General features: G+C 72.6%; 111 protein-coding genes, 2 tRNA genes, 1 other RNA gene, 5 pseudogenes and 2 riboswitches (1 of these 121 cut by a window edge). Of the genes and pseudogenes, 44 read left to right on the top strand and 75 right to left on the bottom strand.

All coding sequences use genetic code 11. The annotated features are described in order from the left end of the window. A protein-coding gene (locus CHB94_RS16290; RefSeq protein ID WP_089337603.1) for an endonuclease/exonuclease/phosphatase family protein crosses the window boundary here: on the bottom strand, positions 1-829 show its 5' portion. It extends 53 nt beyond the left edge of the window; 829 of the gene's 882 nt are visible here — the first part of the coding sequence; it begins with the start codon at positions 827-829; its stop codon lies off the left edge, out of view. Positions 830-1,223: 394 nt separating this feature from the next. On the opposite strand from CHB94_RS16290, the pseudogene CHB94_RS26775 reads away from it, so the two are divergent. The 3 genes and pseudogenes from CHB94_RS26775 to CHB94_RS26245 all read left to right on the top strand — a co-directional run. After that, positions 1,224-1,325 (top strand): annotated as a pseudogene (locus CHB94_RS26775) (three-helix bundle dimerization domain-containing protein); the annotation flags it as partial. A 545-nt stretch (positions 1,326-1,870) separates the two neighbouring features. Then, complete coding sequence (locus tag CHB94_RS16280) at positions 1,871-2,740, top strand: phosphatidylinositol-specific phospholipase C/glycerophosphodiester phosphodiesterase family protein (protein WP_089337601.1); 870 nt, start codon at positions 1,871-1,873, stop codon at positions 2,738-2,740. 265 nt (positions 2,741-3,005) lie between these two features. After that, positions 3,006-3,401 (top strand): annotated as a pseudogene (locus tag CHB94_RS26245) (recombinase family protein); the annotation flags it as partial. 420 nt (positions 3,402-3,821) lie between these two features. Here the strand turns inward: CHB94_RS26245 and CHB94_RS25280 are convergent. The 6 genes from CHB94_RS25280 to CHB94_RS26770 form a co-directional block, all read right to left on the bottom strand. Further along, positions 3,822-4,691, bottom strand: coding sequence for a hypothetical protein (locus tag CHB94_RS25280; protein ID WP_089337600.1), 870 nt, complete (start codon positions 4,689-4,691; stop codon positions 3,822-3,824). After that, positions 4,688-5,269 carry an RNA polymerase sigma factor gene (locus CHB94_RS16265; RefSeq protein ID WP_176445595.1) on the bottom strand — a complete coding sequence of 194 codons (582 nt, stop codon included), beginning with the start codon at positions 5,267-5,269 and terminating at the stop codon, positions 4,688-4,690. Before CHB94_RS16265 ends, CHB94_RS25280 begins: the two co-directional genes overlap by 4 nt. Positions 5,270-5,408: 139 nt before the next feature. Beyond that, positions 5,409-5,663, bottom strand: a complete 255-nt coding sequence (locus tag CHB94_RS16260) for a DUF6933 domain-containing protein (protein WP_089337598.1) — start codon at positions 5,661-5,663, stop codon at positions 5,409-5,411. 67 nt (positions 5,664-5,730) lie between these two features. After that, complete coding sequence (locus tag CHB94_RS16255; protein ID WP_089337597.1) at positions 5,731-6,042, bottom strand: type II toxin-antitoxin system PemK/MazF family toxin; 312 nt, start codon at positions 6,040-6,042, stop codon at positions 5,731-5,733. Then, complete coding sequence (locus tag CHB94_RS16250; RefSeq protein ID WP_089337596.1) at positions 6,032-6,265, bottom strand: hypothetical protein; 234 nt, start codon at positions 6,263-6,265, stop codon at positions 6,032-6,034. The genes CHB94_RS16255 and CHB94_RS16250 overlap by 11 nt, the downstream gene beginning before the upstream one ends. A gap of 225 nt (positions 6,266-6,490) precedes the next feature. Further along, entirely contained in the window at positions 6,491-6,862 is a 372-nt protein-coding gene (locus tag CHB94_RS26770; protein ID WP_368073868.1) for a tyrosine-type recombinase/integrase, read from the bottom strand. Positions 6,863-7,126: 264 nt separating this feature from the next. Continuing rightward, positions 7,127-7,238, top strand: a riboswitch (TPP riboswitch). On the opposite strand from CHB94_RS26770, the gene CHB94_RS16235 reads away from it, so the two are divergent. The 7 genes from CHB94_RS16235 (at position 7,228) to thiD (ending at position 12,717) form a co-directional block, all read left to right on the top strand. Further along, the gene (locus tag CHB94_RS16235) at positions 7,228-8,577 is read left to right on the top strand and encodes a purine-cytosine permease family protein (protein ID WP_254920700.1); all 1,350 of its coding nucleotides are present in this window, start codon (positions 7,228-7,230) and stop codon (positions 8,575-8,577) included. It overlaps the preceding riboswitch by 11 nt. A 5-nt stretch (positions 8,578-8,582) precedes the next feature. After that, complete coding sequence (gene thiE / locus CHB94_RS16230; protein ID WP_089337594.1) at positions 8,583-9,200, top strand: thiamine phosphate synthase; 618 nt, start codon at positions 8,583-8,585, stop codon at positions 9,198-9,200. Continuing rightward, on the top strand, positions 9,197-10,306 hold the full coding sequence (gene thiO, locus CHB94_RS16225; protein WP_089337593.1) for a glycine oxidase ThiO: 1,110 nt from the start codon (positions 9,197-9,199) through the stop codon (positions 10,304-10,306). Before thiE ends, thiO begins: the two co-directional genes overlap by 4 nt. A gap of 5 nt (positions 10,307-10,311) precedes the next feature. Next, positions 10,312-10,512 (top strand): sulfur carrier protein ThiS, encoded by a 201-nt coding sequence (gene thiS, locus CHB94_RS16220; protein ID WP_089337621.1) that lies wholly within the window; start codon positions 10,312-10,314, stop codon positions 10,510-10,512. Between the two features lie 5 nt (positions 10,513-10,517). After that, a complete protein-coding gene (locus CHB94_RS16215; protein WP_089337592.1) occupies positions 10,518-11,330 on the top strand; it encodes a thiazole synthase in 813 nt (270 codons plus the stop codon). Further along, on the top strand, positions 11,327-11,905 hold the full coding sequence (locus CHB94_RS16210) for a thiamine phosphate synthase (RefSeq protein WP_089337591.1): 579 nt from the start codon (positions 11,327-11,329) through the stop codon (positions 11,903-11,905). Before CHB94_RS16215 ends, CHB94_RS16210 begins: the two co-directional genes overlap by 4 nt. After that, entirely contained in the window at positions 11,902-12,717 is an 816-nt protein-coding gene (gene thiD / locus CHB94_RS16205; protein WP_089337590.1) for a bifunctional hydroxymethylpyrimidine kinase/phosphomethylpyrimidine kinase, read from the top strand. The genes CHB94_RS16210 and thiD overlap by 4 nt, the downstream gene beginning before the upstream one ends. A 268-nt stretch (positions 12,718-12,985) precedes the next feature. Here the strand turns inward: thiD and CHB94_RS16200 are convergent, their stop codons facing one another. From CHB94_RS16200 to CHB94_RS16180, 5 genes are read right to left on the bottom strand one after another with little or no spacing between them, the layout of a single operon-like run. After that, positions 12,986-13,768, bottom strand: a complete 783-nt coding sequence (locus tag CHB94_RS16200; protein WP_089337589.1) for a 2-keto-4-pentenoate hydratase — start codon at positions 13,766-13,768, stop codon at positions 12,986-12,988. Continuing rightward, on the bottom strand, positions 13,765-14,067 hold the full coding sequence (locus CHB94_RS16195) for a hypothetical protein (RefSeq protein ID WP_176445594.1): 303 nt from the start codon (positions 14,065-14,067) through the stop codon (positions 13,765-13,767). The genes CHB94_RS16200 and CHB94_RS16195 overlap by 4 nt, the downstream gene beginning before the upstream one ends. Next, positions 14,067-15,221: a luciferase domain-containing protein gene (locus CHB94_RS16190; protein ID WP_217899336.1), complete on the bottom strand. Its 1,155-nt coding sequence runs from the start codon at positions 15,219-15,221 to the stop codon at positions 14,067-14,069. The genes CHB94_RS16195 and CHB94_RS16190 overlap by 1 nt, the downstream gene beginning before the upstream one ends. Next, positions 15,218-15,751, bottom strand: coding sequence for a VOC family protein (locus CHB94_RS16185; RefSeq protein ID WP_089337587.1), 534 nt, complete (start codon positions 15,749-15,751; stop codon positions 15,218-15,220). The genes CHB94_RS16190 and CHB94_RS16185 overlap by 4 nt, the downstream gene beginning before the upstream one ends. A gap of 22 nt (positions 15,752-15,773) precedes the next feature. Continuing rightward, the gene (locus CHB94_RS16180) at positions 15,774-15,968 is read right to left on the bottom strand and encodes an NAD(P)-binding domain-containing protein (RefSeq protein WP_089337586.1); all 195 of its coding nucleotides are present in this window, start codon (positions 15,966-15,968) and stop codon (positions 15,774-15,776) included. A gap of 101 nt (positions 15,969-16,069) precedes the next feature. On the opposite strand from CHB94_RS16180, the gene CHB94_RS16175 reads away from it, so the two are divergent. The 6 genes from CHB94_RS16175 (at position 16,070) to CHB94_RS16150 (ending at position 22,004) form a co-directional block, all read left to right on the top strand. Then, entirely contained in the window at positions 16,070-16,540 is a 471-nt protein-coding gene (locus CHB94_RS16175) for a MarR family winged helix-turn-helix transcriptional regulator (protein WP_217899335.1), read from the top strand. 359 nt (positions 16,541-16,899) lie between these two features. Further along, positions 16,900-17,223 carry a hypothetical protein gene (locus CHB94_RS16170; protein WP_141137524.1) on the top strand — a complete coding sequence of 108 codons (324 nt, stop codon included), beginning with the start codon at positions 16,900-16,902 and terminating at the stop codon, positions 17,221-17,223. A gap of 44 nt (positions 17,224-17,267) precedes the next feature. Continuing rightward, positions 17,268-18,437: a radical SAM protein gene (locus CHB94_RS16165; protein ID WP_254920704.1), complete on the top strand. Its 1,170-nt coding sequence runs from the start codon at positions 17,268-17,270 to the stop codon at positions 18,435-18,437. Further along, positions 18,434-20,113 carry a cyclophane-containing peptide 2OG-Fe(II) oxygenase YhhC gene (gene yhhC / locus CHB94_RS16160; RefSeq protein ID WP_089337583.1) on the top strand — a complete coding sequence of 560 codons (1,680 nt, stop codon included), beginning with the start codon at positions 18,434-18,436 and terminating at the stop codon, positions 20,111-20,113. Before CHB94_RS16165 ends, yhhC begins: the two co-directional genes overlap by 4 nt. Further along, positions 20,110-21,204: a Sir2 family NAD-dependent protein deacetylase gene (locus tag CHB94_RS16155; protein WP_089337582.1), complete on the top strand. Its 1,095-nt coding sequence runs from the start codon at positions 20,110-20,112 to the stop codon at positions 21,202-21,204. The genes yhhC and CHB94_RS16155 overlap by 4 nt, the downstream gene beginning before the upstream one ends. A gap of 2 nt (positions 21,205-21,206) precedes the next feature. Next, entirely contained in the window at positions 21,207-22,004 is a 798-nt protein-coding gene (locus tag CHB94_RS16150; protein WP_176445593.1) for a class I SAM-dependent methyltransferase, read from the top strand. Positions 22,005-22,065: 61 nt separating this feature from the next. Here CHB94_RS16150 and CHB94_RS16145 read toward each other — a convergent pair whose 3' ends face one another. The 8 genes from CHB94_RS16145 to CHB94_RS16110 all read right to left on the bottom strand — a co-directional run bounded on the left by CHB94_RS16145 (position 22,066) and on the right by CHB94_RS16110 (position 31,958). Beyond that, positions 22,066-22,794: a glutamine amidotransferase gene (locus CHB94_RS16145; protein WP_089337580.1), complete on the bottom strand. Its 729-nt coding sequence runs from the start codon at positions 22,792-22,794 to the stop codon at positions 22,066-22,068. A 97-nt stretch (positions 22,795-22,891) separates the two neighbouring features. Further along, entirely contained in the window at positions 22,892-24,616 is a 1,725-nt protein-coding gene (locus tag CHB94_RS16140) for a bifunctional metallophosphatase/5'-nucleotidase (RefSeq protein WP_089337579.1), read from the bottom strand. A 230-nt stretch (positions 24,617-24,846) separates the two neighbouring features. Then, positions 24,847-25,392, bottom strand: coding sequence for a DUF1353 domain-containing protein (locus tag CHB94_RS16135; protein WP_089337578.1), 546 nt, complete (start codon positions 25,390-25,392; stop codon positions 24,847-24,849). 36 nt (positions 25,393-25,428) lie between these two features. Then, positions 25,429-27,726 (bottom strand): xanthine dehydrogenase subunit D, encoded by a 2,298-nt coding sequence (pucD, locus tag CHB94_RS16130; protein ID WP_089337577.1) that lies wholly within the window; start codon positions 27,724-27,726, stop codon positions 25,429-25,431. After that, complete coding sequence (locus CHB94_RS16125; protein ID WP_089337576.1) at positions 27,723-28,193, bottom strand: (2Fe-2S)-binding protein; 471 nt, start codon at positions 28,191-28,193, stop codon at positions 27,723-27,725. Before CHB94_RS16125 ends, pucD begins: the two co-directional genes overlap by 4 nt. A gap of 2 nt (positions 28,194-28,195) precedes the next feature. Next, the gene (locus CHB94_RS16120) at positions 28,196-29,068 is read right to left on the bottom strand and encodes an FAD binding domain-containing protein (protein ID WP_089337575.1); all 873 of its coding nucleotides are present in this window, start codon (positions 29,066-29,068) and stop codon (positions 28,196-28,198) included. Positions 29,069-29,281: 213 nt separating this feature from the next. Continuing rightward, the gene (locus CHB94_RS16115; protein WP_089337574.1) at positions 29,282-30,784 is read right to left on the bottom strand and encodes an MFS transporter; all 1,503 of its coding nucleotides are present in this window, start codon (positions 30,782-30,784) and stop codon (positions 29,282-29,284) included. A 328-nt stretch (positions 30,785-31,112) separates the two neighbouring features. Beyond that, entirely contained in the window at positions 31,113-31,958 is an 846-nt protein-coding gene (locus CHB94_RS16110; RefSeq protein ID WP_089337573.1) for an SDR family NAD(P)-dependent oxidoreductase, read from the bottom strand. A gap of 74 nt (positions 31,959-32,032) precedes the next feature. Between CHB94_RS16110 and CHB94_RS16105 the strand changes: the two genes are divergently transcribed. Next, a complete protein-coding gene (locus CHB94_RS16105) occupies positions 32,033-33,046 on the top strand; it encodes an iron-containing redox enzyme family protein (RefSeq protein WP_089337618.1) in 1,014 nt (337 codons plus the stop codon). Positions 33,047-33,090: 44 nt separating this feature from the next. On the opposite strand, the gene CHB94_RS16100 is transcribed toward CHB94_RS16105, so the two are convergent. From CHB94_RS16100 to CHB94_RS24575, 6 genes are all read right to left on the bottom strand, one after another. Then, entirely contained in the window at positions 33,091-33,975 is an 885-nt protein-coding gene (locus tag CHB94_RS16100) for a bile acid:sodium symporter family protein (RefSeq protein WP_089337572.1), read from the bottom strand. A 123-nt stretch (positions 33,976-34,098) separates the two neighbouring features. After that, complete coding sequence (locus CHB94_RS16095) at positions 34,099-34,428, bottom strand: CDGSH iron-sulfur domain-containing protein (RefSeq protein ID WP_217899334.1); 330 nt, start codon at positions 34,426-34,428, stop codon at positions 34,099-34,101. 55 nt (positions 34,429-34,483) lie between these two features. After that, positions 34,484-37,594 (bottom strand): bifunctional [glutamine synthetase] adenylyltransferase/[glutamine synthetase]-adenylyl-L-tyrosine phosphorylase, encoded by a 3,111-nt coding sequence (locus CHB94_RS16090; RefSeq protein ID WP_089337571.1) that lies wholly within the window; start codon positions 37,592-37,594, stop codon positions 34,484-34,486. Beyond that, positions 37,591-38,322: a type 1 glutamine amidotransferase gene (locus CHB94_RS16085; protein WP_089337570.1), complete on the bottom strand. Its 732-nt coding sequence runs from the start codon at positions 38,320-38,322 to the stop codon at positions 37,591-37,593. The genes CHB94_RS16090 and CHB94_RS16085 overlap by 4 nt, the downstream gene beginning before the upstream one ends. A gap of 85 nt (positions 38,323-38,407) precedes the next feature. Continuing rightward, the gene (locus CHB94_RS16080; protein ID WP_089337616.1) at positions 38,408-39,748 is read right to left on the bottom strand and encodes a glutamine synthetase family protein; all 1,341 of its coding nucleotides are present in this window, start codon (positions 39,746-39,748) and stop codon (positions 38,408-38,410) included. Positions 39,749-39,909: 161 nt separating this feature from the next. After that, positions 39,910-40,344 (bottom strand): MarR family winged helix-turn-helix transcriptional regulator, encoded by a 435-nt coding sequence (locus CHB94_RS24575; protein WP_141137523.1) that lies wholly within the window; start codon positions 40,342-40,344, stop codon positions 39,910-39,912. Positions 40,345-40,446: 102 nt separating this feature from the next. Here CHB94_RS24575 and CHB94_RS16075 point away from each other — a divergent pair, with 102 nt between their 5' ends. From CHB94_RS16075 to panB, 4 genes are all read left to right on the top strand, one after another. Continuing rightward, positions 40,447-41,448, top strand: a complete 1,002-nt coding sequence (locus CHB94_RS16075) for a universal stress protein (protein WP_176445592.1) — start codon at positions 40,447-40,449, stop codon at positions 41,446-41,448. Positions 41,449-41,629: 181 nt separating this feature from the next. Beyond that, on the top strand, positions 41,630-42,478 hold the full coding sequence (locus CHB94_RS16070) for a slipin family protein (protein ID WP_089337568.1): 849 nt from the start codon (positions 41,630-41,632) through the stop codon (positions 42,476-42,478). Between the two features lie 78 nt (positions 42,479-42,556). Continuing rightward, positions 42,557-44,398 carry an NAD+ synthase gene (locus CHB94_RS16065; RefSeq protein ID WP_176445591.1) on the top strand — a complete coding sequence of 614 codons (1,842 nt, stop codon included), beginning with the start codon at positions 42,557-42,559 and terminating at the stop codon, positions 44,396-44,398. Between the two features lie 31 nt (positions 44,399-44,429). Beyond that, complete coding sequence (gene panB / locus CHB94_RS16060) at positions 44,430-45,260, top strand: 3-methyl-2-oxobutanoate hydroxymethyltransferase (RefSeq protein ID WP_089337567.1); 831 nt, start codon at positions 44,430-44,432, stop codon at positions 45,258-45,260. A 13-nt stretch (positions 45,261-45,273) separates the two neighbouring features. Here panB and CHB94_RS16055 read toward each other — a convergent pair whose 3' ends face one another. From CHB94_RS16055 to CHB94_RS16035, 5 genes are all read right to left on the bottom strand, one after another. Continuing rightward, the gene (locus CHB94_RS16055; RefSeq protein WP_089337566.1) at positions 45,274-45,699 is read right to left on the bottom strand and encodes a DUF2784 domain-containing protein; all 426 of its coding nucleotides are present in this window, start codon (positions 45,697-45,699) and stop codon (positions 45,274-45,276) included. 31 nt (positions 45,700-45,730) lie between these two features. Continuing rightward, positions 45,731-46,483 carry a helical backbone metal receptor gene (locus tag CHB94_RS16050; protein ID WP_089337565.1) on the bottom strand — a complete coding sequence of 251 codons (753 nt, stop codon included), beginning with the start codon at positions 46,481-46,483 and terminating at the stop codon, positions 45,731-45,733. Between the two features lie 73 nt (positions 46,484-46,556). Beyond that, a complete protein-coding gene (npdG, locus tag CHB94_RS16045; RefSeq protein WP_089337614.1) occupies positions 46,557-47,252 on the bottom strand; it encodes an NADPH-dependent F420 reductase in 696 nt (231 codons plus the stop codon). Between the two features lie 102 nt (positions 47,253-47,354). Beyond that, positions 47,355-47,537 carry a hypothetical protein gene (locus tag CHB94_RS16040; RefSeq protein WP_089337564.1) on the bottom strand — a complete coding sequence of 61 codons (183 nt, stop codon included), beginning with the start codon at positions 47,535-47,537 and terminating at the stop codon, positions 47,355-47,357. Between the two features lie 75 nt (positions 47,538-47,612). Beyond that, complete coding sequence (locus CHB94_RS16035; RefSeq protein ID WP_089337563.1) at positions 47,613-48,086, bottom strand: cupin domain-containing protein; 474 nt, start codon at positions 48,084-48,086, stop codon at positions 47,613-47,615. A 128-nt stretch (positions 48,087-48,214) separates the two neighbouring features. On the opposite strand from CHB94_RS16035, the gene CHB94_RS16030 reads away from it, so the two are divergent. Both CHB94_RS16030 and CHB94_RS16025 read left to right on the top strand, forming a co-directional pair. Continuing rightward, the gene (locus tag CHB94_RS16030) at positions 48,215-49,366 is read left to right on the top strand and encodes a GGDEF domain-containing protein (RefSeq protein ID WP_089337562.1); all 1,152 of its coding nucleotides are present in this window, start codon (positions 48,215-48,217) and stop codon (positions 49,364-49,366) included. Between the two features lie 106 nt (positions 49,367-49,472). Continuing rightward, positions 49,473-50,783 carry a M24 family metallopeptidase gene (locus tag CHB94_RS16025; RefSeq protein WP_089337561.1) on the top strand — a complete coding sequence of 437 codons (1,311 nt, stop codon included), beginning with the start codon at positions 49,473-49,475 and terminating at the stop codon, positions 50,781-50,783. Positions 50,784-50,789: 6 nt separating this feature from the next. Here the strand turns inward: CHB94_RS16025 and CHB94_RS16020 are convergent, their stop codons facing one another. The 4 genes from CHB94_RS16020 to CHB94_RS16005 are packed head-to-tail and all read right to left on the bottom strand — an operon-like array spanning position 50,790 to position 53,647. Then, positions 50,790-51,779: an SDR family oxidoreductase gene (locus tag CHB94_RS16020; protein ID WP_089337560.1), complete on the bottom strand. Its 990-nt coding sequence runs from the start codon at positions 51,777-51,779 to the stop codon at positions 50,790-50,792. A 52-nt stretch (positions 51,780-51,831) separates the two neighbouring features. Next, the gene (locus CHB94_RS16015; RefSeq protein ID WP_089337559.1) at positions 51,832-52,260 is read right to left on the bottom strand and encodes a ChaB family protein; all 429 of its coding nucleotides are present in this window, start codon (positions 52,258-52,260) and stop codon (positions 51,832-51,834) included. Next, positions 52,203-53,243, bottom strand: a complete 1,041-nt coding sequence (locus tag CHB94_RS16010; protein ID WP_254920699.1) for an alpha/beta fold hydrolase — start codon at positions 53,241-53,243, stop codon at positions 52,203-52,205. Before CHB94_RS16010 ends, CHB94_RS16015 begins: the two co-directional genes overlap by 58 nt. After that, positions 53,240-53,647 carry an Lrp/AsnC family transcriptional regulator gene (locus CHB94_RS16005; protein ID WP_254920698.1) on the bottom strand — a complete coding sequence of 136 codons (408 nt, stop codon included), beginning with the start codon at positions 53,645-53,647 and terminating at the stop codon, positions 53,240-53,242. Before CHB94_RS16005 ends, CHB94_RS16010 begins: the two co-directional genes overlap by 4 nt. 185 nt (positions 53,648-53,832) lie before the next feature. On the opposite strand from CHB94_RS16005, the gene ddaH reads away from it, so the two are divergent. Then, positions 53,833-54,681 (top strand): dimethylargininase, encoded by an 849-nt coding sequence (gene ddaH / locus CHB94_RS16000; protein WP_217899333.1) that lies wholly within the window; start codon positions 53,833-53,835, stop codon positions 54,679-54,681. A 4-nt stretch (positions 54,682-54,685) separates the two neighbouring features. Here the strand turns inward: ddaH and CHB94_RS15995 are convergent, their stop codons facing one another. The 4 genes from CHB94_RS15995 to CHB94_RS15980 are packed head-to-tail and all read right to left on the bottom strand — an operon-like array spanning position 54,686 to position 56,750. Next, the gene (locus CHB94_RS15995) at positions 54,686-55,069 is read right to left on the bottom strand and encodes an acyl-CoA thioesterase (protein WP_254920697.1); all 384 of its coding nucleotides are present in this window, start codon (positions 55,067-55,069) and stop codon (positions 54,686-54,688) included. 2 nt (positions 55,070-55,071) lie between these two features. Beyond that, the gene (locus CHB94_RS15990; protein ID WP_089337557.1) at positions 55,072-55,323 is read right to left on the bottom strand and encodes a hypothetical protein; all 252 of its coding nucleotides are present in this window, start codon (positions 55,321-55,323) and stop codon (positions 55,072-55,074) included. Position 55,324: 1 nt separating this feature from the next. Then, positions 55,325-55,582 carry a DUF2795 domain-containing protein gene (locus tag CHB94_RS15985; protein WP_089337556.1) on the bottom strand — a complete coding sequence of 86 codons (258 nt, stop codon included), beginning with the start codon at positions 55,580-55,582 and terminating at the stop codon, positions 55,325-55,327. A gap of 31 nt (positions 55,583-55,613) precedes the next feature. Further along, entirely contained in the window at positions 55,614-56,750 is a 1,137-nt protein-coding gene (locus tag CHB94_RS15980) for a baeRF2 domain-containing protein (RefSeq protein WP_089337555.1), read from the bottom strand. Between the two features lie 156 nt (positions 56,751-56,906). Here CHB94_RS15980 and CHB94_RS15975 point away from each other — a divergent pair, with 156 nt between their 5' ends. Further along, positions 56,907-57,242 carry a DUF8129 domain-containing protein gene (locus tag CHB94_RS15975; protein ID WP_089337554.1) on the top strand — a complete coding sequence of 112 codons (336 nt, stop codon included), beginning with the start codon at positions 56,907-56,909 and terminating at the stop codon, positions 57,240-57,242. Positions 57,243-57,293: 51 nt separating this feature from the next. Here CHB94_RS15975 and CHB94_RS15970 read toward each other — a convergent pair whose 3' ends face one another. The 10 genes from CHB94_RS15970 to chrA all read right to left on the bottom strand — a co-directional run bounded on the left by CHB94_RS15970 (position 57,294) and on the right by chrA (position 66,519). Beyond that, positions 57,294-58,196: a type II secretion system F family protein gene (locus CHB94_RS15970; RefSeq protein ID WP_089337553.1), complete on the bottom strand. Its 903-nt coding sequence runs from the start codon at positions 58,194-58,196 to the stop codon at positions 57,294-57,296. After that, complete coding sequence (locus CHB94_RS15965) at positions 58,196-59,137, bottom strand: type II secretion system F family protein (protein ID WP_089337552.1); 942 nt, start codon at positions 59,135-59,137, stop codon at positions 58,196-58,198. Before CHB94_RS15965 ends, CHB94_RS15970 begins: the two co-directional genes overlap by 1 nt. 2 nt (positions 59,138-59,139) lie before the next feature. After that, positions 59,140-60,456, bottom strand: coding sequence for a TadA family conjugal transfer-associated ATPase (locus CHB94_RS15960; protein WP_254920696.1), 1,317 nt, complete (start codon positions 60,454-60,456; stop codon positions 59,140-59,142). A 110-nt stretch (positions 60,457-60,566) separates the two neighbouring features. Further along, entirely contained in the window at positions 60,567-61,757 is a 1,191-nt protein-coding gene (locus tag CHB94_RS15955; protein ID WP_089337550.1) for a CpaE/TadZ family protein, read from the bottom strand. Beyond that, positions 61,754-62,497, bottom strand: a complete 744-nt coding sequence (cpaB, locus tag CHB94_RS15950) for a Flp pilus assembly protein CpaB (RefSeq protein WP_089337549.1) — start codon at positions 62,495-62,497, stop codon at positions 61,754-61,756. The genes CHB94_RS15955 and cpaB overlap by 4 nt, the downstream gene beginning before the upstream one ends. A gap of 12 nt (positions 62,498-62,509) precedes the next feature. Then, entirely contained in the window at positions 62,510-63,472 is a 963-nt protein-coding gene (locus CHB94_RS15945; protein WP_089337548.1) for a pilus assembly protein TadG-related protein, read from the bottom strand. Further along, a complete protein-coding gene (locus CHB94_RS15940) occupies positions 63,460-63,855 on the bottom strand; it encodes a TadE/TadG family type IV pilus assembly protein (protein ID WP_089337612.1) in 396 nt (131 codons plus the stop codon). Before CHB94_RS15940 ends, CHB94_RS15945 begins: the two co-directional genes overlap by 13 nt. A 109-nt stretch (positions 63,856-63,964) precedes the next feature. After that, positions 63,965-64,162, bottom strand: coding sequence for a Flp family type IVb pilin (locus tag CHB94_RS15935; protein WP_141137521.1), 198 nt, complete (start codon positions 64,160-64,162; stop codon positions 63,965-63,967). A gap of 131 nt (positions 64,163-64,293) precedes the next feature. After that, a complete protein-coding gene (locus CHB94_RS15930; RefSeq protein WP_089337547.1) occupies positions 64,294-65,013 on the bottom strand; it encodes a prepilin peptidase in 720 nt (239 codons plus the stop codon). 111 nt (positions 65,014-65,124) lie between these two features. After that, positions 65,125-66,519 (bottom strand): chromate efflux transporter, encoded by a 1,395-nt coding sequence (gene chrA, locus CHB94_RS15925; RefSeq protein ID WP_254920695.1) that lies wholly within the window; start codon positions 66,517-66,519, stop codon positions 65,125-65,127. Positions 66,520-66,659: 140 nt separating this feature from the next. Here chrA and CHB94_RS15920 point away from each other — a divergent pair, with 140 nt between their 5' ends. Beyond that, positions 66,660-67,715: a Gfo/Idh/MocA family protein gene (locus CHB94_RS15920; protein WP_217899332.1), complete on the top strand. Its 1,056-nt coding sequence runs from the start codon at positions 66,660-66,662 to the stop codon at positions 67,713-67,715. Positions 67,716-67,733: 18 nt separating this feature from the next. Here the strand turns inward: CHB94_RS15920 and cobU are convergent, their stop codons facing one another. The 7 genes from cobU to CHB94_RS15885 all read right to left on the bottom strand — a co-directional run bounded on the left by cobU (position 67,734) and on the right by CHB94_RS15885 (position 73,813). Then, positions 67,734-68,279: a bifunctional adenosylcobinamide kinase/adenosylcobinamide-phosphate guanylyltransferase gene (gene cobU, locus CHB94_RS15915; RefSeq protein ID WP_254920694.1), complete on the bottom strand. Its 546-nt coding sequence runs from the start codon at positions 68,277-68,279 to the stop codon at positions 67,734-67,736. Between the two features lie 67 nt (positions 68,280-68,346). After that, entirely contained in the window at positions 68,347-68,934 is a 588-nt protein-coding gene (locus tag CHB94_RS15910; RefSeq protein ID WP_089337546.1) for a hypothetical protein, read from the bottom strand. 12 nt (positions 68,935-68,946) lie between these two features. Then, positions 68,947-69,291 carry a hypothetical protein gene (locus tag CHB94_RS15905; protein WP_089337545.1) on the bottom strand — a complete coding sequence of 115 codons (345 nt, stop codon included), beginning with the start codon at positions 69,289-69,291 and terminating at the stop codon, positions 68,947-68,949. 67 nt (positions 69,292-69,358) lie between these two features. Then, entirely contained in the window at positions 69,359-70,621 is a 1,263-nt protein-coding gene (locus tag CHB94_RS15900) for a ComEC/Rec2 family competence protein (protein WP_089337544.1), read from the bottom strand. Next, complete coding sequence (locus tag CHB94_RS15895) at positions 70,572-72,479, bottom strand: gluzincin family metallopeptidase (protein WP_089337543.1); 1,908 nt, start codon at positions 72,477-72,479, stop codon at positions 70,572-70,574. The genes CHB94_RS15900 and CHB94_RS15895 overlap by 50 nt, the downstream gene beginning before the upstream one ends. Before the next feature lie 150 nt (positions 72,480-72,629). After that, positions 72,630-73,031: RNase P RNA component class A (gene rnpB / locus CHB94_RS15890), an RNA gene on the bottom strand. A 62-nt stretch (positions 73,032-73,093) separates the two neighbouring features. Then, on the bottom strand, positions 73,094-73,813 hold the full coding sequence (locus tag CHB94_RS15885) for a PIG-L deacetylase family protein (protein ID WP_089337542.1): 720 nt from the start codon (positions 73,811-73,813) through the stop codon (positions 73,094-73,096). A gap of 27 nt (positions 73,814-73,840) precedes the next feature. Between CHB94_RS15885 and CHB94_RS15880 the strand changes: the two genes are divergently transcribed. Together CHB94_RS15880 and CHB94_RS15875 are read left to right on the top strand one after the other, a co-directional pair. After that, positions 73,841-74,317 carry a nucleoside deaminase gene (locus CHB94_RS15880; protein ID WP_089337541.1) on the top strand — a complete coding sequence of 159 codons (477 nt, stop codon included), beginning with the start codon at positions 73,841-73,843 and terminating at the stop codon, positions 74,315-74,317. Positions 74,318-74,345: 28 nt separating this feature from the next. Beyond that, entirely contained in the window at positions 74,346-75,101 is a 756-nt protein-coding gene (locus CHB94_RS15875; RefSeq protein ID WP_089337540.1) for a sulfite exporter TauE/SafE family protein, read from the top strand. Positions 75,102-75,210: 109 nt separating this feature from the next. Here CHB94_RS15875 and CHB94_RS15870 read toward each other — a convergent pair whose 3' ends face one another. The 3 genes from CHB94_RS15870 to CHB94_RS15860 all read right to left on the bottom strand — a co-directional run bounded on the left by CHB94_RS15870 (position 75,211) and on the right by CHB94_RS15860 (position 78,117). Beyond that, positions 75,211-76,302: a bifunctional RNase H/acid phosphatase gene (locus CHB94_RS15870; RefSeq protein ID WP_089337539.1), complete on the bottom strand. Its 1,092-nt coding sequence runs from the start codon at positions 76,300-76,302 to the stop codon at positions 75,211-75,213. A 79-nt stretch (positions 76,303-76,381) separates the two neighbouring features. Then, a complete protein-coding gene (locus CHB94_RS15865) occupies positions 76,382-77,122 on the bottom strand; it encodes a zinc ribbon domain-containing protein (RefSeq protein ID WP_089337538.1) in 741 nt (246 codons plus the stop codon). 173 nt (positions 77,123-77,295) lie between these two features. Continuing rightward, the gene (locus CHB94_RS15860) at positions 77,296-78,117 is read right to left on the bottom strand and encodes a Nif3-like dinuclear metal center hexameric protein (protein ID WP_089337537.1); all 822 of its coding nucleotides are present in this window, start codon (positions 78,115-78,117) and stop codon (positions 77,296-77,298) included. A gap of 72 nt (positions 78,118-78,189) precedes the next feature. On the opposite strand from CHB94_RS15860, the gene CHB94_RS15855 reads away from it, so the two are divergent. The 4 genes from CHB94_RS15855 to CHB94_RS15840 all read left to right on the top strand — a co-directional run bounded on the left by CHB94_RS15855 (position 78,190) and on the right by CHB94_RS15840 (position 83,890). Then, positions 78,190-80,154, top strand: coding sequence for an FUSC family protein (locus tag CHB94_RS15855; protein WP_089337536.1), 1,965 nt, complete (start codon positions 78,190-78,192; stop codon positions 80,152-80,154). 62 nt (positions 80,155-80,216) lie between these two features. Further along, on the top strand, positions 80,217-81,191 hold the full coding sequence (locus CHB94_RS15850) for an alpha/beta fold hydrolase (protein ID WP_089337535.1): 975 nt from the start codon (positions 80,217-80,219) through the stop codon (positions 81,189-81,191). A gap of 156 nt (positions 81,192-81,347) precedes the next feature. Further along, positions 81,348-82,820, top strand: coding sequence for a WS/DGAT/MGAT family O-acyltransferase (locus tag CHB94_RS15845; RefSeq protein ID WP_254920703.1), 1,473 nt, complete (start codon positions 81,348-81,350; stop codon positions 82,818-82,820). Beyond that, positions 82,817-83,890: an NAD-dependent epimerase/dehydratase family protein gene (locus CHB94_RS15840; RefSeq protein ID WP_254920693.1), complete on the top strand. Its 1,074-nt coding sequence runs from the start codon at positions 82,817-82,819 to the stop codon at positions 83,888-83,890. The genes CHB94_RS15845 and CHB94_RS15840 overlap by 4 nt, the downstream gene beginning before the upstream one ends. Before the next feature lie 6 nt (positions 83,891-83,896). Here CHB94_RS15840 and CHB94_RS15835 read toward each other — a convergent pair whose 3' ends face one another. Continuing rightward, a complete protein-coding gene (locus CHB94_RS15835; RefSeq protein WP_254920692.1) occupies positions 83,897-84,811 on the bottom strand; it encodes an alpha/beta fold hydrolase in 915 nt (304 codons plus the stop codon). Between the two features lie 232 nt (positions 84,812-85,043). Between CHB94_RS15835 and CHB94_RS15830 the strand changes: the two genes are divergently transcribed. Both CHB94_RS15830 and CHB94_RS15825 read left to right on the top strand, forming a co-directional pair. Continuing rightward, positions 85,044-85,856, top strand: a complete 813-nt coding sequence (locus CHB94_RS15830; RefSeq protein WP_089337533.1) for an esterase/lipase family protein — start codon at positions 85,044-85,046, stop codon at positions 85,854-85,856. 98 nt (positions 85,857-85,954) lie between these two features. Beyond that, complete coding sequence (locus CHB94_RS15825) at positions 85,955-86,143, top strand: hypothetical protein (protein ID WP_141137520.1); 189 nt, start codon at positions 85,955-85,957, stop codon at positions 86,141-86,143. A 50-nt stretch (positions 86,144-86,193) separates the two neighbouring features. Here the strand turns inward: CHB94_RS15825 and CHB94_RS15820 are convergent. The 3 genes from CHB94_RS15820 to CHB94_RS15810 all read right to left on the bottom strand — a co-directional run bounded on the left by CHB94_RS15820 (position 86,194) and on the right by CHB94_RS15810 (position 87,326). After that, positions 86,194-86,265 (bottom strand) — tRNA-Val (locus CHB94_RS15820). 84 nt (positions 86,266-86,349) lie between these two features. Further along, positions 86,350-86,817 carry a peroxiredoxin gene (locus CHB94_RS15815; protein ID WP_089337531.1) on the bottom strand — a complete coding sequence of 156 codons (468 nt, stop codon included), beginning with the start codon at positions 86,815-86,817 and terminating at the stop codon, positions 86,350-86,352. An 89-nt stretch (positions 86,818-86,906) separates the two neighbouring features. Continuing rightward, a complete protein-coding gene (locus CHB94_RS15810; protein ID WP_089337530.1) occupies positions 86,907-87,326 on the bottom strand; it encodes a DUF3052 domain-containing protein in 420 nt (139 codons plus the stop codon). Positions 87,327-87,773: 447 nt separating this feature from the next. On the opposite strand from CHB94_RS15810, the gene aceE reads away from it, so the two are divergent. Continuing rightward, complete coding sequence (aceE, locus tag CHB94_RS15805) at positions 87,774-90,578, top strand: pyruvate dehydrogenase (acetyl-transferring), homodimeric type (protein WP_089337529.1); 2,805 nt, start codon at positions 87,774-87,776, stop codon at positions 90,576-90,578. A 38-nt stretch (positions 90,579-90,616) separates the two neighbouring features. Here aceE and CHB94_RS15800 read toward each other — a convergent pair whose 3' ends face one another. The 3 genes from CHB94_RS15800 to CHB94_RS15790 all read right to left on the bottom strand — a co-directional run bounded on the left by CHB94_RS15800 (position 90,617) and on the right by CHB94_RS15790 (position 93,203). Continuing rightward, entirely contained in the window at positions 90,617-91,822 is a 1,206-nt protein-coding gene (locus CHB94_RS15800; protein WP_089337528.1) for a M20 metallopeptidase family protein, read from the bottom strand. Positions 91,823-91,959: 137 nt separating this feature from the next. After that, positions 91,960-92,511, bottom strand: coding sequence for a pirin family protein (locus CHB94_RS15795; RefSeq protein WP_089337527.1), 552 nt, complete (start codon positions 92,509-92,511; stop codon positions 91,960-91,962). Next, entirely contained in the window at positions 92,508-93,203 is a 696-nt protein-coding gene (locus CHB94_RS15790) for a phosphatase PAP2 family protein (RefSeq protein WP_254920691.1), read from the bottom strand. Before CHB94_RS15790 ends, CHB94_RS15795 begins: the two co-directional genes overlap by 4 nt. 56 nt (positions 93,204-93,259) lie before the next feature. On the opposite strand from CHB94_RS15790, the gene CHB94_RS15785 reads away from it, so the two are divergent. The 6 genes from CHB94_RS15785 (at position 93,260) to CHB94_RS15760 (ending at position 99,963) form a co-directional block, all read left to right on the top strand. Next, complete coding sequence (locus tag CHB94_RS15785; RefSeq protein ID WP_254920690.1) at positions 93,260-94,429, top strand: PucR family transcriptional regulator; 1,170 nt, start codon at positions 93,260-93,262, stop codon at positions 94,427-94,429. Between the two features lie 138 nt (positions 94,430-94,567). Further along, the gene (locus tag CHB94_RS15780; RefSeq protein ID WP_089337525.1) at positions 94,568-95,770 is read left to right on the top strand and encodes an acyltransferase domain-containing protein; all 1,203 of its coding nucleotides are present in this window, start codon (positions 94,568-94,570) and stop codon (positions 95,768-95,770) included. After that, positions 95,767-96,735 (top strand): beta-ketoacyl-ACP synthase III, encoded by a 969-nt coding sequence (locus CHB94_RS15775; RefSeq protein WP_089337524.1) that lies wholly within the window; start codon positions 95,767-95,769, stop codon positions 96,733-96,735. Before CHB94_RS15780 ends, CHB94_RS15775 begins: the two co-directional genes overlap by 4 nt. A gap of 133 nt (positions 96,736-96,868) precedes the next feature. Then, positions 96,869-97,114: an acyl carrier protein gene (locus CHB94_RS15770; protein ID WP_089337523.1), complete on the top strand. Its 246-nt coding sequence runs from the start codon at positions 96,869-96,871 to the stop codon at positions 97,112-97,114. A 146-nt stretch (positions 97,115-97,260) separates the two neighbouring features. Beyond that, complete coding sequence (locus tag CHB94_RS15765; protein WP_089337522.1) at positions 97,261-98,502, top strand: beta-ketoacyl-[acyl-carrier-protein] synthase family protein; 1,242 nt, start codon at positions 97,261-97,263, stop codon at positions 98,500-98,502. A 48-nt stretch (positions 98,503-98,550) separates the two neighbouring features. Further along, on the top strand, positions 98,551-99,963 hold the full coding sequence (locus tag CHB94_RS15760; RefSeq protein WP_089337521.1) for an acyl-CoA carboxylase subunit beta: 1,413 nt from the start codon (positions 98,551-98,553) through the stop codon (positions 99,961-99,963). A 353-nt stretch (positions 99,964-100,316) separates the two neighbouring features. Here CHB94_RS15760 and CHB94_RS15755 read toward each other — a convergent pair whose 3' ends face one another. Both CHB94_RS15755 and CHB94_RS26585 read right to left on the bottom strand, forming a co-directional pair. After that, on the bottom strand, positions 100,317-100,817 hold the full coding sequence (locus CHB94_RS15755; RefSeq protein ID WP_089337520.1) for a DUF3145 domain-containing protein: 501 nt from the start codon (positions 100,815-100,817) through the stop codon (positions 100,317-100,319). A gap of 385 nt (positions 100,818-101,202) precedes the next feature. After that, complete coding sequence (locus CHB94_RS26585) at positions 101,203-102,348, bottom strand: GGDEF domain-containing protein (protein ID WP_141137519.1); 1,146 nt, start codon at positions 102,346-102,348, stop codon at positions 101,203-101,205. A gap of 148 nt (positions 102,349-102,496) precedes the next feature. Between CHB94_RS26585 and CHB94_RS15745 the strand changes: the two genes are divergently transcribed. Further along, on the top strand, positions 102,497-103,390 hold the full coding sequence (locus CHB94_RS15745) for a maleylpyruvate isomerase N-terminal domain-containing protein (protein WP_254920688.1): 894 nt from the start codon (positions 102,497-102,499) through the stop codon (positions 103,388-103,390). Here CHB94_RS15745 and CHB94_RS15740 read toward each other — a convergent pair. Both CHB94_RS15740 and CHB94_RS15735 read right to left on the bottom strand, forming a co-directional pair. Then, the gene (locus CHB94_RS15740) at positions 103,387-104,070 is read right to left on the bottom strand and encodes a TVP38/TMEM64 family protein (RefSeq protein WP_089337518.1); all 684 of its coding nucleotides are present in this window, start codon (positions 104,068-104,070) and stop codon (positions 103,387-103,389) included. The genes CHB94_RS15745 and CHB94_RS15740 overlap by 4 nt on opposite strands. Positions 104,071-104,102: 32 nt before the next feature. Further along, positions 104,103-105,251, bottom strand: a complete 1,149-nt coding sequence (locus CHB94_RS15735) for a M23 family metallopeptidase (RefSeq protein WP_089337517.1) — start codon at positions 105,249-105,251, stop codon at positions 104,103-104,105. 105 nt (positions 105,252-105,356) lie between these two features. Next, a riboswitch (cyclic di-AMP (ydaO/yuaA leader) is annotated at positions 105,357-105,514 on the bottom strand. Between the two features lie 191 nt (positions 105,515-105,705). Between CHB94_RS15735 and CHB94_RS15730 the strand changes: the two genes are divergently transcribed. Continuing rightward, positions 105,706-105,779 (top strand) — tRNA-Ile (locus tag CHB94_RS15730). A gap of 80 nt (positions 105,780-105,859) precedes the next feature. Here CHB94_RS15730 and CHB94_RS15725 read toward each other — a convergent pair. The 4 genes and pseudogenes from CHB94_RS15725 to CHB94_RS15710 all read right to left on the bottom strand — a co-directional run bounded on the left by CHB94_RS15725 (position 105,860) and on the right by CHB94_RS15710 (position 111,533). Next, positions 105,860-106,957: a tyrosine-type recombinase/integrase gene (locus tag CHB94_RS15725; RefSeq protein WP_089337516.1), complete on the bottom strand. Its 1,098-nt coding sequence runs from the start codon at positions 106,955-106,957 to the stop codon at positions 105,860-105,862. Between the two features lie 84 nt (positions 106,958-107,041). Beyond that, positions 107,042-107,254 carry a helix-turn-helix transcriptional regulator gene (locus CHB94_RS15720; RefSeq protein WP_089337515.1) on the bottom strand — a complete coding sequence of 71 codons (213 nt, stop codon included), beginning with the start codon at positions 107,252-107,254 and terminating at the stop codon, positions 107,042-107,044. Positions 107,255-107,389: 135 nt separating this feature from the next. Further along, a pseudogene (gene mobF, locus CHB94_RS15715) lies at positions 107,390-110,529 on the bottom strand (MobF family relaxase). Positions 110,530-111,161: 632 nt separating this feature from the next. Continuing rightward, on the bottom strand, positions 111,162-111,533 hold the full coding sequence (locus CHB94_RS15710; protein WP_141137518.1) for a PRC-barrel domain-containing protein: 372 nt from the start codon (positions 111,531-111,533) through the stop codon (positions 111,162-111,164). 80 nt (positions 111,534-111,613) lie between these two features. On the opposite strand from CHB94_RS15710, the pseudogene CHB94_RS26960 reads away from it, so the two are divergent. After that, positions 111,614-111,934, top strand: a pseudogene (locus tag CHB94_RS26960) (hypothetical protein); the annotation flags it as partial. On the opposite strand, the pseudogene CHB94_RS26765 reads toward CHB94_RS26960, so the two are convergent. Next, positions 111,872-112,210 (bottom strand): annotated as a pseudogene (locus tag CHB94_RS26765) (amidohydrolase family protein); the annotation flags it as partial. The pseudogenes CHB94_RS26960 and CHB94_RS26765 sit on opposite strands and share 63 nt — an antisense overlap. Positions 112,211-112,486 lie beyond the last annotated feature (276 nt).

Here is a 112,486-nt window from a genome sequence, read left to right as displayed (position 1 = left end):
GGGCGAGAGCGGCGACCACCGGCAGGTGGTCGGAGCCATCGGTGCTCAAGACCGCGGCGGTCCGGGCCACGACGTCATCGGTGTGCATGACGTAGTCGATCCGCGCGTAGGGGTTCTCGGCGGACAGGGTGTAGCCGTCACCCACGCCGGCCTCGGCCCATGCGTCCACCAGGTCCTCGGTGATCGCCTCGATCTCGGGGGTGTCCGGGCGGGCGTTCAGGTCCCCGGTGAGGACGACGGACTCCTGCGGGACCCCGATCACCTCGCGGACGGCGGCGATCTGGGCGATGCGCTCCTGCTGACTGTTGTGCTGCAGGTGGGTGGTGAAGACCCTGACCGGCACGCCGCGCACGGTGACGAGTGCCTCCAACAGGCCGCGCTGCTCGAGGTTCCCCGTCCGGGGCAACAGGGTGTTGCGCCACTCGTGGATGGGAGCGTCGGAGAGAATCGCGGTGCCGTACTGGCGCCGCGGCTCGCCCCGGTTGAGCGGGTCGTTGTCCAGGTTGGCGCCGTACACGACGTGCATCCGGAGCATGCGGGCCAGCTCGGCGGCCTGGTCGACGAAGTCGCTGCGCTCGCTCCAGTGCCGGTCGACCTCCTGAAGACCGACGACCTCGGCGCCGAAGTCGCGGATCTCGCCCGCGATGCGTTTCAAGTCCAGACGACCGTCGACGCCCGCGCCGTGGTGGATGTTGTACGACATCACCCGGACCGGCCGGTCGGGTGCCGCCGGCTCGGCGTGGGCCGTTGCGGACGTCGTCGTGGCCAGGACAGCTGTGAGAGCGGCGATCGTCGCCAGGCGCAACGCCCGGCGCAGTGTGGAGGGCATGAAACGGTCTCCTGAAGGTGAGGGGACGTGGCGAACCTGCTGACCGAAGAACGCCCGGGTGGCGAGTACACCGAGGGCGGTCGGCGCACCCGTGAACGCGGAGTGATTACTCTGCGTTCACGGCGGGTGACGCCACGCCCCACTTGGCGGCCGCCCACGGTGCGGCAGCGGACCTCGTCCGACCGCGGGGATGGCGGCTGTCTGGTGGGCGGGCGCTGAACCGGTCGTGCGGGGTGAGCGACCCCAGAGCTCCCCTCGCGGTGGCGGCTCGAGACAGTGGTGGGACGGCCCGGTGGCACCACAGGCGGAGCTGCCGGACACGGTGTCGGGACGCCTGGAGGACCAGTTCCCGCACGAGTTCCCCGTGTCGATCCAGGCATAGGTCCGGGTTGCGCACGCACGGCTGGCCGGTGCACGGGTCGAGCACTTCGTTCCGGTCCTGCCCGAGCGTGCGGCCGCTGAGTCCCTACGACGGCTCAGGATGGCCGACTGGTGACCGACCGCCGCTCGTCCTCGTGCGAGGCACTCCGTGGGGGACGGCATGCGCCGGTCTCCTCGACCAGGCGGACCTGGCCGTAGCGGGTTCGGCCTACGGGATGAAGGGACACCGACCGGACACAGCCGCCACGGGCTGCCCTCGGGATGAACAGGCGGAGCGCGTGGTCAGATCGCTCGGGAACGGCTCCCTCGACCAGTCGGGATCCGACAGCTGCCGCAGAGAGTCAGCGGCGGCCCGCTCGACGAGCACCGACTCGAAGCATTCGACGCGGGCGCGGGCGAGCCGCGTGAGGACGCGGACCGAGGCCTCCACGACCACCGAGGACATGCCCGGAAGCGTTCACCAGACGTTGCGCTACCGGCGCCCACAGTTCAGGCGCGTATGTCATGACGCCATCCCAGCACCCCGCTGGCACAGACCGCAGGCGGGTGCGCCACCTGGGGAAGACCGGTGGCCGGCGTCTCCAGCGGACAGCGAGAGTTCAACCCGACGCCGACGGCGGTTCGCGAGCCCTTCGCCGGGCGGAGAAACCGTGCTCGGCCATGGGATTCACTCGCCGAACACTGACCCTGGTCGCCGCCGCCGCGGCCGCCCTCACGGCCCCGACCATCACCCCAGCCGCCGCCGCACCGCCGACCTCCGCCGTCGAGCCCCTCGAACGTGCCCACGCGCATAACGACTATGAGCACGACCGGCCACTAGCGGACGCGCTGGACCACGGATTCACCAGCGTGGAAGCCGACGTGTGGCTGGTGGACGGCGAGCTGCGGGTCGCGCACGACCTCGAGGACACCCGCGCCGGGGCGACCCTGCAGTCGCTGTATCTCGACCCGCTGGCCGACCGCTTCGCCGCGAACGGCGGCTCGATCTACCGGGGCTGGGACGGGTCGCTGCAGCTGCTCATTGACATCAAGAGTGACGGACCGTCCACGTACGCCGCGATCGACGAGGCTCTGCGCGCATATCCGCAGCTGATGACCCGCTGGACGGACGGGCGGATGAAGGAGCGGGCGGTCACCGCGGTGATCAGCGGCAACCGCCCCCTGGCAGACATGGCCGTCCAGCGGACGAGGTTCGCCGGCTACGACGGGCGGCTGACCGACCTGCACTCCGGTCTCCCGTCGGAGCTCATGCCGCTGGTCAGCGACAACTGGACGCGGCACTTCACCTGGACTGGGGTCGGCCCAATGCCCGAGGCGGAGCGGGAGAAGCTGCACTCCATCGTGGCGACCGCGCACGCCCACGGATACCGACTGCGGTTCTGGGCTACCCCGGACACGCCCGGCGCCGAGCGCGACGCGGTGTGGAGCGAGCTGATCGCGGCAGGCGTCGACCACGTCAACACCGACGATCTCGCCGGTCTCCAAGCGTTCCTGCTCGCCCACGACCCACGAGAGCGGAAGGCCGCCTGACCGGCCCCAGGATCGGGGTCTGCCGGGGCGATGGCCCCGGTAGGCCCGCCCGCGGCACGTCACGCGAGCACATCCACTCTTCGCCGTCCGCTCACGTTCGTGAAGACGACCAGGTCAATGCCCGTCACCGATCCCTCGCGGGTGTCGGTGTTGTCACCTGCTCGGGTGATCAGTGTCCTGGGAGACAGACCGGGCGTGTACGTGGCCCAGGACCTGACCGCCCAACGCGACGGACTGCTCGCGCTCGGGGTCGACCCGGGGACGCATCTACGTCGATCACGGCCTGACCGGCACCAACCGGGAGCGTCCCGGGCTGCGGGAGGCGCTGGCCGCCTGCCACGAGGGCGACACCCTGGTGGTGACCAAGCTCGACCGGCTGGCCCGCTCGCTGCCCGACGCCCGGGCGATCGCCGAGGAGCTCACCCTGCGCCAGGTCCGGCTGAGCCTCGGCGGCTCGGTGTACGACCCGAACGACCCGGTCGGCCGGCTGCTGTTCAACGTGCTGGCCATGGTCGCCGAGTTCGAGTCCGACCTGATCCGCCTGCGCACGCGCGAGGGCATGCGGCTCGCCAAGGCCAAGGGGAAGCTGCGCGGCAAACAGCCCAAGCTCAACCCACGACAGGAAGCCCACCTGGGGTCCCTGTACCGGGCAGGTGAGCACAGCACCGCCGAGCTGGCCGACCTGTTCGGCGTCGCCCGCTCCACCGTCTACCGCGCCTGCAACGAGACCAGGTCCAAGGCGTGGCCAGTCGGCGCACGGCAGCGGGGGGCGCGGACATGCGGGCCTGACTTCCGCTGTCGCGCGGTCGCCGGGTTGTCTGGCAAGCCAGACCCCTGCGGGACAGCCAGCCGTCTCGCGAGGGTGACCGTGTGGCCGCCAAGGGTTCCCCCTGCGAACGGGAGCGAGGTAACGGCGAAGCACATGGGGCCGTCTCCATATAAGAGCGTTGGGCGTCCCTGCACGCGCCAGGGTCGACCTGCGACGCGGTTCCTGTCCTCGCGGCCGCCCCGTCGTGGCCATCACCGGGATGGCCACGACGTCGCGGCTGTCGATCCGGGAGTGCGGATCGGGGGTGGAGCCTCAGGGGCGGCCGGTGGTGCCCTGCGCGGACCGGTCCGAGGAGCCTTCCCCGGCCGATCCGGCGGTCGAGGCCTCCGCCGCCGCGGGAGCAGGGGCGGGAGCCGGCGCGGGGGCCGGGGCCGGCTTCGGCGCGGGGGCCGGGGCCGGGGCCGGCTTCGGCGCGGGGGCCGGGGCGGGCTGCTCGACGCGCTGCTGCGGAGCCTGGGTCTCGGGGCTCACCGGCTGCTCCGGCTGGTAGGTCTCACGAGCGCCAGTGCTGACCTCGGCGCCGTCGACACCGCCGTCCTGCGCGTCGCCGCTGATCGAGGTGCCGAACTGCTCGCCGTCCGGGATCGCGTCCGGCCGGACCTGGTTCTCGGGCGCGCCCGTCTCGGCCGGCACGCGGGCCTCCTCGGGCAGGACCGGGAGGTCGGCGGAGTCCGGCAGATCGAAGGGGCTCACGGCCTCCACGGCGCCGGCGACGCCGTCCTGGACCGCGGTGGGCAGGACGCCGGCGGCGCCCGCGCCGGTCACGCTCACCAGGGTGAGCCCGACACCGGTCGCGGCCTGCGCGACGGCTCCGGCGGAGGCGAACTTGGCCGCTGCGGCGGCGAGGATGGTGAACATGGTGTGGCGTCTCCTTGTGGGTCGCCCCGGCGCCGCGGAATGCGCGGGCCCCGGGGCGGGGGGAAGCGCCTGCGTCGAGGGGCCGACGGAGGCGGTGAGGAGACCGGTCGCCAGCAACTCGGCGAGCTGCGGACTGGGCCGCCCGGGACGGGCGGCGAACTCCCGGACCGCGTCGGCGAACATGCCGAGAACCGCGTCCCCCAAAGGGACGGGGCGTCCCGCGAGGAGGTTCTCGAACGCGTCGTCGAGCTGGTTGGTGGTCATCTCATCCCCGACATCGCTGGCCCGGCGCCCAGGGTGTCGCCGGGGCGGCCAAACTCACTCCGAAGGGTGGCCAGCCCCCGCTGTTGCAACGCCTTGACCGCAGACACCGACCGGCCCATGACCGAGGCGACCTGTTCGACGGTCAGATCGGCGAGGATGCGCAGCAGGATCACGGCCCGCTGGTCGGCCGGCAGGATCGCGCACATCTCCTGCACGGTGGCCGACCCCAGCTGCGCGAGGGCGTCCTCCTCGGCGTCGCCACCCGGGCGGCTCTCGAGGACGTCCGCACCCACCTCGGCGTGCTGCGGCCGGCGGTCGCGCCTCCGCCAGTCGTCGACCAGACGGCGGTGGGCGATGGTGAACACCCAGGCGCGCAGGGCGCCCTCGTCGCCGGAGAACGAGGCCAGGCCGGTGAAGACGCTGATGAAGGTCTCACTGGCCAGGTCTTCGGGCTCCAGTGCCCCGTGCAGGCGCAGGTACCCGGTCACCGAGGGGGCCAGCTCCCGGTAGAGGTGCTCGAACGCCCACCCCGCGCCGGCCTGGGCTGCGGCCAGCACCTGGGGGAACGGCAGTCCCACCGACAACACGCACCTCTTCCGCGGATGGACGTCGAACACCCATCGGCACGCACGGAGACCCCCTTGAGCGCAAAAGCCGAGCCAGGGGCTACGCGGTACGAGGTGCAAGCCATACCTGGAGTGGAGACCGACGCGGCGGTCAGTCAGGAACTCGGTGCTCGTAAAGCAGCTCGGCGAGCGCGTCCGGCAGTCGGTCCAGCAGCGTCTTGGCCGGGGCCAGCGGCATGACGAGAGGCAGCAGCGTCGACTCGTTGACCAACAGCGCGGCCGGGCGGCGCCACCGCACCACCGTGGCGTACCAGGCCCCGAGCACTGTCGTCGACGTCTCGCCCGGCGTGACAGCCGGTCCCCGCACTCGGTCCCGGAACGCCCGGGTGCCGTGGACGACGATCACGAGAAGGCACTGCCGGTAGACGGCTCGTTCTCGGCGGTCCACTGGCGAGACAGGTGCAGGGTGGTCGTCACAGGCCGAGGACGAGGCGCAGAGCGGCGTCGACCTGGCGCAGCTCATCGAAGCTGAGGTGCCCGGCCGGCTCTCCCAAACGCTGTGGATCGACCGCGCTGGTCTGCTCAGCCAGCACCCTGGTGGGACGGCCGTCGATGCTCACCTCGGGACGGAAGGTGGCCGCGCGTGCCGAGGTGGACGTAGGCGCGACCAGACAGGTCGAGAGGGGCAGCAGGTCGGACTGGACGACGACGGCGTAGCGGACACCGGCCTGCTCATGACCCCGGGCGCCACGCGGAGAGCGCAGGGGGTAGACCTCACCACGCACGCAGCGTCTCCATGTCCCGAAGGACCTGAGCCGCCTCGGCCCGGTCGGCGTCGTCGTCGGCCAGCGCGGCCGCCTCTGCGCGGAGTCGGTCCTGCGCGGCCGTCTTGGCGGCTTCGATCAGAGCCCGGCGCACGGCGGTGGAGACCGGGGTGCCGTCTTGCGTCAGGACGGCCAACGCTCGTCGGGCGTCGTCATCGGGACGGAAGGTGATCGTCTCAGCCACCCCGAAAGTGTCTTACCACCTGTAAGACGCGCGGAAGGGACTGCTGCGTTGACTTTCCAGGGCGAGCGCGTGAGGGAGCCAGCCCTCGGCTATCGCGCGACCGGGTGGACGTGATGTCCCAGTACGTCGCTGACCGGCCCCGATGCACACCCTCCGCGAGCAACGGCTGCGGCCGTCGCCTCCCGCGATGCGGTGCGGGAGTTGGCGTCCTGGAAGCAGGCCGGGTCACCCGAACCGGGATCCGGCAAGTGGTCGGACGCGACGACGTTGCGCTCGGAACCCACGTGCTCCAACTGCAACACGCCGTCGAGGTCGAGCGCGACGGTCAGCTCCTCGCTGCCGGTGCCGGACAACGCGGAGACGTGGACCGCCTCGCCCCCGACGAGTCCGCACGCGTCGCCAGCACAGCACCAACGGCGGCCCGTGCGGACCCGTCGCTGTCTGACAGAGGTGCCCGTAGGTGTCGAGCGTCGTCGTGGCGCTGCCGTGCCGGAGGCGGTGCTGGACGACCTTCACGCCGAGGCCGCTGCCGATGCGCAGTGACGCCAGGTAGTGGCGCAGGTCGTGGAAGCGGACCGCCTCGGCCAACCCGGCCACCTTCGGCCGCGCCGAGCGGATCGCCCGCTCGATTGCCCATGTCGAGGTCTGCCGGCCGGTCCCGTCGGTGGGGACGTACTCGCCGCCCCACCGGGCCACGGCTGCCGAGAACTGCCGGCCTCCACGACGACCAGCGGATCCCCCGTTCCCAGCCACGCCATCGGCGGTCGCATCCGTCGAGGGACGCGGAGTCAGCCCTGTGGCCTGCGTGCCCAGGGTGCCGGGTGCCGGGTGCACAAGCTGACGTCTTTCTCATAGGCTGGGGTGGCCATGTGCGGGAGCTCGGACCTACCGGGCTGAGAGGGCGGCTGATGGGCCGCCGACCGCTCGAACCTGACCGGGTAATGCCGGCGTAGGGAGCGATCATGAGCATGCTCGGCGCCGACCGTGCGACGGCGTCCTCCACGGACGCACCGATCACCCTGTCCGAGCCGCCGCCACGGACGCTGGACCTGCGGGACACGACGGGCTTGTGGGGGAACCTGGGGGTCAGTCTCCTGCTGCCGGTGGCGGCCACCTACGTCGTCCTCGCCGACCGGCCACTGTCGGTGACGATCGGCGCCATCGTCGTGGGCGCCGTCGTCGGCTCGGTGCTGCTGGGACTGGGAGCCGCGGCCGGTGCCCGGGAGGGCGTGCCGGCGATGGTGCTGATGCGGGGGTTGCTGGGCCGGCGGACGTCGTACCTGCCCACCGCGCTGAATCTGCTGCAGTGCGTCGGCTGGGCTGCCTTCGAGGTGTTCATCATCGCCGAGGCCGCGTCCCGGGTCCTGGGGGCGCCGCGCTGGCCGTTCGTCGTTGCCGCGGGCGTGCTGGCCACCCTGATGGCGCTGCGCCCGTTGCGCGCGGTCCGCGTGCTCGCCCGCTACGCCGTCTGGGCGGCGCTGGCCGCGATCGTCTACCTCTTCGTCGAGGTGCTGTCCGAGCCGCTGCGGCCGGTCGCGGAGGGCGGGGCCGCGTCGTTCTGGACGGCGGCCGACATCGTGATCGCGTTGCCGGTCTCGTGGTTTCCACTGGCAGCCGACTACACCAGGCATGTCCGGGGTGGGCGGACGGCGTTCGCCGGCGCTGCCGTCGGCTACGGCGCGGCCACTGTCGCCCTGTTCACCCTTGGTGTGCTGGCGCTGGCCGCCTACGGCCGGGCGGGTCTGGACGTCATGGACGCGCTGCTGGCCGTTCCGTTCGGGCTGATCGCCGTGCTGGTGCTGCTGGTGGTGGAGGTGGACGAGGCGTTCGCCAACGTCTACTCCACCGCGGTGTCGGCGCAGAACGTGGTACCCCGGCTCGACCGCCGGGTCCTGGCCGTGGTGGTCGGGGTGGTCGCCACCGGAATCGCCCTCAGCGTCGACCTGATCGCCTACGAGCCGTTCCTCTTCCTGATCGGCGCGGTGTTCGTGCCGCTGGTCGGCGTCTTCGTCGTCGCCTACTGGCTGCTGCCGCGGGGAGCGTGGGACGTGTCCGAGACCGCGCCCGCGCGACCGCTGCTCCTGATGGCCTGGGCCGCCGGTTTCGTGGCCTACCAGCTCACCCTGCCGACCTTCTTCACCGGGCCGGGCGCCGGCTGGACGGCGTGGTGGGCCGCGCGCCAGGCCGAACTGGGCATCGACCCGGCCAGCGGGTGGTCGGCGTCGCTGGTCAGCCTCGGTGTCGCCGCCGGGCTCACCGCGCTGCTCTCGTCGCCCGGCGCCGTGCGGGCGCGTCGGGCTGCGGTGCGGTGAGCGGGATGATCGGGCGGCTGCACGTCCTCACCGACCCCCGGGGCGGCCGCGCCGCGCTGGCGACACTCGCCGCCGCCGTGGCCGCCGGCGCGCCCGTGGTGCAGGTCCGGCGCAAGCACTGCACCGACCGTGAGCTGTACGACTTCGCCGAGGTGGTGGCCGACTTCTGCGCGGCCGCCGGCGCTACCTGCATCGTCAACGACCGCCTCGACGTGGCGCTGGCCGTGGGTGCCGCCGGTACCCACCTGGGCGCCCACGACCTGCCGGTCGCCGCCGTCCGGAAGATGGCCGGCCCCGATCACCTCGTGGGTGGGACGGCGCGCAACCCTCGGCAGGCCCGCGAGCTGGTTGCCGCGGGGGCGGACTACCTGGGCGTCGGCCCCGCCTACGCGACGACGACCAAGCTCGGCCTGCCCGATCCCATCGGCCCGGCCGGGGTTGCCGCCGTGGCCGCCGCGGTAGACGTGCCGGTGATCGCCATCGGCGGGGTGACCGCCGAGCGGGTCCCCGAGCTGCTCGCCGTCGGCGCCTGGGGTGTCGCGGTCACGGCGGCGGTGTCCGAGGCGGCCGATCCGGCCGCCGCCACCGAGCGGCTGCTGCAGCAACTGGACCGCGCGAGATGACCGACGTCGTGGTCGCCGGTGGTGGGCTCATCGGGTTGTCGGTGGCGTGGCGATCGGCGCAGCGCGGCCTGTCGGTGACGGTCGTCGACGACGCTCCGGGCACCGGGGCCTCCTACGCCGCGGCCGGGATGCTGGCGCCGGTGACCGAGGCGGGCTACGGCGAGGAGCCGCTGCTGCGGCTCTGCCTGGCCTCGCTGCAGCGCTACCCCGGCTTCGTCGCCGAACTCGCCCAGGCCGGCGGTGTCGAGGTAGCCCTCCGGACCGTCGGGACCCTGGTGGTGGGCTTCGACGAGGACGACGTGCGTGCCCTGCACGCGCTGCACGCCTTCCAGCAGGAGCTCGGCCTGGAGGTCGAGCCGCTCACCGGGCGGGAAGCGCGCCGCCGGGAGCCGTCGCTGACCCCGCGGGTGCGGGGTGGGCTGCACGTGCCGGGCGACCACGCCGTCGATCCCCGGGTGCTGCACCGGGCGCTGCTGGCCGCCGCCGCGGCCGCCGGCGTCCGGATGATCCGCTCGCGGATCGACGCGGTGCGGGTCGAGGCCGGCCGGGCCACCGGGCTGCGGCTGGCCGGCGGCGCGGACCTGTCGGGTGACGCCGTCGTGCTGGCGCTCGGCGCATGGAGCGCGTCGCTGCCGGGGATGCCGCGACTGCCCGTCAGGCCGGTCAAGGGTCAGATCCTGCGCCTGCGCGGCGCGGCCGGGCTGCTGGCTGGCACCGTGCGCGCGCTGGTGCGGGGGCGGCAGGTCTACCTGGTGCCCTACGCGGGCGACGGCCTGGTCGTCGGCGCGACCGTCGAGGAGCGGGGCTTCGACGCGGCGGTCACCGCCGGCGGCGTGCACGACCTGCTGCACGACGCCATCGACGTGGTCCCCGGGATCACCGAACTGGAGCTGGTGGAGACGCTGGCCCGGTGGCGTCCCGGCAGCGACGACAACGCGCCGCTGCTCGGGCCGTCGGACCTGCCCGGCCTCGTCCTGGCCACCGGTCACTACCGCAACGGCGTGCTGCTGACCCCCGTGACCGGGGATCTGATCGCCGAGCTGCTCGCCTCGGGCAACGTGCCCGCGCTCGCCAAGCCCTTCACCGTCAACCGGTTCCGGAGGTGATCGACGTGCAGGTGACCCTCAACGGCGTCCCCGCCGACCTCGAGCAGACCGCCACAGTGGCGAGCCTCGTCGCGATGCACGGCGGTGAGCACCGCCGCGTCGCGGTGGCCGTCAACGGCCAGGTCGTCCCGCGCAGCAGGTGGGAGACGACCGGGCTCGCCACCGGCGACAGCATCGAGGTGCTCGTTCCGACCGCAGGAGGCTGACACGGATGACGACTCACGACGTGCTCCCGGCGCTGGAACGGGAGGAGGCCACCGACCCGCTCGTGATCGCTGGAGAGACGTTCACCTCCCGGCTGCTGCTCGGCACCGGCGGCGTCCCCAGCCTCGAAGCGCTCGAGCGGGCGGTCGTGGCCTCCGGCTCGCAGCTGGTCACGGTGGCGCTGCGTCGGGTGGAGGCCTCCACCAGCGGAGCGCTGCTCGAGGTGCTGGACCGCTGCGGCGTCCGGCTGCTGCCCAACACGGCCGGCTGCCGAACCGCCCGGGAAGCGCTCCTCACCGCCCAGCTGGCGCGCGAGGCCTTCGACACCTCCTGGGTGAAGCTGGAGGTCATCGGGGACGAGACCACCCTGCTGCCCGACGCGGTCGAGCTCCTCGACGCCGCCGAGCATCTGGTGGCCGACGGCTTCATCGTGCTCGCCTACACCAACGACGACCCGATCCTCGGTCGCCGGCTCGCCGACGCCGGATGCGCCGCCGTCATGCCGCTGGGCTCCCCCATCGGCAGCGGCCTGGGCATCCGCAACCCGCACAACATCGCCCTGCTCCGGGACGCGGTGGACGTGCCGGTGGTGCTCGACGCCGGCATCGGGACCGCCTCGGACGCGGCGCTGGCCATGGAGCTCGGCTGCGACGCCGTGCTGCTCGCCTCCGCGGTGACCCGGGCCCGCGACCCCGAGCGGATGGCGCTGGCGATGCGCCATGCGGTCGAGGCCGGCCGGCTCGCCCGGGGCGCGGGCCGCATCCCACGCCGGTGGCACGCCCAGGCCTCCACCCCGATGGAAGGCCTGCCCGAGCTGTGAGGCTGCCGCCGCTGCTGGTGCTCACCGATCGGTCGCAGTGCACCGGGCCGCTGGTCGACACGGTCGCCGCGGCCGTCGACGGCGGCGCCCGCGCCGTCGTGCTGCGGGAGAAGGACCTGCCCGAGGGTGAGCGGAACTGCCTGGCCGAGGAGCTGCGGGCCCTGCTGGCCCCGGTCGGCGGCGTGCTGGTACGGGCCGGTGCAGGGGGCGCCGCCGCCGTCCATCTCGCGGCCAGGGATCCCTTTCCGCAGCCCCGGCCGGTGCTGGTCGGGCGCTCCTGCCACTCCTCGGACGAGCTGATGCGGGCGCGGGCCGAGGGCTGCGACTACGTGATGATCTCCCCGGTGTTCCCTACGCCCTCCAAGCCCGGATACGGGCCTCCCCTGGGTCTGGCCGGGCTCGCCTCGCTGGCCGCCCTGGCACCACCGGCCTACGCACTCGGGGGCATCCGACCCGCCGACGTCCCCGGCTGCCTGGCCGCCGGAGCGCGCGGGATCGCGGTCATGGGCCCGATCATGCGCACCCCGTCGATCGTTCCCGCCTACCTGGCAGCACTGGAGGACACAGCCGCATGACCCCACCCGTCGCGCTCACCATCGCCGGCTCCGACTCCAGCGGCGGCGCCGGCATCCAGGCCGATCTCAAGACCTTCGCCGCGCTCGGCGTCTTCGGCACCTCCGCTGTCACCGCACTGACCGCCCAGAACACCTCGGGGGTCCGCGGCGTCCACCCGGTACCCGCCGAGTTCGTCATCGCGCAGGTCGACGCCGTGCTCGACGACCTCCCCGTCACGGCGGTGAAAACCGGCATGCTCGCGACGGCCGACGTCGTCCGCGCCGTCGCAGACCTTGCGGCGGCCGGCCGGCTGCCCGGGCTCGTCGTCGACCCGGTCATGGTCGCCTCCAGCGGTGACCCCCTGCTCGAGCCCCAGGCAGAGCGCCTGTACCTGGAGGCCCTCCTGCCCCAGGCGACAGTGATCACACCCAACGTGCGCGAGGCCGAGGTCCTGCTCGACACCTCGATCCGCACGCTCACCGAGCAACGGGAGGCAGCTCGCGCCCTCGGCGCCCTCGGCCCCTCCACGGTCGTGGTCAAGGGCGGCCACCCCGTCACCGACTCGGCCGACGCGGCGGTCGACGTCGTGTGGAACGACGGATCGGTCTACGAACTCCGCGGTCCACGGATCGACACGGGGAACAACCACGGCACCGGCTGCACCTTCGCCGCCGCCACGGCAGCCGCACTGGCCATGGGCAGGGATGTGCACGGCGCCCTGGCCGGCGCCAAGAACTTCGTCTCAGACGCATTGGCCGCCGGTGCCGCCTGGCGGCTCGGCCAGGGACACGGGCCGCTGGACCACTTCTTCTCCTCGCCCCGGTCCCGCTGACCTCCGCGAGTCGCCGCCAGCCCCATCCGGGTCGTACCAGCCGCCGAGTCGGCGCGGACCCCAACTCTGCGGAGACCCGAGCGGTGTGTTGACGCAGACACAGGCCAGACAGGAAGAGTTCCGGGGCGGGCGCGGCCCCGACACCCTCGCCGGCCCGCACCCGCAGATCCAGGAGCGGCTCACACCCCAGGTGCGCAGGACGAGTTCGTGTCCCTCACGGCCGCGCTGGCCGTCGACGAGGCTCGCCTGCGCGCCCGGCTGCCGTCTGCTACGGGGCTCCCGTGACGAGTTCGACCGCACCGAGCCCGCGGATCTCCGCCCGGTGCACCGCCGCGGGCCGTACCGGGACGGCGTCGGTGAGGGCTCCGGCCAGCACGACCGCGCCTGCCGGCAGGCCGTCGCCGCGCCGTGCCAGGTGCTCCGACAGGTGCACGAGCGCTCGGAACGGGTGACCGAGGATCGCGGCCCCGGTCGCCGTGTGCGCCACCGTGCCGTCGACGGACAGGACGCAGCCGGCCGCGGCGAGGTCCCCCGCTTGTCGCGGATGCGTCCAGGGGCCGATGAGGAAGCCGGCCGCGCTGGTGTTGTCCGCGACGACGTCGGGCAGCCGGAACCCGAACGCGGCGTACCGGGAGTCGATGACCTCGACGGCGACGGCGACCGCGTCGATCGCCTGCTCGGCCGTCGACGGGGAGAGCGGACGGTCGAGGTCCCGGGCCAGCCGGAAGGCGATCTCGGGCTCGACCCGGGGCTGCGCGGTACGCGCGAGCACCTGCTCGTCCTCGCCGATGCCGAGCTGCATCGCGTCGGTGAGGAAGCCGACGATCGGCTGCGCCACGCCCATCGTGCGCTGCTTGGCCCGGCTGGTGAGGCCGAGCTTGGCGCCGACCAGGCGCTCGCCGGCAGCGAGGCGCTCGGCCCGGTCGAGGTCCTGGACCTGATAGCCCCAATCCTCGTCGAGCGCGGAGTCCGTGTCGGTGAACGGCCGGCGCGGGACACGGGCGAGCCGTGCCTCTCGCAGCGACCGCGCGGCGTGGGATGCGGTGGTCATGCGGCCTCGCCCTGCTCGGCGAGGGGCCCGGCCAGCCGGGTGAGTGCGAGCACCGGATCGACGGCGTAGGCCGAGGAGGCGGTGTCGGCCACGGTGCCCTGGACGGCGATGCGCCAGTCGGCGATCCGGCTGTCGATGACCTCCACGGCGACCGCCACGGAGGCGATCGCCGCAGCCACCTCGTCGCGACTGACCCCGGCGAGGTCGAGGCCGGGCGTGCGGGCGGTGTGGGGCTCCACCGGCTGCACGTGCTCGGCAGCGAGCTCGTGCGCGAGACGCTGCGCCGGCGCGTCGTCCATCACGCGATCTGCCCCGAGGCCCACGCATGGCTGGTGGTGACGACGCCGACGACCGTCTCCAGCTCGGCGGCGTCGCGCGGGCCGAACAGCATGACCATGCCGGGGGTGAGCCGGACACCGGCCAGCGGGTGCGCGACACCCCATCCCTTCGCGACCACGTCGGCCGCGAGGGCCGCCGGCAGGGCGATGTGCAGCGAGCCGTCGTAGCCGGGGTGGACGTGGGCGAACTCGCCGGCGGACGGGACGATGAACGCGTCCATCGGACCCAGCCGCGGCGGAGCGAGCATGAAGCCGCGCGCGCCCGGCACCGAGATCGCCGACTGACGCGTGCTCACACCGGGCAGCGCCGCGATCCGGGCGAACACCTCTTCCTGCAGCTCGACGGGAGCGGTGTCGCTCCGCTGCTCCTGTGGGATGCCGGAGCTGACCGCCGGTCGGTGCCCCTCCCGGACCGGAAGGTCGCCACCGGGCAGCGCCGTCCACCTGCTCGGACCCGACTGAGGCCGGCCCCGATGCGCGAGGAACGCCAGGCGCTCCTGCAGCCAGCTGGCGAGCGTGGCCAGTGCCTCGCTGGAGATGCCGTGCCCGACAGGGTCGCGGCGGGCGATCGTCGGGGCGCCGGACTCGCCGAGCAAGTAGTTCCACGTGCGGTCCAGCAGTTCCCGCGGGATGACGGTGTCGTGTTCACCCTGCGCGACGACGACGGGCACCCCGGCGAGCCGGGCGGGGGTGGTCGGGACACCGGCGTCGAAGGGCAGCGTGCCGTAGAGGATCGCCGCGCCGGCATACCGGCCAGGGTCGTCGAGCACCAGCCCGCCGGCGAACGCCGCGCCGCCGCTGAACCCGATCAGGACCACCGGCCGTGCCGGCGGGGCGACCTGGTCGAGCCAGCCCCGGAACCAGTCCATGGTGGAGCGCAGCGACTCGGCGACCGGCCGTCCGATGCCGCGGTTGGCGAACCAGGCGAAGCCGCCGCCCTCGGCGATCGGCGCACGCACGGCGGCGTACGCCGGGCCGGCGGGCAGGTGCTCGGCCAGGGCGATGATCTCCTGCTCGTGGGACCCCCGCCCGTGCAGCAGCACGACGAGCGGAGCGGCCGGATCGGGGTTCCCGACCATCACCGCGACCGGCGCGGAGTCGATCACGACGCTCACGCCCGTCCCCCCGATGCCACGTCGGCCGGACCGGCGACGAGCCGGCCGGCGGTCCCGACACCGGACCAGCGGGCGACCTCGGCACCCATGTCGAGCCGGTCGACCGGCGCGGCGTGCTCGTACTCGCCCCAGTCCTCGCGCGGGAGCATCCACATGACCTCGAACTCGTTGCCGTCGGGGTCGATGCCGTACACGCTCTTGGTCGCGCCGTGGCTGGACTCGCCGGTGAAGGCGCCGAGCTGGGCCAGCGTCAGACGCGCCTCCTCCAGCTCGTCGATGGTGTCCACCTGCCAGGCCAGGTGGTAGAGCCCCACGGTGCCGCGGGCCCGCGGCGGGGCACCGGTACCGATGCCGAAGAGCCCGAGGTCGTGGTGGTTGCCCGAGCGCGGCAACCGGAGGAAGGCGGCGTTGGCCCGGGGCTCACGCGCCACCACCTCCATGCCGAAGGCGCCGGTCCAGAACCGCAGCGACCGCTCGAGGTCGCTGACGAAGAGAACGGCGTGATTGAGCCGAACAGCGGCGATGGTCATGAGTGCTCCTTCGAGAAGTGCTTCAGGCGGTCGGACCAATGAGCTGGAAGGGGCTCCGCCTGGCGCAGCCGTTGGTCGCGTCCAGGGTGATGTCGAGGAGGGCCAGCTCCACCACGACGCGGGCCGGCCGCAGGCCTCCGGCAGCCACCGGGGGGAAGCCCAGGGATGCGGCCAGCTCCGCTTTCTCAGCGGTCGCATCGTCGCTGGTGATACCCACGGACCCCTCCCCTGATGGCTGATCGCTCAGATGTTGAGCGCGAAGCAAACGCTACGGGTTGGTAGTTGATGCGTCAACTACTGATGCGTTAGATTGTTCTCGTGCCCCCGATCTCCAGGCGCGACGACGCCCTCATCACGACTTTCGGCCGTCTCCTCGAGGTCCAGAGCCGGCTCGAACGACGGCTGGGCGCTGATCTCGAGACCCGGTGCCAGCTTCCGCACGCGTGGTTCGAGGTACTCGTGCGACTCGGGCGGTCCGAGGACTGCCGGCTCACGATGGGCAGCCTCGCGGAGCAGATCAGCCTGACAACGGGCGGCGTCACCCGGCTGATCGACCGCATGGAGTCCGCCGGATACGTGCAGCGCGTCCCCTGCCCGACGGACCGGAGGGTCTCCTACGCCGCCCTCACCGACACCGGCCGGGCGAAGCTGGACGAGGCGGCCCCGGTGCACGCTGCCAACCTGTGCTCGGTCTTCGCCGCCTTCAGCGACGAGGAGCGCGACATGCTCGACGCCCTCCTCGACCGGCTGCGCGCTGCGCCCGAACCGGGCCGCGCCGCCGGGCGTTGACGACCCTCATGGCGGCTCTCCGACCGAGGACACTCGGCGGGCCGACGGATCGGCGCCACCGCCACGCGGCTCGGGCCAGGAGCAGCGGGCACCCCCGGGAGCGAGATCCTCGCGCGCCGCACGGCGGGGTCGCCCCGTTCATCGGCGTGGTGATCGCCGCGCGCCGCGGACCATCCGGGTCACACGTGGCGACCGTCGTCCGCGCCCTCCCATACCCGTGAACAGGAGGGTTCGCCGCGAGTTCACTCGGTGACGGCTTGCGGAGCGAATTGTCCGCATCGAGCGGCGGGTCTTGACCCGTCGATCGCGCCGGCAATAGCGTCCTCATCCCGATCGAGGGTCTGCCCATGGAGGGCGTCATGGCCGATGAACCCCGCATTGTGCGAATCAGCCCCGATGAATTTCAGGCCCTTGATCCGGCGAAGCTCAACGAGCTGCGGGAGAAGCACGGCCTGGACATCGAGATCCGCTCCACGTCCTCGGGCGTGTCCGAGATATTGAATTCCCTGGGCCGGGCTGGGCTGGCAGCGGAGAAGGGGCACGAACGAGGCTTCGACCGCACCGACCCCGGATACAGCCGGAGTTACGACCGAGAAGTGTCGACGCTCGAGCAGCTGGCCCAGGAGGTCATCAACCCGGCCGAGGTCATCAATCCCGTTCGGGATGTCGGCGGAGGCAGGTAACCGGTCGGCCCGGCGCTACCCCCGGAGAACGACTGGTGGCCGTCATGACCGATCGAGGCCCGACCCGCGGCACGGACGGTGAGACAGAGCACGTCAGCAGATACCTCCTGCTGAAACTCGCCCAGCGCTGCAACATGGCCTGCACCTACTGCTACTGGTTCCGCGACCCGAGCGTGTACACGAAGCCGACCGTGTTGACCGACGAGGCGGAGAGCTGGCTGCTCGTCCGGCTACGTGAGCACGTGGAGCGCTATGACCTCGACCGGTTCATGATCCTCTTCCACGGCGGAGAGCCGATGTTGATCGGCAAGCGTCGATTCGGTCGGCTGGTTGCCGGTCTGCGTGCCCTGGAGTCCGAGCTTGGTTTTGCCCTCAAACTCGCAATCACCACCAATGGCACACTCGTCGACGACGAATGGGCGAGAATATTCCGGCAGTACCGGATCGGCGTGACGCTGAGCATCGACGGCGATCGCGAGGTGCACGATGCCCGGCGCATCGATCATCGAGGAGCCGGCACCTACGACCGTGTCGTCGCAGCCCTCGGCACGCTGCGCGCTGCTGGGGTCGAGCCCGGCGTGCTCGCCGTCTGCGATCCGGCCACCGATCCCGGGGACCTGCTGCACCTGTTCGTGGAGGAACTGAACGTCGGTTTCGACGTGCTCGTCCCTGACGCCAATCACGCGGACCAACCGGCGTCGATCGCGCCGTACTACACGCGTCTCTTCGACCTCTGGTACGACGACTATGCCGACCGCAAGGTCCGGATCCGCTTTCTGGACAGCATCGTCAAGGGGCTGCTCGGGCACCCCAGTGGTTCCGAGTCCATCGGCTACGGGCCCGTCACGACCACGACCATGCTGACCGACGGCAGCCTCGAGCCTCTCGACGTTCTTCGCACGGCGCGGTTCAACATCACGAAGACAGAGTTGAACGTCCGGTCGAACGCCCTGATGGACATCCAGACCGATCCTCGGTGGCGGGAGATCCTCGAGGCCTCGCTCAACCTGGCGCCCGCGTGCCAGAAGTGCCCGTACTTCCGAGCTTGCGGGGGCGGGCACGTGGCGTCGAGATGGTCCGCCGAGCGAGGGTTCGACAACCCCAGCGTCTACTGCGAGGACTTCAAGAAGATTCTGGGCCACTGCTGGGACAGGATGGCGCCTGATCTGTACGTCGAGACAGATCGTGAGCAGATTCCCTTGCTGCAGGCATGACCACCGGCGCGCCCGATCAGCTCTCCGGCGACCGATTCGCCAACGGCGACGTCGAGATCCGGGGCACCCCCTTCCTCTACTGCGTGGCCGACGCCTTCGTGCAACCACAGCTCGCGGATGCACTGTTGCGCGCGATGGAGACCACCACCGAGTGGATCCTGCATTCCGGCGACTTCTTCGAGCAGTACGAGTGGGATCTCGCCCGCTCTGCACCGTCCGGCGACATGCGGCGCTTGTTCGACCCGGTGGTTCTGGACGAGCTCAGACGCACCGTCGCGCGACTCTTCGACTGCGACCTCGAGCACCGGGTCAAGGTCGTCGCTCATCGTCTCGAGCCGGGGCAGGGTATCGGGGTCCACAACGACGCACCGCGACCAGGCGATGAGACGCACCGGGTGGTCCTGCACCTGGGGCACGAGTACGACGACCGTCATGGCGGACACCTGGTTTTTCTCAACGGCCCCGACGGAACCGATCTCCACCGAATATTCCGGCCGCTGCACAACACCGCGGTCGGCTTCGCGATGTCCGATGCCTCCTTCCATGCGGTGAGCACGGTTCGCTCTCGAGTCAGGTACTCGGTCGTGTTCTCGTTCTGGGAACGCAAGAACCCCGATCAGCCGCCGGCTCCCGGTGACCGGCATCCCTCGATCACCGTCTCACGGCGCCTGGCTGACAGCGAAGACGTGGCGACCGCGCTCGTGTTCGAGATGTTCCCGGAGAGGTACCCGGTCGCCACGGAGGAGACAGGCGAGGACCGGACCTTCACGTTGCGACCGTCCGTGACGCCGGGAGCCAACCTGGATGCGGGCCTCAGCGAGGCGCTGCGCTCGGTCACCGGCATCACGCCGGCCCTGCGCGCCGAGTACCGCGTTCTCCGGCAGCACAGCAACGGCCGCTTCTTCTTGCGGTCGCTCGACCATCACTGGGCCCTGTGGGCGTGGTCGAAGTGGCTGGCGGCCAATCCGGGGTCGCAGCCGACCCTGCTGGTCCACCTGGACTCGCACGACGACCTCGGTTCCCCGCCGCTGGCGGTCACACCGACGCCCGGGGTCTTCGACCTCCCGCTCGGCCAGGACCGGGTGGACATCGCTGCGCCGGGAACGGTGTCAGCCGCCATCACGGCAGGACGAATCGGCATCGGGAGCTTCATTGCTCCCTTCTTGCACGGGCTGCGCCACTGCGACGTCTACCACGCCTGGCACTCTGACCACGCGGGGGCCAGTGCCTTCCCGATGTGGCTCGACGAAGAGCCGTTGCGCGCCCCCCTGTCCGGCTGCCGGCCGGTCATCTCGCCGAACGGATCAGGGGAGCGCGCCAGGATCGTCGGGACGTACACCCGTGGAGAACTGGACGGCATCGCCGGTCTGGCCCCCGACGGCCCCGTGCTGCTCGACATCGACATGGATTTCTTCTGCAACCGCTTCGGGGTCGGCGACGCGGCGAATCACGGCGCCGCGACGACGCTGCCTGATGTCTGCTCGGTGATCGACCAGCTGGGGGAGGTCCTCACCGCCAACCGGGCACTGAGCGAGCGGATCGCGGTCGTCACGCTGGCCCTGTCGCCGGGATTCTTCCCGTCGGAGTTCTGGGAGGTGGCCCTGCCGCGCCTGGAGGACATGCTGACCCGGGTTCTCGACGCCTTCTCCCCCGCCGCGCCCACGGGAGGCTCGTGATCGCCCTCAGCGGGGTCCCCACCGACGAGGCGAGCATGCGCTACGCCCGGGATCTCGCGCACATGGGCTGGACGTTCCGCAGCCGGGACCGGGTTCTCTCGTTCTGCGGGTATGCGCCGGTGAGTCGCGCGGGGCAGCTGCGGCTGGCGGGCTGGGTGGCCAGCTGCTCGTTGGTCCCGGCTCGCGAGCGGCTCGCGGACCGCACCTCGGCGGTGGACGTCATGCTCCGGGCCTGCGGCTGGCGCCCGACCGGCGAGTCGACATGGTCGCGGGTCGATTCCGGGCACCAGTTCCAGACGATCGTCTGGTCGGTGACCCTCGGCGCGGAACCCACGCTGCACGTGGTCATCACCCACGGGGCGGATGCCGTCCTCCTGACCGATCACTGGTGGCCCGCGGTCACCGAGGCGGCGCGTCGGGCACCCGTCGTCGACGTCTCGGACACCCCGACCGGTGGGGGCAGGAGTCAGTCGACACCGGTGATCACCGATGACACGGCCCTGCTCGTGGACATGGTGCGGGCGGCGAGGGGGGTCATCGTGCTGACCGGTGCAGGCATCTCCGTGGCGGCCGGTCTGCCGGCGCTGTCCGAGGGAGATCCGCTGGCACCCGTTCCGCTCTACGAACCGTTCCCGGGCGCCGCACTCGACTGGATCATCGATCGGCCGTATGCCGCCGCGGCCCATTTCGGGGAGATCCACCGTCGGTTCCTGGCGGCCCGGCCCGCAGCGGCACACCGCGCGCTCGCCGATCTCGAGAAGGCAGGGTTCATCAGCGCCGTGGTGACCACTAACCACGACCGGCTCCACCAGCTCGCCGGAAGTCGACGGGTCGTGAGCCCGGCCGCTTGGCTCCGGGAGCACCCCGGGACCGGAGGTCTCTCCGGTTGGGGCCTCGTGGTCGTCGGTGTCTCCGAGGACGAGCACGGGGCCATAGCCCACGCACGCCGGCAGGGCGCATGGGTCACCGTCGTGGACCCGGCCGGGCCCCCGCCCGGCATCGATGCCGACGCCGTGATCCAAGCCGAGGCCGACGACGTGCTGACCGCGCTGGCTGCCGATCTGGCCAGCGCCGTCGGTCCGATCCGGTAGCCGTGGAGAACCAGGACGCCCGGCCGACCCGGATAGAGGCCCACCTGCGACTGCTGCGCCTGGCCGACGCGCTGGGTCCGTACTACGGGACGGAGGACCTGGCGGTCCTGCTCTACTCGATCATCCGCATGCAGAAGCCGGAAACGGTCGTCGAACTTGGAACGGGACTGGGGGTTTCTGCACTCTGGATGGCGCATGCCGCCGAGTGCAACGGGCTCGGCGAGGTGTACACCGTCGACGACCTCGACCTCTGGCGTGGGGACGACCGCATGTTGTCCACAGTGCTGTCCGTCGTGGCACGAGCCGGGGTCGGGAACCTGCAGGCGTCGTCACCGGACGAGTACTTCAGTGCCATGGCCAGGATGATCGGCGTGGAACAGCGACTCATCGTCGTCGAGCGACGGATGCGGCTCGACGAGCCCGGGCACTTCGACGGGTACCCCTTCGCCAAGCGGCCGATCGGTCTGCTGTTCTCCGACTTCCTGCACGGCCCCGATCATCTGCAGTGGCTGCTCACCCACTTCCTCCCCAGGATGGCGCCCTCGTCGTCGATCCTCATCGACTCGGTGGGCAGCGAGGTCGGCTCCTTCCTGGCAATCGAGCAGCTCGTGCACTGGCTGAACCGGGGGCGGATCCCGGAGGCCATGCGCCGGCTGTGGAGCGCCGATGCCGTCGAGCTGGTGCGCGGTCGCCGATTGCGACTGCTCCATCTGCCCGAGACCAAGGACCGCCCGCAGAACACCACCAGCTGGATCCAGGTGGAGCCGGCCGATCCGTGGCCCGCGGGCGCCAGACCCTGAGCCCACCCGACGGAGGAGTCGGCCTACACCGTCAGGGCCCCCGGAACCTCGGACTCGGCCCTCAGCCGTAGCGCGCCACGAAGTTGGCCAGCATCCGGCCGGGCTCGGACACCAGTGCCGGTCTCAGGCGGGCTATCAACGCCTCCATCTCCGAGGGTGGGAAGTAGCCCGCGTGCTGGTAGACGTGGACCCGGGTCACGATCCCGTCGACGTCCAGCTCGGGGTGGAACTGGGTCGCGTAGAGGTTCTCCTGGACCCGGAACATCTGCACCGGGCACCCGGCTGAGCTGGCCAGCAGGACGGCGTCGCGCGGCAGCACGCTGCAGGCCTCCTTGTGCCCGACGAACGCGTCGAACTCCGGCGCCATGCCGGTGAGCACGGGGTCGGCGCGCCCGGCGTCGGTGAGCCGGATCCGCACCGCGGAGATCGGCTCGGAGTAGGTGCGGTCGATGACGCCGCCCTGGTGCACACCGAGCGTCCCGACCCCGTAGCAGGCTCCGAAGAAGGGGAAGTCCCGCGCCACGATCTCGTCGAGGAGCGAGGACAGCTCGCGCTCGACCCGGTGCTGGACCTCGGACTTGACCTCCGGGGGGTCGCTGGAGTTGAACGGTCCCCCGCCGACGAACACCCCCGCGTAGTCGTCGAGCTCCAGCTCGGGCAGGGGGGCGGCCTCCATGCGGATGCGCCGCAGCCGCTCGGGAGGCAGGCCGGTGAACCGGAGGAAGGCGGCGTACTCGCCGTCGGCGGCCACGTCCTCCGCGCGGGAGGACAGCAGGAGGAACGGCCGCACGGCCGGATTCTAGGTCTGCGGACGGCTGCGGCCCCGGACCTCGGGTGAGGTCGGGGGCCGCAGCGCGCTCGGCGGTGGCTGTGCCACCGCGGACCGTTCAGCTCACGGTCGTGATCCGGTCGAGCGCCGGGGGGGACACCGGCGAGTTGGCGCCGAGGTACGCGGTGAGCGCGTCCAGGTCGATGGGTCCGGTGACCGGGTTGGTGCCACCCTGCAGCACGGTGAAGCCGTCCCCGCCGCCGGCGAGGAAATTGTTCACGGTGACCCGGTAGGTCTGACCCTCCACGACGGGGACGCCGCCGATCAGGAGGCTGCCGTCGACGATCCGCGTGCCGGCACACGGGTCGCTCACCGGTGCCGTCGTACCGCTGGCGGAGACGGAGTAGGACACCGAACCCGACGGCTGCAGGATCTTGGCGACCGTGTACTGCTGCTCCAGCATGCAATACAGCTGTGCGCCCGTGAGGTCCAGCGTCACCAGGCTGTTGGCGAACGGCTGCACGGTGAACGCCTGCTCGTAGGTGACCGACCCGGCAGGCAGATCGGCTCGGACGCCGCCCGGGTTCATGAACGCGGCGACCGCCCTCTCCTCGTCATCCGTCGCAGCAAGCTGCGAGTCGGCGATGAGGTTGCCGAGCGGCGACTCGCCCGACTCGTCGGCAGTCCTGGTGATCGCCGACGTCGTCGAGCCGACGACCCTGCTGGCGACCGGGCCGAGGGCCGCACGGTAGCGGCTGATCAGCTCGGTCTGCGCTGCGTCCTTGGCCACGTCCCGGGTGACGATGACGTTCTTCGCCTTCGCCTGGATAACGTCGCCGGTTGCCCTGTTGAGGCGCAGGTCGATGTCGGTCACCAGGCGCCCGAAGGAGCTCGCACTGGTGACGAGCTTCTTGTCGATCTCGCAGTTGTAGGCCTGGTGGGTGTGGCCGCTGATGACCACATCGATTGCGTCGCTCATGCCGTTGGCGATGTCGACGATCGGGCCGGTGAGGCCGTTGCAGCCGTTGACGTCCCACGCGTTCGCGCCGGTCTGGTTACCGCCTTCGTGCAGCAGCACGACGATGGCCTGGACCCCCTGTGCCTGGAGATCGGCGGCGTACCGGTTTGCGGTTGCCACCTCGTCGGCGAAGGTGAGTCCGGCTGTGCCCTCGGCGCTGACGATGCTCGGCGTGCCCTCCAGGGTCATGCCGATGAACCCGATCTTCTCGCCTTGCACCTCGTGAATGGCATACGGCTCGAGGAGCGGCGCGCCGGTCTCGGTGACGAATGCGTTGGCCGAGAGGTACTGGAAGTCGGCGCCCGCGAAGGGCGTGCCGTCGAGACAGCCGTCGACCGGGTGGCAGCCGCCGTTCTGGATGCGGAGCAGCTCCTCGGGACCCTCGTCGAACTCGTGGTTGCCGACGCTCGCGTAGTCCAGGCCGGCCAGGCCGAGCGACTCGATGGTCGGCTCGTCGTGGAAGGCCGCCGACAGCAGCGGCGAGGCGCCGATCAGATCACCAGCGGCGACCGTGATGGTGTTTGCCTGCTTCTGCTGCGCACCGAGCTGCTGCAGCTGGGTGGCAAGGTACTCGGCGCCACCGGCGTCGACCCGGTTGACACCGGCGTCGGGACCGGTCTGGATGCGGCCGCTCGAACCGCTCGGCGCCTCCAGGTTGCCGTGGAAGTCGTTGAGGGCCAGCAGCTGGACGTCGATCGGGCCGCCCCCGGGATGTCCGCCGGGAGGGGTGCCGGGCACCGCGTGCGCGACCCCGGTGAGGCCGGCGACGGTCAGCGCACTGAGCGCCGCTCCCGCGGCGAAGCGGCGCAGGGCAGTGTGGTTCATCGATTCTCCTGACAGATGCCTTCACCGGAACGACGCCCATTCACCCTGGCCCAGTGGTCCGGAGGCGGGGCTGCAAGTGAACGACGAGGCACCGGGAGGCTAACTCCGGCTCCTCGATTCCGGTAGAGCGATCTGACAGAAAGGAACCGGACGATCGCGCAGGGCACCTCCGTCACACGGGCAACGGCGCGATGGACCGGTCCGGGACCTCTCCGGCGGCCTCCTCGTCGTCACCTCGAGGGCGTCCGGACGACGAGCTCCTCCCCCCGTGTCGGCGCCACCAGGGCCACCAGCCGCTCGGCGACGGCGAAGGCCAGGAGAGCCGGCGCGATGACGATCGCGGGAGGAATCACCAAGGGGGCGGCCAGCGCCGAGATGGCCAGCACCCCGGGGGCGCTGGCCAGCCAGCCCGGCCGCCGCTCGGCGTCGAACAGTGCCCGCCAGCGCACACCCGTCCACATCAGCCAGCGACGCAGCACCGGGACGCCGCTCTCCCGCATCACCCGCCGGAAGATGCCGTCGGCCTCGCGCGAGGTGACAGCCCCCGAGCGGATGCCCTCGGTGCACAGCCAGTCGTGCAGGATCGCCGCGAGCGTGTACGCGCCGAATCGGGGGAACAGCCACGAGACCACCCGGGGCACCGTCGCGAAGTCGGTGCAGTACCCGGCCGGGACGACGAACCGTTCCCGGCACCCCTGGTACACCAGTTCGTCGACGAGCGCCCATGTGTCCGCGTCGACCCTGCTGACGGTCAGCGACCCCGGTTCGAAAGGCACACCTCACTCTGCGTCAGGCGCGGGCCACCCGCAGCGTCAGGTGCCGGTGATGTGCTCCGGCCGGATCGGTACCCGCCGCAGCGGCTTGCCCGCGGCAGCACGGACGGCGGCCGCGACGGCCGGCCCGGACGAGATGGTCGGTGGCTCCCCCACCCCGCGGACGCCGTAGGGCGCGTGCGGGTCGGCGTACTCCAGGACCTTCACCTGCATCGGCGGCATGTCGAGGATCGTCGGGATGAGGTAGTCGGTGAACGACGGATTGCGCACGTGGCCGTCGGTCACCACGATCTCCTCCATCAGCGCCAGGCCCATCCCCTGCGCCGACCCGCCCTGGATCTGACCCACGACGGCGTCGGGGTTGATGGCCTTGCCGACGTCCTGCGCGGTGTCCAGCGCGACGACCTTCACCAGGCCGAGCTCCACGTCCACGTCCACGACGGCCCGGTGGGCGGAGAAGGCGAACTGCACGTGCGCGTCACCCTGCCCCGTCTCCGGGTCGATGGCGTGGGTGGGCCGATGCCGGTACTCGACCGTTTCCTCGACCGCGTCCTCGCCCAGCACCTCGCCGAGGCCGACCAGCACCTCACCCGAGGATCCGACGATCTTTCCGCCGTCCAGGCGCAGCTCGTTGGCCGGGCGCCCGAGGGACAGCGCGGCCCGTTCCAGCACGACGGCCCGTACGGCCTCGCAGGCGGCCTTCACCGCTCCCCCGGTCACGTAGGTCTGCCGGGACGCCGAGGTCGAACCGCCGGATCCGACGGCGGTGTTCTTCGGGTGGACGACGACGCGCTCGACTCCCAGCTCGGTCCGGCAGATCTGCTGCTCGACGGTGATCAGCCCCTGACCGACCTCCGCGGCCGCGGTGTGCACCGTCGCGACCGCCTCGCCACCGGTCATCTCCAGGCGGACACGGGCGGTCGAGTAGTCGTCGAACCCCTCGGAGAAGCCGACGTTCTTGTACGTGACCGCGTAGCCGACGCCCCGGACGACGCCCTCGCCGTGGGTGGTGTTGCCGACCGCCCCCGGGCGCGAGCGGATGTCCGAGGTGTCCGCCGGCGGCGGCATCGGCATGTCCCGGACGATCTGCAACAGTTCGGCGACCGGAGCCGCGGAGTCGATGACCTGGCCGGTGATGTTGGTGTCGCCCTCGCGCATGCCGTTGAGCTGCCGGATCGCCACCGGGTCCAGTCCGACGGCCTCGGCGAGCTCGTCCATCAGCGCCTCGTGCGCGTACGCCGCCTGGACGCAGCCGAACCCGCGCATCGCCCCGCACGGCGGATTGTTGGTGAACACCCCGTAGGCGTCGACGGCCACGTTCGGGATCCGGTAGGGGCCGAGCCCCAGCGTGCCGGCGTTGCCCACCACGGCCGCGGTCGAGGACGCGTACGCCCCGCCGTCGAGCACCGTCCGGGCCCGGGCGTAGACCAGGGTGCCGTCGCGTTCGGCGCCGAACTCGTAGGTCATCCACGCCGGGTGCCGGTGCACGTGGCCGAAGAAGGACTCCTCCCGGCCGTAGGACATCTTCACCGGCCGGCCGGTGCGCAGGGCCAGCATCGACGCGTGGACGTGGACCGACAGGTCCTCCCGCCCGCCGAACGCGCCGCCGACGCCGGCCAGGTGCAGCCGCACCAGCTCCTTCGGCATGCCCAGAGCGAGGCACATCTGCCGCTGGTCGACGTGCAGCCACTGGGTGGCCACGTACAGGTCGACACCGCCGTCCTCGGCGGGGACGGCGAGACCGGACTCCGGCCCCAGGAACGCCTGGTCCTGCATCCCGACCTCGAAGTCGAGGGAGACGACGACCGGCGCGGTGGCGTCCGGGTCGCCGCGGCGCAACGTCAGGTGGCGCACGAGGTTCCCCGGCTGGTGGACAGCCGGCGCGTCGTCGTCCATGGCCCGCCGGGGGTCGGTGACCGCGGGCAGGACCTCGTACTCGACGTGGATCCGCTGGGCGGCGCGGCGGGCGGTCTCGGGATGGTCGGCCGCCACGAGCGCGACCGGCTCCCCCTCGTACCGGACGAACTCCGACGCCAGGACCGGCTGGTCGGCGTGCTCGAGGCCGACGGCGTTCTCCCCCGGGACGTCGTCGGCCGTGAGCACCGCGATCACACCGGGCACGGTCAGCGCCTCGGCGATGTCGATCCCGCGGATCCGGGCGTGGGGGTGGGGGCTGCGCAGGGTCACCCCCCAGACCATGTCGTCGTGCCACAGGTCGCTGGCGTAGGCGAACTCGCCGGTGACCTTCAGCGTCCCGTCGGGCCGCAGCGGACTGTCCCCCACTCGTCCCGACGGCTGGGTGGTGGTCGTCGTCCGGGTACCGGCCTCGGTGCTCATGCCTCGGCCTGCCGCCGCGCGGCCGACCGGACCGCGTCCAGGATCTTCTCGTAACCGGTGCAGCGGCACAGGTTCCCGGCCAGCGCCTCGCGGATCTCCAGGTCGGACGGGTCCGGCACGCGGGCGAGCAGGTCGTGCGCGGCCACGAGCAGGCCCGGTGTGCAGAAGCCGCACTGCACCGCACCGCACTCGAGGAACGCCTCCTGCACCGGGTGCAGCTGCCCCTCCGTGGCGAGCCCCTCCACGGTGGTCACTTCCCGGCCGATCGCCTGACCGGCCGCGACCAGGCAGGAGCAGACCGGCTCGCCGTCCAGATAGACGGTGCAGGAGCCGCACTCGCCCTGCTCGCAGGCGTTCTTCGACCCGGGCAGCCCCATGCGCTCGCGCAGCATGTAGAGCAGGCTCTCGCCGGGCCAGACGTCGTCGACCTCGTGCACGGCCCCGTTGACGGTGGTCGTGATGCGCATGCTCAGGCCGCCTCTCGCAGATCGTTCCATGCCCAGGTGACGGCGCGCCGGGCCATCACCGACAGGGAGTGCCGCCGGTAGGCCGCACTCCCCCGGACGTCGTCGATGGGGGACGCCGCCGCGGCGACCCGTTCCCCGAACGCGCGGGCCAGCTCCTCGGGCAGCCGGCCGCGGGAGTCCCACAGCCCGGCGGCCTGGAGCTCGCCGGCGAGGAAGTCCTCGGCGTCCGGAGCGCGACGGGGCGTGGGGGCGGCCGAGCCGATCCCCGTGCCGACGGTCTTGCGGTCGGGGTGCAGCGCACAGGCGAACGCCGACACCGCGATGACCATGGCGTTGCGCGTCCCCACCTTGCAGAACTGCTGTGGGCCGGCTGCCGTCGGCACCAGCACGGCCGCGATCAGCTCGTCCGGCGCGAGCGCGTTGCGCTTGACCCCGGTGTAGAACTCCTCCGCCGGGATCCGCCGCGCCCCGCGGGCGGCCGACTGCACCTCCACCACCGCCCCTGCGGCCAGGAGAGGTGGGTGCGCGTCGCCGGCCGGGGAAGCCGAGCCGAGGTTCCCACCCACCGTCGCGCGGATGCGGATCTGCGGCGAACCGACGGTCCGGGAGGCCATCGCCAGGCCGGGCAGCTGGATTGCGAGCTCCTCGATGATGCGGGAGTAGGGCACGCCCGCGCCCAGCCGGACCCAGCCGTCCTCGGCCGCCCACTCCCGCAGCTCCGGCACCCGCCCCAGGTCGAGCAGCGCCCCCGGACGACGGCGGTCGAAGTTGAGGTCGACCATGACGTCGGTGCCCCCGGCGATCGCCACCGCGTCAGGGCGTTCGGCCCGAGCGGCAAGGGCATCGGTCCACGAGGTCGGTTGCAGGAAGTCCATCGGCGCTCCTCGCTGTCCCCCCTGGATGCTCATGGAGGAAACAGGCCGGCGGTGAAGCTGGCAAGGGTGCCGCGACGTTCCGCGTCCTGATCGTTCCCTCTGCGCAACGCCGCCGGCGGGCGCGGCCGGGCGACGTCGGCAACCGCATGGACCGGAGGCCCGGGATCGTCCAGATCCCGGGCCTCCGGTGGGTCGCGCAGTGTCGTGCGGGTGTCAGGCCCGGGGCCGGGCCGCGCCTTCCGCGCGGGTGCCCGGGTGCCGAGCGGCCAGCGGGGTGGCGACGTCCTCCAGCGACCTGCCCTCCGCGGCCACGCCCAGGACCGCGGCGGCGATCCCACCGACGACCATGACGGCGGCTCCCAGGAGGTAGCCGAGGAACAGCCGGGACGGCTCGGAGCCATCGCCGATCAGCGACCCGTAGATGACCGGGCCGAGCGCACCGAAGCACTGCGCGATGGCGAAGAACACCGCGATCGCCTTGGCCCGCACCTCCAGCGGGAAGATCTCGCTGACGGTGAGGTAGGCCGCGCTGGCCCCTGCCGAGGCGAAGAAGAAGATGAGGCACCAGGCGACGGTCTGGGTGAAGGCGTCGAGGGCTCCCGCGTTGAACAGGAATGCGGTGATCGCCAGCAGCAACCCCGAGATGACGTAGGTACCGGCGATCATCTGCTTGCGGCCCACGGTGTCGAACAGATGCCCGAGGGCGAACGGCCCGGCCAGATTGCCGATCGCGAACGCGATGAGGTACAGCGGCGCGGTCTCGGACGCGACACCGTAGAACTCCGTGAGCACCAGGACGTAGGTGAAGAAGATCGCGTTGTAGAGGAACGACTGCGTGATCATCAGCGTGGCGCCGTAGATCGCGCGCTGCGGGTACTCCTTGAACAGCATCCGGGTCAGGGCCAGGTAGCCGATGTCCGGGGTCGGGGTCAGCTCGATCGCCTTGCTCTCGTCCAGCCTCGGCAGCGTCTTGCCACCGGCCTCCACCTCCTGCTCGATGAAGGCAATCGTCTCCTCGGCCTTCGCCTCGTGGCCGTTCATGACCTGCCAGCGCGGGCTTTCCGGCAGGTGCCGGCGGATGACGAGGATGACCAGGCCGAGCACCGGGCCGATCAGGAAGGCGATCCGCCAGCCGATCGAGGGGTCGAGCACGTTCAGGAAGATGAACGTGCCGATCGTGCCCAGGACGGCGCCGGCCCAGTAGGTGCCGCTGATCATGATGTCGACGCGGCCGCGGTACTTCGCCGGGATCAGCTCGTCGATCGCGGAATGGATCGCCGCGTACTCGCCGCCGATGCCCATGCCGGCGATGAAGCGGGTGAGATAGAGGAAGGCCACCCATCCCGGGCCGTTGCTCAGGGTCAGCGCGGTGAGCCCGCTCCCGACCAGGTAGACGGCCAGCGTGATCATGAAAAGGTTGCGGCGGCCGAGCCGGTCGGAGAGCCGGCCGAAGAACAGGGCACCGACCACCTCGCCCAGCAGGTACACGGTGGCCATCAGGCCGACCTGCGTACCCGAGAGCCCCAGGGTCTCTTCCTGCGTCAGCGTCGCGACGACAGCACCGGCGACCGTGATCTCCAGGCCGTCCAGGATCCACGCCGTCCCCAGCGCGGCAACCATCCGTGTGTGGAACGGCGACCACGGCAACCGGTCGATGCGGGCGGGGATGAGGCTGCGAATGGCTCCGGGCGTCGATGCCTCGCGAGCGACTGTCATGGTTCCTCCGGTAGTGGACGTGGAGCCGCCCACTACCCGCCCAAGATCATCTGGCGCGGGCACCGCGCCGCGACACCCGCTCAGGTGAACTGCACCATGCCGTATCGGCGTCCCCCAAGCATCACTTTCCGTGAGCATCGAGGCCGCGAGCGTCGCCGAAGCGGCGTCCGAGCGCCCGTGGTCGAAGGGCCCAACTCCGTCTTCGTCCGCGTGATCGGCGGGGGCGAGACCCTGCGTCTGCGTAGCGCCACGCCGGGCCTCGCCGTCTGCGTGGACAGCGGGGCGGTCGGATTCGTCCAAGCCTCGGCGGGCTGAGCGGTTTCCACGGTCAACCCACCCGGTTGCGCACCGCGCGGGCGGCGAGCCGGCGGATGCCCTCGACCCGCCTCGACAGAAGCCGGTCGAGCGTCCGGTTGACGGGGGGCACCTCGCCCAGGCGGACCAGCCCGGCCCACCGGGGGACGGCGACCGTGCGTGACCGCGTTGCCGTCAGGCACCCGGCGATCTGGTCGGCCACCCGCTCGGGCGGGATCCCCCGGGAGAGACGGCCGTGCGCGTCGGCGTCCGACTGCGGTGCGTGACCGTGCCCCCGGGCCAGCCACTCGGTCCGGACGAAGAACGGGTTCACGGTGTGCACCCGCACCCCGCGCGCGGTGACCTCCCGGCGCAGCCCCGTGACGAATCCGTCGACCCCCGCCTTCGTCGCGGAGTAGACCGTCAGCGGCGGGACCTGCGACCACGCGGCCACCGAGGAGACCGCGACGACGTCGGCCCGCCCGTTCTCCCGGGCGGCGGCCAGCAGGTGCGGCAGGGCCAGCCGGGTCAGCTCCACCACCCCGGTGAGGTTCAGGGCGACGATGCCCTCGACCACCTCGCCGGGCATGTCCTCGAGCAGCCCTGCCCAGCCGAGCCCGGCATTGAGGACGACGGCGTCCAGCCGACCGTGCTCCTCGAGGACCCGGTCCAGGAGCCGCGCCCGGTCGGCCGCGTCCGCGACGTCGGCGACCACTCCCGTGACGCCGGGAAGGCCCGCGATCGCCTCGTCCAGTCGTTCCCCGCCCCGGGCGCAGGTGACCACCCTGCGCCCCTCTTCGGCGAACCGGTTCACCGTCGCACGGCCGATCCCGGCACTACCCCCGGTGACGAGAACGACGGCATCCCGCGGACGTGTCATGCCCGCCTACTACCCGCGGGGGACATCACATGCCCCGGTGCATCGTTTCCGGGTCGATGGGCATGATCGGGACCATGCGCCTGCCCGAGCCCCGCGGTCCCCTCAGCGATGCCCTCTGCCGCGACCTCGGCACCCGCACTGCGCTCTCGGCGGCGGCGATCGAGCGGGCGGACCGGCTGGCGGCCGGAGGGCCCTACGCCCTGACCGACGAGGACCTGCAGATCAGCCTCGCCGTCCTCTACGAGCTGCACTACCGCGGCTTCGACGGCATCTCCGAGGACTGGGAGTGGGACCCGGCCCTGCTGCGGCTGAGGGCTGGGCTGGAGCGCCGGCACCTTGCCGCGCTGCGCACGCTCACCGGCCCCCTCGAGGTCACCGACGAGTCCATCGACCGCCAGCTCATCGCGCTCATCGCAGCCGACGACGGCCCCTCGCTGTCGTCGTTCATGGCCAAGCAGGGCACGCTCGAGCAGTGGCGTGAGTACCTGACGCTGCGGTCGGTCTACCACCTGAAGGAGGCCGATCCGCACACCTTCGCCATTCCGCGGCTGTCGGGCCGGGCGAAGGCGGCCATGGTCGAGATCCAGGCCGACGAGTACGGCGGCGGCTCAGCGGCGCGGATGCACAGCGAGCTGTTCGCCGGCCTGATGGCCTCCCTCGGGCTCGACGCCGCGTACGGCGCGCTGTGGAACGAGGCGCCGGCGGCGGCCTTCGCGTCGGTGAACACGATGTCGCTGTTCGGCCTGCACCGCCGCTGGCGAGGGGCCGCGCTCGGTCACCTGGCGGCCGTCGAGATGACGTCGTCGGAGCCGAGCCGGCGCTACTCGGCCGGGCTGCGCCGGCTGGGCTTCGACGAGCGGGTCACCGTCTTCTACGACGAGCACGTCGAGGCCGACGCCGTCCACGAGCAGATCGCATCGGTGGACATGTGCGGCTCCCTGGTGGCCGAGCAGCCGGACCTGGCGCCCGACGTCCTGTTCGGCGCCGCCTGCTCGCTGGCCATGGACGGCGTGGCGGCGGCCCACCTCCTGGGCGCCTGGGAGATCGGTCGCTCCGCGCTGCGCCGCCACGATGCCCTGGCCGCCTGACCTCCTCGGCGACGCGCCGTGACGCTCGGTGGTGCCGGACCGGCTCAGCCCACGGTGAGCTGGGCGGAGTCGCGCGTGGTGACCCGGGTGATCACCCACCCGAATCCGGCGGCGACCGGGAACATCAGCACCCCGTAGACCGCGGCGGGGACGGCCAGCTCGACGCTGCCGAGCACGCTGACGGCGACCGCGATCGCCAGCGTGGCGTTGTGGACGCCGATCTCGAAGGCGCTGGCGATCGCCTGGTGCTCAGCGACACCCAGCGCCCTGGGGACGACGAAGCCCAGGGTGAGACTGGCCAGGCAGAACAGCAGCACGGGCAGCCCCGCGTCGCGCAGGTAGCCGCCGATGTTCTCGCGCTCGGCGAGCATGGTGCCGACGATGACCAGCGCGAGGACGACGGCGGAGAGGATCCGCACCGGCTTGTCCATGTGCTCGGCGAACGCCGGCCGCCGCCGCCGGATCAGCATCCCGATCCCGACCGGGACGAGCACCACCGCGAAGACCTGGGCCGTCTTCCCGAACTGCAGGCCCAGCGTGCCGGCGTCGGCGGGGTCGAACCAGTCGATGGCGAGGTTGGTGACCACCGGCAGCGTCACCACGGCGATCAGCGAGTTCACCGCCGTCAGGCTGATGTTCAGGGCCACGTCACCGCGGAAGAGGTGGCTGAACAGGTTGGCCGTGGTGCCACCCGGCGACGCCGCGAGCAGCAGCATGCCGACGGCGAGCAACGGCGGCAGGTCGAAGAGGACCACCAGGCCGAAGCAGAGCCCCGGGAGGACCAGCAGCTGGAGCGCCAGGGCGATCAGCACCGCCTTCGGCTGCCGCCCGACCCGCACGAAATCGCCTGGGGTCAGGGACAGACCGAGCCCCAGCATGACGATGGCGAGAGCGAGCGGCAGCAGGACGGTGGTCAGCGCTGACCACATGGGACCTCCCGATCAGGCGCCGGCGGCCCCACCAGGGACGTCCGGCGGGACGTGCCGAGCATCGTGGGGCATGGAGGTCACATGTCCCACGCCGGCACACGCATGGGTGACCGGAGTTCTCCGTCAGGTCCCCGGGAGACGGGACTCGCGCAGGATCTGGGCTGCGGGGCGGGGCCTGCTCGGTGCGCTCGGCGCGGAGAAGCCGGACCGCTTGTGCGACCCGTCGCAGAAGGGCTTGATGCCGGACTTCCCGCACCGGCAGAGCGCGATCGTGTCCCGCCCCGGGTCGATCTCGTTGCCGTCCTGGTCGAGGAGCCGGAAGTCCCCGCGCACGATGAGCGGCCCGTCCCGGTAGGGCGTGATCGTCACGCCCTCCGCCCGCTCGCCGTCGGGCTCGGCCGCGGCATCGACGTCTTCCGGCAGGTCCGGCTCCACCGACAGTGATCGCGCCACGTCCCTCCCCTGCCCTGCCGGACCGTTCGGCACACACCCGCTCACCCGTTAGACCTCAGCCGCCGGCGGGCCGGCCGTAGAAGACGTCCTCCACCACGTTGCGGGCGTGCCGGGAGGTGCGCCGGTAGTCGTCGAGGAACTGCCCGGGGTCGGCGTCCGCCCCGTAGCCGCACGCCCGGGCGACTCCGGCAAGCTCCGGGCCGGGGCGCGGCAGCTGGTCGCTCGGCCGGCCGCGCACCAGGAAGATCGCATTGCGGGCGCGGGTGGCCAGCTCCCAGGCCGAGCGCAGCGCCTCCGCCTGCTCGTGCTCGAGCAGGCCGGCGTCCTCGAGGGTGGCGAGGGCGTCGACCGTCGGCTGGACCCGCAGAGCCGGCACCTCGGCGGCGTGCTGCAGCTGGAGCAGCTGCACGGCCCATTCGACGTCGGCCAGGCCCCCCCGGCCGAGCTTGGTGTGCGTCGCCGGGTCGGCACCACGGGGCAGCCGCTCCCGTTCCACCCGCGCCTTGATCCGGCGGATCTCGGCCACCTGCTCGTCGGTGAGACCGGCCCCCGGGTAGCGGATGGGATCGATCATCGCCACGAAGTCGGCCCCGAGCTGCTCGTCGCCGGCAACCGGCGCCGCGCGCAGCAGCGCCTGAACCTCCCAGACCGACACCCAGCGCTGGTAGTACTCGCGGAAGGCCGACAGGCTGCGCACCAGCGCGCCCTGCCGCCCCTCGGGCCGCAGGTCGGCGTCGACCTCGAACGCCGGGTCCGGCGCCGGCTCCGCGAGCAGGCGGCGCAGCGTGTGGGCGACGGCGTTGGCCGCCGCGGCGGCCTTCGCCTCGTCCGCGCCCTCCCGGGGGCGGTGGACGAAGAGCACGTCGGCGTCGGATCCGAAGCCCATCTCGCGCCCGCCGAGCCGGCCCATGCCGATGACGGCGAGGTCCATCGGCATGTCCGCGACATCGACGCCACTCTCGGTCGCGTGCGCCCGCACCGCCACGTCCAGGCCGACCTGCAAGGTCGCGGCCGCGACGTCGGTGAGCGCCTGCCCCAGGCGGACGACGTCCAGCCTCCCCAGCAGATCGGCCGACGCCACCCGGAGCAGCTCGTGGCGTCGCAACCCTCGGACGACCCGGATGCCGGCCTGCGGGCCGGGCGCGCGCCGGGCCGCCGCCCGCCAGGCGCCGACGAGCGTGGCGGCGCTGCGCGGCTCGAGCTCGGCGTCATCGGCGAGCAGCCGCAGCGCCTCCGGGGTGCGGGTGAGCAACCCCGCCACGTACTGGCTGGAGCCGAGCAGGTGGGCCAACCGCTCGGCCACCTGGCCTTCGTCGCGCAGCAACCGGAGGTACCACTGGTTGCCCCCGAGCGCCTCGCTCACCTGCCGGTAGGCCAGCAGGCCGGCGTCGGGGTTCGGGCACGACGCGAACGTCTGCAGCAGGACCGGCAGCAGGTACTTCTGCATCGACGCCGAACGGGACACCCCGCCGGTGAGCGCGGCCAGGTGCCGCAGCGCCCCCTCGGGATCGGCGAAGCCGAGCGCGCGCAGCCAGTCCCCCGCAGCCTTCGAGTTCAGCTGCAGATGCTCTCCCGGGACCCGGGCCACCGCCGACAGCAGCGGGCGGTAGAAGAGCTTCTCGTGCAGCCGCCGCACCTCGCGGGTGTGCAGGCCGAGTTCGGCGTCGAGGACGTCGACGGCCTCCCCACGGTGGTCGGGCTTGTAGCCGAGCGACCGGGCCAGCCAGCGCAGCTGCTGCTCGTCGGTGGGCAGCAGGTGGGTCCGCCGCAGTCGCAGCAGCTGCAGCCGGTGCTCGACGGTGCGCAGGAACCGGTAGGAGGCGATGAGCGTCGCGGCGTCCTCCCGGCCCACGTACCCGCCCGCCGACAGCGCCTGCAGCGCCGGCAGCGTGCCGCCCACGCGCAACGACGCGTCGGCCCGGCCGTGGACCATCTGCAGGAGCTGGACGGCGAACTCGACATCGCGCAGGCCGCCGCGACCGAGCTTGAGCTCGCGCTCGGCCTGGGCGGGCGGGATGTTGGCCTCCACCCGGCGTCGCATGGCCTGCACCTCGGCCACGAAGCCCGGCCGGTCCCCCGCCTTCCACACCAGCGGCCACAGCGCCTCGACGTAGGCCCGGCCGAGATGGGGGTCGCCCGCGACCGGCCGCATCTTCAGCAGCGCCTGGAACTCCCAGGTGCTGGCCCACTGCTGGTAGTAGGCCTCGTGCCCGGCGACCGTCCGGACCAGGGCCCCGGCCTTGCCCTCGGGGCGCAGGGCGGCGTCGACCTCCCAGGCGGCCTCGTGGCAGATCCGCATGAGCGCCGCGGCGACGCGGGTCGCGCTCGACAGGGCGGCGCTCTCCGGCTCGCTGGGATCGACCGGCTCGGCCACGAACACCACGTCCACGTCGCTGACGTAGTTCAGCTCCCGGCCGCCGGTCTTGCCCAGCGCGATGACCGACAGCCGGCAGGGGGCGGCCGATTCCGGCTGCTCGGCGACGGCGAGGGCGAGGCCGGCGGTCAGGACGGCGCCGGCGATGTCGGCGAGCTCGGCGGCGGCCTCCTCCGCCGGCAGCCCCTCCCCCAGGTCGCGGCCGGCCAGGGACAGGAGGGCCCGGCGGTGGGCCAGCCGGAGCTCCCGGATGCGCTCCGGTCCGGCGTCCGGCGCCGCCCTGCCCAACCGCACCCCCCACGGCGGGTCGTCGGGATCGGCACCGACGGCGGCCAGCATCCGCCGCTGCAGTTCCTGGGCCGACGGGCCGGAGGACCCCCGGAAGATGCCGTCGCCGTCGTCCTCGAGGACGGTCCAGTCCGCGGGGTGGGCGGCGAGATGATCGGCCAGCCCCGAGCTGGCGCCCAGGACCGACAGCAGGCGGCTGCGCAGCAGGCCCGACCCGCGCAGGTGCGCCAGCAGGGCGGCGGCCGCCTCCCCGGAGGCGTCGGCGGAGTCCAGCGCCTCCACCAACCGGTGCAGCGACCGCAGCGCCAGGTCGGGGTCACCGGCCCGGGCCAGCGCGGCCACGACCGGCCCCGCCTCGGGGTCGGCGGGCTCGTTGCGCTCGAGGTCCCAGAGACCGAGTGCCGGGTCGGACAGGAGCAGCGCCGCGCGGGCGCCGTCCTCGAACCCGAAGCGGATCAGCCGGACGACCGCCCGCCGCGGGACCTCCGCCTCGGCGGCGGTCACGCTGCCTGCCGCGCGCGCGTGCGGACCAGCTCGGCGAACCGGCCGGCGAACGGCGCCCAGACCTCTTCGATGTCGGGGTGGGCGGCATCGGACATCAGGCAGATGGTCTCCCGGTCGTACGGGCTGGCCGCGACGCCGACCTCGTCGCGCTCGGCCCACTCGCGGACGATCTCCGGCGTCGTCTCGATGTGGAACTGCAGGCCGTAGACGTGCCGCCCGACGCGGAAGGCCTGGTGCGCGTACATCGGGCTGCTCGCCAGCAGCGTCGCGCCGGCCGGGAGCTCGGCGATCTCGTCGTGGTGGAACTGGATCACGTCCGGCGAGAGCGGCAGCGGCCCGAACAGCGGGTCGGCGTCGGCGACGTCCCGCTTGGCGACGAGCGTCGCGCCCACCTCGGGCCCCTCCACGCCGACGCGCACCCGGCCTCCGCCGACCTGGGCCAGCAGCTGCGCGCCCAGGCAGATGGCGAGCGTGGGCAGGTCAGCCGCGAGCGCCTGGCTCAGCAGCGCCCGGGCGCCGACCAGCTCCGGACTGGTGTCGGCGTCGTCCATCGCCGACTGGGGGCCGCCCAGGACGAGCAGCCCGTCGTACCCGTCCAGGCCGTCCGGCAGCACGTCACCGGCCTCGATGTGCCGCTCGTCGAGCTCCAACTCGGCCTCGCGCAGCCAGTCGCCCAGCCGGGCCGGCGGATCGGTCTCGCTGAGCACGACGACGAGCAGGCGGGCCACGCCGTCGAGGTTAGTAGAAGGACCTCGTCGCCCCCCGCGCCTCGCAGGCTCGGCACGGGCCCCTGCGACGAGGCCGTTTCACCCTTTACAGGCCGGGCAGGTAGCGACGCAGCTCGAACGGCGTGACGTTCTGCCGGTAGGAGTTGAACTCCTCCCACTTGTTGCGGAGGAAGAATTCGAACACGTGCTCGCCGAGGGTCTCGGCGACCAGCTCGCTGCCCTGCATCGCGGTCAGCGCCTCGCCGAGGGAGACCGGCAGGTCCTCGTAGCCGGCCGCCCGCCGCTCGGTGTCGGTGAGCGACCAGACGTCGTCCTCGGCCTCGGGCGGCAGCTCGTACCCCTTCTCGACCCCGCGCAGCCCGGCGGCCAGCAGGACGGCGAAGGTCAGGTACGGGTTGCAGGCGGAGTCCGGCGACCGGATCTCGACCCGCGCCGACTGCGCCTTGCTCGGCTTGTAGGAGGGCAGCCGCACCAGCGCCGACCGGTTGGCCCGGCCCCAGGTGGCCGCTGTCGGCGCCTCGGTGCCGGCCAGCAGCCGCCGGTAGGAGTTCACCGTCTGGTTGGTGACGGCGGTGTACTCGCGGGCGTGGGTGAGGAGGCCCGCGATGAACTGCTTGCCCGTCGTGGACAGCCGCATCGGGTCGGCGGCGTCGTGGAAGGCGTTGCGGTCGCCCTCGAACAGCGACACGTGGGTGTGCATCGCCGAGCCGGCCAGGTCGGTGAACGGCTTGGGCATGAAGGTGGCGTGCACGTCCTGGGCGAGCGCCACCTCCCGGACCACGTGCCGCAGCGTCATGATGTTGTCCGCCATCGACAACGCGTCGGCGTAGCGCAGGTCGATCTCCTGCTGCCCGGGCGCGACCTCGTGGTGGCTGAACTCCACCGAGATGCCCATGGCCTCCAGGGCGAAGACCGCCTCGCGGCGGAAGTCGTGCGCGACGTTGTGCGTGGAGAGGTCGAAGTAACCGCCGGTGTCGGCCGGTTGCGGCGCGCTCCCGTCGGTCGGCAGGTCCTTCAGCAGGAAGAACTCGATCTCGGGGTGGGTGTAGAAGGTGAAGCCCATGTCGGCGGCCTTGGCCAGCGCCCGGCGCAGCACGTGGCGCGGGTCGGCCCAGGCCGGGGAGCCGTCGGGGAGCGTGATGTCGCAGAACATCCGCGCGGTGTCGCTGGGGCCACCCTTGGTCGCGGGCATGACCTGGAAGGTGCCCGGGTCGGGCTTGGCGAGCATGTCGGACTCGTAGACGCGGGCGAAGCCCTCGATCGCCGAGCCGTCGAAGCCGATGCCCTCGGCGAATGCCGCCTCGATCTCGGCCGGAGCCACGGCGACGGCCTTCAGGTAGCCCGAGACGTCGGTGAACCACAACCGCACGAAGCGGATGTCGCGCTCTTCCAGGGTTCGCAGGACGAATTCCTGCTGTCGGTCCATGCTCGCCATGATCCAGTCCGCTCGTTTCCGGGGTGTGACGTCTCCCCAGCCTGCCTCTTCCGGGGGTCCTACTGCACCTGGCACGCCATGGTCGGGCGCAGTCCTGACCGGCCGGCCACTCCAGGAGGTGTCCGGGCCGGCGAGCCGGGCCGCTCGCGAACTCAGCCGAGTGCATCCCAGTTCGGCGGAGCGAGCGTCGTGTCGAGGCGCCGGAGCTCGTCCCGGTGCAGGGCGCTGAGTCGACCGAGGATCCGCTCCCCCTGGCGCGTCAGCAGAACCCGGACGGAGCGGCCGTCCTCGGGATTCGCCACCCGCTCCACCAGGCCCTCTGCCTGAGCACGATCGATCAGCTCCACGACGCTGTGATGACGCAGTTGCAGTCGCTCGGCCAGCTCTCCGACCGTGGCCCAGTCCCGCTCGGGAAAACCCTTCAGCGCCAGCAGCAACTGGTACTGCTGCGGGGTCACCCCGTGCCGGCGCACGGTCTCCTCGCTGAAGCGCAGATACCGGCGGATGCCGAATCGGAAGCGGGCGAGCGCCTCGAACTCCTGCTTGCTGAGGGGCGCGCCGGTGGGCGCATCGTCCGGTCCCGGCACGCGCCCATCAGACCACGCGGGCACGGGCACGGGCACGAACACGAGCCGAAAATATCGCGTTACGATGTTTCCCGGGATACGGGTTCACCCCGAGGAGGGCTCGTGCTCAGTGACCGGGAAGAACGCGCGGCACGAGACCTGGAAGCGGCACTCCTGTCGGACACCTCGTTCGTGCGGGCGGCGAGCCCGCTCGTGGCGCGCCTGAGGTCCGCCGCCGGCTCCGTGGTCGTGGGCGTCGACACCAGTGGCAGCGCCCAGGCAGTGGAGTGGGCCGCGGCCGAGGCGGCCGGCCAGGAGTGCCCGCTGCGCATCGTGCATGCGTTCCGGACCCCGTTCCTCGTCGATCCCCTCGGCCTGGTGCCGTCCCTGGACGAGCTGGTCGAAGCGCAGACCGACGCCGCGCAGGTACTGGACGACGCCGTGGGGCGTGCCGGTGCGATCTCCCCCGGCATCCCGGTGGACGGCCGTCTGGTGCGGGGGAACCCCGCTCGGGTGCTGCACGAAGAGAGCCGGCAGGCGTGGCTGCTCGTCCTCGGCGGTCGTCCGTCCAGCCGCTCCCACTCGGCCATCCACCGCCTCCTGCACGCCCCTCTGCCCATCACCCTCGCCGGGTCCTCCGGGTGCCCGGTCGCCGTCGTCCACGGTCTCCGGAGCGACCGGCCCCCTCCGTCCCCGACCCGGATCGTGGTCGGCCTCGACGACCCGGGACATGACGGAGCAGCGATCGCCTTCGCCTTCCGGGCGGCTCACCGGAGAGGGCTGGGCATCACAGCCGTGCACGCGTGGACCCCTGACCGCCCCGCCGACCTGGAGGGGGTGGCTGCCGCTCCCGCCGCCACCGAGGCCACCGCGCGCCAGCTGCTCGACCGCGCGCTCGCCCCCTTCCGGGCCGACTTCCCCGACGTACCCCTCACGGCCGAGGTGGTACGGCAGGACGCTGGAACGGCCGTGATCGCCGGCTGCGACGACGCGGCGATGGTGGTGCTCGCCTGCCGCGGACGCGGACACCTGCGCAACGCCGCCTTGGGACGGGTGACCCGAGCCGTGCTGGACGGCGCCCCCTGCCCGGTCGCCGTCGTGCGGGGCGAGCCCGTGGTCCGGTGACGCGCCGATGCCGTCGTCGACGGCCCCGGGACGGCGGCGCCGCCTGGCCCGCGGGTGATCCCGGGCGGGCCGAGCGGAAGCAACGATCGATCCGGCCTCCGCCGGGCCGGACCGTCCTACGCTGATCACATCGTCTTCACCCGCGGGCAACGCGGGAGTCACGACGACACCGGAGGCCGAGATGGAAGCCGTCCTGGTTGTACTCGCTGTCCTGGTCGTGGGTCTGCTCCTGCTGATCGGAGCCAGTGTCCGCGTCGTCACCCAGTTCGAGCGGGGCGTCGTCCTGCGCTTCGGGCAACTGCGCGGCCAACCGCGCGGGCCCGGACTGACCCTGATCGCGCCGGTCGCCGACCGGCTGCACAAGGTCAACATGCAGGTCGTCACAATGCCGGTCCCCGCGCAGGAGGGCATCACCCGCGACAACGTGACCGTCAAGGTCGACGCCGTCGTGTACTACCGCGTGTTCGACCCGGTCCGGGTCGTCGTCGACGTGCAGAACTACCAGGCCGCCATCGCCCAGGTCGCCCAGGCGTCGTTGCGGTCGATCATCGGCAAGAGCGACCTGGACGACCTGCTGTCCAACCGCGAGCGGCTCAACCAGGGACTGGAGCTCATGCTGGACAACCCCGCCGTGGACTGGGGTGTGCACATCGACCGGGTCGACATCAAGGACGTCGCACTGCCGGAGTCGATGAAGCGGTCCATGTCCCGCCAGGCGGAGGCAGAACGGGAACGGAGGTCACGCGTCATCACGGCCGAGGGCGAACTGCAGGCCTCGGAGAAGCTCGCCCAGGCCGCCGAGGTGATGGCCGCTCAGCCGGCCGCGCTCCAACTGCGTCTGCTGCAGACGGTCGTCGAGGTCGCCGCCGAGAAGAACTCGACCCTCGTGCTGCCCTTCCCCGTCGAGCTGCTGCGCTTCCTCGAGCGGGCCACCGCCCCCGCGCCGCCCGCAGCGTCCGGCGTCCCCGCGACCCCGCCGCCCGCCGTCGGCGCACCGAACGGCGTTCCCCTGCAGCGGTCCGACGCCTAGGGACCTCGTTCGCGGGGTGATCATCCAGACAGCCGGCCCGTCTGGCCGAACGCCCCGGCGGGCGACCAGACTGACCCCGTGAGCGATCAGCAGCCGGTGCAGTTGCGGGTGGGCCTGGCCCAGGTCGACACCCGCGTCGGCGACCTCGCGGGCAACGCCGAGCTGGTGACCACCTGGACGGCCAAGGCGGCGGGGGACGGCGTCCACCTCGTCGTGTTCCCCGAGATGACGCTGACCGGCTACCCACCGGAGGACCTCGTGCTGCGGGAGTCCTTCGCGCACGCGAGCGAGCAGGCGGTGGCCGAGCTGGCCCGGACCCTCGCCGACCAGGGGTACGGGGACGTCGCGGTCGTCGTCGGCTACCTGGCGCACAGCGGGGACGGCGCTCCCGGACCGGCCGGACCCGAGGTCGAGCGCGAGGACGCCGCCGACCTGCCGGGAGACGCCAACCCCCGGACCGGCACCCCTCGCAACGCTGCGGCCCTGCTGCACGGCGGGGAGGTCGTGGCCCGTTACTACAAGCGGCACCTGCCCAACTACGGCGTCTTCGACGAGGCGCGGTACTTCGTGCCCGGCACGGAGCTGGTGATCGTACGACTGCACGGCGTGGACGTCGCCCTGACCATCTGCGAGGACCTGTGGGTGGAGGGCGGTCCGTGCGGCGTCGCCGGGCAGGCCGGCGTCGACCTGGTCGTCTCCCCCAACGCCTCCCCCTACGAGCGGGCCAAGGACGACCTGCGGCTGCCCATGGTGCGCCGACGGGCGGCCGAGGCCCGCGCGCCGATCGTCTACTGCAACCAGATCGGCGGACAGGACGAGCTGGTCTTCGACGGCGACTCGATGGTGGTGGCAGCCGACGGCACGCTGCTGGCCCGCGCGCCGCAGTTGGTGGAGCACCTGCTCACCGTCGACCTGACCGTCGATCCGTCCGCGGCACCCGAGCGCAGGGAGGGTCGCCTCGGCCCGATGACCGTCAGCCGCCACGTCGTGTCCGACGGACCGGTCCCGGGCTTCGAGCCACGGCCAGGTCAGGTCGTGTCACCGTTGAGCGACTGCGAGGAGGTCTGGCGGGCACTGGTCGTGGGCCTGCGCGACTTCATCGACAAGAACGGCCTGCCCTCGGTGATCCTCGGGATGTCGGGCGGGATCGACTCGGCACTGGTCGCCGCGCTCGCCGTCGACGCCCTGGGGGCCGACCGCGTGCACGGGGTGGGGTTGCCCTCGAAGTGGTCCAGCGACCACTCGCTCAGCGACGCCCAGGACAGCGCCGCGCGGCTGGGGATGCACTACTCCGTCGTGCCGATCGCGCCCATGGTCGATGCCTTCGAGAGCTCGGTGGAGCTCTCCGGGGTCGCGGCCGAGAACCTGCAGGCGCGGGTGCGCGGCACGCTCCTCATGGGGTTGTCCAACCAGCACGGGCACCTGCTGCTGGCCACCAGCAACAAGAGCGAGGTCGCCGTCGGCTACTCCACGCTCTACGGCGATGCGGCGGGCGGGTTCGCGCCGATCAAGGACGTGCCCAAGACGCTGGTGTGGGAGCTGGCCCGCTGGCGCAACGCCCATGCCCGCGACCGCGGTCAGACCGAGCCGATCCCGGAGAACTGCATCCTGAAGCCGCCGTCCGCCGAGCTCGCCCCCGGCCAGCAGGACAGCGACTCGCTGCCGTCCTACGAGGAGCTCGACGCAGTCATCGCCGACTACGTCGACCGTGACCTCGGGATGGCGCAGCTGCTCGAGCGTGGCCACGACGCCGAGGTGGTGGCCCGGGTCCTTCGTCTGGTGGACACCGCGGAGTTCAAGCGCCGGCAGTCGGCCCCGGGAACGAAGATCAGCCTCAAGGCGTTCGGCCGAGATCGGCGGCTGCCGATCACCAATCGCTGGCGGGAGAGCCTGCCCAGCGTCCGCGAAGGAGCGTCGTGATCGAGCTCGTGGATCCAGCAAAGGACACAGCATGACCGAGTCGGTCGTCTACGGCGGGCAGTCCTCCGCTCGGGTGCGCGTGCACCACCTCCAGCAGGCCAAGGAGCGGGGCGAGAAGTGGGCGATGCTCACCGCCTACGACACCTACAGCGCGGCGATCTTCGAGGAGGCCGGCATCCCGGTGCTCCTCGTCGGCGACTCCTCGGGCAACGTCGTCCTCGGGTACACCAGCACCGTGCCGGTCACCGTCGACGACATCCTGCTGATGACCCGGGCGGTGACGCGATCGACCAAGCGGGCGCTGATCGTCGCCGACCTGCCGTTCGGCAGCTACGAGTCGGGCCCGCAGCAGGCGTTCGACACCGCCGTCCGCATGATGAAGGACGGCGGCGCCCAGGCGGTCAAGCTCGAGGGTGGCGTGCGGGTCGCCCCGCAGATCAGGTTGCTGCACGACTCGGGCATCCCCGTGATGGCACACATCGGCTTCACACCGCAGAGCGAGCACGCGCTCGGGGGCTTCCGGGTGCAGGGCCGCGGTGCCGGTGCCGAGCAACTGCTCGCCGACGCGCACGCCGTCCAGGAGGCCGGCGCCTTCGCCGTCGTCCTGGAGATGGTGCCGGCCGAGATCGCCGGTCAGGTCACCAAGGAGCTGTCGATCCCCACGATCGGCATCGGCGCCGGCGTCGACTGCGACGCCCAGGTGCTGGTGTGGCCCGACATGGCCGGCCTCAACGGCGGCCGGGTCCCGAAGTTCGTGAAGAAGTACGCCGACCTGCGCGGCGAGCTGCTGCAGGCGGCCCGTGCGTACGCCGACGACGTGCACAGCGGCGTCTTCCCGGGGCCCGAGCACTCCTTCGACTGATCGTCTCCCCGGTTCAGGGGCGTGTCCCGTGCATCTCGGGTCCTGCAGACCCCGTGGAGTACGAGAAACGCTCCACGAGTGACCGCGATCGCGTCGCCCTACGGGCCTGCAGGGCGTAGCCGACCACGTTGGGCAGGACCGCCACGACGTGGATGCCGACCTGGGTGGTCGTCGCCGCGATCGGGAAGCCCATCGGCTCGGTGATGTAGTGGGCGATGAAGCCGCCACGGTAGCCGGAGCCGCCCGCGCCCTCCCGCAGTGCCAGCTCCCAGGTCGTCAGCGGGCAGCCGGATCCGGCCAGCTGGACGACGAGGATGCCGAGGGCGACCGGCACGTGCAGCCACAGCAGGCGGGGCCACCGCAGCGCGAGCAGCGAGCCGATGACCATGAACAGGACGGCGGCCGCGTGCAGGACGGCCACCGCGTTCGCGAGGACCACGACTGCAGTGTGGCACCGGAGGCCGCGAGGATCAGCGGCGCAGCTGCGCGATGAGGATCTCCGGCGCCTCGACCAGCGAGGGTCCGTACCAGGTGAGGCGCCGGCCACTGACGAACGCCGCCCGCGCCTGGGGCCAGGCCTCCGGGCCGTCGTCGGGTGTGAAGGCATAGGGCTCGTCGGGGAACACGACCAGGTCGGCGTCCACGGACGCCGGATCGTCCTTCGCCAGCCGTGGGTAACGATGCGGCGAGTCGGCGAAGACGTTGCCGACGCCCAGCCGCCCCAGCAGGTCGCCGGCGAAGGTGTCCCGGCCCAGCACCATCCACGGCCTGCGCCAGATCGGGACGACGGCGCGCACCTCCGGCAGCCGCGGTGGGTGGGACCAGACCGCACGAGCCCGCACCAGCCATGCCGGGCCCGGCCGGTCGAGGACGGCGCACAGCCGGCCGAGGGAGTCCAGCGCCTGGTCGACCGTGGCCGGCGCGGTGACCCACACCGGGATCCCGGCGGCCCGGAGCGCGTCGACGTCCTCGTCCCGGTTCTCCTCGGCATTCGCCACGACGAGGTCGGGCCGCAGCGCCAGCACCCGGGCGATGTCGGGCCACTTGGTGCCCCCGACCCGGGCCACGTCCAGGTCGCCGGGGCGCGTGCACCAGTCGGTGGCGCCCACGAGCAGGCCGCTGTCGGTGGCCGCGATCGCCTCGGTCAACGAGGGGACGAGCGAGACGACCCGGCGAGGTGGCGGACCGGCGTACGCCGTCCCACGGTCGTCGGACGAAGTCACCGGTTCCGCACTTCAGGTCCCGTGCCGGGCCCCGGCCCGAGCGCGCGAGGGCTGGGGAGCACGGGGTCCTCTGTCAGACGTCGGTGACCCGGATGCCGGCGTGCGCCTTGTACCGGCGGTTGACCGACACCAGATTGATCGTCAGGGCCTCGACCTGGCGGGCGTTGCGCAGCCGGCCGGCGTAGACGCCACGCATGCCGGGAAGCCGGCCGGCCAGCGCCTGCACCAGGTCGGTGGCCTCCCGCACGTCGCCCACGACCATGACGTCGCCGTCGAGCGTGGGTCGGGAGAGGTCCTCGAGCAGGACGGCGGAGAGGTGGTGGAACGCACCGACGACGGAACTGTCGGGCAGCAGGGCGGCGGCCTGCTGAGCGACGCTGCCCTCCTCGACGTCGAGGACGTAGGCGCCGAGCTCGTCGAAGCCCATCGGGACCACGCAGTCGACGACGACCTTCCCGGCCAGCGGAGCCGCGAGCCCGGCCAGCGTGGCGGCGTGCCCGCCGTACGGGACGGCGACGATCACCAGATCCGCGGCGCCGGCGACGTCGACGTTCGAGCCTCCCTTGACCGACACGTCCGTCCCGCCCGCGGCGGTCGTGGCCCGGCCGGCGACCTCGACGGCGACCTCGGACGCCCGCTCGGCGTCGCGGGAGCCCAGGAGGATCTGCTGCCCCGCGGCGGCCAGCCGGACGGCCAGACCACGCCCCTGTGGGCCGGTGCCACCCAGCACCCCGACGACCAGATCCTCCACCGCACGCCCGTCGGTCACGTTGCTCCCTCCGCCGGCGCCGGACTGCCCGGCGCCACGCACCCGATCATGCCCGGCGCCTCCGACAGCCGATCACGTGGCCGAGGATCCGGCCGCGAGAGGTCAGTCGTCCTTCCAGGCGCGATCCTCCGCGTCCAGCTTCTCGTTGCGCTCGGCGACGGACTCCAGCGCCCGCTCCGCCGCTTCCCGGGTCTCGTAGGGACCCAGCCGGTGGCGCTCCGCGCAGCCGTCGCGCGGCTCGACGATGTGGTGCTTGAGACAGAAGAACCAGGGCCCTCCGGCCATGCGGCCTCCTCGGTCGGCATCGGGTGGCGGTCGTCTCCGCCGATGCCCAGCCTGTCACCGGCCCGGCGACCGTGCTCAGGGGTCCACCATCACCTGGTCGTGCCGCGCGTAGAACGCGGTCATCTCCTCCGGCGTCAGCGTGCGGCCGCTGCGCCAGAGCTCGGCCAGTTCGGTGAAGAACAGCTCCCGTGCGATCCCCGGTGCGAAGAGGATGAGGAAGGACGCCCATTCGTCCCCGTCGTTCCGGAAGCCGTGGGCCCCGCCCTCGTGGACGAGGGCGTAGTCGCCGGGACCGTGGGCCTGCCACGACCCGGCGGCGTAGATCGTCAGCTCACCCGTCAGGACGTAGAAGGACTCGGAGAACGTCCGGTGGACGTGCGGCATGGCCCCGGGGCTGTGCGGTGCGACGTGGTACTCGACGAGGCCGTAGCGACCGGCAGTGGCCGACCCGGGCGCGACCATGCGCAGCTTGCTGGTCTCGCCGTTGGGGACCAGGGGGTGGTCGGCGAGCGTGCGGACGTCGACGAGCGCGGGATCGACATGCGACATGCGATCACCCTGACAGCCCGGGGCAGGGCCGTCACCCGTGCGTCGCCAGGACGGCGTCCCGTGGGTTTCGAGATAGAGCGGTGCCGCAAGGCGGTTACAGAACGGCTTCGGTGCGGCATCCTTCGGTCATGACCGGCCGGTGGTACCGCGATCCGGACGACGACGTCGTGTCGGATCCCCCCGCGGTCGGCCGGGGGCCCGAGCACCGGGTCGCCGCCGTCACCCTGGCCGCACTGCTCCTCCTCGGCGCACTGATGGGGACCGCCACCCTGTTCGTGGACGGCGTCCTGCGTCCGGGCACCAAGCGGTGGGTCTACGCCGTCACCATGGGGGCGCTGGTCGTCATGGCGGCGTGCCTGGTGGTGCGGCAACGAGCTGGTCCCCGGCACATGTTCGGCCTGGTACTGCTCGGCGACCTCATCTACGTCGTGATCGTGCTGTCCATCGAGGACCCGGTCCGCTATGCCACCCCGCTCATGCTGCTGTTCCCGGCCTTCGTCGCGGCCTGGTTCCTGGGGCCGTGGCAACTCGTCGCGAACATGGTCGCCACGACGGTCGCCTGCCTCGTCGCGCTCTGGCCGAGCTATGACAACGCCGTCGGACTCGGGGTGCAGGTGGGCGTCAGCGCCGGCATGCTCAACGCCTGCGCCCTGGGGATCTTCCTCCTGCGCCGGCGGGTGCAGCGACTGCTGGTCGCCACTCAGAACCTCACCCGGCTCGATCCCCTCACCGGCCTGTACAACCGCCGGTTCCTCGTCGAGCAGGCACCTCGGCTGTGGCGCCAGGCCCGCCGCGACGGCACCCGCCTGACGGCGTTGGTGCTCGATCTCGACCACTTCAAGCGGCTCAACGACGCGCACGGGCACGCCGCCGGGGACGCCGTCCTGCAGGCGGTGGCCGCTTCGCTCACTGCTGCGGTCCGCCCCCCCGACATCGTGGCCCGCACCGGCGGCGAGGAGCTGGTCGTGCTCGGGCTGGTCGGCGATCCGGACGAGGCGACCCACCTCGCGGAGCGGCTCCGCTGCGCGGTAGCCGGCAGCCGGACCGCCCACGGGCACGCGGTGACCGCCTCGATCGGTATCGCGCTGGCCCGACCGGTCGACGGTGAGGACCCGACCGACGCGCTGTGGCGGCTGGTCGACCGTGCCGATGCCGCGATGTACGCGGCCAAGCAGCAGGGCCGCGACCGGGTCGTCGCGCTGTCCGTCCCACCTGCCCGGACCCCGCTCCCCGAGGAGGTCCCGGGGGTGGCCGACCCCACCGGCAGCGGGGTCGCCTGACGGAGGACCCCCCCTGCCCCTGCCGCTCGCGAGCTCGCAGCGGGGCCCTGCAGGGAGGTCACCCGTTCGAGCGGTGGGCGCGGCGGTTCTCTGCTTCCCTGTGCGTATGACGCTGGCGGCGCCCGACCCCACGAGGTCGGTTCCGTTGCCGCTGCGCGAGCAGGCCGACGTCCGTGATCGCTGGCTCACCCAACGGCTGCTCGACGTGCTGCCCGGGCTGATGGACCGCGCCGGGATCGACCTGTGGTTGGTCATCGGGCGGGAGTACAACGAGGACCCGGTCCTGGCCACCCTGCTCCCGGCGACCTGGCTGTCGGCCCGTCGCCGGACGATCCTGGTGCTGCATCGCAGCGACGACGGGGTCACCGCCGCCGCGGCCTCCCGCTACCCGGTGGGTCAGTTCCTGCCGGCCTGGTCACCCGACGACGCTCCGGAGCTCCCGTCCGAGGACGCGCAGTGGGCGGTGGTGCGCCGGATCGTGGCGCAGGCCGAACCCCGCAGCATCGGCATCGACGTCTCCGAGGCCTTCGCCCTGGCCGACGGGCTCTCCCACACCGAACACCGGCTGCTGGTCGACGCGCTCGGCCCGTACGCCGACCGCCTCGTCTCCGCCGAGGACCTGGTCGTCGGCTGGCTGGAGACGCGCCTGCCGGAGGAGATCCGGGCCCTGCACGCCCTCAACCGGCTCGTCCACGCCGTGATCGCCGAGGCCTACTCCCCCGCCGCCCTCACCCCCGGGACGACGACGGCGCTCGATCTCGCCTGGTGGATCCGTCAGCGCTTCCACGACCTCGGCGTCGAGCCGTGGTTCCAGCCGACCGTCTCGCTGCAGCGGGCCGGGGTGCCGCTGGTCGAGGAGCGCGGCATCCTGCTGCCCGCCGTTCCGTACGACGCGGTGATCGAGCCGGGCGACCTGGTGCACTGCGACGTCGGCCTGTCCAGCCTGGGCCTGCGGACCGACACCCAGCGCAACGGCTACGTGCTGCGGCCGGGTGAGGCCGACGCCCCGGCCGGCCTGCGTGAGGCGCTGCACGTCGGCAACCGGATGCAGGACCTCACCACCGCCGCCCTCGCGGTCGGCCGGACCGGGAACGAGGTGCTCGCGACGGCGCGGTCCGCGGCCGCTGCCGAAGGCATCGACGCCGACGTCTACTCCCACCCCGTCGGCTTCCACGGCCACGGAGCCGGTCCGGCGATCGGGCTGTGGGACGAGCAGGACGGCGTCCCCGGTGCGGGGGACTACCCCGTCCACGCCGACACCGTCTATGCCCTCGAGCTCGCGGTGCGCCGGCCGGTGCCGGAGTGGGGCGGTCAGTGCGTCCGGATGGGGCTCGAGCAGGGCATCGCGCTGACCGGCGACGGCGTCGAGTACCTCGACGGACGCCAGACCGAGCTGATCCTCATCCCGGGCGGCTGACCGCCGTCAGCGGTTGGCCAGGCGCCGGCGCGCCTTCAGGAGCAGCTCTCCCGGGCGCACCATCGCACCCGCCGCCCGGGTGACCGGGCTGGTGGTGCGCAGCTGGTCGGCGAAGGCGCCGCGCACGGCACCGGGGCCCGGCGTCGGCGAGTCCAGGATGTCCGTGCCGTCGTCGGGACGGTCGGTCGTCTGGAGCCGCCGCCCGGTGAGGGACAGGAAGGCGTCGGTCAGGGCGGGACTGAACCGTTGACCGGCGAGGAAGCCCAGCGCGGCGTCGCCCACGGGGACCTCACGACGTGGGTGCTCGGCGGCCCGCACGATCGCCTCGGCCACGAGCTCGGGAGCGTAGACGGGCGGAGGAGGCTTCGGCATGGAACCGAGCTTGGTGCGGGCGTGCTCGAAGAACGGTGTGCCGATGCCCGCCGGCAGGATCGAGGTCACCGACACCGGCGAGCCCGCGTCGGCCAGCTCCATGCGCAGCGCGTCGTAGAAGGCTCGCAAGGCGAACTTGCTCGCGGAGTAGGGCGCGTGGAAGGGCATCGAGCGGTAGCCCTCCACCGAGCCGATGCCGATGAGCACACCGGCTCCGGCGCGCTGCAGCGCCGGGACGGCGATCTGCGCGGCGGCGACGTGGCCGAGGAAGTTCACCTCCATCACGCGGCGGAACTCGTCGAGCGAGATGTCCTGGACGGCGCCCCAGATGCCGACCCCCGGGACGGTCACCCAGGTGTCGATGCGGCCGAAGCGCTCCTCCGCGGCACGCGCCAGCGCGGTGACCGCCGCCTCGTCGGTGATGTCGGTCGGAACGGCCACCGCCTCGGCACCCGCGGCCGTCAGGTCCGCGACGAGCGTGTCCAGCGCCTCGGTCCCGCGCGAGGCCACGGCGATCTTCCGGGCGCCACGCCCGGCGAACTCCAGGGCGGCCGCCCGGCCGATGCCGCTGGAGGCACCGAGGACGACGACGGCCTGCTCGGACAGCGGTCGCGGCTGGGTCATGAATCGCCTCGTACCCCTCGCCGTTCGGGGGAACCGGGACGGCGCCCCGGAATCACTTCTTGCGGGCGTCGGCCGTCTTCTTGTCGTTCGCCTTCTGGATGGCCTCGACCAGCTGCTTCTTCTTCATCGTCGACCGGCCGGAGATGTCCAGCTTCTTCGCGAGCTTGAGCAGGTGGTCCTTCGTCGCATTGGCGTCGACGCCACCCGCGGTCTTCCGGTTCGTGTCCCTCCCACCCGCAGCCTGGGCGTCGGAGGGGCCCTTCTTTCCGCCCGCCTTCTTCTCCCAGTGGTCGCCGACCTTCTCGAAGCTGTGCTTCACCGCGGCCCACGCGACCTGATTGGCCCGCTTCTCGTCCCCGTACTCCTCGGCGGCGGAGTCGTGCGCCTTCGCGAACGTGCGCTGCGCCTTCTTCGGCGAACGCTTCAGCGTGCTGGGCAGCTCCGACAGCTTGGCGGCGCCGCTCTTCGTCGTCTTCGGCATGCCTTCTCCTCTCGAATCGCTGGCCGACCCTTACCCGGAGGGACGGGATGATCACATCCGCAGGAACGCAGCCAGCGCGCCGACCAGCTCGTCCGGGGCCTCCTCGGCCATGTGGTGACCGCTGTCGATGGGCCGCCCCCGCGAAGGTCGGTGGTCCAACCGGTCCAGATCTCCCGCGGGTCGCCGTGGAGCTCCGCCAGGTCGTCCCGGGCCGACCACAACACCAACGTCGGGCAGGTGACCCGCCGCCCCGCGGCGCGATCGGCTTCCTCGGCTGCCCGGTCGACGGTCAGGCCGGCCCGGTAGTCCTCGAGCATCGCCCGCACCGTCTCCGGGTCGGAGATCGCCGCCAGGTGGTCGGCGTGGTTCTCCGCTCCCATGGCCTCGGCCTTCCCGGGTGCATCGGCCTTCCCGGGTGCATGGGAGCCGTACCAGGCCGCGGGGTCGGCGTTGATCGCCCGTTCGGGCTTCTCCGGCTGAGCGAAGAAGAACCAGTGCCACCAGGCGGCCGCGAAGCGGGCGTCGGCGCGATCGAGGTGCTCGACGATGGGGATGCAGTCGAGGACGGCGAGGTGCGTCACCGCGGCCGGATGGTCGAGCGCCGTCCGCATGGCCACGTAGCTGCCCCGGTCGTGCCCGACGACGGCGAACCGGTCGTGTCCCAGGGCTGCCATGAGCGCCACGACGTCGCCGGCCATCGCCCGCTTCGAGTACGGCGCGTGTTCCTCGGTCGTGGGCGGCTTCGACGAGCGCCCGTACCCCCGGAGGTCCGGGCAGACGACGGTGTGTCCCGCCGCCACCAGGCGCGGGGCGACACGGTGCCAGGTGGTGTGCGTGCGGGGGTGGCCGTGCAGGAGGACGACCGGCGGCCCGTCGCCGGCATGCCGCACGCGCAGGACGACGCCGTCGCCGACGTCGATCCGGCCTTCGGTGAAGCCCTCGAAGAAGCCCCCGGTCACGTCGGCATCCTGCCGTGCGCTCACGTGCGCGGGCGGTCGATCAGTCGAGACAGGACGATGACGCTGCGGGTGTGATCGACGTTGGGCTCGTCGCGGATGCGCTCGAGGGCCCGCTCCAGCTGTTTCACGTCCGAGGCGAGCATGTGGACCAGCGCGTCCGCGGTTCCGGAGACGGTGGCCGCGCCGACCACCTCCGGCACCCGCTCCAGGCTGCGCCGGAGGTCCTCCGGGGCGACGGTGCCCTTGCAGTACAGCTCCACGTAGGCCTCGGTCTGCCAGCCCAGCACGTCGGGGTCGATCAGCGCGGTGAAGCCCCGGATCGCACCGGACGCCACCAGTCGGTCGACCCGCCGCTTCACGGCCGGCGCCGAGAGGCCCACCTCCGTTCCTATCTCGGCGAAGGTCGCCCGTGCGTTTGCAACAGGCAACCGATCACCTGCTCGTCGATCGTGTCCATGCCGCCTCCACGCAACAGATCGCTGTCCGTGCAATACAGACGCAACGTACCGGCGAGGAACACGCAAGGAAACAACGTTGCGGTGCATGTTCCCCCTCCCTAGCGTTCCGGCTGTCCGGCAGATGGCGCCGGCGCCCGCCCCGCTGAGGAGTCCTGGTGACCGTCGTCCTGCCCCGTCCCCGTGCCGCCGAGCACGCCGAGCGGATCGCCACCCCGCGCCGCTATCTCATGTGCCGCCCGGACCACTTCGCGGTCGACTACGCGATCAACCCGTGGATGGACGTCACGCGAGGCGCGGACCGGGCGCTCGCGATCCGGCAGTGGGAAAGCCTGCGCCAGACCTACCTGGCACTCGGCCACGAGGTACAGCTCATCGATCCCGAGCCCGGCCTGCCCGACATGGTGTTCGCCGCGAACGGTGGCCTGGTGTTCGAGGGGGAGGCCCTCGGTGCCCGCTTCACCCACCCCGAGCGGCACGCGGAAGGCCCTGCCTACCTGCGATGGCTGCGAGCCGCCGGCCTGAAGACGGTCACCGAACCCGTGCACGTCAACGAGGGTGAGGGCGACTTCCTCGTCGTCGGCGACCTGGTGCTGGCCGGCACCGGATTCCGCACCGACCCGGGGGCGCACGGCGAGGTGCAGGAGCTCTTCGGCGTCCCGGTCGTGTCGTTGCACCTGGTCGACCCGCGCTTCTACCACCTGGACACCGCCCTCGCGGTCCTGGGCGACCACGACATCGCCTACTACCCCGAGGCGTTCAGTCCGGGCAGCCGGGCGGTTCTGCAGCGCCTGTTCCCCGACGCGATCCTGGCCGGGGAGCAGGACGCGACGGTCCTCGGGCTCAACGCCGTCTCCGACGGCCGCAACGTCGTCCTGCCCTCGACCGCCACCGACCTGGCCGATCAGCTGCGCGCCCACGGCTACACCCCGGTCGGCGTGGACCTGTCGGAGCTGTTGAAGGCCGGCGGCAGCGTCAAGTGCTGCACCCTGGAGATCCGCGCCTGAGCCGCTAGATCTGCAGGTACTTCGACCAGTGCCGCCGCTCGTCGTCGGTGAGCGGCCGGCTGGCGTCGGTGTCGAAGTCGAACGTCACCATGACGACGTCGGCGCGGATGGCGACCTGCCCGTCCTGGACGAGCTCCTGGCGCACGGTCACCGACTTCGTACCCATCCGGGTCACCCAGCTGGAGACGCACGGCCGCTCACCGACGCGGTAGTAGAGCTGCCGGAGGTAGTCGACCTCCAGCCGGGCCAGGATCATCGACTCCCCCGGCAGCTCTGCGACCATCGCCAGTCGCGCGTCCTCGATGAGGCTCAACGCGCGGGCGTGGTTGACGTGCCCGAGGGAATCGGGATCCGACCAGCGCAACTGGACCGGATGCTCGTGGCGCACGGTCAGGGCTGGTCGGCGGTCTCCGCCGACTGGCGGTGACCTCCCTGGGCGTCGTCCGGATCGGCGTGGATCGTGCGTTCCTCCGACTCGGCGAGGATCACCGCGGCCTGGATCTTCGGATCGAGGTCGCCCTGCGCCGGGTCGGGGTGACCCTCGACCGACTGCTCCTCGGGCAGCAGCTGCGCCCGGGTCTGCACGTTCTGCTCGGTGACGTTGGCGACGGCCTCGGGTGAGGGGTCCTTCATCGAGGGCATGTCAGAACCGCTGCTGCTCGGTGCCCAGCCCCAGGGCCTGGGCGACGTCCTGGACGTTCTCGAACTGCCGGCCTTCGGGCAGGCGTCGCAGCTGGCTCAGGACGTCGTCCCGGGCGTTGCCCTCCTGGGCCTTGGCGACCAGGGTGTCGCGATCGGCCGGCCACACCTCCTTGCCCAGGGCCTCGGCGAGCGCGGCCCGCCGCTCGATGTCGCCCTGGTCGGTGCCGGGCGCGGTGGCGGGCTGGTGCGGGTCGGTCACGGGAACGTTCTCCTTCGGTCGAACGGGCTGGTCAGGAAGCCGACGTCGAGGCGTCGGTGTATCGGAGGACGGCGGCCACGGGGACCTCGTCCGGCATCGCCGAGCGCGGCACGATCACCACGCCGGCACTGCTGGCCACGGCGGCCGCGAGCAGCGCACGATCGGTCGGCACGACCTCGCCGTGGATGCCGAGCGCATCCATGTCGTGCTGGTTCACGCCCAGCTCGAGAGGCCCGTTGCCCACCAGGAGCGTGTCCTCGCCCGGGTCGTCGGCGAGGACCAGTGTCTCGACCTGCCCCTTGCGGAGCGCGTCGACGACGGCCTCCTTGCCGGTGGCGGACAGGCCGTGGGCCCCGGCGGCCTGGATCTGCTCGAGGACCTCGGCGCAGGCCCGTGCCTCGTGTTCGGCGACGAGTTCGTCCGCCCGCCGGGCGACCGGCTCCCGGTCCGCGCCGGCCGCACGGCCGCCCTCGTCCATGGTGACGACGAGGTCCTTCCAGAGGTCGCCGGCCGAGTCGGCGAGGATGTTGCGGGCCCGGACGTCCCCGGCGATCAGCACGAACTCCGGCGAGAGCCGGCGTGCATAGGAGGCGATCTCCTCGGCGACCTGGCCGGCGTTGGCCTCCCACTGGTTCTCCGCGCTGTTCTGCCAGTGGTCGTGCGCCCAACCGCCCACCTTCACCTTGCGCAGGTGGAAGGTCTCGCCCTGGACCGTCTTCTCCTCCGTGTCCTCGCCGATCTGGCCAGGCGCGCCCACGTAGGTGATGTCGGCCCCGGTGCGATCGATCAGCACGACGACGTGCGGCACCCGCCCGGGCAACTGACGCAGGACGGGCAGGACATCCGGGTGCGGTCCCCACTCGGCGATCTCGCGCCGCGGCGCGTCCACCAGGGCCTGGTCGAGGACGACGGACCCGTCCGAGGCGACGACCACGGCGCGGCCCTTCAACGTGCCGGCCGCGCCTCCCTCGTTGCTCTCCAGCAACCGACTGCGGACGGCCTCGACGACGGGCTCCGGTGCACCCTGCTCGGTCAGCCGCTCGGCGACCGCACGCACGCGCAGGTCCAGTTCGGTGTCGGCGTTCTCGGTCGTGTGCGTGACGTCGGCGCACACCGTGGCGAAGGGCCCGGTGGCAGCGAAGACGGGTTCCAGGAAGGACGCGTCCATGACGGTGCGGCAACTCCTTGGTCGATCGGTCAGGTGTCCTGCGGTGGACAATCCCGCCGTCGCCGCCTACCCACCGTCGGTCCGCTCACACCCTGTGTCGGATCTAGGGACCCCGGGTAGGCCGACCTCGACCTGAGAAACTCACGAGGAGGAACCATGACCGAGCGCGACGACCTGCCGCTGCCCGACTACGACCACCTGCCCGTGGGTTCGTTGACCTCCCGGATCCGCACGCTGGACGCCGGGGACCTGACCACCCTGCTCGACTACGAGCGGGCGCACGCCAACCGGGTACAGGTGGTGGCCGTCATGGAGAGCCGGCTGTCCGGTCTGCGGGAGGGTGCCCAGCCGTCCGGAGGCGATCGGGCCGCGGCGACGCCGGAGGCGGCTGGGGCGGCGGCCGGGGGCTCCAAGGTCTCCGAGGCGACGTCCGGCCCGCCGATCAACCCGCCGTCCCACGGCGACCCGACGAACCCGGCCCAGCCGCGATAACACTGTCGTCCTCAGGACGACACCGCGACCCGGAGGGTCGCCGTGTCGTCCCTACTTGCTGAAGGTCGCGACGATGTCCATGACGGCGGGGCCCAGCAGCACGATGAACAGGGTCGGCAGGATGCAGAGGATCAGCGGGAAGATCACCTTCACCGGGATCTGCATCGCCTTCTCCTCGGCCCGCTGCCGGCGCTTGAGCCGCATCTCCTGCGCCTGCGTGCGCAGCACGTCGGCGATCGAGACGCCGTACTGGTCGGCCTGCACGACGGCGCGGATGAAGCGGCGCAGATCGGTGACGCGGGTCCGCTCCGCGAGTGCGAGGTAGGCCTCGCGGCGCGGCTGGCCGACGGCGATGTCCTGGAGCGTGCGCACCAGTTCCTCGGCCAGCGGGCCCTTGCCGTTGCTGCCGGCCCGCGCCATCGCCGACTCGAAGCCCAGCCCGGCCTCCACGGCGATCGTCATCTGGTCGAGGGTGTCGGGCAGCTCCAGCTGGATCGCTTGCTGCCGCTCCTGGCCGCGGCTGTGGAGCAACAGCTCGGGCAGGAAGTAGGCCACGACGGTGGCGACGACCGCAGTGAGCACGACCAGGGGGCTCGCGCCGCCGCTCACCAGGAGCAGCCCGAACCCGCCGGCGACGACGGCGAGCACCAGCTTGGCGGCGACGAGCTTGGGCACCGGCCAGGCGGCGGGGCGACCGGCGGCACCGGCCAGCCGGTCGAGCCGGGCGACGGTCCCGCGCGGGGTGAGCCCCCCCGCCAGCCGGGCGAGCAGACCCGGTCGACTGCGTTCCGCCGCGGCGGTGCCGGGACCTACCGCCTCGACGCCGCGGAGCAGGTTGTCCCGGGCCTGGACCGTGGCGGCATCGGGCCGGGCGAACAGCGACCAGCCGAGCACCGGCACGGCCAGTCCGACCGCTGCGGCCGCGACGAGCACGGAGGCGGGCAGGGTGCTCATCAGAACTTGATCTTGACTGTGCTCTTGAGCCACACGCCACCGACCAGCAGCATGACCACCGCCGCCGCCAGCATCGCGTAGCCCGTCAGGCTCTGGGTGAACTTCGCAATGTAGGAGGGGTTGGTCATGGAGATGAACCCGGTGACCCCGAAGGGCAGGGCCATCAGCACGATCGCCGACAACTTGCCCTCGGCCGACAGCGCCTTCACCTGTCGGCGGATGGCGTTGCGCTCCCGGATCGTGTGACCGACCGCGTCGAGCACCTCGGCCAGGTTGCCGCCCACCTCGCGGTGGATGGCGATGGCCTGGGCGACCCAGGTGAAGTCGTCGCTGCCCATCCGCTCGGCGACCTCGTCGAGGGCGTCGTTGAGGTCACGGCCGACGCGGGTCTCGTTGACGATGCGCGAGAACTCCTCCGAGGTCGGGGAGTCGGCCTCCTGGGCGACGGAGTCGACCGCGCGGAGGAGGCTGTGGCCGGCCCGAAGACTTCCGGCCATGAGCTGAAGCGAGTCGTCGAGCTGGTCGGCGAAGACCGCCTGTCGCCGCGAGGCCCGGAAGTTCAGGAACAGCTTGGCGCCGAAGGGCACCGCCACCAGGAGCAGCAGACCGAACACGAGCCCGCCGAGCACGAGGCCGAGCGCCCCCAGCACGACCGTGGCCACGCCGACCACGAGCACGAAGTCCGGGAGGCGCATCGCCATGCCGGCCCGCTCCAGGGCGGCCGCGCCGGCAGCGGCCCGGCCGCGCTTGACCAGTACCTTCTCCACCGCGGCCCCGGCCGCGGCGCCCGCGCCCGCGAGGGCGGAGGCCGACGGCGCCACCGACGGATCGAGCCGGCTCAGCGGCACCCGGGACGGCCCCGGCGGCAGGACGACGAGGGCGATCACGAGCAGGGCGGCCGCAACCGCGGCCACCCCGATGACCAGCACCAGCGCGGACATGGTCACCAGCCCCGTGCGCCGGCCGGCTCGGCCACCCCGAACACGCGCGGCGAGAGCTTGATCCCCAGGTCGTCGAACTTCTCGGTGAACCGCGGGCGGACGCCGGTCGGCACCGGCTTGCCGAGGAACTTGCCGTGGGCGTCGACGCCCGCGGAGTAGTCGAAGAGGAAGGCGTCCTGGAGGGTGACGGTCTCCCCCTCCATGCCCTGCACCTCGGTCACGTGCGTGACCCGCCGGGTGCCGTCCCGGAGGCGGGTGAGCTGGACGACGACGTCGACGGCGGAGGCGATCTGCTCGCGGATGGCCCGCAGGGGCAGGTCCATCCCCGCCATGAGGACCAGGGTCTCGAGGCGCGCGATCGCATCCCGCGGCGAGTTGGCGTGCACCGTGGACAGCGAGCCGTCGTGACCGGTGTTCATCGCCTGCAGCATGTCGAGGCTCTCCCCGCCACGGCACTCCCCGACCACGATCCGGTCGGGCCGCATGCGGAGGGAGTTGCGGACCAGGTCGCGGATGGTGATCGCGCCCTTGCCCTCGATGTTGGGCGGCCGGGACTCCAGCCGGACGACGTGCTCCTGCTGCAGCTGCAGCTCGACGGCGTCCTCGATGGTGACGATCCGCTCCCCCTCGGGGATGAACGAGGAGAGCACGTTGAGCAGGGTCGTCTTACCGGTGCCGGTACCGCCGGAGACGATGACGTTGAGCCGCGCGTCGACGCAGGCGTTGAGCAGCTCCGCCATCTCCGGGGAGAGCGTGCCGAAACTGATCAGGTCGTCGACGGTGAACGGGTCCTTGGAGAACTTGCGGATGGTCAGCGTCGAGCCGCTGAAGGCCAGCGGCGGGATGATCGCGTTCACGCGAGAACCGTCGGCCAGACGTGCGTCCACCAGCGGCGACGACTCGTCGATCCGCCGTCCCACGCGGGAGACGATCCGGTCGATCACCCGGCGCAGGTGCTCCTCGGAGGTGAACCGCGTGGCGGTGCGCTCCAGCTTGCCGTTGCGCTCGACGTAGATCGCGTCCGGGCCGTTGACCATGATCTCGCTGACCGCGGAGTCGTCGAGCAGGCGCTGCAGCGGGCCGTAGCCCAGCACGTCGTCGGCGAGCTCGGCCGTCAGCCGCTGCCGCTCCTCGGTGCTGAGCGGGACGTTCTCCTCCTCGACGACCTCGTCGAGCTCACCGAGCACGATGGCGCGGAGCTGACTCTCGCTCAGACTCGGATCGTTCATCCGACTGCCCATGCGCTCGAACAGCGCCTTGCCGACGCGGTCCTTCAGGCGGCTGAGCGCATCGGTCGGGGGCGGCGGCGCCGGCGTCACGGCCGACCGCGTGGTCGGGACGCCGGTGGTCGCGGCCGCGCCTGGGACGGGCGAAGCAGGGACCGCCGCCGGGACTCCGCGCGCCGCCTCGAGGCGGGAGGTCAGGTTCATCAGCTGGCCGCCCGGTGCCTGGCCCGGTACTTGCCGGGCTTCATGAGAGGGGTGGCGGCGAAGCGGGACACCAGGCGCCGCATCTCCTTGGCCATGGGGTCGCGCCGGTTGCTCTGCAGGATGGGAACACCCTGGTTGGTGGAGGCGGGCACGGCCTTGGAACGCGGCAGGACGACGTCCACACCCGCGCCGATCGTCGTCTCGACGTCGCGCACCGTGAGACCGCCCTTGGGGTCGGCGAAGTTCATGACGATGTGCCGGCCGGCCGGGATCATGGCCAGCTCGCGGAGAACATCGAGCTCCTTGCGCAGTCCGCGGACACCGGGCACGTCCATGCTGGTCAGCATGATCACGTCGGTGGCGCGGTCCAGGGCGGCCAGCGTCTGCTCGGAGAGGCCGGGCGCGGTGTCGACCACGACGTAGCGGAACTCCCGGGCCAGCGACGCGAGCAGCCGGGTGACGTCCTCGCCCGTGACCGTGTCCCCGGCGGCCGGCGATTCCGCACCACAGACCGCGTACAGGCCGCTGGGGTGCTGGGTGAGGAAGGTCTTGAGGACCATCGTGTCCTCGCTGGCCGGGCCACGGACCGCGTCGGGCAGCGTGTACTCGGGCACCAGGCTCAATGCCGACGCCACGTCACCGAACTGGACGTCGAGATCGACCAGCACGGTGGACTGCGGCGCCGCCGCGGTCAGCCCGATGGCGAGGTTCGTGGAGACCGTCGTCTTGCCCACCCCGCCCTTGGGCGAGGCGATGGTGATGACCCGGCCGGCGTAGCGCTCGGTCTCGCTCACCGGGCGCAGCACCCGCCGCCGGCTGGCAGCGGCGTGGCCGGCCCGCTCCACGGCGGCCCGGATGTCGGCCACGTCGGCGCTCGGCGGGAGCAGGTCCCGGATGCCGGCACGCATCGCGGCCTGCCACATCTCCGGTGACGGCTCGGCCATGAGGACGACGCTGATACCGGGGCTCTGCACGTCCAGCCGCGAGGCCAGCGTCAGCACCTCCGGCGCCGGCGCGTGCGGACCCACCAGCAGCACGTCGGGCAGCTCACCGTCGAGGAGCTGCTCGAACAGCCGGGCGGGCTCGCTGGGCAGACGGCCCGGCGGCAGGACGGCGACGTCCCCGTCGGCCGCCTCCTTCACCCGGAGGATCAGCTCCTCGCCGGCTCCGGCCAGCACGACGCGGCTCATCGGGGTACCCCCACGTAGATGTTGGTCTCGTCGACGACGCGCGTGCCGCTCGTGTCGTCGCCTTCGGTCTCCAGGGACAGCCACAGCGTCGCGTGCTCCATGCCGAAGACGACGGTCTCGGCGTCCTTGGCGACGAGGGCCAGCGTGATCATGAGACTGGCGGACGGCGTCGCCGCCGGCTCCGCCTCCGTCTCGGCGTCCGGATCAGGTGCCGCCGGGGCACCCTGAACCTGGGTGACCAGGACGTGGTGGAGGACGTCGGAGGTCTGCCTCGTGCCGCTCGGAAGGACCTGGGACAGGTACACACCCACGGTGTCGCCGGCCGCGATACGGCCGCCGATCACCCGCTGCGGCTCCAGCAGGACGCTGACCTCCTGGAGCCCCTCGGGCACCGCGACCGTTCCGACCGCCTGGAGGTCGTCAGGGTCTTCGAACCGGCCGGCGAGCAGCTGCTCCCCCGGCTGGAGGTCCACCGTGGACACCCGGCCGGCGAGCGAGGACAGATCGGTGACCCGCCCCGGCAGGGCCGCCTTGGCGGGCAGCAGCTCGGTGCGGACGAGGCCGGCCAGCTCACCGCCCGGCGTCCCCTGCGGGATGAGCTCGTCGGCCACCAGAACCTCGACGGTGCGCGTGCCGGCGAGGGCGCGCGCGTCCGCGCCGCGCACGTAGGCCAGCAGGACCAGCGTGCCGGCGACGAGGAGGACGAGGGCCACGAACGCGGCGAGAAGTCGACGTCTCACGAGTGGTCGCCCCTATCGGATCAGTCGGAGGATCGAGGACCCCAGTTGCGGGGCGTCCGGGCTGTAGTTCCAGGCGTCGGACAGCTCGACGAAGCGGGTGAAGTAACCGGTCACGCAGCGCTCGTTGCCGCCGCACGGCTTCGGGTTGGAGCTGTACTGGCCGCCGAAGTGGTAGCCGGTCAGCCGGAACGCCGCGTAGCCGTAGACGCGGTACCAGCCGTTGGCGCCGCCCTCCCCGAACTCGTCGAAGATCGGCAGCAGCACGGTCTGGCCGGTCCACTCGGCGAAGTTCGCCGGGGAGCAGTCCGACGGGGGCGTGTTCCCGGTGGAGCTGTACATCTGGCCGTCGATCGCGCTGGTCACCTCGCACGTGCCCGGGTCGCTCTGCACGTAGCCGAAGCCACCCGGCACGACGTTGCCGGAGGGACCCGTGCAGCTGGCCTCGGCACTGGCCGACTTGGTCAGGTAGATCGTCCGGACGGTGGTGCCCGAGGGCAGGCCACCGCCGGTCTGGGCCTTGAACGAGCACCAGGAGAAGGTGAGGGGGAGCACGGCGGTGCCCTGGCTGGGGCCCCCCCAGCCGACGGTGGCCGTCGCCGAGACTCGCGTGGAGTCGTGCCCGATCACGGGCGCGAACCAGTGCTCCTGGGGGGTGCCCCCGGTGACGGTGACGCTCAGCGGGTCGCTGCTCAGGACCGGCTGCGCGGCCGTGCCCTCGGTGTCGTTGGCGGCGATGAGGGCCTGCGCGGTGGCCAGCATGTCGCCGCAGTTCCCACGGGAGCAGTCCTGGGCGACGGCGATCGCCGCGGCGTCCGCGCCGACCTGCAGGCGGGCGCGCTCGGCGTAGAGCGCACCGACGTCGACGGCGATGGCGGCGAAGCCGAGCATCGGCACCAGCAGCAGGGCGAACATCACCGCTGTGGCGCCGCGCTCGCCGTCCAGCCGACGGCGGAGCCGGGAGGTCAGCCGTTGCATCGCATGACTCCCGTTCCGGTCAGGTCGACGCCGGTCCCGAAGAAGCCGGTGAGGTAGGGCATGGGGTAGTCGATGGTGAGACGCACCGACGTGCTGCCGCCGTTGAGCACCGGGCAGGACGCGGGGCTGATCGTGATCTGACCGTCGGTGATCCCGGGGTCGAGGGAGGCCGCAGCGTTGCGCACCGCGGCGCGGGCCGCGGCGGGGTCGTTCTGCAGCGCCATCAGCCGCACCCCCTCGCGAGCGGCCGCCGAGAGCGTGCCCTGCACCTGGAAGGCGCGACCGAACTCGGCGATACCGATCACGAGCACGATGAGCAGCGGCACGATGAGGGCGAACTCCACCGCCGTCGCACCGCGCTCCGTCCGTAGTCCTTCGCGCATCACCGCTCACCTCCTCCCGACCTGAACGGCTGTGTCCTGCGCCCGACATGTGCAACGGCGCAGCGGCCCCCTGGTGGAGGCCGCTGCGCCGGAGCGACTCGGACGACCGTCAGGGAAGGGCGTTCACGATGGCCGTGAAGAGGCCGTTGAGCTCGCCGCCCAGCAACGTCACGGCGCCGATGATGACGACGGCGATCAGGCCGACCATGAGGCCGTACTCGACGGCGGTGGCGCCCTTCTCGTCGCGCTTGAGGCGGTCCTGGGCGAAGGCGACCAGGCTGACCAGGGTGGCGTACGTGTTCAGCACGAGTACTCCAGAGTGGTGTCTGCCGGCCAGACCGGGTCGGTTGACCCGTCCTTGCGGCTTCTGGGAGCTATGTCGTCCTGGACACGCCGCGGCTTGAGCATCCTCACCCGAAAGAGTGACCCCGGGCCCTTTCAGCTGAGGAGCGCGTCACTCCATCCGATGGCCAACACCGCGCCGGCGAGCATCGCGGGTCCGAACGGCAGCTCACCGCGCAGCCCGATCCGCCATCCGGCCAGCAGCACGAGGGCGAATAGCGCCTGGATCACGAAGCCCGCAGCGGCGCCGACGACGAGGGCGCCCCACCCCAGCCAGCCGAGGTAGAGGCCGAGCAGGCCGGAGAGCTTCACGTCCCCCATGCCCAGGCTGTGGGGCGAGATGAGCGCCAGGACCAGGAAGACGGCGAACAGGATGACGGCGCCGAGCACGGCCCTCAGCAGGGCGGCCCACTCCTGCCCCGCGACCGCGGCGACGAGCAGGAGGACGGCGCCGATCCCGATGGAGGGGACGACGACGCGGTTGGGCAGGAGGTGGTGCTGGAAGTCGATCACCGCGAGCAGTACGCCCGCGGCCGCGAGGAAGAGGAAAGCGGGTAGTTCCCAGGAGGGACCGAACCGGAGCGTCGCGAGCACGAACAGCAGCGCCGCCCCGACATCGACGGCGGGCCCACGCACGGCGACACCGACGCAATCGTGCAGGGGGCGTACCGGCAGGCGCCCGGTCGTCGGCGTGGCCGCTCCGCGGCTCCCGGCCCGTTTCTGATCCGGCCAGGGGAACCGGCCCGCCGCGTGGTTCAGCAGGTGCCCGACCACCAGGCCCAGCGCCCCCGCCACGACGACGAGTGCGGTCACCACGGGGCGAGGCGGGGGGCGGCGGGCACGGCGCTCACCTTGACACAGCGCGCGCCCGCCGCCCGGGAGGTCAGTTGCAGTAGCCCTCCGGGTACTTCTGGGCGGCGACGTACGTCAGTGCACCGGGAGACCGGACAGTCCGGCGACGAGGCCGAGAAGAGCGCAGCCACCGAGGGTCCGGAGCACCGACCACTTGAGCCGGAAGATCAGCACGGCGGCGACGACGGCGATGGCGACGGCCACCGGGCGGACGGTCCCGAGGTCCGGTAACTCGATCGCCAGCCCGAATCCGTCGACGGCGTGCGTCTCCCGGAACAGGGTGTGCACGGCGAAGTAGACCCCGAGGTTCGCGATCACGCCCACGACCGCGGCGGTGATGCCGGTCAGGGCGGCCGACAGCGACCGGTTGCCACGCAGCCGTTCCACGTAGGGAGCGCCGAGCAGCACGAAGAGGAAGCTGGGCACGAAGGTCACCCAGGTGACCAGCAACGAGGCGAGCACTGCCGCCACCCAGGGGTCCAGCTCCCCCGGGGCACGGTAGGCCCCGAGGAACGCCACGAACTGGACGACCATGATCAGCGGCCCGGGCGTCGTCTCGGCCAGGGCAAGACCACGCACCATCTCCCCCGGTGCCAGCCAGCCGTAGACCTGCACCGCCTGCTGCGCCACGTAGGCGAGCACCGCGTAGGCGCCGCCGAAGGTGACCACCGCGGCCCCGGAGAAGAACAGGCCCTGCTGGGTGAAGACGCTGTCGCCGCCGGTCAGCAGTGCGAAGGCGCCCACCGGGACACCCCACACGAGCAGCCCGACCAGCAGCATCCGGAGCGTGCGCCGGGACGACGGCCGTTCGGTGTGCAGGACGTCGTCCGGGACGACCGGCGGCGGGCCGGCGTCGACGACCTCGGCCGCGCCCCGTTCGGGGAGCGCCGACGGGCGCCACCGCGCCAGCGCCCATCCGACCAGCCCGGCCGCCAGGACCACCACCGGGAACGGCACGGCGAACAGCGCGAGCGCCAGGAAGGAGAGGACGGCGATGGTGAGGAGGGCCGGGTTGCTCAGGGCTCGCTTGGCCACCCGGAGGACCGCCTGGACGACGATCGCGAGCACGGCGGGCGCGAGCCCCGCGAACAGCGCGCTGACCGCCACGGTCGAGCCGAAGGCCACGTACACCGCCGACAGGACCAGCAGGGCGATCACACCCGGGAGGACGAAGAGGCCTCCGGCGACGAGACCGCCGCGGGTGCCGTGCAGCAGCCAGCCGACGTAGGTGGCCAGCTGCTGGGCCTCCGGTCCGGGCAGCAGCATGCAGTAGTTCATGGCATGCAGGAACCGACGCTGGCCGATCCACCGCTTGTCGTCGACCAACGTCCGCTGCATGACGGCGATCTGCCCGGCCGGGCCGCCGAAGGTCTGCAGCGAGATGGCGAACCAGGCGCGCACCGCCGTCCGGAAGGGGACGACGGGTGCGGACGGGCCGGCCTGCGGCATCGGCTCGGTCTCGCTGGTCACGGGCTCTCCTGGTACCGGGGCGCGGGCGCGACGTGTCCATCGAACCAGGGGGCACCCGTTCCGCCGCACCTGGGAGCACTGCGCAGCGCAGATCACGACGCTCGACACGACGCGGAACGTCCGCCGGGCATGATCGCCCCGTGACCACGAGCCGGCCGCCGTCCGCGGTGCCGCCCCCCGTCCGCTTCGGCCTGGTGGGCTACGGCTTCGGCGGCCGGTACTTCCACGCGCCGTTGCTGGGTGCCGCCCCGGAGTGCGAGTTCCTCGGAGTCGTCACGTCCTCGCCCGACCGCCGGGCGCTGGTCGACGAAGACTCCCCCGGCCGGTCGACGTTCGGCTCGTTGGAGGAACTGGCGGCGGCCGGCGCCGAGGCGGTGGCGATCTCCACCCCCGCCGCGACGCACAGCGAGCTGACCGACCGTGCGCTGGAACTGGGGCTCGCGGTGGTGTGCGACAAGCCGTTCGCCCTGGATGCCGCCGCCGCGACCAGGTCGGTGGAGCTCGCCGAGCGGCTCGGACTGGCGCTGTCGCCGTACCAGAACCGGCGATGGGACTCCGACTTCCTGACCGTGCGCAGGCTGGTCGCCGACGGAACGCTGGGCGACGTCGTCCGGTTCGAGTCGCGCTTCGAACGGCTGGCTCCCGACGCCGGACCCGGCGCCTCCGGCGGCGGAACCCTGCTCGACTTCGGCAGCCACCTCGTCGACCAGTCCCTCGTCCTGCTGGGGCCGGTGGACTCCGTCTACGCCGAGTGGCGGTTGCGCGAGAACGGTCTGGACGACGACGTCTTCGTCGCACTCGCCCACGCGAACGGCGCTCGGTCCCACCTGTGGGGCAGCTGGAGCCAGGGGGCGCCGGGGCCGCGGTTCCGGGTCACCGGGACCGCCGCGGGCTACGTCCACCGCACGCTCATGGACGTCCAGGAAGATGTGCTGCTCGCCGGGCACACGCCCGCGACGCTCGGCGCGGAGTGGGGCGCCGAGCCGGCCGAGCGGTGGGGCCGGCTGTACCGCGGGGGCGCCGGCGAGACGGTGCCCACGGAGAACGGCGCGTGGGACACCTTCTACCCGTCGTTCGCCCGCGCCGTCCGCGGGCTCGGCCCGTTGCCGGTGGACCCGCGGGACGCCATCGCCTCGGCGACCGTGCTGGACGCCGCGCGCCGCAGCGCGACCGAGGGCGTCGTCGTCAGCCTCTGATCGTCAGCCTGTGAATCGTCAGCGCAGCCGCTGGGGCAGCCCGGCGGTCACGAGCCACACCCGGTCGGACGCGGCGGCGATGCGGGCGTTGAGGATGCCGAGCTCGTCGCGGAAGCGCCGGCCGGACGGCGTGGCCGGGACGATGCCCGACCCGACCTCGTTGCTCACCGCCACCACCCGGCGACGGCAGCGGGTCCAGGCGTCGACGGCCTCGTCGACCGCGGCGGCCAGGCGCTCGTCCGCGCCGGGTTCCTCGGTCCAGACCCCGCAGTCGTCCATGACGCGGGACAGCCAGGTGGTCAGGCAGTCGATCAGGACGGGCGGTCCGGTGCTGCCCAGGACGCTCGGCAGGTCGATCGTCTCGACGGTGCTCCAGGACGCGGGGCGCCGGACCCGGTGCAGGGCGACCCGTCGGGCCCACTCGGCGTCGTCCGGACCCGGGGTGGAGCCACAGGCGACGTACTCGACGGAGCGCTCGCGACCGAGCAGCTGCTCGGCGTAGGACGACTTCCCGGAGCGTGCGCCGCCGAGCACGAGGACCCGCCGCGGCCGACGCGCGATCACCGTCGCACCCGCCGCACGCTGGTCATGTGATGGGAGCGTACCGAGGTGGGAACTCCTGGTCGGGCCGCTAAGGGCAGGAGCTCACCACGGTGAACGAGGCCCCGGCGTCGCCGAGAGCGATCCCGTCGACCGACAGCTGACCGTCCGCGTCCTCCGTCAGCGGGCCGCAGACCGCCTTGCCGTCGACGACCACGACCGCGGACGGCGCCGTCACCGCGTCCTGCTCCTTCTCCGAGAGCACCACGACGGCCGACCCCACGGTGACGATGACAGCGGCGCCGGCCGCGCACAGCAGCGCCCACCTGAGCAGCCTTCGCGCGCTCGTCGCCTTGTTCTTGGTGTCGTCGCGCAGCTTCTGGAACGTGAGATCGCTCGTCACGGAGGGGAGGGAGTTCGCCGCCAGACCGGCCAGCACGGTGGCGAGCAACGCCAGGCCCGCGGCCACGACGATCGCCACCCGGACGTCCCCGGCAAGTGACTCGGGCAGCTCGTCGACCCCGGTCAGGCCGCCCACGAACGTGACCGACCCGAAGACGCCGAGGACGGCCGCGAAGAGAGCGGACCACCCCGTCGCCGACTTCCGTACGACGTCGAGCTGCGTGCGGCGGGCCTTGGTGACCTCGCCCTTCCAGTAGTCGTCGTCCTCCTTCGCCATGACGCCGCACCCCTACGGCTTCGCGATCGTGACGATCAGCGGACCGCCCCAGCCGCAGCCGTCGCGCTCGTCGTCCTCGTCGTCGTGTGACCCGTCGCAGTTGCAGTCGACGTTGTAGCGACCGGACGGCTGGACGTCGATGCCCATGCCGACGTCGAACTCGATCTCCACGCTCATGTCGTGGCCGCAGCGCGGACAGGCGCCGTGCAGGTCGTACAGCCCCCGCCCCTTCTTCGACAGCTGCAGCGTCCCGTCGGCGAGGGCGGCGTCGATACCCGCCTGCCATCTCCTCGTGTTGGGCTCCGTGGATGCCGGGTACTCGTACTCCACGCTGCGGTCCGGCCAGGTCTCGGCCACGCGCTCTCCTCGACGTCGACGGCCCGCGGGGCGAGCGCCCCCCGGGTTGTTCCACCCCGAGCGGCGCTCACCCGTTGACGGTGAACACGACTTCGCTCCACAGGTCGCCGTTCACCGTCACCACCCCGGGCAGCGTCTGCGGGGCATCCGCCCGGATCACCGTGTGCTGGTGGTCGTGCAGGGCGGCGAGCAGCTCGCGCTTGGGGATCGCGTCCTGCCAGCGCTTGACCAGGCCCCACGGCAGCATGGCGTAGCCGCCGTCCTGCCACACCTTCTCGACGAAGTCCTTCGGGGTGGCGTTGTGCGAGCCGTGGTGTCCCACCTTGTAGAAGACGGCGTCCCGGAGCAGGTCGGTCTTCGCCGGGTTCTGCAGGACGTGCTGCCAGGCGCCCTCCTGCGCGTCGCCCGGGAAGATCAGCCGCGTGCCGCCGACGTCGAGCACCATGAACAGGCTGGTGTTGTTGACGGCCCGCTCCAGGATCGACGCGGCTCCGAGCAGACCGGCGTCGTTGGTCACCCTGACGAGGTTCAGCGAGCGCTTGGCGTCCACGAGGCTCTCGGGCAGCCGGTCGCGGTCGCTGACCACGTAGTCGGGATCGAAGAGCGGGACGTCGGTCAGGTCCTCGACGCCCTCGGGGTCGTCGAGGTCGAGACGCAGCCACCCGGCGCTCTTCGGCGGGTCCATGCGCTTGAGCTGCTCGGGATCCCGCGACGGGCCCACCACGTGGACCACCGCGTCCCCTCCCGCCACCGCCACGGTGTTCTCCGCTTCGTCCGGGTGCGGGAAGTACCGCACCCGGTGCGCGCCGGCGAAGTGCTGACCGTTCCGACCGAGCAGCCGGTCGGTGGCGTCGGCGTTGCCGAAGGAGTTCAGGGCGAACCAGTGGGCCTCCCGCACGTCCGCCGGCCCCGACCCCGGGTCCAGGCCCAGGGTGCGTGCCTCGATGAGGCCGAGCAGGCGACGGGCCGTCTCGGTCTGAGCGCGGCGGAGCGCGGCCGCGTCGGCGTCGGTCTCGTCCTCCACGAACGGCAGCCACACCTCGTCGACCCGCACGTCCTGCCAGGCGTCCACCGAGAAACCGGAGATGTGGTCGGCGTGGTGGTGTGTGGCCGCGACGACGTCGAGATGCGGTGTGCCGTCGGGGCTGGTGGCCGCGAGATCGCTGATGATCGCGTCCACCGTCTCGCTGATCTTCCGTGCCTGCCCCTGGCTGTGGACGCCGCAGTCGATCAGCATGCGCCACGGCTTCGCCGTCCCCTCGACCGTGATCAGGAAGGCGTCACCGAACCCGACGTTGTACATGCGCACCGCGACGGTGGACCCGGACATCGGCTGCCTCCCCTCCGACGTCGTTGTGCATGGCCGCGAAGTCGAGGCGGTCGATCGCCGGCTCGAGGGTCCAGGCGCTGAGCGCGTCGTCCTCCTCCAGGCCCGCGAGCCACCGCCGCAGCGCGGCCAGCCGGTCGGTTCCGGCCCGGTGGTGGCCGTGCGCAGCATGGCCGGGTGGCAGCGCGGCCACGGCGCCCTCGTCCAGGAAGGGGAACGGCTTGGCGATCACGAACTCGACGCGGCCGTCGACCCCGGCGATGAGCGTCGTGCCCGCGCGGAACACCGGTCGTTTGTTCTCGTCGAGGCCCGGGTCCTCGAGGTCCGGACGACGCTGCGTCAGTTGCACGACGATCTCGGGCCGGGGCTGCCGGTCCGCCGCCTGCCGGTAGGCCACATGGATCCCGGCCAGGTCGATGTCCACGGACGGTTCGAGGCCCAGCGCGTGCGCGTGCCGCCGTGCCCATGCGCCGACCTGCTGGTCGATCCGCCGTTCGCCGGCCCGGCCGCCCGCGGCCGGCGCGGCCGAGATGACCGGCCCGGCCTCGCCCGTGAGGTCCAGGTCCCTGGTGGCCGACAGGATGAGGGGCTGCAGGTCGACCGGAGCGGCGGGGTCGGCCAGGCTGAGCGGTTGTTCCGGCGCAGGCCAGGTCAGGGCGGCATCGGCCAGGGACGTCACGCGTGGCGGGTAGATGCCGCGCCGGCGCATGGCCTCGACGAGGGTGCCGCGCAGATTTCCGCTGTCATCGGGGAACAGCACCCGGTCGGCGGTGACGATCGCGCGCACGACGTCACCGAAGGTCACGTCGACGACCGGCAGGTAGTCGAATGCGCGGACGACCATGCCGAGCAGCCGGTCGGCGTTCTTGACGGCCTCGTCAGCGACCCGGTTGACCAGGTCGGGGTGCAGCCGCCCCGGCGGGAGCACCCCGGACCCGCCGGTGGCGATGCGGAGCAGGTCGGCGATGGATGCCTGGTAGACGTCCAGGTAGGCGTCGAAGACGGCGGCGACGAAACAGGCGCCCCGCTCGTGCGGCTCGGTGGCCCTACGGAACCGATCAGGTGTCCGCTCGGTCCCGATGGCCGAGCGCAGCGCCCGGCCGCGGCCGGACGAGCGGCCGAACTCCTCGGCGAGGTCCAGCAGACCGCTGTTCCTGCGGAGATCACCGGAGGTCGCAGCCACCGCCTGGATGACGACGTCCCGGTGGACGAAGTGCTGGAACAGGGCGACGAGGTCGGCGAAGGCCTCGTGCAGCGCGAAGACGTCGGAGTTCGTGGCCTGGGCGAAGTAGCGCCGCAACCGATGGACGATGGCGTGCGTGATCTCGTGGGCGATGATGTCCGAGGACAGGCAGGTGAAGATCACCTGCCCGGGCAGGTTGGGCCCGGGGTCACGCTGGTCGGCCCGGTAGTAGCCGAACAGGACCGCACGACGTCTCGGGTCGAAGAAGGCGTTGCGTCCCTCGAAGGCATGCGGCACCAGCCGCAACTGGTGGTTGGCGCGCCACCGGAAGCGCCGCCCGACGAAGCGCTCGAAGCGCTCGATGACGCTCATGGCGACGGCGTAGACGACCTGCTGGTGCGTCCGGGGGTCCCTCTCGGACGGGCGCAGACCGTCCTGCGCCAGCACGGCGCCCGCGTCGAGGTCGACGGGCTCGTACCACTGGTCACGCGTGGCGTCGAAGTCCACCACCTGCAGCAGCGAGCCGCACGGGCCCGGCTGCAGGTTCGTCTCGAAGGGCACGTCGAGCACCAGGTAGCGACCGGACAGCCGCGTGGACATGGGGTCGAACGCGAAGGTCCGCAGGCGCCGACGATCGGGGGTCGGGACCGAGGGGACGTTGACTCCGGCGAGCGTCATTGCTCATCCCTGTCTGTGCCAGCGCGAGCGCGGCAGGCCCACCGCCGGTCCCGACCCGCGACGCTGGCGCAAACTAGCGGAGTCGCGTGGCCGCCGACAGACGTTTCGCTTCCACGTCGTCCGACGTCGGGGGGCGGGCACGGAGGACGACGGACGAGTCGGCCTGTACGCCGGGTTCTGTCCACGGGTGCCTTGCGGCCTCCCGATGGGCGGTCATCCATCTAGGCCTGCCGTTGCCGGCAGGCTCGAGCGGTCTACCCGCAGGCATCGGGCGGGCAGCCCTCGAACGCCTGCGCAGGACGACGGCGGACCGCCGTCCCTTCTTGACCTTGCTCCGGGTGGGGTTTACCGAGCCACACCGGTCACCCGGTGTGCGGTGGTCTCTTACACCGCCGTTTCACCCTTACCAGTGCGAGCACTGGCGGTCTGTTCTCTGTGGCACTGTCCCGCGGGTCACCCCGGGTCGCTGTTGGCGACCACCCTGCCCTGTGGAGCCCGGACGTTCCTCGGCGACGGGGTCGCCCCCGCCGACGCGACCGCCCAGCCGACTCGTCCGTCGTGCCGAACAGTCTAGGCGGTGATCACTCGCGGGTGTGTGCGCCGAGGGCCGGTGATCAGCCCCAGTAGAGCCGGAAGCCCACGCGGCGGCCGCCGTCCTCGGTCAGTGTCGACATGTCGATGACCTGCTGCGCCTGCTCCTCGACAGGGACGTCCGACAGCAGTTCGAGGTACCGGCGGTGCTCGCTCAACGAGGCGACGGCGGTAGCCGCGTGAGCCTCGACGTCCACCTCATGTGGAGGGTCGGACATCTCCTGCACCGCGATGTACTGCACCCCCGACCACCGGGGCTCGGCGATGTCCGGGAAGATCCATTCGTTCCCGGCATCGGCGACGGCGTCCAGGACGCACTGCCCGAGGGCCCGGTGGTCGGCGGAGTTCACGTAGGCCGGTGACACCCCCGGCGGCGTCCACATCGCACCGAAGTACCCGGTGACGACGAGCTGCGGCTGGTGCCGCCGGATCGCCGCGGCCAGGTCCCGCCGCAGCCCGGGCCCCGCCACCAGGGTGCCGTCCCGGTGGTCGAGGAACTCCACCTCGGTCACACCTGCGACGGCCGCCGACCGCCGCTCCTCCTCTTCCCGCAGCGGCCCGGCGGTCTCCGGCGGCACTCCGGCCATACCGGCCTCGCCGCGGGTGGCCAGCAGGTAGTGCACCTCTTTGCCGGCCGTCGTCCACGCGGCCACGGCAGCCGCCATGCCGTACTCGATGTCGTCGGGGTGGGCGGCCACGACGAGCGCGCGCTGCCAGTCGTCGGGCATGGGCCTGGATGCCATGGCCGCAGTCTGTCGCAGGATGGGGACATGGTCGACGACGTTGATCGCATCCACCTCCGCCGCTGCGTGGAACTCGCGCGCACGGCGCTCGACGCGGGCGACGAGCCGTTCGGCTCCGTGCTGGTCGACGCCGACGGGCAGGTGCTGTTCGAGGACCACAACCACGTGGCCGGCGGCGACGCCACGCAGCACCCCGAGTTCGCCATCGCCCGCTGGTCGGCGGCGCACCTGACTCCGGAACAGCGGGCCGCGGCGACGGTCTACACGTCCGGCGAGCACTGCCCGATGTGCGCGGCAGCGCACGCCTGGGTGGGTCTCGGCCGCATCGTCTTCGCCAGCTCGGCGGCGCAGACCGGCGCGTGGCTCGCCGAGCTGGGCGCTCCCCCCGCCCCCGTCCGGCCGCTGCCGATCACCGAGGTCGCCCCGGGGCTCACCGTGGAGGGTCCCGTCCCCGGGCTCGACGACGAGGTCCACGAGCTGCACCGGCGGTTCCACCAGGCCTGACCGCAATCCCGCCGTAGGGTCGCCGGTCGTGTCCGCCGTCGACCTGCTGATCGCCGCCGGGGTCGCGTTGATCGCCGGTGGCATCAACTCGATCGCCGGTGGCGGCTCGCTCATCCTCTTCCCCACCCTCGTCGCGCTGGGCATGGGCACCGTCGAGGCCAACGTGACCAACTCGGTGGCCCAGTGGCCGGGCTACCTGGGCGGTGTGGCCGGCTTCCGCAACGAATACGGCGGGCAGCGCAGCCGCATCATCCGGCTGGGCGTGGTCGCCGTCCTGGGCGGAACGGCCGGCAGCGTGCTGCTGCTGACCACGCCGTCCGAGGCCTTCGACATCGTCGTCCCCGTCCTCGTGCTCCTGGCGAGCACGCTGCTCGCCTTCCAGCCGCTGCTGACCAAGCGGCTCAAGCGCGAGGAGGACGACCGGCCACACCGGGACCCGGGCTGGCTCTACGTCGTGCTCTTCTTCGCCACCGCGTACGGGGGCTACTTCGGCGGAGCACTGGGCGTGATCCTGGTCGGCGTCCTCGGGGTCGCCCTGCACCGGCTCAAGCTGGCCAACGCACTGAAGTCGGTGCTCTCCTCGGTGACCGCGAGCGTCAGCCTCGTCATCTTCGCCCTGTTCGGGCCGGTGCACTGGGTCGTGGTGGCCGTCGCCGCGCCGGCCAGCCTGGTCGGCGGCTACCTGGGCGCTCGCGTCGCCACCCGCATCCCGACGACGCCGCTGCGGGCCTTCATCGTCGTCTTCGGCGTCGCCGTCGCCATCTACCTGTTCCTGCGCGTGTGAGCCAGGTCGTTCCGGAGCGGGGGCCGGAGGCTCCCCGACGGGACGACGCAGCGGCTCATCGCAACGGGGGACGACACCTGGACGCGGTGCCGCCCGGAGGGTGGCGGTGTCATCGCAGGTGCGAGGTGTCGTTCACCAGGCGCACCGAGGCGCGACCGTCCGAGGACCACGCCACCGTGCACAGCGACGCGGCGTCCAGGAACATCCGGTGCACCACCTCGTCACCGACGCCCAGTCCCGCCGCGAGCAGCAGCTTGATCGGCGTCACGTGGCTGACGACCAGCACCGTGCGGCCCTCGTGCTGGGACAGCATCCGGCGGCGGGCGCGCGCGACGCGGGCGCTCACGTCGGCGACGGACTCCCCGCCCGGAGCGGCGACGGTGACGTCGTCGAGGAAGCGCCGGGCGGCCAGCGGGTGCTTGGCCCGGCCCTCGTCGAAGGTGAGGCCCTCGAGATCTCCGAAGTCCAGCTCGACCAGGTCCTCGTCGAAGGTGACCGGCAGGTCCAGCGCCCCCGCGACCAGCTCCGCCGTCTCCCGCGTACGGCGCAGCGGGGAGGCGACGACGACCTCGATGCCGAGCCCCTTGGCGCGCACGCCGGCAGCCGCCGCCTCGGCGCGCCCGGTCCGCGACAGCGGCAGGTCGTTACGGCCGCTGAACCGACGCTCCGGGGTGTGCTCGGTCTGCCCGTGCCGCAGCAGGTGCGTCACCGTGGTGACCACGGGCGCCGGCTCGGCGGTCGGCTGGACGTCGTCCTCCAGGACGACGGCCTCTGCGGCTGGGTCCCGGTGCACCGGCCGACCGTCCATCGCACTGTTGGCCAGCGCATCGGCGGCGCCGTTCTGCGCACGCGGCACCCACGTGTAGCGGACGTCGGCGAGCTGACGGGCGATCTTCTGAGCCTGCAGGGCCAGCTGCTGCATGTCGGGGTGCTTGATCTTCCAGCGGCCCGACATCTGCTCGACGACCAGCTTGGAGTCCATGCGGACCTCGACGCTGGCCGTCGGGTCGAGGTCGAGGGCGGCCTGCAGCCCGGCGACCAGGCCGCCGTACTCGGCCACGTTGTTCGTGGCCCGCCCGACCGACGCGGCCCGCTCGGCCAGCACCCGGCCGGTGTCGGCGTCCCGCACCAGCGCGCCGTAGCCGGCCGGCCCCGGGTTGCCCCGCGATCCCCCGTCGGCCTCGACGACGAGCCTTCTCACTGCTCGACTCCGGTCTCGGTCCGCTCCTCGGTCGCTGGCGCTCCCTGCGATGCTCCCGACACCGTCGTCCCCGGACGCGTCACAGCCCGGACTCGGCGGTACGCACCAGGATCCGGCCACAGTTCTCGCACCGCACCACCTCGTGCGGATCGGCGTTGCGCACCGCGGCCAGCTCGTTGCCGTACAGCTCGAGCCGGCACCCCTGGCAGGCCCGCGCCCGCAGCATCGCCGCACCCGTGGTGCCGGTCTGCGTGCGGATCCGGTCGTAGAGGGAGAGCAGCGGCGCCGCGATCCCGGCGGCCACCTCGGCCCGGGCCTCCTCGTGCCGCTTCCTGCCGTCGGCGATGTCGGCCAGGGCGTCGTCGCGCAGCTGCTCGGCCCGCTCCCGTTCGGCGCGCGCCTGCTCCAGGCGCTGCTGGGCCGAGGCGAGCGCGGACTCGGCGTCCTCCAGGCGCTGCATGAGCTCGAGCTCCTGGTCCTCCAGGTCGGACCGGCGCCGCTTCAGCGAGTCCAGCTCGTGCTGGAGATTGGTCATCTCCTTCGGGGAGACGTTCCCGGAGTCCAGCAGCCGCTGGTCCTTGGCCTCCCGCGCCCGGACCGTCTCGACGTCGGACTCCAGCCGCTTCACCTCGCGGCCCAGGTCGCGCACCTCGGTCTCGGCGCGGACGACGTCGCCGGAGAGGCTCCGCTCGGCCTCGGCCGCGGCCTCCACGGCGGTGACCTCGGGCAGGTTCCGCTGCCGGTGGGCCAGCTGGGTCAGCGCGACGTCTTCAGCGGCGAGGTGCAGCAGCTTCTGCTGCTCGAAGTGATCGGCCTTCACCCGGCCAACCTACCCGTGCAGCCACCTGTCCCCGACCCCCGTGCAGGGTCCCGCCGCCGGCCCCGTCCAGAGGCTCGTCCCGAGCCTGCGAGGGATGAGGAGGACGGGGTCCTTCTACGGTGGGGGGCACGGGGGTCCTTCTGCTACCTGCGCGGCGAGACGCCCCCGACCGCTCACGCTCCCCGCCCGGCCCGGTGCGTCCACGGGTCGGTCCGCCGACGGGACACCGCCACCTCGACCCGGCCGGACAGGTCCGCCGCCAGCGCCTCTGCCGCCACCGGCAGCCAGGGCCACTCGCTGGCGTAGTGCGCGACGTCGCAGAGCGCCGGCCCCGCCACCTCCCCCGCGTCCGACGCCGGGTGGTGCTTGAGATCGCTGGTGAGAAGGACGTCGGCGCCGGCCGCCGCGGCCGCGGCGAGCAGCGAGCCCCCGCTGCCGCCACACACCGCCACGCGGTGGACGACGCGCTCGGGGTCCCCGGCGGTGCGGACCCCACCGACGGTCTCCGGTAGAGCTGCGGCCGCCCGGTCCGCGAACGCCCGGAGGGTCAGCGGCTCCGGCAGCTGCCCCACCCGCCCGAGCCCGGCACGCGGGTCCGCGGCGCACGGCTCCAGCGGCACCGTCCCGGTCAGCCCCAGGACGGCGGCCAGCGCGTCGTTGACACCGGAAGCAGGCGCCCGGTCGGCGTTGGTGTGCGCGACGAACAGGCCCGCGCCCGCTCGGACGAGGCGATGGACCAGACGGCCCTTCGGGTCGTCCGCCGGCACCCCGTGCACCGGGGTGAGCAGGAGCGGATGGTGGGTGACGAGCAGGTCGGCGCCGCTCTCGATCACCTCGTCCACGACGGCGGTCGTCGGGTCGACGGCGAACAGCACCCGGCCCACCGGTTCGTCCGGGTCGCCGCACACGAGCCCGACGGCGTCCCAGCTCTCGGCCAGCGCGGGGTCGTAGCGGGCGTCGAGCGCGGCGATCACCTGGCGCAGGGGTACGGGCACGGCTCCGGACTGTAGGTCAGCGACACCTGCCTGCTCCCTCGCCGGCGGAGGGGTCGGTGACAAGCTTCCGGCGTGACCGACCGCGGGTTCCGCGAACGCGTGTTCCGGGCGCCCGCCTGGCTGGAGGAACTGGTCCGCACCTCGCCGCCCCCGGTCCCCTGGCGTGACGTCGTCCGGTTCGCGGTCACCGTCCCCGCGCCGCTGGCCGTCGCCGTCGCCGTCGAGGGCGGGGTCCGGCCCGGTGCCGCCCTGGGCGCCGGCGTCTTCGCGACCACCGGCGCGCTCGCCGCCAGCCTCGCCCCCCAGTCCGGGCCGCTGCGTGACCGGCTGCGTCGGATCGCCGCCTCGATCGGCTTCGGCGCCGTTGGGTTGATCGTCGGCCAGTACGCCACCGGCGGCGGTTGGGGCCCCGTCCTCCTGATCGCCGCGCTCTCGGCCGTCGCGGCCCTCATCAGCTCCGTGAACGCGGCCATGTCCCTCGGCTCGCTGCAGCTGCTGATCTACGCCGCCCTGTCCTCCGGGCTCGTCACGCCGCTGTCGCTGCCCGTGGAAGTGGCCTTCTTCTGCTGCGGCGCCGCCTGGGCGACCCTGACGACGCTGATCCAGGCCCGGACCGAGGCGCTCGATCCCGATCGCTCGTCCGTGGCCGCCGTCTTCACCGCCATCGCCGACCTCCTCACCGCCAGCGGCACCCCGGAGTCCGAGGAGAGCCGGCGTGCCCTGACCACGGCTCTCAACGCCGCCTACGACCGGGTCATCCGCAGTCGCAGCCACTCCGCAGGCCGGATCAAGGAGCTGTCCGAGCTCGCGGGGGTGCTCAACGCGGCGGCCCCCCTCGTCGAGGGCGCCGTGGCCGCGGCCCGGGCGGGAGTGCCGGCCGACCCCGCCGACGTCGCCGCGGTGCGTGCGCTGGCCACCGCGCTCCGGGACGACGAGGAGTTGACCGACGAACGACCACCGCCGCTGGACGACGCCCCGCCCGTCCACCGGGCGGTCCGCCACGGGGTCCGGTTGGTCTGGAACGTCGTCGGCGACCCCGAGGAACGAGCCGGGGCCGCGGCCCCACATCCGGAGGTCGCCCTCCGCACGCGGCTGCGCGAGCTCGCCGACCGCACGCTGGCCAGCCCCGACAGCCGCGCGTTCGCCGTCCGCCTGGCGCTGTGCATGACCATCGCCGAGATCGCGCGGCAGTACCTGCCGATCCAGCGGCCCTACTGGGTGCTGCTCACCGTGGCGATCATCCTCAAGCCGGACTTCGGCTCGGTCTTCACCCGCGCCGTCCAGCGCGGCGCCGGCACGCTGCTCGGCGTGCTGCTGGGCTCCGCGCTGCTGGCGGTCCTCCCCCGGGGCCCGTGGGTGCTCCTCGCCATGGCCGTCGCCGCGGCCCCGCTCCCCTGGGCCCGCAACGCCAACTTCGGGCTGTTCTCGGTGTTCCAGACGCCGGTCATCATCCTGCTGCTGGACGTCGCCCTGCCCAGCGGCCCGGGCGTGGTCGGCGCCCGGCTCATCGACACGCTCATCGGCTGCGCGATCGTCCTGGTCTTCGGCTACCTGCTGTGGCCCCAGACCTGGCGGGCGCCCCTGGACGAGGCGCTGCGGGACGCCGCGCTGGCCCTCGACGCCTTCGTCGAGGCGGCGTTCACGGGCACCCCCATCGAGCGCCGTCGCGCTCGCCGGCACAACTACCGGGCACTGACCGAGCTGCAGACGCAGCTCCAGCGCCGGCTCGCCGAACCGCCACCGATCAGCACCTGGGCGGCCGCCTGGTGGCCGGTCATCGTGCAGCTCGAGCGCACATCGGACGCCGTCACGGAGGCGGTCATCGCCCAGCGCGGGGGCGAGCCGGCCCCGGACCTCGCGCAGGTCGCGGTGCTGCGGCGGGCGATCCGTCGCCTCGAGGAGGACGCCCGGGCCCACGGCATCACCGACGACGCCGAGATCCACGCCGACGGCGTGCTCGCTCCCGTGGCCCGCGAGGTGGACGCCGCCCGGCGGCTGATCCGCGAGAACGCACCGGGCCGTCGCGACGGTCCCTGACGGTGCGGCGTCCCGAGGTTGCGGCGTCCCCGAGGTTGCGGCGGCGTGGACGCCGCCCTGGGATGAGCGGGGTGTGGATCGATCCGCCGCCCCTGTCCCTCCCCGCGCTGTCCGACCCTCCCCCGCCGGGCTCCCGGACCGTCACCACCGACGACGGCGTCCCGCTGCACGTCGAGGTGGACGGCAGACCGGACGCCCCGGTGACCGTCGTCTTCTCCCACGGTTTCACCGCACGGCTGGCCGAGTGGGAGCTGCAGCGCCGGGCCCTGCGGCACCGCGCCCGGCTGGTGTTCTGGGATCAGCGGGGGCACGGCCGGTCGGGCTGGACCCCGCTGACCAGGGCGACCATCGACCGCACCGGTCGCGACCTGGGGCAGGTGCTCGACGCCACCGCCCCGGCCGGGCCGGTGGTGCTCGCCGGGCACTCGATGGGCGGCATGAGCATCATGGCCCTCGCCCGCCAGCGCCCCGACCTCTTCGGCACCCGCGTGGTGGGGGTCTTCCTGCTCGCGACCTCCGCCGGCGGCCTGGTGGAGACGGGCGTCCTCGGGTTCGCCCTCAAGCTGGTGCGCCGGCTCGGTCTGCTGCCGCTCTACCTGCGCTTCCTGCAGCTGATCGCGCCGGTCCTGGAACGCTTCCGCCCGCGCGGGACGGCGATCGGCCGCCACGTCACCCGGCGCCTGCTGTTCGGTCGCGACGACGCCCATCCGCACTACGTGCGGCTCGTGCAGGATCTGCTGGAGGAGACACCACTCACCGTCACCATGGCCTTCTACGCGACCTTCCTCGACCACGACGAGACCGCGTCCCTCGAGGTGCTGCGGCGCGTGCCGGTGACCGTCGTCGCGGCCACGCACGATCGGCTCACCCCTGCCGCGCACGGGCGCCGGATCGCCGAGACGATCGGCGAGGGCGCCGAGCTGGTCGTCGTCCCGGGTGCCGGGCACAGCGTGAACCTGACCCGTACCCACATCGTCGACGACGCGTTGAACGCCCTGATGGACCGCGTGGAGGCCGGACTCCGGAAAGCCGGTTGACCCGCCCTCCCGCGGGGCATCGGAGTGTGGCGACCACCACAGAGGTCTTGTAGCGGTTACCCGACGACACGCCCGAGTTCAGCGGCCACCCGCGCCGCGTGACGGCCCTGGTCCGAGCAGCGCGAGCAGGGCAGCGAGGAGCAGAACGTGGACCGGATGAGCGCCCTTGATGCGGGCTTCTTCTACGCGGAGAGCGAGAACACCCCCATGCACGTGGGGTCGGTCGCCGGCTTCGAGGGACCCGCTCCCACCTACGGCGACCTCGTGCGACTGCTGCTGAGCAAGCTGCCCCTCGTGCCGCGGTACCGGCAGCGGGTCCGCCCCGTGCCGATGCAGCTGGGCCGCCCCATGTGGGTGGACGACCCGCACTTCCAGATCCTGTACCACGTGCGGCACACCGCCGTCCCCAGCCCGGGCAGCGACGAGCAGCTGCGCAACCTGGCCGGCCGCGTGCTCGGCCAGCGTCTGGACATGGCCAAGCCGCTGTGGGAGCTGTGGCTGGTCGAGGGCTTGGCCGACAACCGCTGGGCCATCATCTCGAAGGTGCACCACTGCATGGTCGACGGCATCGCCGGGACCGACCTGATGCAGCTGATGTTCGACCTCACCCCCGACGCCACGCACGACGAACCGCAGGACTGGACGCCGCGGCGCAATCCCTCCGACCTGTCGCTGGTGGCCGGCGCCCTCACCGAGAACATGACCCACCCGCTCCAGCAACTGATGTCGATGCCCAACGTCGGCGGTGCGGTGCGGGCGGCCAAGGGCGTGGCGCAGTCCAGCAGGACCCTCGCTCAGACGGTCCCGTCGCTGGCCCGGCAGGCCGTCACCCCCACCGCGCGATCACTCAACGGCCCGATCGGCCCGCACCGTCGCTGGGCGTGGACGGAGGGCAAGTTCGAGGAGTTCAAGGCGGTCCGGAGAGCTCTCGGCGGCACGGTCAACGACGTCGTGCTCACCGCGATCAGCACGGGGTTCCGTGACCTGCTCGAGCGCCGCGGCGAGCTGTCCTCGGACCGGCTGGTCGTGCGCACGTTGGTGCCGGTCTCGGTCCGGCGGGCCGACGAGCGCGGCTCGTTGAACAACCAGATCTCTGCCGTCTTCGTCGACCTGCCCGTCGGGCAGGCGGACCCGGTCGCGCGTCTGACCGCCGTCCGCGGGCAGATGGACGAGCACAAGCGGGCCCTGCAGGCGGTCGACGCCCGGTCGATCATCTCCATGGGCGATTTCGTCGCTCCGACGCTGCTGTCCCTCGGCGTCCGCGCCACCCTCCAGGCCGGGCAGATGTGGTGCCAGGCGGTGACCACCAACGTGCCGGGCCCGCGGGTCCCGCTCTACGTGCTGGGGAAGCGCATGTGCAGCGCGACGGCCTACGTCCCCATCGCCGGCGGCACGCGGTGCTCGATCGGGATCTTCTCCTACCTGAACACGATGACGTTCGGGATCAACGCCGACTTCGACGGCTACCCGGACGTCGACGTCCTCTCCGGTGGCATCCGGCGCGGCATCGAGGAGCTGCTGGCCGTGGCCACGAAGGATGCCGCGCCCGAGGCCGCGCGGAAGGCCGAGCCGGAGAGCGAGCCGGGATCCCGGACGGCGAAGAAGACGACCACGGCGGCCGCCCGGTGAGCCCGCGGCAACGACGCGGGGCAGGGGCGCTCGGCGAGGGTCCACGCGGCCTGGACGAGCCGTCCGGGTCCGCCGAGCGGAACCTCACCGTTGCGGTCACCGGGCCGACGGGCACCTTCGGGTCCGGGCTGATCCCGCTCCTCCAGGACGACGACCGCATCGGGCGGATCATCGGGATCGCCCGCCGCCCCTTCGATCCGGCCGAGCGGGGTTGGACGAAGATGGAGTACCGGCAGGGCGACGTCCGCGACCCCGACGCGCTGCGGGCAGCGTTCGACGGCGCCGACGTGGTCGTGCACCTGGCGTTCCTCATCACCGGCAACGCCTCCCGGGAGACGACCCGGTCGATCAACGTCGACGGCACCCTCAACGTCTTCCGCGCGGCGGCTGACGCAGGTGCCCGCCGCTTCGTCTACGCCTCGTCGGTCGCGGCCTACGGCTTCCACCCCGACAACCCGGAGACGATCGACGAGCAGTGGCCGACGCGGCCCGCCGCGCGGCTGTTCTACGCCCAGGAGAAGGCCGAACTGGAGGAGCTGCTGGGCGAGGAGGCCCGGAAGCATCCGGACCTGGCACTGTTCCTGCTCCGCCCGCCGGTCGTCCTGGGGCCCAACGCCGTCGGCGGGAAGGACGTCCTCCCCGGACCGCTCGCGCCACTGGGCCGGGCACTGTTCAGCCGGCCCCGCCGGCTTCCCGTCCCGCTCCTGATGCTCGTGCCCTCCCTCCCGATGCAGTTCGTCCACGAGGAGGACGTCGGGCGCGCGCTCGTGCAGTGCATCGTGGCGGCGGGGCCCCCGGGCGCCTACAACATCGCCGGCGACGGCGTCCTGACCGCTCCCGACGTGGCGCGGGAGTTCGGCGCCGTGCCCATCCCGCTGCCCGCGGCACCGGCCCAGGCCGCGGCACGGGCGTTCTCCCGGCTGCCGTTCCTGCCGCCCGTGGCGCAGTGGGTGGAGGCGGCCAGCCGACCGGTGATCATGGACACCACCAAGGCCCGCGAGCAGCTCGGCTGGCGGCCTCGCTACAGCGGCCTGGAAGCCCTGCGGGACACCTTGCGCGACCGGCCCTGACGCGGTTCAGCCGGCGGTCCGGGCCGCCGCGGTCGCGTCGAGCCAGGCGAGGACCTCTGTCGCCACCTTCTCGGGCACCTGCAGCTGCGGCACGTGGCCGACGCCGGGCAGCTCCAGGTAGCGCCAGTGCGGATGCCGGCGGGCGATGTCCCGGGCAGCGGCCACGGGGACCAGGCGGTCCTTGGCGCCCTGCACCATGAGCACGGGCACGCGGATCGAGGCCATCGCCGTCCGGTAGCCGCGCGGGTCGACCAGCAGGCGCAGCAGCGATCGAGCCGCGGACAGGAACGCCTTGTCCATCGCCGGGACGTCCTGGCGCTGCTCGATGAGCGCGACCGACCGGTCGATCGTGTGCGCGGGCAGGGCGTCGGGGTCCACGCCGCAGAGCCGGAGCATGTCGCGGACCTGACGCAGCGGGGTCGACCGCTTGCGGCGCAGCGCCAGGAACCGCTCCCCCAGCATGGGAAGCGCGTAGACGGCGAAGGTCACGGCGACCAGCGGGTCCAGCGCCCGGCGGGGCCCGGGGACGGCTGCGTCGAGGAGGACCAGCCCGTTGACCGTCCACGGCGCAGCGGCGGTCTGCAGGATCGAGATCATCCCGCCCATGGAGTTGCCCACCAGCACGGCGGGGGCGCCGGCGACCTCGGTGAGGAACCGGTCGAGAACCTTGACGTTGTCCTGCACGGTGGTGCGGCGGTCGCCCGGCTCGCTCCGGCCGAAGCCGGGCAGGTCGAGAGCCAGCACGCGGGCGCGCGAGCGGAGCAGGGGCGCGAACAGGTCCCAGTTCAGGTGCGAGCCGCCCAGCCCGTGCACCAGGACCACCGTCGGCGCGCCCGTCGGGCCGCCGAAATCGACGTAGTGGACCGGACCGCCGAGATCGACAGTGCAGCTCTCCCCGTACATCTCGCTCCGCTCGGTCACCCGTCGGTCCTTCCGCCTGCGCAGGTCCAGTCGTTCGTACGGTGACACGCGCGACATCCCTGCTCCTCGCGGGGGTCACGTGGCGACGCCCTTATCGGCGGAACGTGAACGACTGATATGACGCAGGACGCATTTCGGCAACATGTGCCGGGCGAGTGGGGTCGACGGAGTATGACGCAGGCCTCATCTTGGTACAGGTCGGTACCAACGGCGGTCGACGCAGGAGGACGAAGTGGCAGCACGGCAGCAGGACGACGGGCCCGCGCTCCCCCTGTATCTGACCGAACCGGGTCGGGCAGTAGGCGACTACGGCCTCTACCTCGCCGCGCGCCCCCTGATGTCCCGCCTCCCCCGCGGTGACGGCCACCCCGTCCTGGTGCTCCCGGGTCTGCTGGCCGACGACATCTCCACCCGGGTGCTCCGCGCCGTGCTGCGCAAGCTGGGCTACGACGCCCATGGCTGGGGCCTGGGCCGCAACATCGGCCCCACCGCAGGCTGCGTGAAGGGCACCCGTGACCTCCTGCACCACCTGAGGGACAAGCACCAGCGGCCCGTCTCCCTGATCGGCTGGAGCCTCGGCGGCATCTTCGCCCGCGACCTCGCCCGCCGGGACCCGGAGTCGGTACGCCAGGTCGTCACCCTCGGCAGCCCGTTCCGTCTGACGCGGCACAGCCAGAGCCGGGCGGCGAAGGTGTTCGACCGCTACTCACACCTGCACGTGGAGCACCGCACGCTGCCCCTGGAGTCGGAGACCACCCCGCTCGCCGTGCCCACGACGTCGATCTACTCGCACTACGACGGCATCGTGCACTGGCAGACGTGCCTGAACACACCGGGCGAGCGCTGCGAGAACATCGCGGTCATGGCCAGCCACCTGGGCCTGGGTCACCACCCCGCCTCGATCTGGGCCGTGGCCGACCGGCTGGCCCAGCGCGAGGGCACCTGGACGCCGTTCAAGGCGCCGCTGTTCCTGCGCCCGGCGTTCCCGAGGCCGGCCCGGCCGAAGGCCGGCGATCCGGCCGCCGCGCACGGCACCGCCGCCTGACGGAGGACCCCCTCCTCCCCTCCCCTCGCACGCTCGGGGCGGTGCCGTGAGGGGGCCACGATGATCTCGAGTCAGAGAACGCGGCTACGGTGGTCCGCATGCCGCTGATCTCGCACTGGGGCGGGCCCCGGCACGGTGACGTCGACGAGGTGCCGGCCGACCAGCTCGCGTCCTCCGTCCTCGTCTACGACGGTCCTCGATGGTTCGGCGTCTACCAACGCTTCGAGCCCGTGCAGACGCAGGACACCCCTCTGGGGCCGGCCGAGGTGTGGGTCGTCCGCGAGTAGGCAGTCGTTGCCGGTCGGGTCTCGGTGCGACTGCAGACGAGGGAACGGGGTGGGCGCGACAGGGTTCGAACCTGCGACCGCTCGCTTGTAAGGCGAGAGCTCTACCGCTGAGCTACGCGCCCCGCGCGCCCAGGGTAGGTGCCCCGGGCGGGCGGCCCCCTCCAGGGCGTCCCCGAGCGTGCGAGGGACCCAGGAGGGGTCCTTCCTCAGGCGGCTTCGCCCAGCTGCGCCACGGCGTCCTTCCAGCCCGACTGCTCGCGGGCGTCACCGGGCGCGTTGACCTCGGCGAAGGCGATCGTCCCCTCGGCGTCGACGAGGAAGGTGCCGCGCAGCGCCATGCCGGCCTTCTCGTTGAAGACGCCGTAGGCCTGGGCCGTGGCGCCGTGTGGCCAGAAGTCGCTGAGCAGCGGGAACTCGAACCCTTCCTTCTCCTTGTAGGCCTTGAGGCTGAAGACGGGGTCGGTGCTGATGGCGAGCACCTTCACCCCGGCGTCGGTGTAGGTGGTCAGCTCGTCGCGGAGCTGGCACAGCTCACCGGTGCAGATCCCGGAGAACGCGAACGGATAGAAGACCACGAGGACGGGGGTGCCCCGCAGGTCGGCCAGGGAGACGACCTGCTTGTCCTGGTCGGGGAGGCTGAACTCGGGGGCGCGATCGCCGACGGAGAGGCTCATGGCGCCCCATGCTGCCCCATACGTTCGGACGGGCCCCCGCAGGGGCCCGCCGCGAGCTCGCGAGCGGTGCGGGGTGAGGGCGTCCTTCTTCAGCGACGGGAACGGGCGGCCTTCGGGGTCACCAGGCGGATGCCCGACCAGTCCTTGGCTGCGGAGATGCTGCTGGTCTGCGCGAGCCCGGCGGTCGGCGCGGCCTCGGTGACGTCTCCCGGCTCCACGTGGCCGGGGCGGCCGGACTTGGGGACCAGGAGCCACACCACACCGTCGTCGGCCAGTGAGGCGATGGCGTCGACGAGGGCGTCGACGAGATCGCCGTCGTCCTCACGCCACCAGAGCAGGACGACGTCGGCCACCTCGTCGGTGTCCTCGTCGACCATCTCGCTGCCGGAGAGGTCGATGACGGCGTCGCGCAGGTCCTCGTCGGCGTCCTCGTCCCACCCGAGCTCCTGCACGACCATGCCCGGCTTGATGCCCAACCGGGCCGCCATGCCGGTGCTGTCGACGCTCATCCCTGCTGATCCTCCATGGAGTGGCCTGCTACTGACCGGTCGTGGGGTGGATGGTGCCCTGTCGGGGCGCCGAACGCGCGCGGACGCGTCACAGTCACCGGTCCGCGCGATCCGGAAAGGTGGGCGCTCCACGGAGCAAGGCCCCGCAGGCGGCGTCGGGGGACAGGGAGCATACGACGGACACGACCGGCGGGAGACTCCCCCGCAGCCTGGTCATGTCACCCCTCTCGGTCTATCCGACGTCCCGCCGCCCGGCCGACATCGGCGGGCATGCGGTACGGGCTCGTCACGGCGAGCCACGCAGGCGGAAGCGTAGGGCATGGAATGGCAGGCGCAAGCCTCACGCGGCGGCGACTCCTGTGGGGGACGATCCTGGGACACACGCAACTCGACGCAGAACCGGTGGGTAGGCGTGACGATCCACGACCGGCGGGAGACGATGGAGACATGAGCGCACCGCAGCAGACGGACGGCGACCCCGCCCGCGAATCAGGCGCCCCCCGCGCGGTCATCACCGACGGGCTGCCGAGCCAGCTTCCCGACATCGATCCCGACGAGACGCAGGAGTGGATGGACTCCCTGGACGCGGTCGTCGATCACGCGGGGCGGGAGCGCGCCCGCTATCTGATGCTGCGGCTGCTCGAGCGCAGCCGGGAGCAGCAGGTCGGCGTCCCCGCGCTGCGCAGTACCGACTACATCAACACCATCCCGCCGGAGCGGGAGCCGTGGTTCCCCGGCGACGAGCACGTCGAGCGCCGGATCCGCGCCTACATCCGCTGGAATGCCGCGATCATGGTGCACCGCGCACAACGGCCCGGGATCGCCGTCGGCGGCCACATCTCCTCCTACGCCAGCTCGGCCTCGCTCTACGAGGTGGGCTTCAACCACTTCTTCCGCGGCAAGGACCACCCCGGCGGTGGCGACCAGATCTGGTTCCAGGGGCACGCCTCCCCCGGCATCTACGCCCGCGCCTTCCTGGAGGGCCGGCTCACCGAGGAGCAGCTCGACGGGTTCCGCCAGGAGGTCAGCCACCCCGGCGGTGGTCTCTCCTCCTACCCGCACCCGCGGCTCATGCCGGACTTCTGGGAGTTCCCGACGGTCTCGATGGGTCTGGGCCCGCTGAACGCGGTCTACCAGGCGCGGTTCAACCGCTACCTGCACGCCCGCGGTTTCAAGGACACCTCCGACCAGCACGTGTGGGCCTTCCTGGGTGACGGCGAGATGGACGAGCCGGAGTCGCTCGGCGCGATCGGCCTGGCCGCCCGCGAGGAGCTGGACAACCTCACGTTCGTCGTGAACTGCAACCTGCAGCGGCTCGACGGCCCGGTCCGGGGCAACGGCAAGGTCATCCAGGAGCTCGAGTCGTTCTTCCGCGGCGCCGGCTGGAACGTCATCAAGGTGATCTGGGGGCGGGAGTGGGACGCGCTGCTGGCCGCCGACCGCGACGGCGCGCTGGTCAACCTGATGAACCAGACGCCCGACGGTGACTACCAGACCTACAAGGCCGAGGACGGCGCCTACGTCCGCGAGCACTTCTTCGGCCGTGACCCGCGCACCCGCAAGCTCGTCGAGTCGATGAGCGACAAGGAGATCTGGGGGCTGTCCCGCGGTGGGCACGACTACCGCAAGGTCTACTCGGCGTTCAAGGCGGCCCAGCAGCACAAGGGCCAGCCGACGGTCATCCTCGCCAAGACGATCAAGGGCTGGACGCTCGGCAGCCACTTCGAGGGGCGCAACTCCACCCACCAGATGAAGAAGCTGACCGCCGAGGACCTCAAGCTCTTCCGCGACCGGCTGTACCTGGACATCCCCGACTCGGCGCTGGACAAGACCCTGCCGCCCTACTACCGGCCGGACCCGAAGTCCGACGAGATGCAGTACATGCTCGAGCGCCGGCAGCAGCTGGGTGGGGCCGTGCCGCGGCGGCGGTCGGAGCACAAGCCGCTCAAGGCCCCGGAGGACAAGGCGCTCGAGGTCCTGCGCCGAGGCTCGGGCAAGCAGGACGTGGCGACGACGATGGCGTTCGTCCGCCTGCTCAAGGAGCTGCTCAAGGACCCCGAGCTCGGCCCGCGCTTCGTGCCGATCATCCCCGACGAGGCCCGCACGTTCGGGCTGGACTCCCTGTTCTCGTCCCACAAGATCTACTCGCCGCACGGCCAGCGCTACACGTCCGTGGACCGCGAGCTGATGCTGGCCTACAAGGAGTCCGAGCAGGGCGTGATCCTGCACGAGGGGATCAACGAGGCCGGCTCCGCGGCCTCCTTCACCGCGGTAGGCACGTCCTACGCCACCCACGGCGAGCCGATGATCCCGATCTACATCTTCTACTCGATGTTCGGGTTCCAGCGGACCGGTGACTCGTTCTGGGCGGCTGCGGACCAGATGACGCGCGGCTTCCTCCTGGGCGCCACGGCCGGTCGGACCACGCTCAACGGCGAGGGCCTGCAGCACGAGGACGGTCACTCGCTGCTGCTCGCGCACACCAACCCGGCGGTGGTGTCCTACGACCCGGCGTTCTCCTTCGAGGTCGCGCACATCACCAGGGACGCGCTGCTGCGCATGTACGGCGACGACCCGGGCGCCCCGCTGGGCGGGCACCGCTCCCCCGACGTCATGTACTACCTGACGGTCTACAACGAGCCGTTCAACCAGCCGGCCGAGCCGGAGAACCTGGACCTCCAGGGCGTGCTGGCCGGCATGTACCGGTACGCCGAGGGCCCCCAGGTGGAGGGACCCAAGGCGCAGGTGCTGGCGTCCGGGGTCGCGGTGCCGTGGGCACTGCGGGCCCAGGAGCTGCTGGCGCAGGACTGGGGCGTCTCGGCCGACGTGTGGTCGGTGACGTCCTGGACCGAGCTGCGACGGCAGGCCGACGAGGTCGTCGAGCACAACCTCCTGCACCCGGAGGACGAGCCGCAGGTCCCCTACGTCACCTCCCGGCTGCAGGAGACGACCGGTCCGGTGGTGGCGGTGTCGGACTGGATGCGCGCCGTCCCCGACCTGATCGCGCCGTACGTCCCCGGCGGGCTGTCGAGCCTCGGCACCGACGGGTTCGGGCTCTCCGACACCCGCCCGGCGCTGCGGCGCCACTTCCACGTCGACGCCGAGTCGATCGTCGTCCGGACGCTCGCGTCACTGGCCGACGAGGGCCACGTGGACCGGGCCCGGGTTCGCGAGGCGGTGGAGAAGTACCAGGTCCGGGACGTGCAGGCCGCGCCGGTGGACGAGCGCTCGGACCCCAGCCCCGCCACCTGAAAGAGGGCCCCGTAGCTGGACGCCCTACGCGCTGACCTTCAGTCGCGTAGGGCGTCCAGTGCCATCCGGGCGTAGAGCGCCACCCCGGCCGGCAGCGGCTCCTCGTCGAAGACGACGAGGTTGGAGTGGTTCGGGGGCGCGGTCGCCGGTTCCATCCCGGGCGGGCACGCACCGAGCCAGGCCATGGCCCCGGGGACCCGCTGCAGCACGTAGGAGAAGTCCTCGGCACCCATGAGCGGCGCCGGCGCCAGCTGGCCGGCCCCCGTGCCCAGCAGCTCGGTGGCGGCCTCGAGCACCGCGGCGGCGGCATCGGGGGCGTTGACCGTCACCGGGTAGCCCTCCTCGTGCTCGAACTCGACCTCCAGCCCGTGGGCCGCACCGATGTGGGTCGCCACCCTCCGGACGGCCGCCACGACGTCCGCGCGCCGGTCCGCCGACAGCGTGCGGATGGTTCCCTCGAGGAACGCCGTGTCGGGGATGACGTTGTTGGTGGAGCCGGCCTCGATGTGCGCCACCGTGACCACCGCCGGGTCGAAGACGTCGACCCGCCGGGTCACCATCGACTGCAGGGCCAGCACGATCTCCGCGGCCACCGGGATGGGGTCGGCCGCGGCATGCGGCTCGGAGGCGTGCCCACCCCGGCCGCGGACGACCATCCGCCACTGGTCGGCGGCCGCCATCATCGGGCCCGGGCGGACGTTGACGCTCCCGCTCTCCAGCGTCGAGGAGATGTGCAGGGCGAACGCTCCGCTGACCGGTGCCCCCGGCACGACGTCCAGCAGCCCTTCCTCCAGCATGTAGCGCGCGCCGTGGAAGCCCTCCTCCCCCGGCTGCACCATGAAGACCACCTGGCCGGTCAGCTCGTCGCGGCGCTCGGCCAGCAGCCGGGCGGCCCCCAGCAGCATCGCCACGTGGGTGTCGTGGCCGCAGGCATGCATGGCACCGGGGTGCTGCGAGGCGAACGGCAGCCCGGTGTCCTCGTGCACCGGCAGGGCGTCCATGTCGCCGCGCAGCAGGTAGGTCGGCCCCGGCCGCGCGCCCCGCAGGACGGCGACGACCGAGCTCGTCCTCGTCCCGGTGGTGATCTCGACGGGGAGGTCGGCGAACGCCTCCAGCACCATCTCCTGCGTGCGCGGCAGGTGCAGGCCGATCTCCGGCTCGCGGTGCAACCGACGACGCAGGTCGATGGTCCGGTCGGCGTCGTTGTAGGCGGCGGAGAGCAGGCCCGCGGCACTGGTCGGCATGCGCGCCACTCTCACACACGCCCGGCGCCCCGCAGCGTCGCCCACGGCCCCGTCCCGTGGCCCCGTCCAGAGGCTCGCCGCGAGGTCGCGAGCGGTGAGGACGACGGGGGTCCTTCACTGCGGGGGCAGGGCGTCCTTCACCAGCCCCTGGCCCACTCCGGTACGGCGGTGTCGAGCTGCCAGACCAGGACCGCGCCCGGGCCCTGCACCCGACGGCCGGGCTGCTGCTCGACGAGCACGCCGTCCACGCCGCGGACGACGAGCAGCCCGGCCGGTACGGGAACCGACTCACCGGGGGCCACCCGCGCCAGCCACAACCGGGCGTCCGCCCGGCCCAGGTCCAGCCAGCCCGCCGCGGCACGGTGCACCTGGTGCTCCGGCTCCGCAGCCGGGGCGGCGCTGCGCAGGTAGCACTGCAGCACCCGCGCGCCGTCGTCCCCGGCGACCTCGTCGTGCTCCAGACCCGCGCCGGCTCGCAGGACCGCGACGTCCCCGGCCGTCAGCTCCGCGCCGACCCCCCACCGGTGCCGCAGCGAGCCGGCCAGGACGACGGCGACGACGTCGACGGCGCGGTGCCCGTGCCGGCCGTACCCCGAGTGCGGGCCCAGCCGGTCGTCGGCGATGCGCAGCAGTGGTCCGAGCGAGCCGTCCTCCGGCGCGAGGACGATCCGCTGGTCGAGCCCGCTCACCGGAGTGCCGCCCGGCCGCCGGGCAGGGCGCCGAAGAGGAGCGCCGTGCCCAGGGTCCACGCCAGCCCGAGCGACCAGCCACCGACGACGTCGGACAGGTAGTGGACGCCGAGCCAGAGCCGGGTCAGGCCGACGAGCACGACCAGCGCGATCCCGACCGCGAGCGCCCAGCGCCGGGCACGGGCGCTCAGGAGCGGCCACGCGAGCACGAGCGCGACGGCCACCAGGGTCGCGATCCCCGACGAGTGGCCGCTGGGGAAGCTCAGCGACTCGTACCGGGCGCCGCCCTCGCCGAAGGGCGGCCGGATCCGCCCGAAGTACTCCTTCAGGGCGGTCGTCAGCGGTGCCACGAGGACGACGGCGGTGAGCACCCAGCCCGCCGTCCACCACATGCGACGCCGCGCCAGCGAGACGAGCACCGGGAGGAAGACCAGGAAGCGCACCCAGGACAGCCCCGGCGCCGTCAGCACCTCGAGCAGCCCGTCCAGGGCTCCGACCCGGCTGTCCCCGGCATAGAGCGCCTCGCTGACGGCGGCATCCAGCCGCAGCTGCGGCCCGAACCCGGCGCTGATCCCGGCCCCCAGCAGCGCCAGCACGACCAGGCAGGTGGCGGTGGCGACGACGGCCGCGCGGGTCGCGGGAGCGGCGCGCGTCCGGGCCACGGCCGCGTCACCGTCCGGAGGAAGCTTCACCGCCCCACTCTCCCCGACGGCGTCGGGCGTGACACGCTGGCGACGTGAGGAGCCGGGTGAGCAACCGCCCGCCGACCGAAGCGACGATCCGGCGGCTGGAGCGTTCCTCGGGCGCGCTCGCGACCCGCGCCGTCGCCCGGATGGACGACGAGCTGCCCTGGTTCCGCGCCATGCCGGCCGACCGCCGGTCCTGGGTGACGCTGGTGGCTCAGGCCGGGATCGCCTCGCTCGTGGAGTGGTGCCGCAACCCGGGGCGCCCGCCCCGCCTCACCGGCGAGGTGTTCGGTGCCGCGCCGCGCGAGCTCGTCCGCGTGGTCGCGCTGAAGCAGACCGTGGACCTGATCCAGGTGACCGTCGACGTCCTGGAGGACCACGTCGCGTCGGTCGCCGAGCCGGGCGACGAGGACGCCCTGCACCTGGCCGTGCTGCAGTTCAGCCGCGAGGTCGCCTTCGCCACCGCCCACGTCTACGCCAGCTTCGCCGAGAACCGGGGCGCCTGGGACGCCCGGCTGGAGGCCCTGGTCGTCGACGCACTGGTCCGCGGCGAGCGGTCGGCGGAGCTCTCGGGGCGCGCCGCAGCCCTCGGCTGGGCCACGAGCACGCCGGTCGTCGTCCTGGTCGGGGCGACCCCCAGGGGCGTGGACGATCCCCATGCCGACGTCCGCCGCGCGGCCCGGTCTCTGGGAAGCGAGGTCCTCGTCGGCGTCCACGCCGAGCAACTGGTCGTGGTGCTCGGGCGGATGGAGCGCCTCGACGAGGTCGCGGAGCGGGTCAGCGACGAGTTCGGGGACGGCCCGGTGGTGACCGGCCCGGTGGTGGACGGGCTTGGGCGCGCCGGCGAGTCCGCGGCAGCGGCGCTCGCCGGGCTGCGGGCGGCGCGCGCCTGGCCGGAGGCTCCGCGGCCCGTGGCAGCCGACGCGCTGCTGGCCGAGCGGGCGCTCGACGGTGACCCACTGGCCCGGGCCGCACTGAACGAACGTGTCGCCGCTCCGCTGCACGCGGCGGGCGGTGAGGTGCTCGAGACCGTCCGCGCGGTGCTGAACAGCGGCGGCAACCTCGAGGCGAGCGCCCGCGCGATCTTCGTGCATCCGAACACCGTCCGGTACCGGCTCAAACGCGCCGCCGACCTGACCGGCATCTCGGTGACCGACGCACGGGGGAGCTGGACGCTGCAGGTGGCACTGGCCCTCGCCGAGCTGGATCGGGACCGCTCCCTCTGGCACTGATGGGGTGATGTCCACCAGTGGAGCGCGCCAATGGGCCGTTACGGCACGGGCTTTTTGGAGGGTTCCCACAAAGATCACCCGTGTGCTTTCGTGCCGAAGTAAGCCACGCGCCTCGTTGATCACTGGCACGGTGAAGGGGTGCTGGCCGTCCTCGCCCCCGGACAGGGTGCCCAGAAACCCGGAATGCTCACCGACTGGCTCGACCTCCCCGGCGCGGAGTCGTTCTTCCGCTGGGCCGGTGCCATCGCCGATGCCGACCTCCTGACGCTCGGCACGAGCGGCGACGCCGAGGCGATCAAGGACACCGCGGTCACCCAGCCCCTCGTCGTCGCGATGAGCCTGTTCGTGGCCCGCGAGCTCGGCGGGCTCCCCGGTCCGGTGAGCCACACGCCGCACGCCGGTCGCGACGTCGTCATCGCCGGGCACAGCGTCGGCGAGCTGACCGCCGCGGCCCTGGCCGGGGTGTTGTCGGTCGAGGCGGCGATCGCGCTGACCGCCGTCCGGGGGCGGGCGATGGCTGCGGCGTGCGCGCAGACGCCGACCGGCATGTCCGCCGTCCTCGGTGGCGACCCCGACGAGGTGCTGGCCGCCATCGACAAGCACGGCCTGACCCCGGCGAACATGAACGGCGCCGGGCAGATCGTGGCGGCCGGCGCACTGGAGGGGCTGGAGGCGCTCAAGGCGGACCCGCCGGCCAAGGCCCGGATCATGCCGCTCTCGGTCGCCGGGGCCTTCCACACCGAGTACATGGCCTCGGCCCGCGCCGAGCTCGAGGGCCTGATCGGTGGGCTGGCGCCGGCCGACCCCAGCCGCCTCCTGCTCTCCAACGCCGATGGCCACGGCGTCTCGACCGGCGCCGAGACGCTCGCCCGGCTGGTCAGCCAGGTCACCAGCCCGGTGCGCTTCGACGCCTGCCTGGCCACCATGCGCGAGCTCGGCGTCACAGCCGTTCTCGAGCTGCCGCCGGCCGGCGCGCTCGCCGGGCTGGCCAAGCGCGAGTGGAAGGGTGCCGGGATCGAGGTCCTGGCGCTGACCACCCCCGGCGACCTCGACCGGGCGCGCGAGCTCATCGACGCCGAACGCGGTCGCGCCGAGGCCCAGCACCTCCCCGACTGGCGCGTCGTCGTCTCCCCGGTCCGCGGCACGGTGCAGCCGGCCGAGGTGGCCGAGGGCAGCCGCCTGCCCGCCGGCACGCCGCTGGGCTCCATCCGCAGCCGCCGCGAGGAGGTCAATGTCTCCGCCGGCTACGACGGGGTACTGGCCGAGTGGCTCGTACACGACGGCGACCTCGTGGATGCCGGGGACCCGATCGCCCGTCTCTACCCGGAGGTGTCGGAATGACCCGCCTGCAGCTGCCGACGGGCGCGCCCGGCGCCCGGATCCTCGGCTTCGGGAGCTACCGGCCCCGCCGTCGGGTCACCAACGACGAGCTCGCCCAGCGGATGGAGACCAACGACGAGTGGATCCAGTCGCGGGTCGGGATCGCCGAGCGCCGGTGGGCCGAGCCGGACGAGACCCTCGTGGAGATGTCCGTCGCGGCCGGCGGCAAGGCCCTGGCTGCCAGCGGCCTCGACGCCGGCGAGATCGACCTGGTGCTGCTGGCGACCACGAGCCCGCCGAAGGCAATCCCCGGTCTCGCGCCACGCGTCGCCCACCAGCTCGGCGTGCCGCGCCCGGGGGCCTTCGACGTCAACGCCGGCTGCGCCGGCTGGTGCTACGCGCTGAGCGCGGCCGCCGACGCGATCCGCAGCGGCTCGGCGCGCAACGCCCTGGTCATCGGCGGTGAACGGCTCACCGACTACACGAACCTCGACGACCGGGCGACGGCGGTGATCTTCGCCGACGGCGCGGGCGCGGCGGTCGTGGGCCCCTCCGACGAGCCCGCGGTCGGCCCGGTGGTGTGGGGCAGCGACGGCGACCTGCACGAGGCCATCGCCATCCCCGAGAACGAGACGGGCATGAGCATGGCCGGCCAGGCGGTGTACCGCTGGGCCACGACCAAGCTCACCGACACCCTCGTGGAGGCCATGCGGCGGGCCGGCGTCGGCCCAGACGACATCGACGTGTTCGCGCCGCACCAGGCCAACCTCCGCATCATCGAGCTCATGGCCAAGCGCCTGAAGCTGCCAGAGCGCACGGTCATCGCCCGCGACATCGTCCGGTCGGGCAACACCTCCTCGGCGTCGGTGCCCCTGGCGCTGTCGGCGCTGCTGGAGAGCGGCGAGGCCAGAAGCGGCGACGTCGCCCTGCTGCTCGGCTACGGCGCCGGCCTCACCTTCGCCGGCCAGGTCGTCGTCCTGCCGTGAGCCGGCCCACCCCAGATCCCCGGGACACCGCGTCCCGGACGTCGAACGGCCCCGTCCAGGGCACCGCCGCGAGCTTGCGAGTGGTGGGCAGGACGGGGTCCTTCTACCGCCCCATCCGAGAGAGAGGACCCGCGTGACGAGCAGCCAGGAGATCCAGTCCGGTTTGGCCGAGATCCTGGAGGAGGTCGCCGGTGTGACCCCCGCCGACGCCACCCCCGAGAAGTCGTTCACCGACGACCTCGACGTCGACTCCCTGTCGATGGTCGAGATCGCCACCGCCGTCGAGGACAAGTTCGGCGTGGCCATCCCCGACGACGAGCTCGGCAACATCAAGACCGTCGGCGACGCGATCAGCTACATCGAGAAGAACCAGGGCTGACAAAGGGCCCCCTGCCCCCACCGTAGAAGGACCCCGTCCCCTCATCCCTCGCACGCCCGGAATGAGCCTCTGGACGGGGCCGGCGGCGGGACCCTGCAGGGGGGCCTCACCCCGGCCGCCCGGCCACCAATCCAGGAGGAATCGTCATGAGCACGCCCGTCACCGACGTCGTCGTCACCGGACTGGGTGCCACCACGCCCCTGGGCGGCGACGTCGCCAGCACCTGGGACGCGCTGCTGGCCGGGCGGTCGGGGGTCAGCCGGATCACCGACGACTGGGTCAAGGACTACCCCGCCCAGCTCGTCGCGCGGCTGGCCACCGACCCGGCCGAGCAGATCGACCGGGTCCGCGCCCGCCGCCTCGACCGCAGTCAGCAGGTCGCCGTCGTCGCCGCCGAGGAGGCCTGGCGCGACGCCGGCGCCGCCGACGCCGGCGTCCCGGCCGAGCGGGTCGCGGTCGTCCTCGGCACCGGGATCGGTGGCGCGCTGACCCTGCTCGGTCAGGACGACGTGCTGGAGCAGAAGGGCCCCAAGCGGGTCTCCCCCTTCACCATCCCGATGCTCATGCCCAACGGCCCGGCTGCCGCCGTCGGTCTGGCGATCGGCGCCAAGGGCGGGGTGCACGCGCCGGTCAGCGCCTGCGCGTCCGGAGCCGAGGCGATCCGCTGGGGCCTGGACCTGCTGCGTTTCGACCGCGCCGACGTCGTCCTCGTCGGTGGCGCCGAGGCCTGCGTGCACCCGCTGCCCATGGCCGGGTTCGCCGCGATGCGGGCGATGTCGACCCGCAACGACGAGCCGGAGCGCGCCTCCCGCCCGTTCGACAAGGCCCGGGACGGGTTCGTCCTGGGCGAGGGCGCGGCGGCCATCGTCCTGGAGCGGGCCGACGTCGCCAAGGCGCGGGGGGCCCGCATCCACGCCCGCCTCGCCGGTGCCGGCGCGACCGCCGACGGCTATGACCTCGTCGCCCCGCACCCCGACGGCGAGGGAGCCGCCCGTGCGATCGCGGCGGCCCTCCGCGACGCCGGCCTGAGCCGGACCGACGTCGGGCACGTCAACGCCCACGCCACCTCGACCCCGGTCGGGGACACCGCCGAGGCGGCGGCCATCCGCTCGTCGCTCGGGGACCACGTCCTGGTGAGCGCCACCAAGAGCCAGACCGGCCACCTGCTCGGTGCCGCCGGAGCGCTTGAGTCCGTCTTCACGATCCTCGCGCTCCGCGAGCAGATCGTGCCGGCGACGGCCAACCTGGAGGACCCGGACGACGACGCGGCCGTCCAGGCCCTCGACATCGTGCGCCACGAGCCCCGCCGCACCACCCTCACGGCCGCCGTCAACGACTCCTTCGGCTTCGGTGGCCACAACATCGCGCTGGTCTTCACCACCGCCTGAGGCCCAGCCCTGCCCTCGCCGCCCATCCCCTCGGCCCCCGGAGACCTCGTGACAGCCGTCCAGGCCCCGCCCACGCTGCCCGCTTGCGACCCGCGCGATCCGGAGGACCGCCTCCAGCGGTTCTTCGACCCCGGGTCGATGCAGGAGCTGGCCGCCCGGGACACCTCCGGCGTGCTGGCCGCGCGGGGCACCGTGAACGGCACCCCCGCGGTGGCGTTCTGCACCGACGCGACCGTCATGGGTGGCGCGATGGGTGTCGACGGCTGCCGGCACATCGTGGACGCCATCGACACCGCGCTGCGGGAGCGGGTGCCGGTCATCGGCATCTGGCATTCCGGCGGCGCGCGCCTGGCCGAGGGCGTCACGGCCCTGCACGCGGTCGGCGAGGTCTTCGCGGCGATGGTCCGGGCCTCCGGCCGGATCCCGCAGATCTCGGTGGTGCTCGGCCCGGCCGCTGGTGGCGCCGCCTACGGACCGGCCCTGACCGACCTGGTGATCATGGGCCCGGCCGGCCGCGTCTTCGTCACGGGCCCGGACGTCGTCCGCTCGGTCACGGGCGAGGTCGTCGACCAGGAGCAGCTGGGCGGGCCCGACACCCATGGCCGGCGCAGCGGCGTCGTGCACGTGGTCACCGACTCGGAGCCGGCCGCCCTCGAGACCGCCCGCATGGCCGTCGACCTGCTCGCGGCCCAGGGCACGTTCGCGCCGGCCGGGGACGAGGCCGACGTCGACCTCAGCGCGCTGCTGCCCGAGCAGAAGCAGCGCGCCTACGACGTGAAGCCGCTGATCTCCGGCGTCCTCGACGGGCCGGGCCTCGAGCTGCATCCGCGTTTCGCGCCCAACATCGTCACCACTCTCGGTCGGCTGGCCGGGCGGACCGTGGGCGTCATCGCCAACAACCCGCTGCGGCTGGGCGGGTGCCTCGACTCCGCCTCCGCGGAGAAGGCCGCCCGCTTCGTGCGGATGTGCGACGCCTTCGGGGTGCCCCTGGTCGTGCTGGTCGACGTGCCCGGCTACCTCCCGGGGGTCGGCCAGGAGTGGGACGGTGTCGTGCGGCGGGGGGCGAAGCTGCTGCACGCCTTCGCCGAGGCGGTGGTGCCGCGGGTGACGCTCGTGACCCGCAAGTCCTACGGCGGCGCCTACATCGCGATGAACGCCCGCGCGCTGGGCGCCACCGCCGTGTTCGCCTGGCCGGGGGCCGAGGTCGCCGTCATGGGCGCGAAGGCCGCGGTCGGCATCCTGCACCGCAAGAAGCTGGCTGCCGTCCCGCCCGGTGAGCGGGAGGCCCTGCACGCGCAGCTGGCCGAGGAGCACGAGCGCATCGCCGGCGGGGTCAACCGGGCCCTGCAGATCGGCGTCGTGGACGAGGTCGTGGAGCCCGCGAAGACCAGGCGCCGGTTGGTCGAGGCGCTCGCCGCGGCACCGCCCGGCCGCGGGGCGCACGGCAACATCCCCCTCTGAGGAGCGCAACAGGGCCCGGCCATCGGTTCCCCGTGCCGGCCCTGTGACGTCGTGGCGATACCGCGCTGTGGTGCCCGGTACCGCGCTGCGGTGCGGTAGTCGCCACAGCACGCCGGTAGCCGTTGCGCCGAGACAGCGGAAGGCCGTCCGGACGCCGCTTCCCCGACGGCGCCCGGACGACCTCGTTCAGGCTACGACGATCCGGCGAGTCGTCCGGGTCGACGTGGCGAATCTGTGACCTGCGGCCCGCTGCGGGGTCCCGCCGCCGGCCCCGTCCAGAGGCTCCTTCCGAGCGTGCGAGGGATGAGGGGGACGGGGTCCTTCTACGGCGGAGGGCAGCGGGGTCCTTTCCCTCAGACGACCTGGTGCAGCCAGGTGACCGGGCTGCCGTCGCCGGCGTGGCGGTAGACCTCGAGATCGGAGTCCCAGGCCGCCCCGAGCAGCTCGTCGACACCGTGACGGAAGGCCTCGGCCGACGACGCCGTGGCAGCGAGGTGTCGCAGCTGCTGCTCGCTGATCATGATGTCGCCGTTGGCGCTCGTCGGCGCGCGGAAGACTCCGTGGCCGGGGACGTACGACATGCGCTCGCCGTCGTTGCCGTGGCTGGCCTCCTCGGTGACCTCGAAGCGCAGCATCGGCCACGCCCGGAGGGCAGCAACCAGCCGGGCGCCGGTACCCGGCGAACCGGTCCAGGCGACCTCGGCACGGTAGGAACCGTGCGCCGCGGGCTGCTCAGCCCACGACAGGGAGACCGGCGCGCCGACGACGCGTTCCAGCGCCCACTCGACATGCTGGCAGAGCGCCTTCGGGCACGCGTGCACGAAGACGACACCCTGGGTAGACCGTCGCTGCACGAGGCACCTCCATCGACTCGATTGGTCTCGTCTTCCCCTACGGACCATCGATTCGGTGACGCGCTGTGTTCGGCAGTGACGGAGCAGGACTTCCGGGAACAGTCTGCACGATGGAGTGCCCATCGCGCCAGCCCGGCTGTTCCAGTTGGGACGAATGTGACTGATGGTCACGTGTGATGTGTCTTACCGCTGGTCAAGCGCCATTACCACGCGCGCCGGCACGGCGTCCAGCCACCGTGGCGCGTCCTCCGGAGGCACGCGAGCCAGCGATGATGGGTTCTCGGGTACCCGCGACGACTGCGTGAGCAACGTCTCGTTCTCGATGACGGTGGGTAACGGCGGAGCGTCCCAGGAGGTGGGCGACGCGCGGACCGATCCGGTCGGCTCAGCAGCCGAGCGCCGTCACCTGGTCGCCGCCGGCGGTCTTCGACCGGTACATGGCGGCGTCGGCGCGGTGCATCAGGTCCTCGACGTCGTCACCCGGCTCGACCTCGGCGACCCCGACGCTGGCGGTCACCCCGTGGGCGCGTCCCACCTCGGCGACGGCGGCGCGGAGCCGCTCGGCGAGCACCTCGCTCGAGAAGCCGACCGTGATGTCGGCCAGGACGGCGAACTCGTCGCCCCCCAGCCGGGCCACGGTGTCGGTCTCGCGGACCGCGCCACCGAGCGCGACCCCCACGGCCTTGAGCATCGCGTCACCGGCCGCGTGCCCGCGGGCGTCGTTGACGGCCTTGAAACCGTCGAGGTCCACGAGGCAGACGACGCTCGGGTGACCCCAGGCCGCGTCACTCACCGCACCGCTGACCCGCCGGAGGAAGGCACTCCGGTTGGGGATCCCGGTGAGCGGATCGGTGGAGGCCAGCGTCTCCTGCGTGCGGACCAGCAGCACCTGACGGTCGTGGGCTGCCCAGGAGCTCGACGAGGCGAGCGCACAGACCACCGTGAAGGCGACCAGGATCGCCAGGAAGAACAAGCCCGACGGCGTGATCCCCGGAAGTTCCACGACGACGAAGTAGCCGAGCGTCATGACGCTGCCGACGGCGACCACGCCGTACGGGGGGCAGGCCACGGCCATGTACGCGAGGGTGAGGAACAGCAGCGCGTCCAGCGGGCTCGAGGGCCCGCCGTCCGCCCGCGTGCCGATGACCACCAACGCGGTGGCGCCGAGCGCCCAGGCGTAGAACAGCATGGGCCCGCGGGAATCGCGCATCATCGCCGGCAGGGGCAGCAGGAGCAGGCCCGGGACGGCCAGGACGACCAGACCCGCGAGCCCGAGGATGAGGGGCGACTGCCGGCCGGGGTCGTCGGTGAGCAGGACGTAGCCGACGACGGTGAGCGCGGCGACCTCGCTGAGCAGCACGCCGATCCGGACGTGGCGGATCCAGTAGGCGACCCGGTCGCCGTCCTCGGCGAGGGGGCGGGACAGGCCCGCGCGCAGGGCGGCGGACAGCCGGGACAGCCGTCCCCGCCGGGACGGCACGCTCAGGCGCGCACGGGAGGCGCGGCGATCGGTAGCCGCTCGGTCGGTCACAGTCCTGCGATCGACCGGCTTGCACCGTTCCTTGACGCGGGTCTCCTCCCTCCGGGGGAGACCCGGTGCCGCGGGGACGTGGCGCGCGCCACCTCTCCACCTGCCCCGTCGATGCCTGCCCCGGCCCTGGCCGGGTAGGGCGGCTTCCGTGGGACGACACCAGGGCATGGCGGATGCCGGGCGCGACGAGGTCGCCGACCGGGTGCTGAGCGCGTGGGACGCGTTCATCGACCGCGCGGAGACGGTGGACCTGACCCGACCGTCTCGGTTGAGCGGCTGGCGGGCGCAGGAGATCTGCGTCCACCTGGGCTGCTGGGACGACCACACCGCCATGGCGGACCTCATCGCCTCCGCCCGGGCGGGTGGCACCGGCACGCCCCCCGACGTCGACGCCGTCAACGCCCGGGTGACCTCCGCGCACCGTGACGCGACTCGGGACGAGGTCCTGGTCGCCCTGCGACGCAACCGGGAGGCGACCGCCCGCTACCTGGCCGAGGAGCCCGCCGAGCTCGACACCGCCCTCACCGTTTCCGTCGTCGGCCGGATCCCGTTGCTCAGCGTCGTCCTGGGGCAGGCCTACGAGCTCGCCGTCCACGGGCTGGACCTGGTGTCCTGCGGTGCCGCTCCCCCGTCGGCGGACGTCCTGCAGTCCGGTCTGGCGGCCCTGGCCGACGTCACCGGTGGCCTGGCCGCGTCGATGGACATCACCGGCGGGGTCACTCTCGCGACGCCGGAGGGCGGTTGGGCCTTCGATTCCGACGGCGGCGGATGGACCGTGCGCCAGGTGCCGCCGGGCCGGGTCGACGGTCCCGCGGTGGAGGCGCCGGCGGACCTGCTGCTGGAGGCCGCGTCAGGGCGGATCAACCCGGTGCCCGCGGTAGCGCGGCGGAGGTTGAAGGTCCACGACGTGGGCGGCCTGCTGGCGCTGGCGCCCATCGTCCAGGCCGTCCCCGGTATCCCGGGCGGGCCGATCCTCCAACTGGCGGCGCGAACAGTCGGCGGAGCCGGGGGGATGCTCGGGCGCCTCTTCCGGAAGGGCTAGGAGACCGCGACCGACTGTCCGTCCCGGGTCCGGCGCCACCGGCGCCAGGCGAGCGCCCCCAGGCCTGCCGCGACGAGAACAGCGGCCGCCACGGGCACGACGGTGGCCGGCGTCATCCAGGTGGCGAGCGCTCCCGCCGAGGCGCCGACGCCGACCTGGACGACGGTGCTCGGCACCAGCCCGAGCGCGGTGGAGAGCGCGTACGGGGTCACCCGGACGGCGGTGAGACCCGCGCCGTAGCTGAGGACGACGAACGGGACGACGGGGAGCAACCGGCCCGCAAGCAGCGGCCAGAAGCCGCGGTCGACCATCAGGCGGTCCACCCGGCCCAGGCGCGGGCCGACGAGCCGGGTGACGGCGGGCCGACCCAGCGCCCGCGCGAGCCCGAATGCGGCGAGGCCGCCGAGCAGACCACCGGCCAGCGCGACCGCGAGCCCGGCGCCGAACCCCGCGACGACGCCCAGCAGGACGGAGAGCGCCGACCGCGGGATCGGCGCCAGCAGCAGGACCGCGAGCCCCAGGACCATGCCGGCCCACGCGGCTCCCCCGGCGCCGTCCACCCAGGTGCGGACGACGTCGACGGTCGGCAGGTCGACGGTGAGGGCGAGGACTCCTCCGACGGCGAGGACCAGGCCCAGCACGGCGGCACGGACCCACGCGCTGTCCACCGCCGTCCGCATTCGCCCATCTTCACCCGGGCACAGGGCAGTGCTCAGCAGCCCCCACCGAGGGAGATGCCTCGGGCGTCCAGCCACGGCGCCGGGTTGCTGCGGTTCTTGTACAGCCCGCCGGTGTGCACCTCGAAGTGCAGGTGGGGTCCGGTGGACTGGCCCCGGTTGCCGACCTCGGCGATCTGCTGACCGGCCGAGACGACCTCGCCGGCGGACACGAACATCTGGTTGACGTGGCCGTAGAGCGTGATGGTGCCGTCGCGGTGCTGGACCGCCACGGCCAGTCCGAACCCGCTGGCGGGGCCGGCCTGGAGGACGATGCCGTCCTCGGGCGTGTAGACCGGCGTGCCGATGGGAGCGGCGATGTCGATGCCGGCGTGCAGGGTGCCCCAGCGGGCGCCGTAGCAGGAGGTGACCCGCCCCGTGGCCGGGGCGACGGCGCCTCCGGCGGAGGTCAGGGTGGTGGGGGCTGCGGCGGCCGCCTGCTGCGCGTTCCAGGCAGCCTCGGCGTCCGCGGCCCCCTGCAGGTTCAGCAGGTGGATCTCGGCCTCGCGGAGCTGCGCGTCGAGCGCCGCCTTCTCGGCAGCGATGCTGTCGTAGGTGCCCTGGGCGGCGGCGAGCTGCTGGTTGGCAGCGGCCTCCGCCTCCGCGGCAGCTCGGGCGAGCTGGTCCCGCTCGGCGACGGCGGTGCGGGCGGCCTGGTCGGCGCGAGCCTCCAGTGCCTCGACCCGCTCCATCTCCTTCAGCACCCGGGTGCGCTCCTCGCCGAGCACCTCGAGGGTGGCGGCCTGCTGCAGCACCTCGGTGGGGCTCTCCGCGGCGAGCAGGATCGCGACGTCGCCGAAGGTTTCGTCACTGCCCATGTAGGCCTCGCGGCCGATCGTCGAGACGTCGTCCTGCGTCTCGGCGACGGCGCCCTGCGCCTCTGCCAGCTTGGCGGCCGTCGCCGTGGCCTCGGCCTGAGCGGCGGCGAGCGCAGCCTGCGCGGCGAGGGCCTGGCCGCTGGCCGCCTCGGCCTCGATGGTCATCCGCTGCAGCGTCTGCTCGGCCTCGGTGACGCGCGCGCCGATCGCGGCGACCTCCGCGGCGGCCGCCTCATGGGCGGTGCGCGCCTCGGCGACCGAGCCGCGGTCGCCGGGGGCGGCGTGGGCCGTGGAGGTGCTCACCAGCGCGGCGAGCGCCCCGACCACGAGGATGGCTCGACGGGTGCCTCGCCGGAGGCGGCGCGGGCGGAGCTGCTGGTCTGGAGCTGTGGAGCTTGCGGTGTGGTGCGGGGTCGCCAAGGCGACGCTTCTCCTGTTCCTCGCGACCGCCTACCGAGTTAGCTGACGGGTTCGGGCCGGAAGTGCCCTACCCGCCCGCGTCCAGGAACGCGGGCGTGATTCACCCCAGTACTGCGGTGGTTCCCCGGCCCGTGCGACCGTCCGGTCGCATGGTTCGGCGGGGCCCGTCCGATGCCCTCGGTTCGAGGGGCGGAGCTCGTCAAGGCCGCGGACGACGGTACGTGCCGCGCAAGCAGATGTCACGGGAAGATAACGAAGCGCACATCACGCCACACTCGAGCCTGCCTGGGCCGGCCGACGGCCCCCGCGACAGGCGGGACGCTCCGCTCGCCGGTCGGCGTCTGGCAGGCTGTCCCGCGTCGGGGCGGTAGCTCAGCCGGTCAGAGCATGGGACTCATAATCCCTGGGTCGTGGGTTCGAGCCCCACCCGCCCCACCGATATACGTGCAGGTCAGGGGGTTGGAGCTTGATCGTCGATCTTGACGACGGGGTCCCGTGCCCACACGGTGCCCACACTACGCACCGTGACGTCTCGTGACTGACGCCTCGTGGGCGAGATCCATGCGGTCAGCGAGGGCGCCGAGGTCGTCGTCGAAGAGCCCGGAGTAGACGTCGAGGGTCATCGCTGCGGAGGCGTGACCGAGCATCCGCTGGACCGCCGTGACGTTCGCCCCGCTGGCCACCAGCAGGCTCGCGGCGGTGTGCCGGAGGTCGTGCGGGCTGAGGTCCTCCAGCCCGGCGGCCGTGGCCGCCGGGTCGAAGAACCGCCGCCGGAAGTTGCCCGAGCGCAGCACCGCGCCACCCGGCGAAGTCAGGACGAGGTCGTCCGGGCCCTTGCCCTGGCAGCGGCGGGACATCGGCTCGACGAGGACGCTCGGGAGCGGCACGGTGCGCTGCTGGTGCGACTTGGGGGCGCCGTACTCGACGGCGCCGCCGACCTCCGTGGCGCTCTCGGCGACGGTGAGCCGCTTGCGGAGGAAATCGACCCGGCGGACCCGTAGGGCGGCCATCTCGCCGAACCGGAGGCCGGTGTACGCCAGCAGGCGGACGACGGCGCCGTACTCCCCCGCTGCGTTCGCCAGCCGCTCCACCTCCGTGCGGGTGAGGAACCGGGGATCGGCGCGCCGGGCCCTGGGCAGTGGCACGCCGGATGCCGGGTTGCGCGGGATACGCCCGTCACGGACGGCGAGGGTCAGGACGAGCGCGAGGACGCGGTGCGCCTGCCGCACTGTCGCCGGCGCGAGGCCGCCGGCGACCAGTTGGGCCACCCACGCGGCGACCTCGGCATGGGTGACGTCGGCCAGCCGGTGCTGACCCCAGCGCGGCAGGATCTGGACGCGCAGCAGCGACCGGTAGCGGTAGAGCGTGCTGGGCTTCAGCCCGGTCTGTGCGGCGAGCCACTGCTCTGCCCAGACATCGACGGTGACCCGGCCACGCTCCGGCGCCGTCCAGGTCTGCGTGACGATCGCCGACGTCTGCTCGTCGAGCCATCGTTGCGCGTCGACCTTGCGCATGAATCGCTTCTCGTGCTGCCGCCCACGAGCATCGCGGTACCGCGACCGGTACCGCTTACTGCCGTCGCTGAGCACGTCCACGTTGATGCTGCCGGCCATCAGATGACCGTGCCGACGACGGCTCCCGGGTCAATGCCGCCTCGAGTCTCTGGGGAGGCCGGCACGCCTGTGGACGACGCCCGCTCATCGACGGTCGAGGGCCTGGGCGTGCTGTTGCGCGATCCAGGCGTGGAGGTCGTCAGTGCGGTACAGGACGCGGCGGCCGAGGCGGAAGCTGCGCGGGCCGGTGCCGAGGTGGCGCCAGTAGCGCAGGGTGGCGACAGGGGCGCGCAGGAGGTCGGCGGCTTCGGTGATCGTGAGCAGCTCTGGTTCGCGGCTGGCGGTGTGGTCGGTCATGGTCGGCTCCGGTGGTGGTCGTATGGGCTGGGCCCCGTCACCTGTAGAAGGCGCCAAATGAAGGCCATTGGTGACAGCCGACCGCAAGATCCTGCCGGGATTCTCCAGTTGGCCTGCAGTTCTCTGAGGCGCGGCTCATCGCCCGAGGCCGGGGGCCGCGCCGCCCCGGGCGAGGGAGGGGCCGCGGCGCTCGGACTCCGGCCGCGGTACGCCGGGGTCGACGGCGGCCGGTCGAGGGAATGTCGGGAACTGGGAGCGGTCGGCGTCTCCCGCCCGCCACGCGTTGCGTTCTCCGCTGAGCCGGTCGGCGGGCCGGTCGAGCAGGGCCGGGTCGGCCACCAGCGCGGCGATGCGTTCCCGCGCGCCGGCCAGCTCGTGTTCGGCGGCCGCGATGCCCCGGTCGACGTCGACCAGCCGCTCGGTGGGGCCCGGGGCGCGGCCGAGCGCACCGACCGCGGTGGGCTCCCGGGCGGCCTGGAGTGCGGCGACGGCGCGCAGCGTGTTGTGCTGCGCGTGCAGGACGGTCAGCCGGTCCAGGCAGCGCTGCTCGACCGTCCACGCTTCGTGCAGTTCGGCGAGCACCTGGTCGAGCGGGCGGGGCTGGGCATAGCGGGCGGCCTCGGCGGCGGCCAGGTGCGCGGCGTGGCCGGGTCCCAGGTCGGCGCGGTCGCGGACGAACACCGCCATCCACTGCTGCCGCGCCTCGGCCAGGTCAGCAGCGACCAGGTGCGCGGTGTTCGCAGTGCGGCCGCGGGTCATGCCGACGTAGGCCGAGGCGGCGCCGGTGTGCTCGCCGAGCACCACGTGCGCCGAGGTGACGGTGTCGCCCTGCACCCCGTGCGCGGTGCTGGCGTAGGCCAGCTCGACGTGGGGAGTCACGTAGCCGGCGGGCAGTACCCGCTCCCCCACTCCCGAAGGGGTGACACCCGGGGTGACACCGGGCGGGACGGCGCGGGTCGGGGTGACGTCGGCCGGGGCGACGGTTAGCGCCCCGGAGGGACTGACGGCGGTGACGGTCCAGATGTCGCGGTTGGCCACGCCCATTGCTCGGTCGTTGCGGCGGGTGGCGATCCGGTCCCCGGCGCCGATCCGCTGCCCCGTCCCGGTGACCGCGACCCGCGTGTCGTCGACGCGGCCGTCGGCGACCAGCCGCTCCCGGATCGCGGCGCCCAGCTCGGCGGCCTGCTCGCGGGTGTCCACCACGATTGCTGTCTGCTCGCCCCGGCGGTGAAGCTCTGCGGCCAGGGCGGCCAGTGCCTCCCGCAGCGCAGCGGCGTCGGCGTGCAGGCGGACCTGGCCGCGGGCGGCCAGCGCGTCGAACACCCCGCCGGGATCCGCGCCGTCGCGCATGGCCAGGGTCAGGTCGGCGTACTCCCTGTCGGGCACCGTCTGCCCGGCCTGGTCGGTGCGGGTGAAGCGGTGCACCCGGTCGAGGGTCATGTGCGCGGCCGGGTCGACCCGGCGGACGGCGAGGTCCAGTACCCCGCCGCGGCCGACGGCGGCGAGCTGGTGACGATCACCGAGCAGCGCCACCCGGACGTCGTGCTCGTCGGCGACGACCAGCAGGGCTCGGGCGGTGTCCTGGTCGAGCATCCCGGCCTCGTCGACGACCAGGATGTCCCCCCGGCCGCAGCCAGGCGTTCTCCCCGGGTCCGGCATAGAGCTGGCCGGTGGCCGGGTCGGCCTCACCGGGGGTCAACCTGGTCCAGGCGCCGTCGTCGGTCCAGCGCCAGCCGTGCTGGAAGGCCAGCCAGGCCGCCGAGCCGGCGGTGGCACCGACCTCGGCGGAGGCGACCTTGGCCGCCTTCAAGGTGGGGGTGACAACCACCAGCCGCCGCCCCTGTTCCCCCATCAGTCGACGAGCCGCTCCCAAGGTGGTGGTCTTGCCGGCACCGGCCGCGCCCTCCACCACCACCAGCGACCGGTTCCCGGCGAGCGCGGCCGCGGTGGCGCCCTGCCCGGCATCCAGCCCCTCCAGGCCGGCCGCCCGGTCCGGCCGGAGGTCGGCATCTGCACCGTGGTGGCCGCCGCGGGCGGCGAGCGGGCGGCCAGGTCGGCCTCGACCTCAAGCACCGCCGGAGAGGTCCAGGCCCGGACGTGCTCGGGCACTCCGTCGCGCGCCAGCAGCGGAAGGCAGCGGGCCAGAGCGCGGGCGGTGAGGTCCTCGGCCAGCTCGCCGCGCACCGCGGCCCCGGCGACAACGCCCGCGGCGGCAAGCAGCCGTTCGGCCTCGCCGCGCAGGTCGGCGGCGTTCCACGCGGAGCGGCCGGCGGCCAGCCGGGTGAGCATCTGGTCCACGACGTGGTCGCGGTCCAGGACGCCGATCGGGGTGGGGCTCAGCTGGACCGGTCGGTCGGGGTCGCGGTAGCCGAGGGCGGCCAGCTCGGCCCGCCACCGCACGGTGAGGTCCGCCCTCGAGCGGGGGGTGATCTTGTCCGGGCGGCCGTCGGCCCACGCTCGGGCGTCCCAGGCCCGCCGCAGCGCCGGCCCCGGGAACTCGCCGGGGTGGGCGGCCATCCAGTCGCGTTCGTAGCGGTCCAGATTGCGCCCGATCTGCGCCGCCCGGGCGCTGAACGGACCGACGTAGGCGGCGAGCTCCAGTATTTCTCCAGTCGCGTCGAGGGTGTAGCCGTGGGCGGCCAGCGCGGTGCGGAACTGCGGGTCGCAGGCGACCGTGGCATGCCCGATCCCGTTGATCGCGGCGAGGAAATCGCGCACGCCGACGGTGTGCAGCCCGCGCCACTTTCCCGCGGCGAACACCCGGGCGTTGATCTGCAGGTGCAGGTGCAGATGCCGGTGCGGATCTCCGGCGCGGGACGTGTCGTGCCGCACCGTCACCGCCTCCAGCACCTCGGCCGGCACCTGCACCTGCCCGCCGCGCGGGCCGACCCGGGTGGTGGCATGCCCAGCCAGCCAGCCGATGATCTCGGCCGCGGCGCGGTCCTGGGCGGTGTCGTAGGCGGCGGCGACGTCCGGGTGCACCGCGGCGGCCAGCGACCAGGTCTTCGAGCCGTTTACCACGACTTCGACGAACCGCACAGCCCGCTCATTGGTACGCAGCCGCCCCCGCGGCTGCCCGGTGTCCGGGTCCCGGCCGGCCACCCAGCTCTCGTAGGTCTCCCCCGTCAAGGGCGCAAGCTCCTCCACCCGTCCGGCGGTGGCCGTAAGCGGCGGGCCACGCCCGTCCCTTCGGCCAGGTAGTAGTCATCAGCCCGTCCCCGATCCGCCTCCAGGTACGCCCGGGCAGCCGCCGGCGCGCCGGCGTACACCTTCATTCCGCCGTGCAATTTCAACGCCACCCAACAATAACCAATGCGCCACCCCTAGAAACGACGGTAGGCCCCGCAAAGCGGGGCCCGAGCTACCCCTATTGGTAGCATGCGTGCCGCTCTTTAGTGAAGCCTTGGGCATGCGCGAGAGACCTTAGAAATTGCGGGCAGTCAGTCGTTGCAGGCCCGATTCCGCTTGTCGCTTATGGCGATTGTTGGTTGCAATGCATATCTCGTCCGCCCGGCTACTGGCGGCTGATGAGGCGCTCCGCGATGTACCGGTTCGCGTCACGCAGCAGCCCTCCTGCGACACGGTGACGTGGGTGTCGATCAGCTCGCGGACGACGCTGCCATGCAGGCCAGCAGGGTGGCCTGGTTGTCCTCCCCATGCGGGAAGGTTCACCAGGCGGGCCTTACGGGACGGCGACTGAGGGGCGCGGATCTGTCCTGCCGGGTTGCCGGTTGGCGTCCCCCGCGTGGTGACGGCGGACCGAGGCGGCGGACCTGTCCCTGAAGGCGGCTTCAGGGACACGTTGAGGCGCTCAGGATCTGCTGCGGTCACGTCGGGGGCACCCCGCGGGAACCACGCTCACCCCGCTCGGTGGCGGCCAGGAGGCCGGCGCCCCCTTCGCGCGGCCTCAGAGCCCGGTGTCGTACAGGCCGTGGTAGTAGCCCTGCAGCCGGTCCTGGAAGGCCGCCGTCCGCATGTCCTTCTTCGTGAGGTCCGGCGCCTCCTCGATCTCCTTGCGGCTGCGGTCGACGTGGACCAGCCTGCGGTCGCCGTCGATGCGCTCGACCGTGGCCGCCGGCAGCAGGACCTGGTGGCCCGCATGCCAGTCACCGGTGTCCACGATCAGGTAGCTCGCGCTCACCCGGTTGGTCGCCTTGTCGACCGTCCCGATGGAGCCGTCCCGACCCACGACCTCGAAGCCGGAAAGATCGAGATCGCCCGAAGGGATGTGGTACGAGTCGCGATAATTCCACAGATCCGCAGGCGTGTCCGTAGCCATCTCTGCTCCTTCTCGTCTCTCGATCATGACACCACCGGCCAGGGCCGACAAGGCATTCCGAGGCGCGGCCCGGCGCCGGAATGCCCGTCCCCGGACGCTGTCCCAGCCGTGGGAGGCGCCAGCCCGCCGAGCGCCGCGTGACTCCCGCCGTCCTCGAGCGCCCACCATCGACGAAGCGCATCAACTGCGAGGGTGGTTGGCCGACGACCCCACAACGGTCGGCAAGACCCGCCCGACCCTCGTCGCCTTCATGCTCGGCAACGGATTGCCACCGCGATCCAGCCTCGCGGGGCGCGCCGACCCTGGGGGCGACTGGGTCCCCCGGGGAATCCGAACTTGCGGCAGGGCGTGTCCCAAAGGATCTGGCGCCGTGCGGCACGCTCGTGGACCAAGTCCTCCAGCAGCGTGAGCAACGGGCCGTAGTTCACGCGGACAGGCGCGCGAAGGAACGGCCAGTCCGAAGCCCAGACACAGCGGTCGGGCCCGAACGCGTCCACCAGCGCCCGGACGAAGGACCAGGTGTCCTCGTGCGGCGGTGGCCGCCGGGAGAACTTGACCAGCCCCGAAAGCTTTACCACCGCGCGGCCGGCGCGGCCCAGGCGGAGGAGCTCGCGGAACGCCGGCGCGGCCAGCCCCTCCGCCAGGTCCGGCCGCCCGCAGTGGTCGCTCAGGGACACCAGCGCCGGCTTGCGCGGGCCCGCCGAGAGGGCGGCCTCAGGGTCACGGGTAGCAGGCTAGATCTCCGACCGGACGCTGCCGATCGGCGCGATGACTGGGCCGAGCCGACGGCAATGATGGCTAGTACTACAGCCGCACCTGTCTTGTCGGCTGCGGTGTGTCTACTGGGTTGAGGGCTTCGAGGTCACGACTGTCTCGGGATGGTCGAAGATGTGACCGTGGCCGAGGTCGAGGACTGGGCCGTGGGTCTGGAGAAGGTGCTCGAGCGGATCGGT

Source organism: Blastococcus mobilis (genome assembly GCF_900188025.1).
GTDB lineage: Bacteria > Actinomycetota > Actinomycetes > Mycobacteriales > Geodermatophilaceae > Blastococcus_B > Blastococcus_B mobilis.
This window is presented reverse-complemented; position numbering and strand designations above follow the sequence as displayed.

What these genes read in the sequence shown, in the direction of transcription:
- CHB94_RS16280 (WP_089337601.1), top strand. Translation starts at nt 1,871, where the DNA reads ATGGGATTCACTCGCCGAACACTGACCCTGGTCGCCGCCGCCGCGGCC.
- CHB94_RS25280 (WP_089337600.1), bottom strand. Translation starts at nt 4,691, where the DNA reads ATGACCACCAACCAGCTCGACGACGCGTTCGAGAACCTCCTCGCGGGA.
- CHB94_RS16235 (WP_254920700.1), top strand. Translation starts at nt 7,228, where the DNA reads ATGAGCATGCTCGGCGCCGACCGTGCGACGGCGTCCTCCACGGACGCA.
- thiE (WP_089337594.1), top strand. Translation starts at nt 8,583, where the DNA reads ATGATCGGGCGGCTGCACGTCCTCACCGACCCCCGGGGCGGCCGCGCC.
- thiO (WP_089337593.1), top strand. Translation starts at nt 9,197, where the DNA reads ATGACCGACGTCGTGGTCGCCGGTGGTGGGCTCATCGGGTTGTCGGTG.
- CHB94_RS16215 (WP_089337592.1), top strand. Translation starts at nt 10,518, where the DNA reads ATGACGACTCACGACGTGCTCCCGGCGCTGGAACGGGAGGAGGCCACC.
- thiD (WP_089337590.1), top strand. Translation starts at nt 11,902, where the DNA reads ATGACCCCACCCGTCGCGCTCACCATCGCCGGCTCCGACTCCAGCGGC.
- CHB94_RS16200 (WP_089337589.1), bottom strand. Translation starts at nt 13,768, where the DNA reads ATGACCACCGCATCCCACGCCGCGCGGTCGCTGCGAGAGGCACGGCTC.
- CHB94_RS16195 (WP_176445594.1), bottom strand. Translation starts at nt 14,067, where the DNA reads ATGGACGACGCGCCGGCGCAGCGTCTCGCGCACGAGCTCGCTGCCGAG.
- CHB94_RS16185 (WP_089337587.1), bottom strand. Translation starts at nt 15,751, where the DNA reads ATGACCATCGCCGCTGTTCGGCTCAATCACGCCGTTCTCTTCGTCAGC.
- CHB94_RS16170 (WP_141137524.1), top strand. Translation starts at nt 16,900, where the DNA reads ATGGCCGATGAACCCCGCATTGTGCGAATCAGCCCCGATGAATTTCAG.
- CHB94_RS16165 (WP_254920704.1), top strand. Translation starts at nt 17,268, where the DNA reads ATGACCGATCGAGGCCCGACCCGCGGCACGGACGGTGAGACAGAGCAC.
- yhhC (WP_089337583.1), top strand. Translation starts at nt 18,434, where the DNA reads ATGACCACCGGCGCGCCCGATCAGCTCTCCGGCGACCGATTCGCCAAC.
- CHB94_RS16140 (WP_089337579.1), bottom strand. Translation starts at nt 24,616, where the DNA reads ATGAACCACACTGCCCTGCGCCGCTTCGCCGCGGGAGCGGCGCTCAGT.
- pucD (WP_089337577.1), bottom strand. Translation starts at nt 27,726, where the DNA reads ATGAGCACCGAGGCCGGTACCCGGACGACGACCACCACCCAGCCGTCG.
- CHB94_RS16125 (WP_089337576.1), bottom strand. Translation starts at nt 28,193, where the DNA reads ATGCGCATCACGACCACCGTCAACGGGGCCGTGCACGAGGTCGACGAC.
- CHB94_RS16120 (WP_089337575.1), bottom strand. Translation starts at nt 29,068, where the DNA reads ATGGACTTCCTGCAACCGACCTCGTGGACCGATGCCCTTGCCGCTCGG.
- CHB94_RS16115 (WP_089337574.1), bottom strand. Translation starts at nt 30,784, where the DNA reads ATGACAGTCGCTCGCGAGGCATCGACGCCCGGAGCCATTCGCAGCCTC.
- CHB94_RS16110 (WP_089337573.1), bottom strand. Translation starts at nt 31,958, where the DNA reads ATGACACGTCCGCGGGATGCCGTCGTTCTCGTCACCGGGGGTAGTGCC.
- CHB94_RS16105 (WP_089337618.1), top strand. Translation starts at nt 32,033, where the DNA reads ATGCGCCTGCCCGAGCCCCGCGGTCCCCTCAGCGATGCCCTCTGCCGC.
- CHB94_RS16100 (WP_089337572.1), bottom strand. Translation starts at nt 33,975, where the DNA reads ATGTGGTCAGCGCTGACCACCGTCCTGCTGCCGCTCGCTCTCGCCATC.
- CHB94_RS16080 (WP_089337616.1), bottom strand. Translation starts at nt 39,748, where the DNA reads ATGGACCGACAGCAGGAATTCGTCCTGCGAACCCTGGAAGAGCGCGAC.
- CHB94_RS16070 (WP_089337568.1), top strand. Translation starts at nt 41,630, where the DNA reads ATGGAAGCCGTCCTGGTTGTACTCGCTGTCCTGGTCGTGGGTCTGCTC.
- panB (WP_089337567.1), top strand. Translation starts at nt 44,430, where the DNA reads ATGACCGAGTCGGTCGTCTACGGCGGGCAGTCCTCCGCTCGGGTGCGC.
- CHB94_RS16040 (WP_089337564.1), bottom strand. Translation starts at nt 47,537, where the DNA reads ATGGCCGGAGGGCCCTGGTTCTTCTGTCTCAAGCACCACATCGTCGAG.
- CHB94_RS16035 (WP_089337563.1), bottom strand. Translation starts at nt 48,086, where the DNA reads ATGTCGCATGTCGATCCCGCGCTCGTCGACGTCCGCACGCTCGCCGAC.
- CHB94_RS16030 (WP_089337562.1), top strand. Translation starts at nt 48,215, where the DNA reads ATGACCGGCCGGTGGTACCGCGATCCGGACGACGACGTCGTGTCGGAT.
- CHB94_RS16025 (WP_089337561.1), top strand. Translation starts at nt 49,473, where the DNA reads ATGACGCTGGCGGCGCCCGACCCCACGAGGTCGGTTCCGTTGCCGCTG.
- CHB94_RS16020 (WP_089337560.1), bottom strand. Translation starts at nt 51,779, where the DNA reads ATGACCCAGCCGCGACCGCTGTCCGAGCAGGCCGTCGTCGTCCTCGGT.
- CHB94_RS16015 (WP_089337559.1), bottom strand. Translation starts at nt 52,260, where the DNA reads ATGCCGAAGACGACGAAGAGCGGCGCCGCCAAGCTGTCGGAGCTGCCC.
- CHB94_RS15990 (WP_089337557.1), bottom strand. Translation starts at nt 55,323, where the DNA reads ATGCCCTCGATGAAGGACCCCTCACCCGAGGCCGTCGCCAACGTCACC.
- CHB94_RS15980 (WP_089337555.1), bottom strand. Translation starts at nt 56,750, where the DNA reads ATGGACGCGTCCTTCCTGGAACCCGTCTTCGCTGCCACCGGGCCCTTC.
- CHB94_RS15975 (WP_089337554.1), top strand. Translation starts at nt 56,907, where the DNA reads ATGACCGAGCGCGACGACCTGCCGCTGCCCGACTACGACCACCTGCCC.
- CHB94_RS15970 (WP_089337553.1), bottom strand. Translation starts at nt 58,196, where the DNA reads ATGAGCACCCTGCCCGCCTCCGTGCTCGTCGCGGCCGCAGCGGTCGGA.
- CHB94_RS15965 (WP_089337552.1), bottom strand. Translation starts at nt 59,137, where the DNA reads ATGTCCGCGCTGGTGCTGGTCATCGGGGTGGCCGCGGTTGCGGCCGCC.
- CHB94_RS15955 (WP_089337550.1), bottom strand. Translation starts at nt 61,757, where the DNA reads ATGAGCCGCGTCGTGCTGGCCGGAGCCGGCGAGGAGCTGATCCTCCGG.
- CHB94_RS15945 (WP_089337548.1), bottom strand. Translation starts at nt 63,472, where the DNA reads ATGCAACGGCTGACCTCCCGGCTCCGCCGTCGGCTGGACGGCGAGCGC.
- CHB94_RS15940 (WP_089337612.1), bottom strand. Translation starts at nt 63,855, where the DNA reads ATGCGCGAAGGACTACGGACGGAGCGCGGTGCGACGGCGGTGGAGTTC.
- CHB94_RS15910 (WP_089337546.1), bottom strand. Translation starts at nt 68,934, where the DNA reads ATGGCGAAGGAGGACGACGACTACTGGAAGGGCGAGGTCACCAAGGCC.
- CHB94_RS15900 (WP_089337544.1), bottom strand. Translation starts at nt 70,621, where the DNA reads ATGTCCGGGTCCACCGTCGCGGTGCGCATGTACAACGTCGGGTTCGGT.
- CHB94_RS15895 (WP_089337543.1), bottom strand. Translation starts at nt 72,479, where the DNA reads ATGACGCTCGCCGGAGTCAACGTCCCCTCGGTCCCGACCCCCGATCGT.
- CHB94_RS15885 (WP_089337542.1), bottom strand. Translation starts at nt 73,813, where the DNA reads ATGGCATCCAGGCCCATGCCCGACGACTGGCAGCGCGCGCTCGTCGTG.
- CHB94_RS15880 (WP_089337541.1), top strand. Translation starts at nt 73,841, where the DNA reads ATGGTCGACGACGTTGATCGCATCCACCTCCGCCGCTGCGTGGAACTC.
- CHB94_RS15850 (WP_089337535.1), top strand. Translation starts at nt 80,217, where the DNA reads ATGAGCGGGGTGTGGATCGATCCGCCGCCCCTGTCCCTCCCCGCGCTG.
- CHB94_RS15845 (WP_254920703.1), top strand. Translation starts at nt 81,348, where the DNA reads ATGAGCGCCCTTGATGCGGGCTTCTTCTACGCGGAGAGCGAGAACACC.
- CHB94_RS15825 (WP_141137520.1), top strand. Translation starts at nt 85,955, where the DNA reads ATGCCGCTGATCTCGCACTGGGGCGGGCCCCGGCACGGTGACGTCGAC.
- CHB94_RS15815 (WP_089337531.1), bottom strand. Translation starts at nt 86,817, where the DNA reads ATGAGCCTCTCCGTCGGCGATCGCGCCCCCGAGTTCAGCCTCCCCGAC.
- CHB94_RS15810 (WP_089337530.1), bottom strand. Translation starts at nt 87,326, where the DNA reads ATGAGCGTCGACAGCACCGGCATGGCGGCCCGGTTGGGCATCAAGCCG.
- aceE (WP_089337529.1), top strand. Translation starts at nt 87,774, where the DNA reads ATGAGCGCACCGCAGCAGACGGACGGCGACCCCGCCCGCGAATCAGGC.
- CHB94_RS15800 (WP_089337528.1), bottom strand. Translation starts at nt 91,822, where the DNA reads ATGCCGACCAGTGCCGCGGGCCTGCTCTCCGCCGCCTACAACGACGCC.
- CHB94_RS15775 (WP_089337524.1), top strand. Translation starts at nt 95,767, where the DNA reads ATGACCCGCCTGCAGCTGCCGACGGGCGCGCCCGGCGCCCGGATCCTC.
- CHB94_RS15765 (WP_089337522.1), top strand. Translation starts at nt 97,261, where the DNA reads ATGAGCACGCCCGTCACCGACGTCGTCGTCACCGGACTGGGTGCCACC.
- CHB94_RS15740 (WP_089337518.1), bottom strand. Translation starts at nt 104,070, where the DNA reads ATGCGGACGGCGGTGGACAGCGCGTGGGTCCGTGCCGCCGTGCTGGGC.
- CHB94_RS15725 (WP_089337516.1), bottom strand. Translation starts at nt 106,957, where the DNA reads ATGGCCGGCAGCATCAACGTGGACGTGCTCAGCGACGGCAGTAAGCGG.
- CHB94_RS15720 (WP_089337515.1), bottom strand. Translation starts at nt 107,254, where the DNA reads ATGACCGACCACACCGCCAGCCGCGAACCAGAGCTGCTCACGATCACC.
- CHB94_RS15710 (WP_141137518.1), bottom strand. Translation starts at nt 111,533, where the DNA reads ATGGCTACGGACACGCCTGCGGATCTGTGGAATTATCGCGACTCGTAC.